This window comes from Pseudomonas sp. IT-232MI5, from assembly GCF_949767845.1.
Taxonomy (GTDB): domain Bacteria; phylum Pseudomonadota; class Gammaproteobacteria; order Pseudomonadales; family Pseudomonadaceae; genus Aquipseudomonas.
Genome location: NZ_CATKQE010000011.1, coordinates 338,702 through 450,574, shown reverse-complemented (window position 1 = coordinate 450,574; position 111,873 = coordinate 338,702). Strand labels below are relative to the sequence as shown.

111 protein-coding genes (1 of these 111 running past the window's edge) are annotated in these 111,873 nt (G+C 59.2%); 53 read left to right on the top strand and 58 right to left on the bottom strand.

The window, feature by feature from the left end:
• On the bottom strand, positions 1-419 hold the 5' portion of the coding sequence (locus ACM6JQ_RS10895) for a carboxymuconolactone decarboxylase family protein (protein ID WP_414893774.1). The gene continues 100 nt to the left of window position 1, outside the view; the window shows 419 of its 519 coding nt (coding positions 1-419); the start codon lies at positions 417-419; its stop codon lies off the left edge, out of view.
• Positions 420-549: 130 nt separating this feature from the next.
• Between ACM6JQ_RS10895 and ACM6JQ_RS10890 the strand changes: the two genes are divergently transcribed.
• On the top strand, positions 550-1,365 hold the full coding sequence (locus tag ACM6JQ_RS10890; RefSeq protein ID WP_414893773.1) for a cupin domain-containing protein: 816 nt from the start codon (positions 550-552) through the stop codon (positions 1,363-1,365).
• 3 nt (positions 1,366-1,368) lie between these two features.
• Here the strand turns inward: ACM6JQ_RS10890 and ACM6JQ_RS10885 are convergent, their stop codons facing one another.
• Positions 1,369-2,262 (bottom strand): DMT family transporter, encoded by an 894-nt coding sequence (locus ACM6JQ_RS10885; protein ID WP_414893772.1) that lies wholly within the window; start codon positions 2,260-2,262, stop codon positions 1,369-1,371.
• A gap of 89 nt (positions 2,263-2,351) precedes the next feature.
• Here ACM6JQ_RS10885 and ACM6JQ_RS10880 point away from each other — a divergent pair, with 89 nt between their 5' ends.
• From ACM6JQ_RS10880 to ACM6JQ_RS10870, 3 genes are all read left to right on the top strand, one after another.
• Positions 2,352-3,683, top strand: a complete 1,332-nt coding sequence (locus tag ACM6JQ_RS10880; protein WP_414893771.1) for a PLP-dependent aminotransferase family protein — start codon at positions 2,352-2,354, stop codon at positions 3,681-3,683.
• A gap of 52 nt (positions 3,684-3,735) precedes the next feature.
• The gene (locus ACM6JQ_RS10875) at positions 3,736-4,122 is read left to right on the top strand and encodes a c-type cytochrome (RefSeq protein ID WP_095113662.1); all 387 of its coding nucleotides are present in this window, start codon (positions 3,736-3,738) and stop codon (positions 4,120-4,122) included.
• A 204-nt stretch (positions 4,123-4,326) separates the two neighbouring features.
• Complete coding sequence (locus tag ACM6JQ_RS10870; protein WP_007908133.1) at positions 4,327-4,620, top strand: hypothetical protein; 294 nt, start codon at positions 4,327-4,329, stop codon at positions 4,618-4,620.
• On the opposite strand, the gene ACM6JQ_RS10865 is transcribed toward ACM6JQ_RS10870, so the two are convergent.
• The 3 genes from ACM6JQ_RS10865 to ACM6JQ_RS10855 all read right to left on the bottom strand — a co-directional run bounded on the left by ACM6JQ_RS10865 (position 4,621) and on the right by ACM6JQ_RS10855 (position 7,419).
• Entirely contained in the window at positions 4,621-6,264 is a 1,644-nt protein-coding gene (locus ACM6JQ_RS10865; protein WP_414893770.1) for a diguanylate cyclase, read from the bottom strand.
• A 147-nt stretch (positions 6,265-6,411) separates the two neighbouring features.
• Positions 6,412-6,735: a hypothetical protein gene (locus ACM6JQ_RS10860; RefSeq protein ID WP_414893769.1), complete on the bottom strand. Its 324-nt coding sequence runs from the start codon at positions 6,733-6,735 to the stop codon at positions 6,412-6,414.
• Between the two features lie 123 nt (positions 6,736-6,858).
• On the bottom strand, positions 6,859-7,419 hold the full coding sequence (locus ACM6JQ_RS10855) for a chorismate mutase (RefSeq protein ID WP_414893767.1): 561 nt from the start codon (positions 7,417-7,419) through the stop codon (positions 6,859-6,861).
• A 199-nt stretch (positions 7,420-7,618) separates the two neighbouring features.
• Here ACM6JQ_RS10855 and ACM6JQ_RS10850 point away from each other — a divergent pair, with 199 nt between their 5' ends.
• A complete protein-coding gene (locus ACM6JQ_RS10850; RefSeq protein ID WP_414893766.1) occupies positions 7,619-8,974 on the top strand; it encodes an MATE family efflux transporter in 1,356 nt (451 codons plus the stop codon).
• A gap of 74 nt (positions 8,975-9,048) precedes the next feature.
• Positions 9,049-9,606, top strand: a complete 558-nt coding sequence (locus ACM6JQ_RS10845) for a YceI family protein (protein WP_414893765.1) — start codon at positions 9,049-9,051, stop codon at positions 9,604-9,606.
• 93 nt (positions 9,607-9,699) lie between these two features.
• Here the strand turns inward: ACM6JQ_RS10845 and ACM6JQ_RS10840 are convergent, their stop codons facing one another.
• Positions 9,700-11,475, bottom strand: coding sequence for an alpha/beta hydrolase (locus ACM6JQ_RS10840; protein WP_414893764.1), 1,776 nt, complete (start codon positions 11,473-11,475; stop codon positions 9,700-9,702).
• A gap of 249 nt (positions 11,476-11,724) precedes the next feature.
• Between ACM6JQ_RS10840 and ACM6JQ_RS10835 the strand changes: the two genes are divergently transcribed.
• Entirely contained in the window at positions 11,725-12,411 is a 687-nt protein-coding gene (locus ACM6JQ_RS10835) for a GNAT family N-acetyltransferase (RefSeq protein ID WP_414893763.1), read from the top strand.
• Positions 12,412-12,475: 64 nt separating this feature from the next.
• Here the strand turns inward: ACM6JQ_RS10835 and ACM6JQ_RS10830 are convergent, their stop codons facing one another.
• Positions 12,476-12,916, bottom strand: a complete 441-nt coding sequence (locus ACM6JQ_RS10830; protein WP_034156174.1) for a hotdog fold domain-containing protein — start codon at positions 12,914-12,916, stop codon at positions 12,476-12,478.
• 163 nt (positions 12,917-13,079) lie between these two features.
• Between ACM6JQ_RS10830 and ACM6JQ_RS10825 the strand changes: the two genes are divergently transcribed.
• Positions 13,080-13,712, top strand: a complete 633-nt coding sequence (locus ACM6JQ_RS10825; protein ID WP_007908165.1) for a TetR/AcrR family transcriptional regulator — start codon at positions 13,080-13,082, stop codon at positions 13,710-13,712.
• A 182-nt stretch (positions 13,713-13,894) separates the two neighbouring features.
• Here the strand turns inward: ACM6JQ_RS10825 and ACM6JQ_RS10820 are convergent, their stop codons facing one another.
• Positions 13,895-14,530 (bottom strand): TetR/AcrR family transcriptional regulator, encoded by a 636-nt coding sequence (locus ACM6JQ_RS10820; protein WP_095113654.1) that lies wholly within the window; start codon positions 14,528-14,530, stop codon positions 13,895-13,897.
• 86 nt (positions 14,531-14,616) lie between these two features.
• On the opposite strand from ACM6JQ_RS10820, the gene ACM6JQ_RS10815 reads away from it, so the two are divergent.
• The gene (locus tag ACM6JQ_RS10815) at positions 14,617-15,204 is read left to right on the top strand and encodes an NAD(P)H-dependent oxidoreductase (protein WP_414893762.1); all 588 of its coding nucleotides are present in this window, start codon (positions 14,617-14,619) and stop codon (positions 15,202-15,204) included.
• 103 nt (positions 15,205-15,307) lie between these two features.
• Here ACM6JQ_RS10815 and ACM6JQ_RS10810 read toward each other — a convergent pair whose 3' ends face one another.
• Positions 15,308-16,426: a P1 family peptidase gene (locus ACM6JQ_RS10810; protein WP_414893761.1), complete on the bottom strand. Its 1,119-nt coding sequence runs from the start codon at positions 16,424-16,426 to the stop codon at positions 15,308-15,310.
• A gap of 149 nt (positions 16,427-16,575) precedes the next feature.
• Complete coding sequence (locus ACM6JQ_RS10805) at positions 16,576-17,691, bottom strand: extracellular solute-binding protein (RefSeq protein WP_414893760.1); 1,116 nt, start codon at positions 17,689-17,691, stop codon at positions 16,576-16,578.
• A 110-nt stretch (positions 17,692-17,801) separates the two neighbouring features.
• Here ACM6JQ_RS10805 and ACM6JQ_RS10800 point away from each other — a divergent pair, with 110 nt between their 5' ends.
• Positions 17,802-18,581 (top strand): helix-turn-helix transcriptional regulator, encoded by a 780-nt coding sequence (locus ACM6JQ_RS10800; RefSeq protein WP_414893759.1) that lies wholly within the window; start codon positions 17,802-17,804, stop codon positions 18,579-18,581.
• A 122-nt stretch (positions 18,582-18,703) separates the two neighbouring features.
• Here ACM6JQ_RS10800 and ACM6JQ_RS10795 read toward each other — a convergent pair whose 3' ends face one another.
• Entirely contained in the window at positions 18,704-19,645 is a 942-nt protein-coding gene (locus ACM6JQ_RS10795; RefSeq protein WP_414893758.1) for a class I SAM-dependent methyltransferase, read from the bottom strand.
• Positions 19,646-19,844: 199 nt separating this feature from the next.
• Here ACM6JQ_RS10795 and ACM6JQ_RS10790 point away from each other — a divergent pair, with 199 nt between their 5' ends.
• Positions 19,845-20,258 carry a response regulator gene (locus ACM6JQ_RS10790; protein WP_414893757.1) on the top strand — a complete coding sequence of 138 codons (414 nt, stop codon included), beginning with the start codon at positions 19,845-19,847 and terminating at the stop codon, positions 20,256-20,258.
• 69 nt (positions 20,259-20,327) lie between these two features.
• Positions 20,328-20,996: an HAD family hydrolase gene (locus ACM6JQ_RS10785; protein ID WP_414893756.1), complete on the top strand. Its 669-nt coding sequence runs from the start codon at positions 20,328-20,330 to the stop codon at positions 20,994-20,996.
• Between the two features lie 122 nt (positions 20,997-21,118).
• On the opposite strand, the gene ACM6JQ_RS10780 is transcribed toward ACM6JQ_RS10785, so the two are convergent.
• Positions 21,119-21,778: a methyltransferase family protein gene (locus ACM6JQ_RS10780; protein ID WP_123376647.1), complete on the bottom strand. Its 660-nt coding sequence runs from the start codon at positions 21,776-21,778 to the stop codon at positions 21,119-21,121.
• An 86-nt stretch (positions 21,779-21,864) separates the two neighbouring features.
• Positions 21,865-22,761 (bottom strand): LysR substrate-binding domain-containing protein, encoded by an 897-nt coding sequence (locus ACM6JQ_RS10775; protein ID WP_007914988.1) that lies wholly within the window; start codon positions 22,759-22,761, stop codon positions 21,865-21,867.
• 113 nt (positions 22,762-22,874) lie between these two features.
• Here ACM6JQ_RS10775 and ACM6JQ_RS10770 point away from each other — a divergent pair, with 113 nt between their 5' ends.
• Genes ACM6JQ_RS10770 through ACM6JQ_RS10760 form a run of 3 tightly spaced genes read left to right on the top strand, consistent with a single transcriptional unit; the run spans position 22,875 to position 25,123 of the window.
• Complete coding sequence (locus tag ACM6JQ_RS10770; RefSeq protein ID WP_414893755.1) at positions 22,875-23,897, top strand: aldo/keto reductase; 1,023 nt, start codon at positions 22,875-22,877, stop codon at positions 23,895-23,897.
• Entirely contained in the window at positions 23,894-24,691 is a 798-nt protein-coding gene (locus ACM6JQ_RS10765; protein ID WP_414893754.1) for an SDR family NAD(P)-dependent oxidoreductase, read from the top strand. The genes ACM6JQ_RS10770 and ACM6JQ_RS10765 overlap by 4 nt, the downstream gene beginning before the upstream one ends.
• A 21-nt stretch (positions 24,692-24,712) precedes the next feature.
• Positions 24,713-25,123 carry an SRPBCC family protein gene (locus ACM6JQ_RS10760; protein WP_160058566.1) on the top strand — a complete coding sequence of 137 codons (411 nt, stop codon included), beginning with the start codon at positions 24,713-24,715 and terminating at the stop codon, positions 25,121-25,123.
• Positions 25,124-25,170: 47 nt separating this feature from the next.
• Here ACM6JQ_RS10760 and ACM6JQ_RS10755 read toward each other — a convergent pair whose 3' ends face one another.
• On the bottom strand, positions 25,171-26,565 hold the full coding sequence (locus tag ACM6JQ_RS10755) for a sensor histidine kinase (protein ID WP_007914995.1): 1,395 nt from the start codon (positions 26,563-26,565) through the stop codon (positions 25,171-25,173).
• Positions 26,543-27,226: a response regulator transcription factor gene (locus ACM6JQ_RS10750; protein ID WP_007914996.1), complete on the bottom strand. Its 684-nt coding sequence runs from the start codon at positions 27,224-27,226 to the stop codon at positions 26,543-26,545. The genes ACM6JQ_RS10755 and ACM6JQ_RS10750 overlap by 23 nt, the downstream gene beginning before the upstream one ends.
• Before the next feature lie 193 nt (positions 27,227-27,419).
• On the opposite strand from ACM6JQ_RS10750, the gene ACM6JQ_RS10745 reads away from it, so the two are divergent.
• Positions 27,420-27,728 (top strand): hypothetical protein, encoded by a 309-nt coding sequence (locus ACM6JQ_RS10745; protein ID WP_042704902.1) that lies wholly within the window; start codon positions 27,420-27,422, stop codon positions 27,726-27,728.
• Between the two features lie 192 nt (positions 27,729-27,920).
• Positions 27,921-28,850 (top strand): membrane protein, encoded by a 930-nt coding sequence (locus tag ACM6JQ_RS10740; protein ID WP_007914999.1) that lies wholly within the window; start codon positions 27,921-27,923, stop codon positions 28,848-28,850.
• 24 nt (positions 28,851-28,874) lie between these two features.
• Here the strand turns inward: ACM6JQ_RS10740 and ACM6JQ_RS10735 are convergent, their stop codons facing one another.
• The gene (locus ACM6JQ_RS10735) at positions 28,875-29,084 is read right to left on the bottom strand and encodes a hypothetical protein (protein ID WP_141231768.1); all 210 of its coding nucleotides are present in this window, start codon (positions 29,082-29,084) and stop codon (positions 28,875-28,877) included.
• On the opposite strand from ACM6JQ_RS10735, the gene ACM6JQ_RS10730 reads away from it, so the two are divergent.
• From ACM6JQ_RS10730 to hcnC, 4 genes are all read left to right on the top strand, one after another.
• On the top strand, positions 29,077-29,616 hold the full coding sequence (locus ACM6JQ_RS10730) for a hypothetical protein (RefSeq protein WP_007915001.1): 540 nt from the start codon (positions 29,077-29,079) through the stop codon (positions 29,614-29,616). The genes ACM6JQ_RS10735 and ACM6JQ_RS10730 overlap by 8 nt on opposite strands.
• Positions 29,617-29,858: 242 nt before the next feature.
• A complete protein-coding gene (gene hcnA, locus ACM6JQ_RS10725; RefSeq protein WP_042704901.1) occupies positions 29,859-30,173 on the top strand; it encodes a cyanide-forming glycine dehydrogenase subunit HcnA in 315 nt (104 codons plus the stop codon).
• Complete coding sequence (gene hcnB, locus ACM6JQ_RS10720) at positions 30,170-31,579, top strand: cyanide-forming glycine dehydrogenase subunit HcnB (protein WP_123376650.1); 1,410 nt, start codon at positions 30,170-30,172, stop codon at positions 31,577-31,579. The genes hcnA and hcnB overlap by 4 nt, the downstream gene beginning before the upstream one ends.
• Entirely contained in the window at positions 31,572-32,831 is a 1,260-nt protein-coding gene (gene hcnC / locus ACM6JQ_RS10715) for a cyanide-forming glycine dehydrogenase subunit HcnC (RefSeq protein ID WP_414893753.1), read from the top strand. Before hcnB ends, hcnC begins: the two co-directional genes overlap by 8 nt.
• Positions 32,832-32,949: 118 nt before the next feature.
• On the opposite strand, the gene ACM6JQ_RS10710 is transcribed toward hcnC, so the two are convergent.
• Positions 32,950-34,758, bottom strand: a complete 1,809-nt coding sequence (locus ACM6JQ_RS10710; RefSeq protein ID WP_316916696.1) for a monovalent cation:proton antiporter-2 (CPA2) family protein — start codon at positions 34,756-34,758, stop codon at positions 32,950-32,952.
• Between the two features lie 252 nt (positions 34,759-35,010).
• Here ACM6JQ_RS10710 and ACM6JQ_RS10705 point away from each other — a divergent pair, with 252 nt between their 5' ends.
• Positions 35,011-35,925 carry a LysR family transcriptional regulator gene (locus tag ACM6JQ_RS10705; protein ID WP_414893752.1) on the top strand — a complete coding sequence of 305 codons (915 nt, stop codon included), beginning with the start codon at positions 35,011-35,013 and terminating at the stop codon, positions 35,923-35,925.
• Here the strand turns inward: ACM6JQ_RS10705 and ACM6JQ_RS10700 are convergent.
• Both ACM6JQ_RS10700 and ACM6JQ_RS10695 read right to left on the bottom strand, forming a co-directional pair.
• Positions 35,915-36,685 (bottom strand): substrate-binding domain-containing protein, encoded by a 771-nt coding sequence (locus ACM6JQ_RS10700; protein WP_414893751.1) that lies wholly within the window; start codon positions 36,683-36,685, stop codon positions 35,915-35,917. The genes ACM6JQ_RS10705 and ACM6JQ_RS10700 overlap by 11 nt on opposite strands.
• A 12-nt stretch (positions 36,686-36,697) precedes the next feature.
• On the bottom strand, positions 36,698-37,990 hold the full coding sequence (locus ACM6JQ_RS10695; RefSeq protein WP_007915042.1) for an MFS transporter: 1,293 nt from the start codon (positions 37,988-37,990) through the stop codon (positions 36,698-36,700).
• 461 nt (positions 37,991-38,451) lie between these two features.
• Here ACM6JQ_RS10695 and ACM6JQ_RS10690 point away from each other — a divergent pair, with 461 nt between their 5' ends.
• Both ACM6JQ_RS10690 and ACM6JQ_RS10685 read left to right on the top strand, forming a co-directional pair.
• Positions 38,452-38,757, top strand: coding sequence for an RcnB family protein (locus ACM6JQ_RS10690; protein ID WP_077573509.1), 306 nt, complete (start codon positions 38,452-38,454; stop codon positions 38,755-38,757).
• Between the two features lie 258 nt (positions 38,758-39,015).
• On the top strand, positions 39,016-40,983 hold the full coding sequence (locus ACM6JQ_RS10685; protein ID WP_414893750.1) for a DUF262 domain-containing protein: 1,968 nt from the start codon (positions 39,016-39,018) through the stop codon (positions 40,981-40,983).
• 86 nt (positions 40,984-41,069) lie between these two features.
• On the opposite strand, the gene ACM6JQ_RS10680 is transcribed toward ACM6JQ_RS10685, so the two are convergent.
• Complete coding sequence (locus ACM6JQ_RS10680; protein WP_414893749.1) at positions 41,070-42,146, bottom strand: diguanylate cyclase domain-containing protein; 1,077 nt, start codon at positions 42,144-42,146, stop codon at positions 41,070-41,072.
• Between the two features lie 162 nt (positions 42,147-42,308).
• Between ACM6JQ_RS10680 and ACM6JQ_RS10675 the strand changes: the two genes are divergently transcribed.
• Complete coding sequence (locus ACM6JQ_RS10675; protein ID WP_053121462.1) at positions 42,309-42,647, top strand: FKBP-type peptidyl-prolyl cis-trans isomerase; 339 nt, start codon at positions 42,309-42,311, stop codon at positions 42,645-42,647.
• Between the two features lie 35 nt (positions 42,648-42,682).
• Positions 42,683-43,093, top strand: a complete 411-nt coding sequence (locus ACM6JQ_RS10670) for a hypothetical protein (RefSeq protein ID WP_414893748.1) — start codon at positions 42,683-42,685, stop codon at positions 43,091-43,093.
• A 142-nt stretch (positions 43,094-43,235) separates the two neighbouring features.
• Here ACM6JQ_RS10670 and ACM6JQ_RS10665 read toward each other — a convergent pair whose 3' ends face one another.
• The 3 genes from ACM6JQ_RS10665 to ftrA all read right to left on the bottom strand — a co-directional run bounded on the left by ACM6JQ_RS10665 (position 43,236) and on the right by ftrA (position 45,300).
• Positions 43,236-43,505 carry a hypothetical protein gene (locus ACM6JQ_RS10665; protein WP_414893747.1) on the bottom strand — a complete coding sequence of 90 codons (270 nt, stop codon included), beginning with the start codon at positions 43,503-43,505 and terminating at the stop codon, positions 43,236-43,238.
• 2 nt (positions 43,506-43,507) lie between these two features.
• Complete coding sequence (locus tag ACM6JQ_RS10660; protein WP_150775071.1) at positions 43,508-43,888, bottom strand: DUF6124 family protein; 381 nt, start codon at positions 43,886-43,888, stop codon at positions 43,508-43,510.
• Positions 43,889-44,325: 437 nt separating this feature from the next.
• Positions 44,326-45,300: a transcriptional regulator FtrA gene (gene ftrA, locus ACM6JQ_RS10655; RefSeq protein ID WP_320413139.1), complete on the bottom strand. Its 975-nt coding sequence runs from the start codon at positions 45,298-45,300 to the stop codon at positions 44,326-44,328.
• Positions 45,301-45,401: 101 nt separating this feature from the next.
• On the opposite strand from ftrA, the gene ACM6JQ_RS10650 reads away from it, so the two are divergent.
• From ACM6JQ_RS10650 to ACM6JQ_RS10635, 4 genes are all read left to right on the top strand, one after another.
• The gene (locus ACM6JQ_RS10650) at positions 45,402-45,830 is read left to right on the top strand and encodes a rhodanese-like domain-containing protein (protein WP_095113628.1); all 429 of its coding nucleotides are present in this window, start codon (positions 45,402-45,404) and stop codon (positions 45,828-45,830) included.
• A gap of 247 nt (positions 45,831-46,077) precedes the next feature.
• A complete protein-coding gene (locus tag ACM6JQ_RS10645; RefSeq protein WP_150708856.1) occupies positions 46,078-46,857 on the top strand; it encodes an ABC transporter substrate-binding protein in 780 nt (259 codons plus the stop codon).
• A 187-nt stretch (positions 46,858-47,044) separates the two neighbouring features.
• The gene (locus tag ACM6JQ_RS10640) at positions 47,045-48,157 is read left to right on the top strand and encodes a succinylglutamate desuccinylase/aspartoacylase family protein (RefSeq protein ID WP_414893745.1); all 1,113 of its coding nucleotides are present in this window, start codon (positions 47,045-47,047) and stop codon (positions 48,155-48,157) included.
• Positions 48,158-48,362: 205 nt separating this feature from the next.
• Positions 48,363-49,079, top strand: a complete 717-nt coding sequence (locus ACM6JQ_RS10635; protein ID WP_414893744.1) for an alpha/beta hydrolase — start codon at positions 48,363-48,365, stop codon at positions 49,077-49,079.
• Here the strand turns inward: ACM6JQ_RS10635 and ACM6JQ_RS10630 are convergent.
• Both ACM6JQ_RS10630 and ACM6JQ_RS10625 read right to left on the bottom strand, forming a co-directional pair.
• Entirely contained in the window at positions 49,069-49,626 is a 558-nt protein-coding gene (locus ACM6JQ_RS10630) for a hypothetical protein (RefSeq protein WP_034156140.1), read from the bottom strand. The genes ACM6JQ_RS10635 and ACM6JQ_RS10630 overlap by 11 nt on opposite strands.
• Before the next feature lie 84 nt (positions 49,627-49,710).
• On the bottom strand, positions 49,711-50,484 hold the full coding sequence (locus tag ACM6JQ_RS10625; RefSeq protein ID WP_414893743.1) for a hypothetical protein: 774 nt from the start codon (positions 50,482-50,484) through the stop codon (positions 49,711-49,713).
• A gap of 147 nt (positions 50,485-50,631) precedes the next feature.
• On the opposite strand from ACM6JQ_RS10625, the gene ACM6JQ_RS10620 reads away from it, so the two are divergent.
• Positions 50,632-51,168, top strand: a complete 537-nt coding sequence (locus ACM6JQ_RS10620; protein WP_414893742.1) for a chalcone isomerase family protein — start codon at positions 50,632-50,634, stop codon at positions 51,166-51,168.
• 71 nt (positions 51,169-51,239) lie between these two features.
• Positions 51,240-52,559, top strand: coding sequence for an Nramp family divalent metal transporter (locus tag ACM6JQ_RS10615; RefSeq protein ID WP_095113623.1), 1,320 nt, complete (start codon positions 51,240-51,242; stop codon positions 52,557-52,559).
• 130 nt (positions 52,560-52,689) lie between these two features.
• On the opposite strand, the gene ACM6JQ_RS10610 is transcribed toward ACM6JQ_RS10615, so the two are convergent.
• Positions 52,690-53,793, bottom strand: coding sequence for a cytochrome P450 (locus tag ACM6JQ_RS10610; RefSeq protein WP_414893741.1), 1,104 nt, complete (start codon positions 53,791-53,793; stop codon positions 52,690-52,692).
• A gap of 79 nt (positions 53,794-53,872) precedes the next feature.
• Here ACM6JQ_RS10610 and ACM6JQ_RS10605 point away from each other — a divergent pair, with 79 nt between their 5' ends.
• From ACM6JQ_RS10605 to ACM6JQ_RS10595, 3 genes are all read left to right on the top strand, one after another.
• A complete protein-coding gene (locus ACM6JQ_RS10605) occupies positions 53,873-54,625 on the top strand; it encodes an ArsR/SmtB family transcription factor (RefSeq protein ID WP_414893740.1) in 753 nt (250 codons plus the stop codon).
• A 156-nt stretch (positions 54,626-54,781) separates the two neighbouring features.
• Positions 54,782-56,002 (top strand): putative DNA modification/repair radical SAM protein, encoded by a 1,221-nt coding sequence (locus ACM6JQ_RS10600; RefSeq protein ID WP_134176637.1) that lies wholly within the window; start codon positions 54,782-54,784, stop codon positions 56,000-56,002.
• Positions 55,999-56,823: a TIGR03915 family putative DNA repair protein gene (locus tag ACM6JQ_RS10595; RefSeq protein ID WP_414893739.1), complete on the top strand. Its 825-nt coding sequence runs from the start codon at positions 55,999-56,001 to the stop codon at positions 56,821-56,823. The genes ACM6JQ_RS10600 and ACM6JQ_RS10595 overlap by 4 nt, the downstream gene beginning before the upstream one ends.
• Before the next feature lie 283 nt (positions 56,824-57,106).
• Here the strand turns inward: ACM6JQ_RS10595 and ACM6JQ_RS10590 are convergent, their stop codons facing one another.
• From ACM6JQ_RS10590 to ACM6JQ_RS10570, 5 genes are all read right to left on the bottom strand, one after another.
• A complete protein-coding gene (locus ACM6JQ_RS10590) occupies positions 57,107-58,126 on the bottom strand; it encodes a branched-chain amino acid aminotransferase (RefSeq protein WP_007915073.1) in 1,020 nt (339 codons plus the stop codon).
• Between the two features lie 245 nt (positions 58,127-58,371).
• Entirely contained in the window at positions 58,372-59,745 is a 1,374-nt protein-coding gene (lpdA, locus tag ACM6JQ_RS10585; RefSeq protein ID WP_095113619.1) for a dihydrolipoyl dehydrogenase, read from the bottom strand.
• Positions 59,746-59,752: 7 nt separating this feature from the next.
• Positions 59,753-61,024 carry a dihydrolipoamide acetyltransferase family protein gene (locus ACM6JQ_RS10580; protein ID WP_007915075.1) on the bottom strand — a complete coding sequence of 424 codons (1,272 nt, stop codon included), beginning with the start codon at positions 61,022-61,024 and terminating at the stop codon, positions 59,753-59,755.
• Complete coding sequence (locus tag ACM6JQ_RS10575; RefSeq protein ID WP_003224000.1) at positions 61,025-62,083, bottom strand: alpha-ketoacid dehydrogenase subunit beta; 1,059 nt, start codon at positions 62,081-62,083, stop codon at positions 61,025-61,027.
• Between the two features lies 1 nt (position 62,084).
• Entirely contained in the window at positions 62,085-63,320 is a 1,236-nt protein-coding gene (locus ACM6JQ_RS10570) for a 3-methyl-2-oxobutanoate dehydrogenase (2-methylpropanoyl-transferring) subunit alpha (RefSeq protein WP_007915086.1), read from the bottom strand.
• A 185-nt stretch (positions 63,321-63,505) separates the two neighbouring features.
• Here ACM6JQ_RS10570 and bkdR point away from each other — a divergent pair, with 185 nt between their 5' ends.
• Positions 63,506-63,994: a Bkd operon transcriptional regulator BkdR gene (bkdR, locus tag ACM6JQ_RS10565; protein WP_007915088.1), complete on the top strand. Its 489-nt coding sequence runs from the start codon at positions 63,506-63,508 to the stop codon at positions 63,992-63,994.
• Between the two features lie 2 nt (positions 63,995-63,996).
• On the opposite strand, the gene ACM6JQ_RS10560 is transcribed toward bkdR, so the two are convergent.
• Both ACM6JQ_RS10560 and ACM6JQ_RS10555 read right to left on the bottom strand, forming a co-directional pair.
• The gene (locus ACM6JQ_RS10560; protein ID WP_414893738.1) at positions 63,997-64,851 is read right to left on the bottom strand and encodes a tyrosinase family protein; all 855 of its coding nucleotides are present in this window, start codon (positions 64,849-64,851) and stop codon (positions 63,997-63,999) included.
• Positions 64,852-64,976: 125 nt separating this feature from the next.
• On the bottom strand, positions 64,977-65,840 hold the full coding sequence (locus ACM6JQ_RS10555) for an MBL fold metallo-hydrolase (RefSeq protein WP_414893737.1): 864 nt from the start codon (positions 65,838-65,840) through the stop codon (positions 64,977-64,979).
• 91 nt (positions 65,841-65,931) lie between these two features.
• Between ACM6JQ_RS10555 and ACM6JQ_RS10550 the strand changes: the two genes are divergently transcribed.
• The 3 genes from ACM6JQ_RS10550 to ACM6JQ_RS10540 all read left to right on the top strand — a co-directional run bounded on the left by ACM6JQ_RS10550 (position 65,932) and on the right by ACM6JQ_RS10540 (position 68,419).
• Positions 65,932-66,273, top strand: a complete 342-nt coding sequence (locus ACM6JQ_RS10550) for an ArsR/SmtB family transcription factor (protein ID WP_007915092.1) — start codon at positions 65,932-65,934, stop codon at positions 66,271-66,273.
• Between the two features lie 79 nt (positions 66,274-66,352).
• A complete protein-coding gene (locus ACM6JQ_RS10545; protein ID WP_414893736.1) occupies positions 66,353-67,597 on the top strand; it encodes an FAD-dependent oxidoreductase in 1,245 nt (414 codons plus the stop codon).
• Between the two features lie 9 nt (positions 67,598-67,606).
• Entirely contained in the window at positions 67,607-68,419 is an 813-nt protein-coding gene (locus ACM6JQ_RS10540) for a sulfite exporter TauE/SafE family protein (RefSeq protein ID WP_414893735.1), read from the top strand.
• A 63-nt stretch (positions 68,420-68,482) separates the two neighbouring features.
• Here the strand turns inward: ACM6JQ_RS10540 and ACM6JQ_RS10535 are convergent, their stop codons facing one another.
• The 7 genes from ACM6JQ_RS10535 to ACM6JQ_RS10505 form a co-directional block, all read right to left on the bottom strand.
• Positions 68,483-71,572, bottom strand: coding sequence for a DEAD/DEAH box helicase (locus ACM6JQ_RS10535; RefSeq protein WP_414893734.1), 3,090 nt, complete (start codon positions 71,570-71,572; stop codon positions 68,483-68,485).
• 741 nt (positions 71,573-72,313) lie between these two features.
• Complete coding sequence (locus ACM6JQ_RS10530; protein WP_007915098.1) at positions 72,314-73,594, bottom strand: TRAP transporter large permease; 1,281 nt, start codon at positions 73,592-73,594, stop codon at positions 72,314-72,316.
• Positions 73,594-74,121, bottom strand: coding sequence for a TRAP transporter small permease (locus ACM6JQ_RS10525; RefSeq protein WP_007915101.1), 528 nt, complete (start codon positions 74,119-74,121; stop codon positions 73,594-73,596). Before ACM6JQ_RS10525 ends, ACM6JQ_RS10530 begins: the two co-directional genes overlap by 1 nt.
• A gap of 76 nt (positions 74,122-74,197) precedes the next feature.
• Positions 74,198-75,169, bottom strand: coding sequence for a TRAP transporter substrate-binding protein (locus ACM6JQ_RS10520; protein ID WP_007915104.1), 972 nt, complete (start codon positions 75,167-75,169; stop codon positions 74,198-74,200).
• Between the two features lie 64 nt (positions 75,170-75,233).
• Positions 75,234-76,127, bottom strand: a complete 894-nt coding sequence (locus ACM6JQ_RS10515) for an SMP-30/gluconolactonase/LRE family protein (RefSeq protein WP_414893879.1) — start codon at positions 76,125-76,127, stop codon at positions 75,234-75,236.
• A gap of 30 nt (positions 76,128-76,157) precedes the next feature.
• Positions 76,158-76,982: an NAD-dependent epimerase/dehydratase family protein gene (locus ACM6JQ_RS10510; protein WP_095113613.1), complete on the bottom strand. Its 825-nt coding sequence runs from the start codon at positions 76,980-76,982 to the stop codon at positions 76,158-76,160.
• A 416-nt stretch (positions 76,983-77,398) separates the two neighbouring features.
• Positions 77,399-78,694 (bottom strand): OprD family porin, encoded by a 1,296-nt coding sequence (locus ACM6JQ_RS10505; protein ID WP_007915112.1) that lies wholly within the window; start codon positions 78,692-78,694, stop codon positions 77,399-77,401.
• A 316-nt stretch (positions 78,695-79,010) separates the two neighbouring features.
• On the opposite strand from ACM6JQ_RS10505, the gene ACM6JQ_RS10500 reads away from it, so the two are divergent.
• Positions 79,011-80,666, top strand: a complete 1,656-nt coding sequence (locus tag ACM6JQ_RS10500; RefSeq protein WP_007915115.1) for an MFS transporter — start codon at positions 79,011-79,013, stop codon at positions 80,664-80,666.
• Complete coding sequence (locus ACM6JQ_RS10495) at positions 80,663-81,805, top strand: HlyD family secretion protein (RefSeq protein WP_007915117.1); 1,143 nt, start codon at positions 80,663-80,665, stop codon at positions 81,803-81,805. The genes ACM6JQ_RS10500 and ACM6JQ_RS10495 overlap by 4 nt, the downstream gene beginning before the upstream one ends.
• A 123-nt stretch (positions 81,806-81,928) precedes the next feature.
• On the opposite strand, the gene copD is transcribed toward ACM6JQ_RS10495, so the two are convergent.
• Both copD and copC read right to left on the bottom strand, forming a co-directional pair.
• Positions 81,929-82,786: a copper homeostasis membrane protein CopD gene (gene copD / locus ACM6JQ_RS10490; RefSeq protein WP_414893733.1), complete on the bottom strand. Its 858-nt coding sequence runs from the start codon at positions 82,784-82,786 to the stop codon at positions 81,929-81,931.
• A 3-nt stretch (positions 82,787-82,789) separates the two neighbouring features.
• On the bottom strand, positions 82,790-83,152 hold the full coding sequence (copC, locus tag ACM6JQ_RS10485; protein ID WP_414893732.1) for a copper homeostasis periplasmic binding protein CopC: 363 nt from the start codon (positions 83,150-83,152) through the stop codon (positions 82,790-82,792).
• A 139-nt stretch (positions 83,153-83,291) separates the two neighbouring features.
• Here copC and ACM6JQ_RS10480 point away from each other — a divergent pair, with 139 nt between their 5' ends.
• Positions 83,292-83,912, top strand: a complete 621-nt coding sequence (locus ACM6JQ_RS10480) for a TetR/AcrR family transcriptional regulator (RefSeq protein ID WP_007919317.1) — start codon at positions 83,292-83,294, stop codon at positions 83,910-83,912.
• 228 nt (positions 83,913-84,140) lie between these two features.
• On the opposite strand, the gene preA is transcribed toward ACM6JQ_RS10480, so the two are convergent.
• The 3 genes from preA to hydA all read right to left on the bottom strand — a co-directional run bounded on the left by preA (position 84,141) and on the right by hydA (position 88,319).
• Positions 84,141-85,415, bottom strand: a complete 1,275-nt coding sequence (preA, locus tag ACM6JQ_RS10475; RefSeq protein ID WP_150693998.1) for an NAD-dependent dihydropyrimidine dehydrogenase subunit PreA — start codon at positions 85,413-85,415, stop codon at positions 84,141-84,143.
• Positions 85,416-86,783, bottom strand: coding sequence for an NAD(P)-dependent oxidoreductase (locus tag ACM6JQ_RS10470; protein ID WP_414893731.1), 1,368 nt, complete (start codon positions 86,781-86,783; stop codon positions 85,416-85,418). It abuts the gene before it with no gap.
• 96 nt (positions 86,784-86,879) lie between these two features.
• Positions 86,880-88,319, bottom strand: a complete 1,440-nt coding sequence (gene hydA, locus ACM6JQ_RS10465) for a dihydropyrimidinase (protein ID WP_123376686.1) — start codon at positions 88,317-88,319, stop codon at positions 86,880-86,882.
• A 626-nt stretch (positions 88,320-88,945) separates the two neighbouring features.
• Here hydA and ACM6JQ_RS10460 point away from each other — a divergent pair.
• The 3 genes from ACM6JQ_RS10460 (at position 88,946) to ACM6JQ_RS10450 (ending at position 92,941) form a co-directional block, all read left to right on the top strand.
• Entirely contained in the window at positions 88,946-90,430 is a 1,485-nt protein-coding gene (locus tag ACM6JQ_RS10460) for an NCS1 family nucleobase:cation symporter-1 (protein WP_007918787.1), read from the top strand.
• Between the two features lie 158 nt (positions 90,431-90,588).
• Positions 90,589-91,872 carry a Zn-dependent hydrolase gene (locus ACM6JQ_RS10455; protein ID WP_414893730.1) on the top strand — a complete coding sequence of 428 codons (1,284 nt, stop codon included), beginning with the start codon at positions 90,589-90,591 and terminating at the stop codon, positions 91,870-91,872.
• Positions 91,873-91,999: 127 nt separating this feature from the next.
• On the top strand, positions 92,000-92,941 hold the full coding sequence (locus tag ACM6JQ_RS10450; RefSeq protein WP_414893729.1) for a DHH family phosphoesterase: 942 nt from the start codon (positions 92,000-92,002) through the stop codon (positions 92,939-92,941).
• On the opposite strand, the gene ACM6JQ_RS10445 is transcribed toward ACM6JQ_RS10450, so the two are convergent.
• Both ACM6JQ_RS10445 and ACM6JQ_RS10440 read right to left on the bottom strand, forming a co-directional pair.
• Positions 92,911-93,777, bottom strand: a complete 867-nt coding sequence (locus ACM6JQ_RS10445; RefSeq protein WP_123376688.1) for a CAP domain-containing protein — start codon at positions 93,775-93,777, stop codon at positions 92,911-92,913. The two genes, ACM6JQ_RS10450 and ACM6JQ_RS10445, sit on opposite strands and share 31 nt — an antisense overlap.
• 190 nt (positions 93,778-93,967) lie before the next feature.
• Complete coding sequence (locus tag ACM6JQ_RS10440) at positions 93,968-94,738, bottom strand: alpha/beta hydrolase (RefSeq protein ID WP_414893728.1); 771 nt, start codon at positions 94,736-94,738, stop codon at positions 93,968-93,970.
• A 112-nt stretch (positions 94,739-94,850) separates the two neighbouring features.
• Here ACM6JQ_RS10440 and ACM6JQ_RS10435 point away from each other — a divergent pair, with 112 nt between their 5' ends.
• On the top strand, positions 94,851-95,795 hold the full coding sequence (locus tag ACM6JQ_RS10435; protein WP_414893727.1) for an aldo/keto reductase: 945 nt from the start codon (positions 94,851-94,853) through the stop codon (positions 95,793-95,795).
• A gap of 140 nt (positions 95,796-95,935) precedes the next feature.
• Positions 95,936-96,139, top strand: a complete 204-nt coding sequence (locus ACM6JQ_RS10430; RefSeq protein WP_095113604.1) for a hypothetical protein — start codon at positions 95,936-95,938, stop codon at positions 96,137-96,139.
• 7 nt (positions 96,140-96,146) lie between these two features.
• Here ACM6JQ_RS10430 and ACM6JQ_RS10425 read toward each other — a convergent pair whose 3' ends face one another.
• Positions 96,147-97,040, bottom strand: coding sequence for a LysR family transcriptional regulator (locus ACM6JQ_RS10425; RefSeq protein ID WP_414893726.1), 894 nt, complete (start codon positions 97,038-97,040; stop codon positions 96,147-96,149).
• Between the two features lie 97 nt (positions 97,041-97,137).
• Between ACM6JQ_RS10425 and ACM6JQ_RS10420 the strand changes: the two genes are divergently transcribed.
• Complete coding sequence (locus ACM6JQ_RS10420) at positions 97,138-97,614, top strand: cupin domain-containing protein (protein ID WP_007918765.1); 477 nt, start codon at positions 97,138-97,140, stop codon at positions 97,612-97,614.
• Positions 97,615-97,813: 199 nt separating this feature from the next.
• Here the strand turns inward: ACM6JQ_RS10420 and paoC are convergent, their stop codons facing one another.
• From paoC to ACM6JQ_RS10400, 4 genes are all read right to left on the bottom strand, one after another.
• Positions 97,814-100,012: an aldehyde oxidoreductase molybdenum-binding subunit PaoC gene (gene paoC, locus ACM6JQ_RS10415; RefSeq protein ID WP_414893725.1), complete on the bottom strand. Its 2,199-nt coding sequence runs from the start codon at positions 100,010-100,012 to the stop codon at positions 97,814-97,816.
• Positions 100,009-100,965 (bottom strand): FAD binding domain-containing protein, encoded by a 957-nt coding sequence (locus tag ACM6JQ_RS10410; protein WP_414893724.1) that lies wholly within the window; start codon positions 100,963-100,965, stop codon positions 100,009-100,011. The genes paoC and ACM6JQ_RS10410 overlap by 4 nt, the downstream gene beginning before the upstream one ends.
• On the bottom strand, positions 100,962-101,585 hold the full coding sequence (gene paoA / locus ACM6JQ_RS10405; protein ID WP_414893722.1) for an aldehyde dehydrogenase iron-sulfur subunit PaoA: 624 nt from the start codon (positions 101,583-101,585) through the stop codon (positions 100,962-100,964). The genes ACM6JQ_RS10410 and paoA overlap by 4 nt, the downstream gene beginning before the upstream one ends.
• A 356-nt stretch (positions 101,586-101,941) precedes the next feature.
• A complete protein-coding gene (locus tag ACM6JQ_RS10400; RefSeq protein WP_095113600.1) occupies positions 101,942-103,696 on the bottom strand; it encodes an L-lactate permease in 1,755 nt (584 codons plus the stop codon).
• 243 nt (positions 103,697-103,939) lie between these two features.
• On the opposite strand from ACM6JQ_RS10400, the gene ACM6JQ_RS10395 reads away from it, so the two are divergent.
• Entirely contained in the window at positions 103,940-104,143 is a 204-nt protein-coding gene (locus tag ACM6JQ_RS10395; protein ID WP_064120858.1) for a hypothetical protein, read from the top strand.
• A gap of 56 nt (positions 104,144-104,199) precedes the next feature.
• Here ACM6JQ_RS10395 and ACM6JQ_RS10390 read toward each other — a convergent pair whose 3' ends face one another.
• Positions 104,200-104,478, bottom strand: a complete 279-nt coding sequence (locus tag ACM6JQ_RS10390; RefSeq protein ID WP_007918828.1) for a hypothetical protein — start codon at positions 104,476-104,478, stop codon at positions 104,200-104,202.
• Between the two features lie 70 nt (positions 104,479-104,548).
• Between ACM6JQ_RS10390 and ACM6JQ_RS10385 the strand changes: the two genes are divergently transcribed.
• The 3 genes from ACM6JQ_RS10385 to ACM6JQ_RS10375 are packed head-to-tail and all read left to right on the top strand — an operon-like array spanning position 104,549 to position 106,223.
• Positions 104,549-104,734 carry a hypothetical protein gene (locus ACM6JQ_RS10385; RefSeq protein WP_414893721.1) on the top strand — a complete coding sequence of 62 codons (186 nt, stop codon included), beginning with the start codon at positions 104,549-104,551 and terminating at the stop codon, positions 104,732-104,734.
• A 50-nt stretch (positions 104,735-104,784) separates the two neighbouring features.
• The gene (locus tag ACM6JQ_RS10380) at positions 104,785-105,867 is read left to right on the top strand and encodes a hypothetical protein (protein WP_414893720.1); all 1,083 of its coding nucleotides are present in this window, start codon (positions 104,785-104,787) and stop codon (positions 105,865-105,867) included.
• A 2-nt stretch (positions 105,868-105,869) separates the two neighbouring features.
• The gene (locus ACM6JQ_RS10375) at positions 105,870-106,223 is read left to right on the top strand and encodes a DUF1428 domain-containing protein (protein ID WP_414893719.1); all 354 of its coding nucleotides are present in this window, start codon (positions 105,870-105,872) and stop codon (positions 106,221-106,223) included.
• 215 nt (positions 106,224-106,438) lie between these two features.
• Here ACM6JQ_RS10375 and ACM6JQ_RS10370 read toward each other — a convergent pair whose 3' ends face one another.
• The gene (locus tag ACM6JQ_RS10370; protein WP_007918825.1) at positions 106,439-106,633 is read right to left on the bottom strand and encodes a hypothetical protein; all 195 of its coding nucleotides are present in this window, start codon (positions 106,631-106,633) and stop codon (positions 106,439-106,441) included.
• 107 nt (positions 106,634-106,740) lie between these two features.
• Here ACM6JQ_RS10370 and thpR point away from each other — a divergent pair, with 107 nt between their 5' ends.
• The gene (gene thpR / locus ACM6JQ_RS10365) at positions 106,741-107,262 is read left to right on the top strand and encodes an RNA 2',3'-cyclic phosphodiesterase (protein ID WP_414893718.1); all 522 of its coding nucleotides are present in this window, start codon (positions 106,741-106,743) and stop codon (positions 107,260-107,262) included.
• Positions 107,263-107,499: 237 nt separating this feature from the next.
• Here the strand turns inward: thpR and ACM6JQ_RS10360 are convergent, their stop codons facing one another.
• The 4 genes from ACM6JQ_RS10360 to ACM6JQ_RS10345 all read right to left on the bottom strand — a co-directional run bounded on the left by ACM6JQ_RS10360 (position 107,500) and on the right by ACM6JQ_RS10345 (position 111,678).
• The gene (locus ACM6JQ_RS10360) at positions 107,500-108,597 is read right to left on the bottom strand and encodes a polyamine ABC transporter substrate-binding protein (protein WP_007919260.1); all 1,098 of its coding nucleotides are present in this window, start codon (positions 108,595-108,597) and stop codon (positions 107,500-107,502) included.
• Positions 108,598-108,752: 155 nt separating this feature from the next.
• Positions 108,753-109,628 carry an ABC transporter permease subunit gene (locus ACM6JQ_RS10355; protein WP_007919252.1) on the bottom strand — a complete coding sequence of 292 codons (876 nt, stop codon included), beginning with the start codon at positions 109,626-109,628 and terminating at the stop codon, positions 108,753-108,755.
• Entirely contained in the window at positions 109,625-110,506 is an 882-nt protein-coding gene (locus ACM6JQ_RS10350; RefSeq protein ID WP_371042493.1) for an ABC transporter permease subunit, read from the bottom strand. The genes ACM6JQ_RS10355 and ACM6JQ_RS10350 overlap by 4 nt, the downstream gene beginning before the upstream one ends.
• Before the next feature lie 29 nt (positions 110,507-110,535).
• Positions 110,536-111,678: an ABC transporter ATP-binding protein gene (locus tag ACM6JQ_RS10345; RefSeq protein WP_007919249.1), complete on the bottom strand. Its 1,143-nt coding sequence runs from the start codon at positions 111,676-111,678 to the stop codon at positions 110,536-110,538.
• Positions 111,679-111,873 lie beyond the last annotated feature (195 nt).

The following is a 111,873-nucleotide window of genomic DNA, read 5'->3' as shown; positions in this document are numbered from 1 at the left end:
TTCACGTCGTCGATACCGGCAGTGCGGGCGGCGGCGATCTGTTCGTCACTCAAATGGCCGCGACTTTCGGTCAACTGACGGGCGAGGGCGGCGTAGGCGTTGAGTTCGCCTTGGCGGGCGGCGACGATGTCCTGCGCCGAGAGCCCGGCCTTGCCGGCAAACAAAGTGTGCGCCGCCAGGCAGTAATCGCAACCGTTGACCTGCGAGGTGGCGAGGTAAACGGCTTCTTTTTCCTGGGCGCTCAGCGAAGTCTTGCCGAGGATTGCCGAGGCTTGCACGTAGGTTTCGAGGGCCACTGGCGCTTTCGCCAGGGTGGTGAACACGTTGGGCAGGAAACCGATTTTCTTTTTCACGCCTTCCAGCACTGGGCGGCTGGCGTCGGCGGCGGTTTCGAGGCTGATAGCGTGGATGCGGCTCATGGTGATTCTCCGAAAGTCCGGTGCGAAGTGCGCCGGGGATGGAGGTCATGTTATGGAACCGGGCTGGTGGATTGGCGCAAATCGTCGAGGATATGCGGCAGATCGTCCAGACTTACCCTTGGAGTCGTCCATGGATCGCCTTTCCACGTTGCTCAGCCATTTCGGCGTGTCTGCCGGGACCTTTCACAGCGGCACGTTTTGCGGCCTCAGCGTTCACGACGGCGAGCCATGCGGCCATGTGCATTTGTTGCAGGCAGGCGAGTTGCTGCTCAAGCCGGGCAGCGAGCGTGAAATTCGTCTCTGTGAACCGTCGCTGATCTTCTTCCCCCGGCCCTTTGCCCATCGCATGTTCGCCGACGAGGCGATGGACACCCGAGTGGTCTGCGCCACGCTGACGTTTGACGGCGGTTCCGGCAATGCACTGGCGGCGGCACTGCCGGATTATTTGGTGCTGAAGCTGACGGACATCCCGGAATTGGGCAGCACCGTGGAATGGCTGTTCAAGGAAGCCTTCGAAGGGCATTGCGGGCGGGTGGCGGTGATGGATCGCCTGTTCGAACTGCTGGTGATTCTGCTGTTGCGGCACTTGATCAGCAGCCGCGAGCAACAACCGGGGATGATCGCCGGGCTAGCTGATCCGCGTCTTTCGCGCGCCTTGAACCTGATGCACGAGCAACCGCAAAAACCGTGGAGCGTGGCGGATCTGGCCGCTGTCGCCAACCTGTCCCGCGCCGGGTTTGCCGAGCAGTTTCGCCGGGTCGTCGGGCAGACACCGGCCGATTATCTGCTGAGCTGGCGCGTCAGTCTGGCGCAGAAACGCTTGCGCGAAGGCAAGCCGATTGCGCTGATTGCCGAGGAGGTCGGTTACGAAAGCCCCTCGGCGCTGGCCCGGGCGTTTCGGCGCAAGACCGGGCTCAGCCCGCGCGAGTGGAAGGCGGGCGCCTGAGGATCATTTGGCGAATTGCTTCGCCCCGGCCACGCACAGAATCACGCCCAGCGTCACCGCGAGCATGCCGATGCTGACGTGTTCATGCAGCAGCGTCGCCGCCAACGCCAAGCCGAAAAACGGTTGGAGCAATTGCAACTGACCGACCGCGGCAATCCCGCCCTGGGCCAGGCCGCGATACCAGAACACAAAACCGATCAGCATGCTGAAGAGCGACACGTAGCCCAGGCATAGCCACGCCGACAGACTGATCGTGCTGAACGAGGCAGGCGCCAGCCACAGACTCAATACCGCCATGAGTGGTAGCGCGAGCACCAGCGCCCAGCAAATCACCTGCCAGCCACCGAGGGTGCGCGACAGCTTCGCGCCTTCGGCATAGCCGAGGCCGCAGGCCAGAATGGCCGCGAGCATCAGCAGGTCACCGGTGGGCGAGGCCGTCAGACCTTGTGCCAGGGCGAACCCGACGACCAAAGCGCTGCCGAGAATCGAGAACATCCAGAACACCGGTCGCGGCCGCTCACCGCCGCGCAGCACGGCGAAAATTGCCGTGGCCAGTGGCAGCAAGCCGACAAACACAATCGAATGTGCTGACGTCACGTGTTGCAGCGCCAGGGCGGTCAGCAGCGGGAAGCCGAGCACCACGCCCATCGCGACTATCAACAGCGACAGCCACTGATTGCGCGCCGGGCGCTGCTCGCGAAACAACCACAACAGCGCCACCGCCAACACCCCGGCGATGGCGGCGCGGACCACGGTGAGAAACACCGGATCGAACTCCAGCACCGCCACACGCGTGGCCGGCAGTGAACCGCTGAAAATCACCACGCCGATAAAACCGTTGATCCAGCCGCTGGTTTTTTCCAGTGCCGGGGTCGTCAGATTCGAGGTCCGTTCCATCACCGTTCACGCTCAGAAGTGGGTTGCGTTGCGGTCATGCTAGAGCTGAGAATCAGCACAATCAAAAAATTGTCATGGATACATCCGGCATGCCACGTTCACGCTACAAGACACTGGTTGACGCCTTTGCCGCAGACATTCGCTCGGGCCAATTGCCGCCGGGTACGCGGTTGCCGACTCATCGGCAATTAGCGGCTCAAGAAGGGTTAGCGCTGGTCACGGCCTCGCGGGTGTACGCGGAGCTGGAGGCGATGGGCCTGGTCAGCGGCGAGACCGGGCGCGGCACGTTTGTCCGCGAAACCTCGCTGTCGCCGGGGCAGGGCATCGATCAGAAACAGGTGGCGGTCGGCATGATCGACCTTAACTTCAACTACCCGTCGCTGCCCGGTCAGGCCGATTTGTTGCGCAGCGCGTTGCGCCAACTGGCGTTGTCGGGTGATCTGGAGGCGTTGCTGCGCTACCAGCCGCACGCCGGTCGTGCCCACGAGCGTGCGTCCGTCGCTCGGCATCTGCTGACGCGCGGGGTGAACGTCGAGGCCGAGCAAGTGCTGATCGTCAATGGCGCCCAGCAAGGCCTGGCGGTGACGCTGATGGCGCTGCTCAAACCCGGTGATGTGATTGCCGCCGATGCGCTGACCTATTCCGGGTTCAAGGTGCTGGCCGAAGCGCTGCACCTGGAGGTCGTGGCGATTGCATTCAACGAGCATGGGCCGGATCTCGCCGCGCTGGACAAACTCTGTCGCAGCCGCTCGGTGCGCGCCGTGTACAGCATGCCGACGTTGCACAATCCGCTGGGCTGGGTGATGCCGCTGGCGCAGCGCGAGCAGTTGGTGGCGATTGCCCGTCAGCATGATCTGACGATCATTGAGGACGCAGCCTACGCATTTCTGGTGGACAACCCACCGCGTACGCTGATCGATCTGGCGCCGGAGCGCACGGTGTACGTCTCGGGCCTGTCGAAAAACATCGCCACAGGTCTGCGCGTCGGTTTCATCGCTGCACCGACAGAGACCGTGCCGGCGCTGGAACGCATCATTCGCGCCACGACCTGGAATACGCCGGGCATCATGACTGCCATCGCCTGTGGCTGGCTCGACGACGGCACAGTGACGCTGCTGGAGGAACAGAAGCGCAACGACGCCAAGGCGCGGCAGGCGCTGGCGGCCGAAGTGTTGAAAGGACTGCCGAGCCTTGGCCATCCGGCGTCGTATTTTTTGTGGCTACCGTTGCCGGAGGATGTGCGCGCCGATCAGATTGTCGTCGAGCTGATGCACGAACAGATTTCCGTCACCACCGCCGAGCCGTTTTCGGTGTCGGGCCATGCGCCGCATGCGATTCGTCTGGCATTAGGCTCGGTGGACATGGACGTGTTGCGTCACGCATTGATTAGAATCAGAAAGGTCGTTGGCGCTTACCGGTAAAAACAAAATGCTACCCTTGCGCCGCCCGATGCAGACCGACCCGGAACCCTCGATGAAAAACACCGCAGCACTGTCACTCGCCCTGATGCTCGGCACCAGCCTGTTCAGTACGCTCTCCCACGCCGCGGGCGACCCCGAGGCCGGCGCGAAAATCTTCCCGCGTTTGTGCGGCGGCTGCCATCAGGTCGGCGAATCGGCCCGTCCCGGATTCGGCCCGCAGCTCAATGGCATCATTGGTCGGCCTGCCGGGACGTCAGAGAATTACGTGTATTCCGATGCGATGAAGAACTCGGGGGTGACTTGGGATCGTGAGACGCTTATCGCTTATCTGAAGGATCCGAAAGGTGTGGTGCCGGGTACGCGGATGATTTTCTGGGGGCTGAGCGACGAAGAGAAACTCGACAATCTGCTGGCATACCTCCAGACCTTCACGCAATAACGGCAGGAGCTGGCGCAGGCTGCGATTGATTGTTCCCATGCTCTGCGTGGGAATGCAGCCCACAGGGGTCATAACCGTCACGGCCACGCCTTGTTCGCGATTCAAGTTGGTGTGTTCGGGCGATATGCCGGGCACCCAAGTCCCTGATTGAAAAATGACATGCAAAAGCTATTCGGTGTTTTTGCCGCCTTCAAGGAACCCACCATGAAATCTTTGCTATTGGCAGCGCCGCTGTTGTTTGCCACCGGACTGGCCCACGCTGGCATCCCCCTGCTCAACGCTACGTGCCCGGGCAAGATCGAAGTGCACGCCGATGAGGGTGGCCCGATTTATATCAATGGCAAGGAAGGCCAGTTGAAGAAATTCAACGACAACTACTTCGAAGCCAAAGGCGCGGGCGTGACCATTTCCCTGAGTATCAATCCCGATGGTTCGCCTGCTGTGTCCTACACCGGGAAGAACAAGGCCAACGGGATTTGCGAAGTGAAGAAGGCCTGATTACGCCACTTGGTTACGGCCCGCTGCTTTGGCTTGATAGAGCTGCTGATCAGCGCGTTTGATCAGAGCACTGTGGCTGTTGTCGGCCGGATCCGCCAGGCCGACGCCGATGCTCACCGTCACATTCCCGACCACAGGAAAATCGGCCTCGGCAACCGCCGCGCGAATTTTCTCGGCGACAACTTCCGGGGTGTCGGGTTTGGCGATTTCCGGCAACAGCACAGCGAACTCTTCGCCGCCGTAACGGGCGACGAAGTCGGTGGTGCGCAAGCTGCTCTGAATCAGTTGCGCCAACTGCTGTAGTACCTCATCTCCCACCGCGTGACCGTGCGTGTCATTGATTCGTTTGAAGTGGTCGGCATCGATCAGCAGCAGGGAAAACGGGCGTCCGGTGCGGCGGAACAGCAGTGTGTACTCGGTGAGCTTCTCATCGAAACGGCGACGGTTGTATACGCCGGTCAAGGCATCGTGGGTCGCCAGATTCAGCAGTTCGGCGTTGGCCAGTGTCAGGGCTGCGGTGCGTTGTGCCACGGTGGCTTCCAGCGAGGCATTGGCCTCTTGCAGTTCGCGCTCTTTACCGAGCAGCGATTGCGTCATTGCATCAATGGATTGCCCGAGCTGGGCAATTTCCAGCACCGGGTGCAGCAGTGGGAATTGCGCGCCGGGCTGTTGGTTTTGCACCTGCCGTGCCGAGCGCGCGAGTTGTTCGATCGGGCGGCTCAGGTACAGCGCCAGATAATAGGCCACCAGCCCGAACAACACCGCTGCGACGACACCCAGTATCAGCAATTTGTACATCAGCAGGCGCGCCGGTTGCAGCGCGGTTTCCAATGGCTGGCGCACGGCAATCGACCACGACAGCGCCGTACTCGATGGCGTCGGGACGGTGACCATGCTGGTGAGGAAGCCGTTACCCGCGCTCCAGCCCTGCAACTTCGAATCAGTCGCCGCCAGTTGCTGGCCCATCAGTGCTTCGGGATAGAGAATCTTGCCATCGTGATCGATGATCAACGCTTCGATATCCGGCATTGAGTTTTTATGCGAGAACGCCGCCGACTCAACAATGCGCGTGACCCAGCTCCAGTGTGCATGGGCGCCCAGGACACCAATCACCTGACCGTCGGCGTTATGGATCGGCGCGGCGAAATCGATGAAACGCAGCGGTTCACCGTTCGGCAGCCCCGGCAGCAATTTCGCCAGCAACACCGCTTCGTGAGGGTCGCCAGTGTACTCACTGCGTAAACCGGCCTGGAACCACGGCCGTTGTTGCACTGATTGACCGACCAGCAACTCGTTGACGGCCTGATGCACCTTGCCCTCGGCATCGGTGACGCCCATCCACGCATACTCGGCGCGCGCCTGAGTGCGCAGTTGCATTGATTTCAGAATCGCCGGGTTGTCCAGATCGCCACGCTCAAGATGCGGCGCGCGGCTGAGCAGATAAACCTCCAACTGGCGTTCGCGCAGTTGTTCACCCAATAACGATGCGGCCGAGCGCGCCGTGTTGAGTAGCGCATTGCCGCTGGCCTGCTTCATTTGTTCAGTGGCGATGTGACCGACATAGAAGCCAACGCTGAGCAGTGTCAGCAGAGATAAACCGGCAAACCAAAGGGTGAGGTGGCTACGCAGACTGGCTTTGAGCATGGGCAGGCGAGGTCTGTTTTGGAGTTGTGCCCGCATGGTATGCGCAATGGGCGGTGGGTGGCCAGTCGGGGAATGGATGGCGGCGGACGTGAAAAAGCCCGGCTGATCAGGCCGGGCTTTTATTGCGATTGCGATGAAGCCGCAGCGTTAAGCGACGCGGCGTTCGATCAGACGATCGGAACCACCTTCGGCAACGCGGCGTTCGAGCAGACGATCGGAACCGCCTTCGGCAACGCGGCGTTCGATCAGACGATCAGCGCCACCTTCGGCAACACGGCGTTCAAGCAAACGATCAGCGCCACCTTCGGCAACGCGACGTTCGAGCAGACGATCGGAACCGCCCTCGGCAACACGACTTTCAATCAGCTTGTCCGAGCCACCTTCAGCGACCTGGGTGTGTGCCGCAGTGGCGGCAAAAGCGTTAATGGCGAAAACCGAGAAAGCGATGCCGAGAAGGGTTTGGCGTTTCATGATCGTGTGCTCCAAGGGGTAGTTGTTTGTCTGGAGCCGATGTTACGCCGTGGATTATTTATGAGAACTTCATTGACGTGATGGTGACTATCGACGCCAGCAATGTATGCCCGAACCCCCGTTTCATGGGGCTGTTGATCGCACACACAGCTCACCGGTCGCCCGCGTCAGGGCCAGTTCATGCAACGCATCGTGGGCCAGGCCACTGCGCGCCTTGGCCAGCCACGCCGGGCAATTGGCGTCATGGCGATACGGCGTGAAGGCGGCGTATTGCTGCAGCAGGCGGGTTTGCAGTTCATCCAGACGCGGGCGGATCTGCTTGCCCAGGTCGGGGCGCGGGGTGTCCGGCGCGCTACCGGTCGCTTGCCACTGTGCGAGCAAACCGTACTGCACCAGTTTGTTCGCCTCCATTTGCGCAGCAATCAGTTGCGCCACGTCCTCCGGGTCGAGTTGGCGCTCGGTGGCCAGCGTACGGGCATTGGCGATGACCTGCGCCTCGCGAAGGCTGTCCTGAATCGGCTTGCCGCTGTCCCATTTGGTCAGCGCGACGAGGTCGCCGATGTTCAGACGTTCGTTGAGTGTTTCCAGCAACGGCTTCAACGTTTCGGCGGGCGCGGCGGCGTGAGCGCTGGTGGCGAGCAGGGCGAGGAGGCTGGCGGTCAACAGATTGGCAACGTGCGGCATGAACAGAGCCTCAATGAGAGCAATGGAAGTGGGCAGTTGTTTACCACAGTGCTGAACCGACACCTATAGATCCGTGCTCATTACACAGGTGCGGGCACCGGTAATAAACACCGATTTGAAATGTTAATTGCGCCCCGCGTCCAACTCATCGAAGCTATCCTCCATCAGCCCTCCCGCCGTCGAGATGGACCTCTATTCAATGCAAGCCGTCGCCCAACGCCCACTCTGGCACACCTACCTGCTGTTCCTCGCGCCGATGGTGCTGTCCAATTTTCTGCAATCGATGTCGGGCACGGTCAACAGCATCTACATCGGCCAGATGCTCGGCACCCAGGCGTTGGCAGCGGTGTCGGGGATGTTTCCCATCGTGTTCTTCTTTATCGCACTGGTGATCGGCCTCGGCGCGGGCGCCGGGGTGTTGATCGGTCAGGCATGGGGCGCGCGTGAGCCGCACATGGTCAAGGCGATTGCCGGGGCGACGCTGTTGCTCGGGGGGGTGATCGGTCTGGTGGCTGCGGTGCTGGGCAGCGTGTTCGCGCGACAGGCGCTGACCGGGCTGGGCACGCCGGCAGATGTGCTCGACGATGCGGTGGCGTATGCCCATGTGATGATGTGGATCTTGCCGTCGCTGCTGGTGTTTGTGTTGTTCACGCAGCTGTTGCGCGGGGTCAGCGATACGCTGTCGCCATTGCTGGCGCTGATGGTCTCGACCTGCGTCGGGCTGGCCCTGACACCGGCGCTGATTCGCGGCTGGTTCGGCTTGCCGCAACTGGGCATTCAGAGCGCGGCGTATGCGGGGCTGGCCGGTAACCTGGCGGCGATGGCATGGCTGGCGTGGCGCCTGATTCGCAAGGGCCATCCACTGGCGCCGGACCGCGAGTTCTTTGCTGCGTTGCGCCTCGACGGGGTGATTCTCGGCAAGGTGTTGCGCATCGGCCTGCCGACCGGCGTGCAGATGATTGTACTGTCGCTGTCGGAGTTGGTGATTCTGGCGCTGGTCAACCAGCACGGCTCGCAAGCGACGGCGGCCTATGGCGCGGTGACGCAGATCGTCAACTATGTGCAGTTCCCGGCGTTGTCGATTGCAATCACCGCGTCGATCCTCGGTGCACAGGCCATCGGCGCCGGGCGGCTGGAGCGCATGGGGCCGATCCTGCGCACCGGGCTGTTGATTAACGTATGCCTGACCGGCGGCCTGATCGTGCTCGGTTACCTGTTGTCGCACTGGTTGCTGGGACTGTTCCTGACCGAGGACTCGACCCGGGCGATGGCTGAGCATCTGCTGCACATCATGTTGTGGAGCCTGTTGGTGTTTGGCTTCCAGGCCATCATTGGCGGGATCATGCGCGCCAGCGGCACGGTGTTGGTGCCGGTGATCATTGCGATCATTTGCGTGGTCGGTGTGCAGCTGCCAGCGGCGTACTGGCTGGACGGGCAATATGGTTTGCAAGGCGTGTGGATGGCGTTTCCGGTGGCATATCTGGGCATGCTGGTACTGCAGACCCTGTATTACAAACTGGTCTGGCAGCATCAGAAAATCGAGCGCTTGGTGTAGGCGCTGGCGTATCGGACGGATGTTTGCTTAAGTCAATCGAGTCCCTCGACGGCAAGCCCCGCCTGGAGAATCCGATGTCGATCCGATTGCTGCTGGCTGCCGCGTGTTCGCTGTGCGTCGTCTGTGCCGCGCAGGCAGTCGAATACACCCGGGTCAACACCACCGCCAGCCAGATCAGTTTTACCTACAACCAGATGGGCTCGCCGATGTATGGCACCTTTGGCAAGTTCGAGGCGACGCTGGACTTTGATACCGACAACCTCGCCAACGCCCGTACCACGCTGCACATTGACCTCAACAGCATCGATGCCGGCAGCGAAGACGCCAACACCGAGCTGGTGAAACCGGCGTGGTTCGACACTGAAAAATTTCCCGTGGCGGTGTTCGAATCCCGACGTTTCACCCGATTGGCCGAGCGTCGCTATCTGATCGACGGACAACTCACCCTCAAGGGCATTACCCGCGAAGTGCAGGTGCCGGTGGAACTGAAACCGGGCAGCGCCATCGGCATTTTCGACGGTGACCTGATACTCAAGCGCGACGAGTTCGGCCTCGGCGCGGGGGAGTGGGCGGACAGCGTGGTGTCCAAGGACATCGCCATCAAATTCAAAGTGGTGGCGCCACAGCAGTGACGCTACCGGTTCCACTTCGTGCGCATTGGCTGCGAGGTTGGACGATCGTGACCGGTGACGTAAACATCGGTGTACCAGCAAGTGCTGCGAAGTTCAAAACCACGTCAAAACTTTCCATACCCCCCACACATACATTGCGAAAGCCACGAGGCTGGTCCAATGGGCATGACTCAGGGATAGCAGCGGCGCCAATAGGATGTAACCGCCCCACAACACCAGAAACAGCGCCAGCAGCACTAGCTGCGGCGCATAATTGCCTAATTGAACCGTCCATGACTGGCGCTGGTGCGCCAAGTCAGGTTCTGCCGGTTTACTGCCATCGAGAATGAACGTCGCAATCACGTCCCAGTTTTCCTCGCGTAATGCTGCGCCATGACCGCCTTTCACGTACTCGGATTTGAACAGTGCGGCGTTTTCCTGTTGGAATCCATCGTGTCCGGCGCTCCCCAGATCCTGGAGTTCAAGCATCTGAAAGGTGCGCGGAAAAACGGCGACGACCCAGTCGGCACTGGCAACAAAGTTGACGACACTTTTTACTCGGCCGAGGCTGATCAGAGTGCTCCAGTCATATCGCGTGCTGACAACACTGCCAGCGAACGCAATATGTTTGAAGCGAAGGCAAGCATAATCATCAAGTGCTTTGGCCAGCATGTAGGTCCCGTGGCTGTGGCCTACATAGGAAAATTGTGCATCCGGATAAAGGGCCCTGTTTTCAGCATAACGATCCATCAGCCATTCCACACGTTTGCGGCGGATGTGGGGTAATAGAAAGGGCAGCATGGCGAAATACCCATAACTGGATGTCTCGGTTTTGATGATCTGTTTTTTTTCCGTCTTGGTGGTATCCGGCGCCTTCTGGCGATCGATAAACTTGTTGCGCTGGCGAGCCATGGCAACCACCCGGCGCGCTATTTTTTGAGTCCAGTAGCCTTGATCGCGTATGCCGTGAATGACAAAGACCACATCGGTTACATCACTTTCGGCTTTGGGCAGATCCTGATCGGTCGGTAAGATCGACCCCTCTTTCAGGCTGTCAGGCGTGCCAGTGAGTGCCAGAGATATGACACGTGAACGCTTTTGGCCCGCTTCGCTCCCATCTGTCTCGACGACATTCACATGGCCGGACATGGGGACGTCGAGGTAATAAAAATCATCCCCCGCCACCAGGTCGATATTGTCTTCGGGAGAGACCAGATCGTCAGTGGACCCAAGCAACTGGATGGTGATGACCGGATCACAGGACCTGGCTTTGAATGACCTGCGCATTGCCATCCACTGCAAACGCAAGTTGGTCAGAAAAGGCGCGCCATAGTGAATATGAAAAACCAGTGGAGTGTATCGCCCCAGTGTCAGCGCCATGATGGTGTTGCCAAGGAGAACGCCCGCGCCCCAACGAAGAAAATTGCTGATCGACAGATGGGGGGACAGGCGCCAGCCGCGATTGATAGCGGCGAGCAGGACTATGCGCTTTACTCGATTGGCCCAGATTCGCGGCGATTGCCCGCTGAGCTGAGGCTCGAATGGAGCCTCTGGCGTTTCCCCGCAAGCACACACATATACCTTGCGTGCAAGCAGGGCACCCATGCTGTGCCCCACCAGATATATCCCCGAGTACGCACCGTTTGATGTTTGCCAAATCTCATCAATCTGACGCATCACCGATAGCGTGATGTCGCAGGGATCGGCGAACGACATCATGCTGGTGTCGAGGGTAGGGTAGAAAAAGTCAGGAACTGATTGGTTGTTTTCGATGCAGGCGCTCAATACGGTAGCTTCAAGATCGGCCAGCTTAGCCTGGGATCCTCCGATTGAATGGAACAGGATGACTAATTCCTTTGAAGACGTATGCGTATGCGCTTGCCTGGTCATTCAAACGGTGCTCCTTGGGATTACTAAGTTGTAGTCTTTCCTTTGGTCAGGCACTGATTTAATCAGCATAAATAATATAGCCAACAGATAATGAATGGCGGCGGGCTCATTGAGCTTAAATCTCCCCATGGATGCCCCGTAGGGGCGGATTATGCTTTTGGCAGACAGTCGACGGTGGCACGGTATGATGTCGCTGTTCACCGATTGCAGTCGTCGGGGACGTGTTTTTTCTGCCGGAGTTTGCCCGCCATGCCACGCATCACCCACTACAAAACCCCATGCCCCGAAGGCGTCAACAGCCAGATCCTGCAAATGGTCGTCGATTACCTGACCGACATCAGCGCGGTCGGTCTCGGCCCGAGCAACCTGCTGTACAACGTCTATCAGTACGCGGTCGGCTATGAGGTGCATCTGTATCTGGAAGCGTTGAATGGCGAGAAGGGCAACGACGTCGAGTTGCTGGTCGCCACCGACGAGGATGATCCAGAGCAAGTGATCGGTTTTCTGTTGTACCTGCCGGTGCAGGGCGATTGGGAAGCCTGCAGCGTGGCTTATATGGCCGTGCGCGAAGGGCATCGGCGTCAGGGCGTGGCGCGGGCGCTGATCGGCGAAATGCTCGGGCGTTATCCCCACGCGGAACTGGCCTGCACCGTGGGTAAAGTCCCGTACTTCGAAGCCTTGGGTTTTGAAGTGATCGGTTCACGGGAAACGCAGGTATTGATGAGCACCCGGCATTACCGCAGCAACGGCCTGCGCGGATTTATCGACACCACGCCGATTTACCGGTCGCTGGAAGTGCAGCAGATCCACACCTATCTACTGCAGAAAAACGGCAAGCGGGCGATGCTCGATGCTGAGAAACAGCGCGATCGACACCTCGATCAGACCACCCGCCACACCGAAGAATTTGTCCGGCAACGCCTGACCGTACACTGACCTCACATCGCTGAAAAAGCCCTTGCTGTGAATGGCGCAGCAAGGGCTTTTTTGTGCGCGTCATTCAGCCGAGTTTGACGTTCATGGTGATCCGCGCCGTGAACACGTGCTTGCCCTCGGTGTCGCGAATATCCACGGTGACGATCTTGTCGCCCTCGCTTTGCCAATCCACACCTTCACCACTGGCCACTGCCGTCACATCCGTTTTCGCCTTGGCCAGGTACTCCACGGTCATGCCTTTGGGGATCCAGCGTGCGCCGGCCGGGATCGATACATCGGTCATCATCCCGGCGGCGAGTTCTGCGGCGTTGCACATGGCAATGGCATGCACGGTGCCGAGGTGATTGGTGATCTCTCGACGGAACGGCACTTGCACCGTCGCCGCATTGGCGCGCAACTCGGTCACCAGCGGGTTGATGGTGCTGAAGTACGGCGCGACCTGGCAGGCCATCTGGCTGAAGGCTTGCGGACCTGCGCTGTTGAACATGCTGAGAAACTGACTCATGGAAACGCCTCGCGAAAAGTGAATTTGCAGAATTATGTTCCGTTACAGAATAATATTCTGTAACGGAACGGTATTCGGTCTGCGGGAAATCTGTCAACCTGTGCGTGTTTTTTTCATGGGCACGACGTGTGCCTTTCAATCCGATTTTCAGGCAGTCAGCCGCATGGACACCGCAGATCTACTGGAACGCAGTTACCCCGGCCGTCGCGCCGAACTCAAGCGCGATATCTTTCGCAAGGCGCTGAGCCTGTTCAATGAACAGGGGATCGAGGCCACCACCATCGACATGATTCGCGCCGAGTGCGACACCAGCGTCGGGGCGATCTATCACCATTTCGGTAACAAGGAGGGCTTGGTCGCCGCATTGTTTTTCACCGCGCTGGAGGATCAGGCGCGCCTGCGCGATGCCTATCTGGAGGCTGCGAAAACCACCGAGGAAGGTGTGCAGGCGCTGGTGTTCAGCTACGTCGATTGGGTCGAACGTCAACCGCAGTGGGCGCGCTTCCAGTACCACGCACGATTTGCCGTGACCAAAGGGCCGTTCAAAGACGAACTGACCGAGCGCAACAAGACCCGCAATCTGCGTCTGCGCGACTGGCTGGCCGAATCGGGACGCGCTGCCGAACTCAAGGCGCTGCCCGCCGAACTGTTGCCGTCGTTGATCATCGGCCAGGCCGACAGTTACTGCCGCGCCTGGTTGGCCGGACGAGTGAAGGGCAGCCCGGCGGACTATCGCGAGTTGCTGGCACAAGCGGCCTGGCGCTCGATTTGCGCCGACGCGCCGCCGGACTGCTGATTTACGCAGACAAAAAAAGAGCCTCAAAGCTCTTTGATGGGGAGGAAGTGGAGCCCGTGAGGCTCAAGGTGCGCATGAAGCAAGGCACGGGCTTGATTGGGGTTCAGAGCACCCGTGCCTACGCAGTGCTCGAAGAGCGGAGCTACTGCGTGATTCCATCGTAGGAGTGTGCAAGTGGCGGCTCAAGTACCGCCAGTCGCCCGGGCGGCGGCGCGTTCGACCATGGCCAGGAGGGTCGCAAACAGTTCGTCGCTGGCCTCTTGCGCGCTGATTTCACCGTTGGCCGCCGCGTGCGACAGCGCTTCGGCGGCGCCGAGCATCGCCCGCAATGCGGCCTGGCTGATCTGCCCGCCGCTCGCGTGCGGCGCCAGATCGCGGCGGCATTTTTCAAGGAAGATCGCCTCGTACTCGCGCTTTATCTTCTCCAGTTCCGGGGTGCTCGCCAGCGCAGCGATGATCCCTGGTATCTCGTTGCCCTGCAGCATCACGCAATCAACGTACGCGGTGGCAATCACCGCAGCGATGCCGGTCAGTGTCGGCTCGCTTTGGGCGACGGCGGCGTCCATCAGCAACGTTTGTCGTGCATCGAAATCCCGATAGAGCGCTGCGAGCAATCCGGAGCGCGTGACGAAATGATCGTACACCACCGGTTTAGTCACCCCGGCCATTTCGGCGAGATAGCCGAGGGTCAGGGCGTCGGTGCCTTCGGCGCGGATGATTTGCCAGCCGACATCGAGCAATTGGCGCAGGCGATCTTCACGGGACAGGCGACGCCGCGGAGCGGGGGGGACGGGTTGGCTGATTTCAGTGGTTGACATCGTTTATATACCAAACGTAACTTACTGTTCGTAACTTACCAAGAGTATATAAGCCTTGGTGAGCAATCACCAACCGGAGAATTGCCATGCACGCCTTGATCGTCGTCGCGCATCACGACCCACGCTCGCTGACCCACAGTGCCACCGCGCAAATTGCCGAAAGCCTTGTTCAGGCTAACCCGGCCAACACTTTTGAAATCGCCGATCTCTTTGCCGAAGGCTTCGAACCACGTTTCGGCGCGGCCGATTTCGCGGTACATCACCGTGAGTCCGCGCCGCCCGCCGATGTCCTGGCCGAGCAGGCACGCATCGACCGCGCCGATACCTTGGTGCTGGTGTACCCGGTGTACTGGTGGTCGATGCCGGCATTGCTCAAAGGCTGGATTGATCGGGTGTTCAGCAATGGCTGGGCTTTTGATTTCAGTGGTGACCTCAAGCATGTGAAGCTGCTGCAGCGCCTGCGTGTGCATCTGGTCGGCCTCGCCGGCGCGGATGCGCGCACCTATGAACGCCATGGCTATGGCGCGGCGATGAAAGCGCAGATTGAACACGGGATTTTCGATTACTGCGGGGCGACAGTGCTGAGTTCGACGTTGCTGCCGGAATCGGAGTTGCGCGATCCACGGGAGCAGTTGGCGGTTGCAAGGGAACTCGGCAGCCAAATCTTCACATAACCCCTGTAGGAGCTGCCGAAGGCTGCGATCTTTTGATCTTGTCTTTTAAAAGCAAAATCAAAAGATCGCAGCCTTCGGCAACTCCTACAGTGTTTTTACGGTGTCAGCGGGCGCCGGGCCAGCCTGATTTTTCGAGGGCAGCGAGCAGGGTTTCGGCATCCAGTCCCGGCACCGAATGGCCGTTGCCCTCGGTGCTGTCGCTGGTCAGCAACGCATTGATGATCGCTTCTTCAACCGCTTCGGTCGCGGCCAGGAACAGCTCGCTGATGTGGTCATTGTTGACCATGCGCAAACCATCGCAGGTCGGCGCGCCTTTGCCTTCGTAGGCCGCGGGCGGCACGTGAGCGTTGCCGGTGGCGAAGGCGATGAAGATGTCGCCGCTGTGATCCTCGTTACCGCCGCCGGTGCGCGCCAGGCCCAGGCTCGCGCGTTGCGCCAGACGTGTGCACTGGTGCGGCAACAGCGGCGCATCGGTGGCCAGGCAGACGACGATCGAACCCATGCCCGGATGCGGTAATGAGGCGCGCAAGAACGGCGAATCTTTCTGCTCCATGTAACGTCCGACCGGGTAGCCGTCGACCCGCAACTCACTGCGAATACCGTGGTTGGCCTGTACGATTGCGCCGACAGTCCAGCCGCCCTGGGCAGCGTTCAAGCGCCGCGACGAAGTGCCAATGCCACCCTTGAATTCATGGCAGATCATGCCGCTACCGCCGCCGACGGCGCCCTCCGTGACGGGACCATCCACGGCGGCGAAGAGCGCTTCGGCGACGTGTTCAGGCTGGACGTGAAAACCGTTGATGTCATTGAGCAAGCCGTCAAAGGTTTCCAGCACCACCGGCATGTTCCAGTAGAGGCGACCGTCGTCCGGTTGTTGCTGGCGATCCAGTGCAATCAATGCATCGCGCACCACACCGAGGCTGTGGGTGTTGGTGAACGCAATCGGGCTGGTCAGCAGACCCGCCTCGCGAATCCACTCAAGTCCGGTGGCGTCACCATTGCCGTTGAGCACATGCACGCCGGCAAAACACGGTTGCTGATTGGTCGAACCCGGACGCGGTTCGATCAGCGTGACGCCGGTGCAGATGTCGCGTCCGGCACTGCTGCGTCCGCGCACATTGCTGTGGCCGACGCGCACGCCGGGGACATCGGTGATGGCGTTGAGCGGGCCGGGAGGTAGTTGGCCAATGCGGATGTTGAGGTCACGGGCACGAGGTTTCATTGATTTCTGTCTCTCTAAAAAATGTCTGGTGAATCACAAAACCTGTAGGAGTGAGCCTGCTCGCGATAGCGGTTTGTCCGGCAAAACAGTGTTATCAGGCAGACCGCTATCGTGAGCAGGCTCGCTCCTACAGGGGGAATGCGTTGTTCTTACTGGCCGTTCTTGACCTTGCTCCACACCCGCGTGCGCACTCGTTCGGTGGCTTTCGGCAGGGGTTCAAGGGTGTACAGCGTGGCCATCGCTGCAGCGGAGGGATACACCGCCGGATTGTCCCGAGTCGCGGCGGCCACCAGCGCTGTCGCCGCACGATTGCCATTGGGATAAGACAGATGATCACTGACCGGCGCGATCACTTCGGGGCGCAGCAGATAGTCGATAAAGGCCAGACCCTGAGGACGATTCGGCGCGTCCTTGAGCAGCACCAGCGTGTCGAACCACACCGGCGCACCTTCCTTGGGCAGGCTGTAGGCGATTTTCACGCCGTTGTTGGCTTGCTCGGCATTGGTCTTGGCTTCCAGCATCGCGCCCGACCAACCGACCGCTACACAAATGTTGCCGTTGGACAGGTCGCTGATGAATTTCGACGAGTTGAAGTAGGCAATGTGCGGGCGCAGTTTCAGCAGCAACACTTCGGCTTTTTTATAGTCTTCAGGATCGGTGCTGTTCGGTGGCAGACCGAGATAGTGCAGGGCGACCGGCAGCATTTCCGACGGTGAATCGAGCATCGCCACGCCGCATTGGCCGAGTTTGGCGAGGTTGTCTTCGTTGAACACCAGATCCCACGAATCCACCGGCGCCTTGTCGCCTAACGCCGCGCGCACTTTGTCGACGTTGTAGCCGATGCCGTTGGTGCCCCACAGGTACGGCACGGCGTATTGATTGCCGGGATCGTTGTTGGCCAGTTTCGCCAGCAAGTCGCTGTCGAGATTCTTCCAGCCCGGCAGTTGCTCGCGCGGCAGCGGGGCGAGGGCGCCGGCCTTGATCAGCGTCGGCAGGCTGAAGTTGCTCGCCACCACCACGTCATAGCCGCTGCGGCTGGTCATCAGTTTGCCTTCAAGGACTTCGGCACTGTCGAAGGTGTCGTAGACCGGTTGGATACCGCTGTCGCGCTGGAAATCGTGCAGGGTGTTCGGGCCGATGTAGTCGTACCAGTTGTAGACATGCACGCTTGGTGCGTCGGCGGCCATGGCAATTGAGCTGGCGCTGAGACCGGCGAGCAGGCCCAGTTTTATGCTGAGGTTGATACAGCCACGGTGACGACGCATGATGCGGCACTCCTGGCCTGTGCAGGCCGGTGATGAACAGGAGTGCTCAGCCTATCGGGCCGGTCACGCCTGACCCATTCCCATCATGGGTTACTCAAAAGGGGTAGTGCGTGGACGCGTTACTGCAGGAACTGCCGGTGCATCAAAGTCTGGCGCGGGTATTCGCCGGTGTTGGCCAAGAGGGTTTCTGGCGTGCGCTGGTGGACACGTTGCGTTTGCTGGTGCCGCTGGACAACGCGCTGGTGGCGCTGATGAAAGCCGGGCAGGCGCCGCAGTTGCTGATCGACTTCGACAGCCAGGGCCGCGCCGACGAGCAGGAAGAACTGGCCAGTTACAGCGCCGGCATGTACCTGCTCGATCCGTTTTACCAGGTCGCATCGACCGGCATTGCCGACGGCTTGCACAGCCTCGCCTCGGTGGCGCCGGACCAGTTTCTGCACAGCGAGTACTACCAGAGCTATTTTCGTTCAGTGGTGGGCGAGGACGAGTTGCAGTTCATGATCAATGTCGAGGGCGGCGTGCTCGGTTTGTCCTTGGGCCGTTCGACGCCGTTCGGCATGGCCGAGCAGGGTCGACTGCTGTGCGTGCGTGACTGGGTGTTGGCGGCGATGCGTCGGCATGTGCAGTTGCTGCCGCCGCAGGGCGCGCTGGCGGAAACGCCGGTCGGTGATCTGGCAACGTTGCTTGATCGTTTCGATGCGCGGCTGACGGTGCGCGAGGTCGATACGGCGCGGCTGATCTTGCAGGGATTCTCCAGCAAGGCGATGGCCCAGCAAATGGGCATCTCGCCGGAGACGGTGAAGGTGCATCGGCGCAATCTGTATCACAAGCTCAATGTCACCGGGCATGGTGAGTTGTTTGCGCTGGTGTTGCGCCCGCCAACTCCCTGATTCACCACAATCCCCTTGTAGGAGTGAGCCTGCTCGCGATAGCGGTCTATCAGTAAAATAGGTGATATCTGACACACCGCTATCGCGAGCAGGCTCACTCCTACAAGGGATCTTCGGGGGTGTCAGGGGGTGCGCTGGAAGACCAAAGCCTTGAGTCCGCTTTCAGGATCAATGTCCGGAAACTCCGGCGGATTCTCCAGCCGCTCTACAAAACGCAGACTCGGCGCTTCCTGCGTCACGCCATCAATCAAAAAGTCCGAACCGAACGCCGGATCATTCATGCACGCCAGCACGGTACCTTGCGCCGTAAGCAATTCCGGCAGGCGACGCAGCACGCGCTGGTAATCCTTGGTCAGCAGGAAACTGCCTTTCTGGAACGACGGCGGATCGATGATCACCAGGTCATAAGGGCCGCTGTTGATCACCTTGCCCCAGGACTTGAACAGATCGTGGCCGAGGAAACTGACTTTGCTCAGGTCATGGCCGTTCAAGCGATGGTTGTCGCGGCCACGGCTCAGCGCGGCGCGGGACATGTCCAGATTGACCACATGGCTCGCGCCACCCTCGATGGCGGCCACGGAAAAACCGCAGGTGTAGGCAAACAGGTTGAGCACGCGTTTGCCGCTGGCCTGTTCGCGCACCCAGTTGCGCCCGTAACGCATGTCGAGAAACAACCCGGTGTTTTGCTTGCGGCCCAGGTCGACGCGGTATTGCAAGCCGCCCTCGACGATGCTCATTTCGTCGATCTCATCACCCAGCAGCCATTCGGCAGTGCTCTGCGGCAAGTAGCGATGCTGGATCAGCAAGGTGTGCGCGCCAGACTGTTTCCATTCGGCGGAACCGGTGAGCTCCAGCAGCAACGCCTTGAGATTGTCCAGTTGCTCAGGCTCCGGTTCCTTGAACAGCGACACCAGCACCACGCCTTGCAGCCAGTCCACGGTCAACTGCTCCAGCCCGGCCCAGCAGCGTCCGCGCCCGTGGAACAGGCGACGGGTTTCGCTCGGTGCTGCAGCGAGGGCCGGCAGCAGATGGGCGTGGAGAATGGCGAGGGCTTCAGGGTTCATCAGTCAGGATCGGCAAGCAAAAGGGCCGGCATTTTAACCACAAATACGCCGTCGCGAACGATTGCCTGCGACGGGCAAAAATGGCCTTTCGCAAAAGACCTGTATCAAAAATGAATTTCTGCAGAGCCCGCTGCTCATACCAGTTAAGCAGCGGATTCAAGCCGCTAAATCGTTAATGCAATTCAGGGAGTGCAGTTCCATGTGCCCAACACCGACGGCGAGCGCGCACCTTCCTGACGGATTGATTCTGGTGGTTGAGGACGATCCGTTGATTCTGGAGTTTCTCTGCGAAATTCTTCAGGAGGAAGGTTTTGTGGTCGAACCGCGCACCAGCGCGGATGACGCCAAGCTGTATCTGGAAGAGCACGCGCCGGAAGTGGCCTTGCTGCTGACCGACATCACCATGCCCGGCGAAATCAATGGTGCCGGGTTGGCCAACCTGGTCGGCGACCGCTGGCCGGACAAACCGGTGATGGTCATGTCCGGCTATGAAACGCCCGAGACCTCCGGGGTCAAGCATCCGGTGGCGTTCATCAAAAAGCCGTGGGCCATTGGGCAGTTGCTCGACTGCGTCGACAGCGCCTTCAAATCCAAGGCACCGCGCCTGCACTGACACGCTGGGTGAATCGGCCGGGCAAGTGCTACATTGCCCGCCCGGTCTTTTGCCAGAGGATGCGAACCTTTGTCTGCTCACGATGCTGTATTCGATCGCGCGTTCGGCGCGTTTCTGTTCGACATGGACGGCACTGTCCTCAACTCCATTGCCGCCGCTGAGCGAATCTGGTCAGCCTGGGCCGTGCGCCATGGCGTCGATGTGGAGACCTTTTTGCCGACCATTCATGGCGTGCGCGCCATCGATACCATCACCCGTCTGAACCTGCCGGGGGTGGATGCCGAGGCCCAAGCGGCGTTCATTACCGAGGCGGAAATCGGAGACGTTGAAGGCATTGTCGAGATTCCCGGCGCGGCGAAGTTTCTCAACAGCCTGCCCAAAGATCGCTGGGCGATGGTGACCTCGGCGCCACGGGATCTGGCCTTGCGGCGCATGGCGGCGGCGGGGATTCCAGAGCCTGCGGTGATGATCACCGCTGAAGATGTGAAGGCGGGTAAGCCCGACCCGGCCGGCTATTTACTGGCGGCCAAACGACTGGGCCTGGAGCCGCATGATTGCCTGATCTTTGAAGACGCCACCGTCGGTATTCAGGCTGCCGAAGCGGCCGGTGCACCGCTGATGATCATCACCACCACGCATCAGCATCCGCTGGAAACGGCCCATGCGACGTTGGCCAGTTATGCTGCGGTGCAGGTCAAGGTCGACAACGACGGCAAACTTCACCTGCAAAAAAACTGACACAACACAGTCCCTTGTAGGAGTGAGCCTGCTCGCGATAGCGGTGTGTCAGACACACAGATTTGACTGACACACCGCTATCGCGAGCAGGCTCACTCCTACAGGGGGACTGTGTTCGCAAATCAATAAACGCCGGGCAGCAACCGCCAACTGCGCGCGCAATAAGCGTCGTACTCCGCCCCAAACTGCGCACGCAGCAGGGCCTCCTCCGAATGAATCCGGGCAATCAACGGGATCAGCGTCAGCGCCGCCAGCATCAGTCCGACTACCGAACGAAACGCCAGCGCCCAGCCCACGGCATTGATCACCAACCCCAGATAACTCGGATTGCGCAGCCGTTGATAAATGCCATCGGTGACCAACCGATGCCCCGGCTGAATCGCCACCAATCCACTGAAGCGCCGCCCCAGCACAAACACCGGCCACAATCGCAGCGCGCCGCCGATGATGAACAGCAAAGTGCCGAGCCAGCGCACGCCTTCGCCGCCCACCGTCCAGAAGTTCACCCGGTCGCAGTAGGCCGGCAAGAAACCACTGACCAGTCCGATCACCCCAAACGCCGGAATCACCCAGCGATTGGCGCGATCTTCACGCTCACCGGAGCTGAGGTTGACCTCGCTGAACAGTGAGGCGATCACCATGGCCACCGTCGCCAGTGCGACGATCACCAGCGAGCCATGGGAAAAGAACATCGCCACACCGCCAATGCCCCACACGGCCAGACCCAGATAAGCGAGGGTGGCGAGTACCGCGACGACGGTCATTTGTGCGGACATTTTCATGGTCAACTCACGGCTGGGGGCGTATCCGTTGAGTGTAGATCCACCGCAAAACCTGTGGGAGCGAGCCTGCTCGCGAAGGGGGCCTGTCAGTCAGCGGATATCTTGTCGTCAGTCAGGACTTTCCTGAAAGTCTCGACCAGCGGCCGCAAATTGATCCGGTGCCACGCCGCCCACAATGGCGTGGTCAAGGTCAGCCACGGCAGCTCGCGCAGCACCACGCCCGGCGGTGCGTTATGGCTCAGGCCTTTCTGAATCATCGCAATCCCCAGCCCCGACGCCACCAGACCCAGCGCGGTAAACGGTTCGGTCGCCTGCATGCGCACATCCGGGGTGAAGCCGGCGCGGATGCAGGCGCTGACGAACTCATCATTGGCATCCTGACGCGGCTGCACGCCGATCCATTCCTGATCAGCCAGATCATCGGGACTCAACGCCGCTTGTTGCGCCAATGGATGGTGTTCCGGCAACGCCAGCAGCATCGGATCATCCAGCACCTGAAAGCCCAACAGATCAGGGTCGTCATCGGTCGGCGGCTCACTCACCAAGGCGATATCGAGACTACGCTGTCGCAAGCCTTCCAATTGCTCGGCGGAGCTGAGGTTGTACAGCGCGACATGGACGTTGGGACGATCCGCACGCAACACGCGCAAGGCATTGGGCAGGACGCCGGCGTGCATGGCGTTTTCGATATAGCCGATGCACAAACCGCCTTCTTCACCGCGACCGAGGCGTTTGCCGAGGGACTCGAGGCGATTGGCGTGGGTGAGCAGGGCGCGGGTTTCGGCAAGAAAAGTCTGGCCGTCGCGAGTCAGGCGAATACGTTGCTGGCTGCGCTCGAACAGCGTCAGACCCAGGCGTTCTTCGAGCTGGGCGATCTGCCGGCTCAGTGGCGACTGGGAAATATGCAGCCGTTCGGCGGCGCGACCGACGTGTTCTTCCTCGGCGACGACAACGAAGTAGCGCAATTGGCGGATGTCGATCATGTCAGACCTTTAGGGACTCAAGTGCTGCGCATTATGTCTTGGACGGTCTCGGTGTCGCAATCTAGGATCTGCTCAACGGTCACACAGACCCAGAACCTATTGAGGAAAAACCCATGAGCTTGAAAGACAAACTGCCCGGCCAACTCGGCTTCGGCACCGCGCCACTGGGCAACATGTTCCGCGCCATCCCCGAAGAAGAAGCGCAAGCCACTGTGCATGCCGCGTGGGATGCCGGTGTGCGTTACTTCGACACCGCGCCGTTCTACGGCTCCGGGCTGTCGGAGATCCGCCTCGGCGAAGCGCTGAAGCAATACAAACGTGACGACTACGTGCTGAGCAGCAAGGTCGGTCGGGTGATTCTCGATGAAGTCGAAGACGCCGCCGCCCGCGATCTCGGCGAAAAAAGCGGGGTTTTCGAACACGGTCGCCCGAACAAGATCGTCAATGACTACAGCGCCGACGCGACTATGCGTTCGATCGAAGACAGCCTCAAGCGCCTGCAAACCGATCGCCTCGACATTGTCTGGGTGCACGACATCGCTCAGGACTTCTACGGTGATCAATGGCTGGAATACTTCAATCAGGCCCGCACCGGCGCGTTCAAAGTCCTTACCCGCTTGCGCGAAGAAGGCGTGATCAAAGGCTGGGGCCTGGGCGTGAACAAAGTCGAGCCGTGCGAACTGACCCTCGACCTCAGCGAAGCGCAGCCGGATGGCTTCCTGTTGGCCGGCCGCTACACGCTGCTGGATCACGAGCGCCCGTTGCAACGCTTGATGGATTCGGCGCTGGCGCAGAACGTTGAAATCGTTGTCGGTGGCCCTTACAGCTCGGGCATTCTGGCCGGTGGCTCGCACTTCGAATACCAGCAGGCCAGCCCTGAGGTCATCGCCAAGGTCGAGCAGATCAAGCGCATCGCCGCCGCTTACAACGTCGATATCAAAGCCGCTGCGCTGCAGTTTTCGCTGGCCAATCCGGCGGTCGCTGCAGTGATTCCCGGCGCTAGCAAACCCGGTCGTATCGCTGAGGATGTCGGCGCATTGTCAGCCGTTATTCCTGCCGGTTTCTGGCAGGCCATGCGCGACGCCAAACTGGTTTCCGAACGTGCACCATTGCCAATCGATGAGGTGAAAGCATGAAGATTGATCTGAGTGGAAAACTGGCCATCGTCAGCGGCAGCACCGCCGGCATTGGTCTGGGCATCAGCCAGTCGCTGGCCGAATCCGGCGCCACGGTAGTGGTGATCGGTCGCGATACCGGCAAGGTCGAGCAAGCGCTGGCGAGCATTCGCGAGAAGGTGCCGGGCGCGCAACTGCGTGGTTTGATGGCCGATCTGGGCACCGCCGAAGGCGCGCAGAAACTGTTCGCCGCCGAACCGCGTGCCGACATTCTGGTGAACAATCTCGGCATCTTCGACGCCGTGGATTTCTTCGAAGCGCCGGACAGCGAGTGGACGCGCTTCTATGAGGTCAACGTGATTTCCGGCGTGCGCCTGTCTCGGCATTACGTGCCGGCGATGGTCGAGCAGGGCTGGGGCCGGGTGATTTTCCTGTCCTCGGAATCCGGCGTCGCCACACCGGCCGACATGATCAATTACGGCGTGACCAAAAGCGCCAATCTGGCGGTGTCGCACGGTCTGGCCAAACGTCTGGCTGGCACCGGGGTGACGGTCAATGCGATCCTGCCGGGGCCGACCTTCACCGATGGCCTCGAAGAGATGCTCAAGGATGCCGCTGCCGAATCCGGGCGTAACCTGCGCGATGAAGCCGACGCCTTTGTACGCAAGGCCCGCCCGACCTCGATCATCCAGCGCGTAGCGGATGTCGAAGAGGTCGCGCATCTGGTGACCTACATTGCTTCGCCGCTGTCGTCGGCCACCACTGGCGCCGCTTTGCGCGTCGATGGCGGCGTGGTCGACAGCCTGACTATCTGAATTCTGGAGAGACGTTTATTTATGCCAACAGCATCTGCAACCATCGATATTCCGGCTTCGGCCGATCAGGTCTGGCAATTGATCGGCGGCTTTAACACGCTGCCCGATTGGCTGCCCTTTATACCCAACAGTGAACTGAGCGACGGCGGCCGCGTGCGCACCTTGCAAACCGCTGACGGCGCTGTGGTGGTCGAGCGTCTGCAGGCGTTCGATAACGCGGCGAAGACTTACAGCTATTCGATTGAACAGGCACCGTTCCCGGCGACTGACTATCTGGCGACGATCAAGGTTGAAGCACAGGGGCAGGGCGCACGGGTGACGTGGTCGGGGCGCTTCAATGCCAAAGGCGTGAGTGATGAGGAGGTGGTGGCGCTGTTCAGCGGTATCTATCAGGGTGGCCTCGAGGCACTGCGAGCCAATTACCCAACCTGAGTTGATGATCGTTCCCACGCAGAGCGTGGGAACGATCATGTCAGGGATCAGGAATTTTCGATCAGGCTCTGCCGGCAATCGAGCAGCAGTTTCGCCCCGCCCAGATCGCTGCTGCCGACTTCAAGACTGAAGCCATGCAAGCTGACAATCGCCGCCACAATCGACAGCCCCAAGCCAAAGCCACCCTGCGGTTGCCCACCCTCGGCGCGATAGAAACGCTGGAACACCGCCTCACGCTCAGCCTCGGGAATTCCCGGTCCGGAGTCATGCACTTCAATGCGCGTCTGCCCACCTGCGTTCACCCCGCGCAGCATCACCGTACCGCCCGGCGGGGTGAACTTGATCGAGTTGCTCAGCAGATTCGCCAGCGCCTCGAACAGCAACGCCCGATCGCCATTGAGCGGCGGCAACGTCTCCGGCATGTTCAGCTCGAAACGCAGTTCGCCTTCCTCAGCCAGTGGCAGATAAAACTCATGCAGTTCTTCCAGCAACTGCACCGGGTCGAGTTCGACAAAACCTGAGCGGCGCTGGCGATCTTCCAGTTCGGAAATCCGCAGCAAACCGCGAAACCGCGCCATCAGCGTGTCGGCTTCGGCCAGCACCAGATCCAGTTGCGCTGCTTCCTGCGAGCCTTCGCCGGCCTGCTGCTGCATGCGATACAACTGCGCGCGCAGGCGCGTCAGCGGGGTGCGCAAATCATGGGCGATGTTATCGCAGACGCCTTTGACTTCATTCATCAAACGCTCGATGCGCTCCAGCATGGCGTTGACGATGGCCGCGAGCATGTCCAGTTCATCGCGGCGATTGGACAGTGGCAGGCGATGGGTCAGGTCGCCGGCCACGATCGCCTGGGCGCTGTCCTGAATGGCTCTGATCCGCCGCAGTGGCCGACGCCGGAGCAAATGCCAACCGGCGATTCCCGGCAGAATCGTCAGCGATACGCCCCAGAACAACGCATGCAAAATGATCCGCGTGACGGCGAACAGCGAGCCGTTGTCGCGCAGCAGCACCAGCCAGCGGCCGTCGCGGGTTTGCGTGGCCACCGCGTCGCAGCTGTCATTGGGCAGGGTCGGGTCGTCGGAGTCGGCGCATTCGGCAAGCATGTGGATCTTGCCGTCCAGCGGCAGGCCTTCGGGGATCTGCTGGAGCGCACCGCCGAGGTAAACGCCGTTGGCATCGAACAGGCCATAAGCGTCGATGCCACGAATGTCGAAGGTCATGCTGGCGGCGAGGGCGTCTTCCAGCTGTTCGCCGCGAAAGTGCGAAAACAGGTGCTGGCGTTGCATCAGCGAGTGTTTGGCGAGGTTATCGAGGTAGCCGGAGACCTCGTAATACATGACCCCCATAAGGATCGCGCTCCAGGCCACGAACAGCGAACTGTACAGCGCCAGCAAGCGGCTGCTGGAGGAACGCCAGCCGTCAGACGGGTTCGGCAATGACATAACCCGAACCCCGTACCGTGCGGATCAGCGGCACATGGCCGGCGGCATCGATCTTCTTGCGCAGACGGCCGATGTGCACGTCGATCAGGTTGGTGCCGGGGTCGAAGTGATAGCCCCAGACCTCTTCGAAAATCATCATGCGCGAGAGGATCTGGCCACTGTTGCGCATGAGGAATTCGAGCAATTTGTATTCGGTCGGCAGCAGCGTCAGCACCTGTTCGGCACGTCGCGCTTCGTGGCTGATCAAGTCGAGTTCGAGGTCGGCGACCTGCAGCGTCGTGGCCTGAGTGGCGCCGCTGTTCTGCCGACGCAGCAACACTTCAACCCGCGCGGCCATTTCATCGGTGGCGAACGGTTTGGTCAGGTAGTCATCGCCGCCGGCGCGCAAGCCGCGTACGCGCTCGTCGACATCGGAGAGCGCGCTGATCATCAGAATCGGCGTGGCCACGCCCATGGTGCGCAGGGTAGTGACGATGGCCAGGCCATCGAGTTCGGGCAACATGCGGTCGAGGGTGATCAGGTCGTAGTTGCCGCTCACGGCGCGGTCGAGGCCTTCGCGGCCATTGTCGACCCAGTCGACTTCCAGCCCGTGGCTGCTCAGTTCGGCGACGATTTCCCGGGCGGTCACGGCGTCGTCTTCGATGGTCAAGATACGAGTCATAGGCAGGCCTGCTGATCGGTTCAAACGGAATGGCAGCATTTTGCCAAGAAATTCCGGCGACGCTTTAAATTAACTTTCATGTTGTAGCTGTCATTTGCGCGCTTTGGGGATTAATTTGCCGGAACGTTGATATCATCTGGCCATAATTCTCTACAGGAGTTGTCCCGTGCGTATTTCCATTCGCCGTGGCTGGATGCCAATTACCGGTCTGTTGCTGGTGCTGTTCAGCGCTTCGGCATGGGCGGCCAATACGCCGTGTTCCGGCAAAAAAGGCGGGATCGCTCGCTGCGATGGCGACCTGTTCCTGTGCAATGACGGTTCCATCAGCGGCTCGAAGAAAAGCTGCGCGGCGATGTTTGGCGAGCCCCAGCAGGCCCGTCCACAAAACCTCCTGCAAAGTGATGATGGTTGCGCCTGCGGCACGGGATCGTTTTGCACTGGCCCACGTGGCGGGGTGTATTGCCTGACGCCTAGCGGCAACAAAAGCTACAAACGTAAATAACTGGCATTTGTGCCAATGCATAAAACCCGCTGTTATTCGGCCCTTGTTGCAATTTGCATGGTCCGAGGAAGTTCATTCTTTCTAACTGATTGAAAATAAAAGATTTATTTATTTCTCGCGACTGGCACGGTCACTGCAATTCATCTGCTGACGAGTTGTAACACCATTTTTCATGCCTGGAGCAGAACAACAATGAATAGATCCCCTGATGGGTTTTATCCCGCCGTTGAAGAGTCGAGCAGCGTTTCGGGCGTGTCCTGGGGCGCGATTTTCGCCGGTGCTGCGGCTGCCGCTGCACTGTCGATGATTTTAGTCCTGCTCGGGTTTGGTTTGGGTTTCTCTGCCGTTTCACCGTGGGCCGGAGAGGGCGTCAGCGCCAAGGGCCTGGGCATTTCGACAATCGTCTGGCTGGCGGCGACGCAAATCATCGCTTCCGGCATGGGTGGCTACATCGCCGGTCGCCTGCGGGTGAAGTGGGCGAACATGCACGGTGACGAAGTGTATTTCCGTGACACCGCGCACGGCTTCCTTGCCTGGTGTGTGGCGACGTTGGTCACTGCGGTGCTGGTGGTCGGCTCGGTCAGCAGCGTGATCAGTGGTGGTGTGCAGGCCGGTGCCAGTGTCGCTGGCGGTGCTGCCAGCGCCATGACCCAAGCGGCCGGTTCTGCGGCGGCCAACACCGACAGCAACCAGTACGGTTACTACATCGACAGCCTGTTCCGCGATGACCGTCCAGCCTCGGTCAGCGATGACGCAGCGCATGGCGCCGTGGCGCGGATCTTTGCACAAAGCCTGGCCAACGGTCAGCTGAGTGCCGAAGACCGTACCTACCTGGCGCAACTGGTCGCCCAGCGGACCAACCTGACTCAGGCCGATGCTGAGCGCCGCGTCGATGAAATCTACGCCCGCACTCAGAAAGCCCTGGCCGACGCCAAACTGAAAGCTCAACAAGCCGCCGACACCGCTGCGAAAGTCGCTGCCTGGACCTCGCTGTGGATGTTCATCTCGCTGTTGGCCGGTGCGTTCTTCGCCAGCCTCGCGGCCACCTACGGCGGTCGTCGTCGGGATGCCGTCGAGTACGTAGAAGTCGACACCTACACCACGACCACTCCAGTCCGTTAAACAAGGAGCATGACCATGCGCTCATTACTGCTGTTTTTCCTCGGCGTACCGATCCCGATCATCATCCTGATCGCCCTGTTCGTGCACTGATTGCTCCATTGAGGCCCATGCCTCGGCCGTTTCCACCTTCGGGTGGAAGCGGCTTTTTGCTTTCTGACGGGCAACAAGGGGAAAATCCGCGTCGGCAACGGGGCGGCCGTTGCGCGCACGTTTAAGGATGAATACGTTGAACAAGCAAGCAATCAAACGAAAAGTCGTCGAAATGCTCGATAGCGGGCATTCCAGGGCCGAAACCTTCAAGGCGTTTTCGGGTGGCAAGGTCAAGGATCGAGTGCTGGCGGGCTGGATCGGGGCGCATCCGGATCCCGCCCTGAGAAAACGACACGCCGTTAAAGTCAACATTCTGGTCGCACTGATGGGTATCTGGGGACTTCTCGGGGCGATAGCCGGGCTGCTTCAAATCAATGACGGTGGCATCGCTATGGCATTGACCATGGTCTTGATTATTGGCGTGATTCCGCTCTTGTTTGCGTGGGGCTTTTACAAGGGCATCGCGGTGATTTACACAATCTATGTCACCTTCACGATCAGCCAGATTCCTCGTGAATTCTACGGCTTCAGTGAAGAACCCGTGTCGACTCTGCTCGGCGTGGCGTTCATTCTGGCCATGGTGTTCTACGCCGCCTGGGTCAAATCGCTGCTGTTTCCGGACCTCGCTTTGGTCGGTACAAGGAAGATCAAAGGGCAGTACGTCTTCTCCAATTGATCGTTGGACAATCCAGCCGCTTTCACTGGCCTGGATCAATATTTCGCCGGGCGAGATCGCCTAACGTAAATGATCCAGGCCTTTGCTGAGGTATGAACTACAGTGCTTCACGCGCACCTTGTTGCGCTGACGGAGTACCCGTGTCGACGCCCCAATCACAGCAACAATAAACGCGTCGACCCGGTGTAGTGCAGCAAGGAGCTGACACCACCTCAACCGAACTTTCACGGATGAACATCGCAATGCACTGCCAAGAAAGAACTTTCGATATCCAGCCGTTGGCGCAGGCGGATATGACCGTCCATATCAACGGCCAAGCGGTCACCGCCGCCATTGGTGAAACCGTCCTCAGCGTTATCCAGTCCCTCGGCGTTCGCCAGATTGCCCGTAATGATCACGACCAGATCACCGGCGCCTACTGCGGCATGGGCGTGTGCCAGTGCTGCCTGGTGAAAATCAATGGCCGGCACAAACGCCGTGCCTGTCAGACCGTCGTGCGCGACGGCATGCAGATTGAAACCCAGGTCAACCGCATCACTGCGCAGGAGGTCGTATGAACCTGCAACCGGTAATCGTCGGCGGTGGCCCGGCGGGGATGGCAGCGGCCATCGAACTGGCGCGCCACGGTGTGCGCTGCACCTTGCTTGAAGAAGCATCGCGGCTTGGCGGCGTGGTTTATCGCGGGCCGCTGCGTGATGGCGTGCAACTGGATTATCTCGGCCCGCGTTATTCCGAAGCATTGGGCAAACTGCACGGTGATTTTCAGGAGCAGGCCGGGCTGATCGACGTGCGCCTCAACCATCGCGTGGTCGGCGCCGAAGGGACCCGCGCGCTAGTGGTGCTGGATGGCGACGAGCAACTGCACGAAATCGAGTATCCACAATTGCTCTTGGCCGCCGGTTGCCACGAACGCAGCGTGCCGTTTCCCGGCTGGACATTGCCGGGGGTGATCATGCTTGGCGGCCTGCAACTGCAAATCAAAAGCGGCGTGGTCAAGCCGCAAGGGCCGGTGATCATCGCCGGCACCGGGCCGTTGCTGCCGCTGGTGGCGACGCAGTTGCACGCTTCGGGCGTCAGCGTCGCGGGCGTGTATGAAGCCTGCGCGTTCGGCAAGATTGCCCGTGAAAGTCTGGCGCTGCTGAACAAGCCACAACTGTTCCTCGATGGCTTGAGCATGCTCGCCTACCTGAAACTGCACGGTATCCCGATGAACTACGGCTGGGGCGTGGTCGAAGCCCACGGCGAAGACGAACTGAAAAGCGTCAGCGTCGCGCCGTACTCGGCGACTTGGGAGCCGGACATGAGCCGCGTCGAGCGTTTCGAGGCCAAGACCCTCGCGGTCGGTTACGGCTTTATTCCGCGCACCCAACTGAGTCAGCAGATGGGCCTGGATCACGGCTTCAGTGACGATGGCTATCTGCGCGCCAACGCCAACGTCTGGCAGCAAAGCAACGAACCCCACGTGCATCTGGCCGGCGACATGGGCGGGATTCGCGGTGGTGAAGCGGCGATGCTCGCTGGCAAGATCGCGGCGACCTCGATTCTGCTGCAACGCGGAGTGCTCGAAGAGGAATTGGCGCGTGTGCGTCGCGACCGCTACTTGAGCAAACTCAAAGCCATCGTGCGATTTCGCGCCGCTGTGGATCGCTACACCGAACGCGGCGTTGGCCAGATCGCATTGCCCGCCGCTGACACGGTGATCTGCCGTTGCGAACACGCCACCCGCGCCGACATCGACCTGGCGCTGGAGCAGGGCGTGCAAGACATCGCCAGCCTGAAAATGCGCACCCGCGTGAGCATGGGCGATTGTCAGGGCCGGATGTGCGTCGGCTACTGCAGCGACCGCCTGCGCCAGGCCACCGGACGCAAGGACGTTGGTTGGCTGCGCCCGCGTTTCCCGATCGATCCGATTCCCTTTTCCGCGTTCCAGTCCATCGGCACGGAGGCCGCTGCCCATGAGTAAGTTCTACGACGTGGTCATCGCCGGTGGTGGCGTGATCGGGGCGTCCTGCGCCTATCAACTGTCCAAGCGCAAAAACCTCAAGGTCGCACTGATCGACGCCAAGCGCCCGGGCAACGCGACCCGTGCCTCGGCCGGCGGTTTGTGGGCGATCGGTGAGTCGGTCGGCCTCGGTTGCGGGGTGATTTTCTTCCGCATGATGTCGGCCAACCGCAAACGCGAAACCCAGGGCGCGGCGGTCGCCGTGGACGCGAGCACGCCGCACATTCTGCCGGAGTCGTTTTTCGATTTTGCCTTGCAGTCCAACGCGTTGTACCCGGCGCTGCACCGTGAGCTGAAAGACAATCACGGGATGGATTTCAAGTTCGAAAAGACCGGGCTGAAATTCGTCATCTACGACGACGAAGACCGGCTCTACGCCGAGCACATCGTCGGCTGCATTCCGCACCTGGCCGACCAGGTGCGCTGGCTTGATCAGGCGGCGCTGCGCGAGGCTGAACCGAGCGTCAGCCATGAAGCACGCGGGGCACTGGAATTTCTCTGCGATCACCAGGTCAGCCCGTTCCGCCTCGCCGATGCCTACATGGAAGGCGCGCGGCAGAACGGCGTCGACATTTTCGTCAACACCAACGTCACCGGCGTGTTGCACCACGGTAGCCGCGTCACCGGTGTGCAGACGGCTGAGGAGGGCGTATTCCACTGCAAGACGCTGATCAACGCCGGCGGTGCCTGGGCGGCGGATCTGAGCGAATGGGCGACGGGGATTCGCATCCCGGTGAAACCGGTGAAAGGCCAGATTCTGCTCACCGAGCGCATGCCGAAAATCCTCAACGGCTGCCTGACCACCAGCGACTGCTACGTGGCGCAAAAGGACAACGGCGAGATCCTGATCGGCAGCACCACTGAAGACAAAGGCTTCGACGTCACCACCACCTACCCGGAAATCGCCGGGCTGGTGCAGGGCGCGGTGCGGTGTCTGCCGGAGCTGAAAGACGTCAACCTCAAGCGCACGTGGGCGGGCTTGCGTCCGGGCTCGCCGGATGAGTTGCCGATACTCGGGCCGATGCGCGGGGTGGAAGGGTATTTGAATGCCTGCGGCCACTTCCGTACCGGGATTCTGACCTCGGCGATTACTGGCGTGTTGCTGGACAAACTGGTCAACGATGAGCCGCTGCCGCTGGACATCACGCCGTTTTTGGCGGATCGGTTTGAGGTGGCACCGATCAAACAGGAGCGCACGCTAGAGCCGGCCTGACACAGATCCCTTGTAGGAGTGAGCCTGCTCGCGATAGCAGTCTGTCAGTAATGAATAAGTCGACTGACACACCGCCATCGCGAGCAGGCTCACTCCTACATTTGGTTTCTGGCAAGGCTCAGGATTTGCGGGATTCTTCTTCGAGTTGGTCGGATTCGAACAACCGCGCCAGTTCCGCCCGGGCTTCCTGGGCGGTTTGCAGGACTTTGGCCGCGTCGTCGTAGATCGCGTGCTGTGCCTCCAGCACCTGTTCGTCGTGGTGCTTGAAGCGCTTGATCCGTGCATCGGCCTGGGCCTGGGTCAAACCGAGGCCGACCAAGGTGCGTCGACTCATTTCCAGACTCGAGTAATAGGTTTCACGAATCGCTTCCGCGCCGACATCGACCAAGCGGTGCACATGCTGACGGTTACGTGCCCGAGCGATGATCTTCATGTGCGGATACAGCTTGCGCACCACCTCGGCGGTCTTGATGTTGGTGTCCGGGTCGTCCGTGGCAATCACGAAATATTCCGCCTCGCCGACCTTGGCCGCATTGAGGATTTCCGGGCGCATCGGGTCGCCGTAGAACACCGGCACACCGCCAAAGCTGCGCGACAGTTCAATGGTTTCCACCGAGGTGTCCAGCGCGACGAACTTGATGTTCTGCGCACGCAGAATCCGCGCCACGATCTGACCCATCCGGCCCATGCCGGCGATCACTACACGCGGGGTGTCAGTGTCGATTTCACGGTATTTTTCCGGCACTTCCACCGGCTGCACTTTCGGGCTGACCAGCCGCGCGCAGATCAACAGCAACAACGGTGTTACCGCCATCGACAGGGTGATGGTCAGCACCAGCAAGTCATACAGGCGTGGTTCGAACAGACCCTGATCACGACCAATCTTGAACACCACAAAAGCGAACTCACCACCGGCTGCCAGCACGATGCCAAGGCGAATCGCACTGACCTTGTTCAAGCCACCGGCCAGACGCCCGACGACGAACAGCAGCGGTAACTTCAAACCGATCAACAGCAGCGTCAGCCCCAACACGGTGATCGGCGCGCTGAGCAGCAAACTCAAGTTGGCGCCCATGCCGACACTGATGAAAAACAGCCCGAGCAGCAACCCTTTGAACGGCTCGATTTGCGCTTCCAGTTCATGGCGATATTCCGAATCCGCCAACAGCAAACCGGCGAGAAACGCCCCCAGCGCCATCGACACGCCGACCAGATCCATCAACCACGCCGTACCGATCACCACCAGCAACGCCGTAGCCGTCGACACTTCCGGCAGACCGGTTTTCGCCACCACGCGGAACACCGGACGCAGCAGATAACGCCCACCGACCACGACCACCGCGATACCGCCGAGCACTTGCAGTGCGTGATTCAGACTCTCGGCGTTGCTGGTGTCGTGCGCACCACCGGCCAGCATCGGCACCAGCGCAATCAACGGGATCGCGGCGATGTCCTGGAACAGCAGAATCGCAAATGCCAGCCGCCCGTGGGGGCTGGTCAGTTCCTTGCGTTCGGCCAGACTTTGCAGACCGAATGCCGTGGATGAGAGCGCCAGACCGAGGCCAAGCACAATCGCACTGTTCAGCGGTTGGCCAAACACCGACAACGCCAGCACGCCGATCACCGAAGCGGTCAGCAGCACTTGCGCCAGGCCGACGCCGAACACTGATTTGCGCATCACCCACAAGCGTCGCGGCGACAACTCAAGGCCAATTATGAACAACAGCAACACCACACCGAGTTCGGAAATATGCGCGACGCTTTGCGGATTGCCGATCAGGCCGAGCACCGACGGGCCGATGATCACCCCGGCAAACAGATAACCGAGCACGGCACCCAATTGCAGACGTTTGGCCAAAGGCACGGTGAGCACGGCCGCGAACAGAAAGACGACGGCGGCTTGCAACAGATTGCCTTCATGGGGCATGGGGGGTTACTCCTGACAACGGTACGGCGGGGGTGACAAGGATAAGGGTTACCAAGACCTATAGGCCACTGGAGATCCAATGTGGGAGCGAGCTTGCTCGCGAAAGCGGAGTGTCAGTTAACAGGGTTGTCACTGACAGATCGCATTCGCGAGCAAGCTCGCTCCCACAGGTGATCTGATGTCGAGTCTGTAATAATATGCATCAATTGGTTACATTTATAACCCAAGCGAATCAATCCCCCGAGTCCCTCCATGGCCATCAACTTCGACCTCAACGACCTGCAAGCCTTCCGCGCCGTGGTCGAGCAGGGCAGTTTTCGCAAGGCCGCTGACACCGTGCGCCTGTCGCAACCCGCATTGAGCCGGCGCATAGAAAAGCTCGAAGACGCCCTCGGCGTTAAACTCTTCGAGCGCACCACACGCAAGGTCAGCCTGACCCAGGCCGGGCGCGGTTTCATGCCCAGTGTCGAGCGTTTGCTCGATGATCTCGATGTCGCGTTGCTGGGCATCAGCGAAGTCGCTTCGACCCGTTTAGGCCACGTCACCGTCGCCTGCGTGCCCTCGGCGGCGTACTACTTCATGCCCCGCGTGATCGCGCGCTATCACCAGCAATTTCCACGGATCAAAGTCAAAGTGCTCGACTCCAGTGCGCACGATGTCTTGAGTGCGGTGGTCAATGGCGAGGCGGATTTCGGCTTGAGTTTTCTCGGTACGCAGGATGCCAAAGTCGAGTTCGAACCGCTTGTGCAGGAGTGCTACGTCGTCGCCTGTCGCCGCGATCACCCGTTGGCCGGGCGCAGCAGCGTGAGCTGGGACGAGTTCTATCAGCAGGATTACATCTCGCTCGACAAGACCTCCGGCAACCGCTTTCTGCTCGATCAGGCGTTGAGCACGGTGGTGCCGCAGCGCTCGAGCATCTGCGAAACCCGCCATGTCACGACGATGATCGGTCTGGTGGAAGCGGGGTTGGGCGTGGCGGCGGTGCCGCTGATGGCGATGCCCGGGCCGGATCATCCGATCCTGACGCGAGTGCCGCTGACCGATCCGCAAGTGATGCGCAGTGTCGGCATCATCAAGCGCCGGGGTCGTACGTTGACCCCGGCGGCATTGGAACTGGAGCGGCTGGTGGTGGAAATGAAGGTCCAGCCGCCGATTGTCAGCGCTTGACCGAGTCCAGCCCGGTGGCCTGCACATCAGCTTGTGCGGCCGGCGCGGCGAGGTAGGCGAGCAGGGCTTTGGCTTCTTCAGGATGCTGCGCGCCGACCGGAATCCCGGCGGCAAAGCGCGTCACCGACTGCACCGATTCCGGGATCTTCGCGACGAAACTCACGCCCGGCACTGGCAGTAATTCGCTGACCTGCTGGAAGCCCAAATGATAGTCGCCGGTGGCAACCACCGAGCCGACCGGGATTTTCGGGATCATTTTTGCCTTCGGCTTCAGCTGCTCTTCGATGCCCAGTTTCTTGAACAACTGCTGCTCGATGTACACGCCGCTGGCGCTGTCGGAGTAGGCCACCGACTGTGCGTCGAGCAGGGTTTTCTTCAGGCTGTCGACGCTGCTGATGTCCGGTTTTGGCGCGCCTTCACGCACGACCAGGCCGATCCGCGAATCCGCCAGCTCTACGCGCGAGGCCGGGTCGACCTTGCCTTGTTTGATCAAGTCGTCGAGGGCGTAGCCGACCATGATCACCACGTCGGCGTGTTCACCGCGGGCGAGGCGATTGGGGATCGCCTCGGGTGCTTTGCCCATCGACGGACCGAGGCTGGTGGTCAATGTGTTGCCGCTGGCGGCAGCGAATTTCGGCCCGAGAATCTTGTAGGCGGCAGTGAAGCCCCCGGAGGTCATCACGCTCAATTCTTCGGCCTGGGCCGCGAGGTTGAACGCGAGACCGGCGAGCAGGGCGGTGACAGTAAACAGTTTTTTCATGGCGAGTTTTCCTCAGGCCGCGACAGGTTGCAGACGACCACCGGCACGGCGGTACAGATAAAGAGTGGCGCACAAGGCACACAGCGCACCGATGCTCATCCAGTAACCCGGCGCGGCTTTGTCGCCGGTGTACTGAATCAGGAAGGTCGACATCGCCGGGGTGAAGCCACCGAAAATCGCTGTGGCCAGGCTGTAGGCGAGGGAGAAACCGGCAACCCGCACTTCAACCGGCATGATCTCGGTGAGCGCCGGAATCATTGCGCCGTTGTACAAGCCGTAGATAAACGACAGCCACAACAGCGACAGCAACATGTGGCTGAAGCTCGGCGCCTGCACCAGATACGACAGCGCCGGATAGGTGGTGGCCAGGGCCAGCAGCGACATGGCGATCAACACCGGACGACGGCCGATACGGTCGGACAACATGCCACCAATCGGCAACCAGAAGAAGTTCGACACGCCGACCAGCAAGGTCACCAGCAACGCGTCGGAGGTGCTCAGGTGCAGGACGGTTTTGCCGAAGGTCGGCGCGTACACGGTGATCAGGTAAAACGCGGTGGTGGTCAGCGCGACCATCAACATGCCGCCGAGTACCACGCCCCAATTCTGGCCGAGAGTGCGGAACACTTCGCCCATGCTCGGGCGGTGTTTGCGTGCGGCGAACTCTTCGGTTTCCGCCAGGTTACGGCGCAGAAAAAAGATGAACGGCACGATCATGCAACCGACGAAAAACGGAATCCGCCAGCCCCAATCGGCCACCACATCCGGCGCCATCCACGCGTTCAGGGCGTAGCCCAAAGCAGCGGCGACAATGATCGCCACTTGCTGACTGGCCGACTGCCAAGCGGTGAAGAAACCTTTGCGACCCGGCGTGGCGATCTCGGCGAGATACACCGACACACCGCCCAGTTCCGCCCCGGCCGAGAAGCCTTGCAGCAAGCGCCCGATCAACACCAGTGCGGGGGCAAACAGGCCGATGCTTTCGTAACCGGGCACCAGCACAATCAATATCGTGCCGCTGGCCATGATCGACAGCGTGACGATCAAACCTTTGCGCCGACCGACATCATCGATGTACGCACCGAGCACGATGGCGCCCAGCGGACGCATCAAAAAGCCCGCGCCGAATACGGCAAAGGTCATCATCAGGGAAGCGAACTCACTGCTCGCCGGAAAGAACACCGCCGCGATCTGCGTGGCGTAGAAGCCGAACAGGAAGAAGTCGAACTGTTCGAGGAAGTTGCCCGAGGTCACCCGGAAAATGGCGCCGGCCCGCGAGCCGTTGTGTGGGATTGAGGCTGTCATAGAAAAGTACTCCACCGCTTTTATGACGTGCGCGACGGGAGGGCGGCGCACGGTTTTTATTGAGGCGGATGGTGGCGCAGGTGTAACTGGATGTTAATTGCATTGTTGGCATGGATTGATGTGCAAAGTGGATCAATGGGTTCTTTTGGGTACAAATCCATTGCTGCTGTAACGGCTGTTTATGGTTTCGCCACCCCAGCCCTCTCCCGAGGGAGCCGATTTCGGTTGGTTTTGAAACTTGCATTCGACTCGGTATCGCACGTCGGCGCACTTCTGCCAAACACCTCGGTCAGTCCCCTCTCCCTCCGGGAGAGGGCTAGGGTGAGGGGCTCTTGATTTTGCTTTTGTCTCCAGGACACCCACATTCCAATGACCTCTAGCGCCCACCCCCGGCAAAAAAGGAATGATTCCCGCCCCACGCAGTCGGAGTTGAGGTACTACCCAATTCAGGAGGTTCACCGATGAACAGCAAAACCCTAATCGCCAGCCTGGCCCTCGTCGCCGGCATTGCCGGGATCAGCCCACTTGTTCAAGCGGCGCAAACCTCAAATGAACAGGCCGTTCAATCCCCGGTCAGCGACCGCGAACTGAAGGTCAACGACCGTGCGCCGGATATTTATCAGCGTAGTGAAAAAGCCATCGACTGGAAAACCAAGGGCCTGAAAAAACCTGTTGAGCAGGCGCAGTGGGTACAGATCAATGATCAGTACGTCATGGTGATGATCACCAACGGGACGATTGTCGAGATGAAACCGGTTGAGCGGTAAGCAACGTGACGCCCTAACCAGCTCTTGTTGAATCGACTGAATGGTTAGGGCATCGGCTGTAAAATTTCCATTTTTCTAATCTCATCGAGTTTTTACAATGGTATTTGATGAAATATTGAATGGTTGATGGTTTTGGGTAGTGGCTCTTTGACACTGGTTGATGGTTTTAATTAGAATCTGCTTCGTGAAAAAGCGTGCAGGGATTCGGTGCAAATTTGCCGAGGTAACTAAAACATTATCAGCTTAGCGAATCGTCGAATGGAACCGTCAAAACAGCCATTAAGTAAACTTCTCACGATTGAAGGTACCCAGGAAAGCTATCGAGTTCCCAAGTATCAGCGACCTTATTCTTGGTCTGCCCGCGATTGGCAACAGTTGATAGATGATATAAATGACGATGCGAATGACAAAGAAGGCCACTATATGGGGTCGGTTATTTGCGTTGATGCCAGCTCAGGTGCACCCGGAGAGCCTCGGGTTTATGAGCTGATTGATGGGCAGCAGCGAATTACTACTATTTCCTGTTTGTTGATTGCTATTTGGTCAAGGCTGAATGAAGTGCTTTCGACTGAAGTTGATTTGAAGGAGCAGTCGAGTCTGGATGAGGACGATATCGCTGATTTAAAGGCATTGATGGATGATGTTCGGCGTAAGGTAGTACGAGAGCGTAGATATCAAAAAGATGAAAAAATGCCGGTTCATTCGAGCAAAAATACGTTGCTGGGTGACTTTTATATCGGCCGAAAAAATCGCACCGATTATTATTGCCGAATACTGCCGTCGAGTCAGGATTTAAATCGTGTTGATTATATTAATGCACTGAGTCATTACGGCTTGCTAGCGCTCGTTGAGCATGAAGCACCAAGGAATTGGGGGAATCGCCGTATAGCTAAATGCATTCGCTATTTTTCTGATGAGTTGCCCGATGAAGTGACCGCGCTGAAGTTGCTGGCTCAACGAGTGAATGCGCTGATTTTTATTCATATCAAGGTCGACAATCATTCAGATGCATTTAGACTTTTTGAGGCGATTAACAATCGAGGTGTACCGCTGTCCGCTCTGGATATCATCAAGAATGCAATGTTGGCCACGCTGGAACGAAGTAGCACTGGTGCCATTGATGAGGCTTTCGAAATCTGGTCTACCATGACCGAAAGTCTAGGCCCGGATTCAAGTCTTCATGAAAGCTATCTGCGTCACTTTTATAATGCGTTTCAGGTGGAGTCAGGGCGTAGCGTTCCCAATTTTAAACGGGCAACGAAGACTTCGCTGATTTCAATTTTTGAGTATTTGATAAAAAAAGACGCAGGTGGTTTGTTGGATGCACTGGCTCGCCGCGCCAATTTTTATAGTGCTATTACGCAACCGGAACGAGCAGAGATTTCCCCATTGCGTCGCTTGAAGTTGTTGAATTTATCCCGCCTGGATGCCAAGCCAAGTCATCAGTTTCTACTGTATATGCTGGACAGAGAGAAAGAAGGGTTGTGTGCATCTGCTGACGTAAATAAGTCAATCGATTTTCTCGCGCGATACTTCGTGCGTCGAAACCTTACCAGTACTCCTGCAACTAACCGATTAGACGGCTTGTTTATCGATCTGGTGAGTGTTTGTGAGAAGGCTCTCAAGAAAAGTGGAAGCTTTTCTTATGAGTTGGTTCGCAGCACGCTGCTCAAAGCAAAGGGCAGCGATACGCCGGCGGATGATGGCGAATTTGAAGAGGCCTTGAGTACTCATATTTATTATTATAATCCAGGCGTCGCTCGTTATTTGTTGTGCAATTATGTCATGGAGCGCGAAACAAAAGAACGTCAGATTGATTTGTGGCGTAGAGACGACAAAGGCCGATATGTATGGACCATAGAACATGTTCTTCCTCAAGGTACATTGAAACCTGGCTGGGTTAAAATGTTGGCGGGTGGCGATACTGAGAAGGCGCTTGAGATTCAGGAGCAATTCGCCGATCAGATTGGAAACTTAACGTTGTCTGCTTACAACTCAAATCTGTCCAACGCAGAGTTGGTTGAAAAACAGAAGAAAAGTGTGGTTACTCTCGCCGGTGATAAAGCTTCGATAGGCTATAAAAATGGTTTGTTGCTGAACGATTTGAAGTTCAAAGTAGGCAGAAAGCTTTCTAGTCTTTCAAGTGCTGCAAATTGGGATCATGAACAAATTGACGCAAGGACCGATGTGCTTGTCGCGGCAATGATGTCTGACTATAAGCTCTAAGCTTTTATTGGCAGCCATTTAAAACGGCACATTGTCAGGTGGATTGTGATGTTGGCGCTACTTCGGTAGCGCCTTGGATTATTCGCCTACTCAACCCGAACCTGATTCATCACCTGCCCACCCCCCAATCGATACTGATTATTGCCACTGCGCTTGGCCTCATACATCGCCAGATCGGCAATGTGCAGCAAGCGATCCATGGCCGTCGCATGGTCCGGAAACACCGCCACCCCAAGGCTGGTGCCGATGTGGCGCTGGTCGTTGCCGATGCTGATCGGGGGCGACAGTTCGATGAAGATTTTCTGGCAGATGCTGCGGGCTTCGTCCTGCAAACTCAGGCTCGGCGACAGGCCTTGCAGGATCACCACAAACTCATCGCCGCCAATGCGCGCGACCGTATCGGTGGCGTGCAGGATGCGTTTCAGCCGCGTGGCCATGGTGATCAGCACGCGGTCGCCGGCGGCATGGCCGTAGCGGTCGTTGATGGTTTTGAAACCGTTGAGGTCGACGAATACCAGCGCGACGCGGGTCTCGGACTGCCGCGCGTAATCCAGCGCTTCGGACAAGCGTTGTTCCAGCACCAGGCGATTGGGCAGGCCGGTCAGCGGATCGAAGTGAGCGAGGTGTTGCAGGTAGCTGGCCGAGGCTTTTTCTTCGGTGATGTCGCGCACCACACCCATCATTTTCACCACCGCGTCGTGGTCGTTGCGCACCACGTTGCCGGTTTCCCGTAACCAACGAATGGTGCCGTCGGGCCATACCACGCGGTATTCCTCATCGTGATTTTCGCCGGTCTCCAGGCAGCGTAGTTCGCCTTCGCGCACCTTGGTGCGGTCGTCTGGATGGACACAAGAACAGAACAACGCGTAGGACGGGGTGATCTCGCCGATCTTGAAGCCGAACATGCCGTAAATCGCATCCGACCAGTACAGCCGATCCGTGTCGACTTCCCAGTCCCAAGTGCCGATGCGCGCAAAGTACTGGCTGCGTTTGAAGCGCTCGACGTCGCCGTCCTGCTGAATGTGTTGGCCATCGGCGGCCCGTCTCAGCAGATCCCGATACTGCGCGAGCTGCCTGCGCAAATCGCGTTCGCGCCACAGCAGCAATGCGATGACGGTCAGCATGATCACGCCCACGGCGAGGCTGATCCAGAACAGAGTCATTCGGGTGCTGCCAGCATGGCGAATCGATCCGTAGAGTAGTGGCGGTTGGCTATGTTAATGCTTCAATACTCGGTTCGGATACATGTTGATCTGCGCTGGCAGGTTGCCAATGCCCGGCATTTCTGGGAAAACGGCGGCCGGCTGAACAATAGAGTGAATGTTATGAATGATGAACTGCAGGTAATCGATCTTCAGGTCGGCGAAGGCAAAGCCGCCGTCAAAGGCGCGCTGATCACCACCCAATACACCGGATGGCTGGAAGACGGCAGCGAGTTCGATTCTTCCTACAGCCGTGGCAAACCTTTTCAGTGCGTGATTGGCACCGGACGAGTGATCAAGGGTTGGGATCAGGGTCTGATGGGCATGCAGGTGGGGGGCAAGCGAAAATTGTTGGTGCCGGCGCATTTGGGCTATGGCGAGCGGACGATGGGCAAGATTCCGCCGAATTCGAATCTGGTGTTTGAGATTGAGTTGTTGGAAGTGTTGACGCGGGAGGATTGAAACCGGGTCGTTTTTTACGCTTGGGAATAAATGCGATGGATGTGTGGCAGTGGGTTTCACAAGTTGCCGATTGGCTGGTGGAGAGGCATGCCTCGCGCAGAGGATCGACTTACAACTACATGTATTTCGTTTCCGCTGCCACTGCAGTTGGCAGTTGGGTAGTCGCGAAAGAACTGCTCGCCAAACGCAAGGCCCTAAAAGCAAACGTGTCTGAAGCTCTGCAAAATGAAACGTTACGTGCGATGTCCTTTGCTCAGGAGGATGGGCGACCAGTCAAACGCACTGCGACGTTGGTCCGACAGGAAGAAACCTTTTTCGTCACGGTCATTCGTCATGACGATGAAGAACGCGTGGAGTCATCCAGTGAAGCGTTGCACTCGCTGGACGATGTCGACGTTTACTTGCGTGACCACACACCCTTTATCCTCGCGGATTTTCGAGCTTAGTGACTCACGCGCCCGATGCAGAAAGAACGCTTTCGCGAGCAGGCTCGCTCCCACATTGGAACGGCGGTGTACTCGAATGCCGCGAGTAACCGTGAACACCTGTGGGAGCGAGCCTGCTCGCGAAGAACGATCACGCGGTCAATCAGGCTGCGTGTGCCATTTCGGCCAGTGTGTCGGCCACGGTTTTTTGCAGTGAGGGGAACCGGCGTGTCACGCGGCGCAGTGCGGGCAGCACGGCGTCGATTTCCAGTTCATCGAGTTGGGGAAGGACGGTGACGGCGGAGGCGACGATGGATTCGCGTTCGCTTTCGAACAGCACCAGGCAGGTGTTCTGTGCCCAGCGTCCGTCCCGCTCGTTGAAACCCATGGCCACCAGTGCCGCGACGACTTGTGCATCGGTTTTGTGGGTCATGGTTATTGCCTCAGTGCAGGTTCGATTTTGTCGAGGGCGCGGTTGACCGCGAGTTCGCCGAGCATGACCACTTGCTGGATGCCGAGCACGGTGTTGCGGTAGGGCGAGTCGAGCAGGGCGGCGAAGTCGCTGAGCATGACGCTGGCCGAGGCCATGGATTCGCAGGCGTGGGCCATGAGGTCTTCGGCGCCGGTGTTCGGGTCGACGAGGAACATGGTGCTGGGTCTGCGCGGTGGTGAAGGCGGTGTGGGTTTCAGGTAGTGGTCGAGGGCGCGTTCGGCGGCTTCGTGGAGTTTTCTGGAGCCAGGCGTGGAATAGGGAGACGTTGGATTTGGATCGATTTCCGCGTCTGTTTCGGGCGGATTTGGCGTGATTTTGAACATGGTGTAGTTTTCCAAAGTGATGCTGACACCACCTCGCGACTAAACGAAAAGGTGGCAGCTATACGCAGGTTAGTCGACCGGGAACTCCACCAAAACCGGCGCACCCGAAGGCGCCCTGCGCACAGCTACCATTGAGTGAGGTATCGAAATACCTACTGTCTGGAACGTTGTGCAGTTTCAGTGGATTACCGAGCGACTAAACCCGATCACTGAACATTCAGTGACGCGAACCAAGTTACCGGCGACCCCCTAGCCGCACAAGCCGGCGGATTCTGGCGTAGTTGTAGGCAAAGGCGCAAGGCGCTGTAGCCTTGTGGCTAATGTCTAAATGATGCTGCGTTTGACTGCGCGCCTTCGCGAGCAGGCTCGCTCCCACCTTTGAAATGCGTACCCCCTGTGGGAGCGAGCCTGCTCGCGAAGGCGCCTTCAAAATCACCTCAGGATTCAACCCTCACACCTCGCCCAAACCGCTCCCGATACACCGACGGCGGCACACCCACCACACCACGAAACGCCACACGAAAACTCTCCACCGACCGATAACCGCAACGCTCGGCAATCTGCTCAGTGTTATGCGGCGTGCTCTCCAGCAACTCCCGCGCCCGCGCCAACCGTTCGTGCTGCAACCACGCCTTGGGCGATTGCCCACTGGCCTCGGTAAATCGCCGCAGAAACGTGCGCTCACTCATCGCCGCTTCACTGGCCAGATCACGCACTTCCAGCGGTTCATGCAAGCGCTCGCGCGCCCATTGCATCACCCGCGACAGATCGTTGCGCGGTGTCGGGCTGACCGGGGTCGGAATGAACTGCGCCTGACCGCCGGTGCGTTGCGGCGACATCACCAGACGCCGCGCCACCGAGTTGGCGACTTGCGTGCCGAAGTCCCGCGCCACCAGATGCAGGCAGGCATCGATTCCGGCAGCGCTGCCGGCCGAGGTGATCAACTGGCCGGAATCGACATAAAGCACATCCGGATCGACCGCAATTGCCGGGAAGCGCTGCGCCAGTTCCGCCGTGTAACGCCAATGGGTTGTGGCGCCATGCCCGTCAAGCAGGCCGGTGGCCGCCAGCACAAATACACCGGAGCAGATCGACAGTAATCGCGCACCCCGCGCGTGGGCCTGGCACAGCGCGTCGATCAATGCTGGAGGCACTGCCGCGTTGCGGTCGCGCCAGCCGGGAATGATGATCGTGCGCGCCTCGGCCAACAATTCCAGGCCACCATCGGCCAGCACCTGAATGCCGCCCAAGGCGCGCATCGGGCCTTGATCGACCGCCGCGATGGCGTGGGTGTACCACGGGAAATCGAACTCCGGCCGGGTCAGGCCAAAGACCTCCACGGCGATGCCGAACTCGAATGTGCAGAGGCCGTCGTAGGCCAGAATCGCGACCAGACCTGGTGATGTCGGCATTTGGCGGAAAATTCCCGGTGAGTGTCTTGTGCGCCACTGTAGCCGCAAGCGGCCGCTCGATAAAGTCTGTTCACACCCGTTCAGATAAAGGAGCAACACCCATGACCAGCCTGGTTCGCGACATCCCTGCCGCTCCGTCGGCGATCGCCCTGATGCACTTCAGCAATCGTCTGACCTTCGAAACTGATTGTTCCGACGTCTTCAGTAGCCAGGAGGCTGGCGAGATTGATTTTGTTCTGGTCGATGTCCGTGGACCACTGGCCTATGAGCGCGGGCATGTGCCGGGCGCGATCAATATCCCGAACCGTTTGCTGACGGCGGCGGAGTTGGCGAGTTACCCGAAAACCACGCTGTTCGTGGTCTATTGCGCCGGCCCGCACTGCAACGGCGCGAACAAGGCGGCGGTAAAACTGGCGGCGCTGGGTTACCCGGTCAAGGAGATGATCGGCGGCGTGACCGGATGGCTGGATGAAGGTTTTCAACTGAGCGTTGAACAAGCCGCCAAAACCGCCATCGGCTGCGAATGCTGACGTTCTTTTAAGAGAATTCCTGAGCAAAAAAAGCGCTTGTCCTACAGCCCTTGCACCACGACGGCGCACCCGTTGACCCCGGTCAATCGGTGCGCCGATCTTTCATAAGTATTTGTCGCTTAAACACAATTTACCCTGTGCGCGCCGCCATAGACTGCCGGCCACTTCGGTTTTTGTAGCCAATTGGCCATGACCGAACGCTGAATCGAAAGCTGCCAATAAAAGCCTCCGCACACAGGAGTTATAAATGAAGAAGCTAGTGATGTTCGGTGCCCTGGCACTGTCGATGTTGTCCCTGACCGCCGTGGCCGAAGACGCCAAGCCGATCCGCATCGGTATCGAAGCCGGTTACCCGCCATTCTCGATGAAAACCCCTGACGGCAAACTCGCCGGTTTCGACGTCGACATCGGCGATGCGCTGTGCGCGCAGATGAAAGTCAAATGCACTTGGGTCGAGCAGGAATTCGATGGCCTGATCCCGGCGCTGAAAGTGAAGAAGATCGACGCGATCCTGTCGTCGATGACCATCACCGACGACCGCAAAAAGAACGTCGATTTCACCATCAAGTACTACCACACCCCGGCGCGCTTCGTGATGAAGGAAGGCTCCGGTGTCAAAGACCCGCTGACCGAGCTCAAAGGCAAGAAAGTCGGCGTGCTGCGTGCCAGTACTCACGACCGTTACGCCACCGAAGTACTGGTGCCGGCCGGTATCGACCTGGTGCGTTACGGCTCGCAACAGGAAGCCAACCTCGACATGGTTTCCGGCCGTATCGACGCGATGCTGGCCGACTCGGTCAACCTCAGCGACGGTTTCCTGAAAACCGACGCCGGCAAAGGCTTCGAATTTGTTGGCCCAACCTATGAAGACGCCAAGTACTTCGGCGGCGGCGCCGGCATTGCGGTGCGCAAGGGCGATACCGCGCTGGCCGAGCAATTCAACAAAGCCATCAGCGAAATCCGCGCCAATGGCGAGTACAAGAAAGTCCAGGACAAGTACTTCGACTTTGATGTGTACGGCCATTAATACGCCGTAGAAAAAAGTGGCCCCGTTTGCGCGGTGGCCACTTTTTTTGCGCCCATGATTTATCCTGTTTCACACATTTCCCATGTAGGAGCTGCCGAAGGCTGCGATCTTTTGACTTTGCTTGTGAAAAACAAGATCAAAAGATCGCAGCCTTCGGCAGCTCCTACAGAAACATCGGAGTCTTCCCATGCAACGCATCGACCATGTTCTGCCCTGGAGCCACTTGGGCAGCGAACGCTCGCTCAGCGTGTTCCGCTATGGCGCGGGCGCCCGCAAGGTGTACATCCAGGCCAGCCTGCACGCCGATGAACTGCCGGGCATGCGCACCGCGTGGGAACTCAAGCAACGCCTCAATGAGTTAGAGCAGCAAGGCCGTTTGCAGGGCGTGATCGAATTGGTGCCGGTGGCCAACCCGATCGGCCTCGATCAACACGTGCAAGGTGCGCACATGGGCCGTTTCGAACTCGGCAGCGGCAAAAACTTCAACCGCGCCTTCGTCGAACTCAGCGCGCCGGTCGGGGCGTTGATCGGTGAACGCCTGGGCGCGGATGCCGAGGCCAACGTTGCACTGATCCGCCAAGCCATGGGTCAAGTGTTCGAAGACCTGCCGGCCCCGGCGTCGCAACTGGAAGCGTTGCATCGTTTGTTGCTGCGCCATGCCTGCGATGCCGACATCACCCTCGATCTGCATTGTGATTTCGACGCGGCGATTCATTTGTACGCGCTGCCGCAGCACTGGCCACAGTGGCAATCGCTGGCGGCACGTTTGCAGGCCGGCGTGGCGCTGTTGTGTGAAGATTCCGGCGGCAGCTCGTTTGATGAATCCTGCTCGACGCCGTGGTTGCGTCTGGCGCGGGCGTTCCCCAACGCCGCGATTCCGGCGGCGAACCTGGCGACCACGCTGGAACTGGGCAGCATGGGCGATACCCGGGTCGATCAGGCGCAGGCCAATTGCGAGGCGATTCTCGGTTTCCTTGCTGAGCAGGGTTTCATCAGCGGCGAGTGGCCGGCGGCGCCGAGCGAGTGCTGTGAAGGCCTACCGTTCGAGGGCACTGAATACCTGTTCGCGCCGCACCATGGTGTGGTGAGTTTTCTGCGCAATGCTGGCGAATGGGTGGAGAAGGGCGATGCGCTGTTTGAGGTGGTCGATCCGTTGCAGGATCGCGTGACCACCGTGCGCGCGGGCACCAGTGGCGTGCTGTTTGCGCTGGATCGCGGGCGCTACACCGAGCCGGGGATCTGGCAGGCGAAAGTGGCGGGGCGGGTGGCGTTTCGGACGGGCAAGTTGACCAACGACTGATGGATCTACGCTGGGTTCACTGGCCTCATCGCTGGCAAGCCAGCTCCCACAGTGATTGAAGGTGTTCACAAACATTGTGTTCACACAAATTCTGTGGGAGCTGGCTTGCCAGCGATGGCGGCATCAGCAGCACCACCGAATTTGGATCCTCGCCGCAGGATGTTAGGCTCCCCCCCGAACCCGACACTCCGTGAAGGAAGGCTCTATGTTGAAGATCTTTGCTCTGTTGACCCTGCTGGCGTCCACTGCTGTGCAGGCGCAAACCACGCTGCAATCCGATCTGCCGCTCAAGTACCTCGAACTGGTTCACGCCGATGCCGAACCGCGTCCGCTGGTGATTTTCCTGCACGGCTACGGCAGTAACGAAGCCGATCTGATCGGCATGAAATTTCAGCTGCCGGCGCAATACAACTACTTGTCGGTGCAGGCGCCGCTGTCGCTCGGTGAAGGACGTTTCCAGTGGTTTCGCAAGAAGGGTGAAGGCGCCTACAACGGCGAGACCGATGATCTGAAGGTCAGCGGCCAGAAGCTGCGCGACTTTATCGCGCAAGCAGCGAAGAAATATCACACCACACCGGACAAGGTGTACCTGATCGGTTTCAGCCAGGGCGCGATGATGACCTACGAAGTGGGGCTGCGGCCGCCAGTGGCGGTCGGTGGGATCGCGGCGTTGAGCGGGCGTTTATTGCCAGTGCTGAAGGCTGAACTCAAAAGCGAACAGCAGCCGTTGCCGCTGAACATCTTTATCGGCCACGGCACCGCCGATGATCCGGTGCCGTATAAGAACGGCACCGAGGCCAACGCTCAGTTACAGAAACTCGGTTATAAACCGCAGTTCCATGCCTATCCCGGCGTCGGCCACAGCATCAGTGCGGCCGAGCTGCGCGACTTGAACGGCTGGTTGCAGCAGCTCAATCCTTGAGGATGGTTTTCACCAGGGCATCGTGACCCTTCTTGTCGCTGGCGCGGGAGATCACCTGCACCAGCGCCATCTTTGTGCCGGAGCCGGCCATCAGCGTGGTGTTGAGGGTCTGGCCGCCGCCCTGGGTGGCGGTGCTGTCGACCTGACGCAAGCCAAGGCCGGTGCCTTTCTGGGTCAGGCTCTTCTCGCTGAGTTTGTTGAAGTCCGGCAGGGCCTTGCGTTGGTCTTCGATGAAACTCGACACGCTGCCGTCGAGGAACTGCCCGTCGTTGTCCTTGACGTGCTGGCCTTCGGGAATCTTGTTCTCAGCGGTAATGACCACGGTTTTTGTGGCCTCGTTGGTGTACATCGTGCCCGTGGTCCCGCTCGGGCTGGTCGGCAGCGGGTCAGCGACGAAACCTTTTGGCAGCACAAAGGTGAACTTGCCCTCGAGCATCGAGACTTTCTCGGTGCCGGCATTTTTCTTGGCCGCTTGCGCGTGAAGGGCGCCGAAACCGGCGAGGGCCGCCACCAGCAGAACGACGGCTTTTTTGCTCAACAATGACATGTGAATCTCCGGTGGATGGTCGCGCGAGGCGGGCGATCATCCCACGGAGGGGGCCGGGCGTTCCAGCGCGAATCATCCGAGTGGTTATTGCGCCTGCGCTTTCGCCAGCGGACGGGCCAACAGGCGTTTGGTCACGCCGAGCATGGCCACCGACACTGCGACACCGACGGCGAATCCACTCAGCCCCATGCTTGGCAAGGTCAGCGCCGAGACCAGACAAAACGCCGAAAACGAATACATGCCGGTCGCCGTCGCCCGTAACAATGCAGCGGTAAATGCCGGGCCGCGCGTTTGTTGCGAGAACACCGCCATGACACTGCCGAGCACCGGAAATACCGCGAGCAAACCGCTCCAGCGCTCGCCGACGGTGCTGGCGAGCATCGTCACCACCAGGGTCAACGCGGCGCCGGCGATCATCCGCCAGATCAGTTTGTCCGACTTCGGCGCCGTGCCGCTGAGCACCGGTTGCACCGTGGGAAACAGATAAGGCGATGCCAGCAACGCAATCGCCGCCGCCGCCACGGAAAAAGGCAGTGACGCCGGAATCAGCGACAACACCCCAGCAATCACGGCCCACACCGTCAGCGACGCCGTCAGCGCCAACGGCCAGTTCGCCCGTTGCGCGACCTGCGCGTAGGTGATGCAGAACGCAATCATCGCGAACATCGCCGATAACGCCGCCACCGCCGACTGCGCGGCAAACCCCGGACCCTGCTCGATGGCGAGGAAAAACAGAATCGGCCCGACCACCACCGGCAACCCCGACAGCCACCCGGCCACGCTCGGCCCCCAGCGTTTGCCCGCCAGGGAAATCAGCAGCAGAAAACCGGGAATCAGCAGCAGTTTAAGGATCAGCACGCAGGAGTCTCCATCCGTTGAAGGTTCGCCACGTTAGCATTGTCGATCGGCGATTGCTGCCTATGTGCGCAGTTTTTGTATACAAAGTGTCGGGAGCAATACCCGACTATGCTCTGATTATCAAGGCTTGCCGGAGTCGATAACGCGATGAACAGAACACCGAAGGTGTTGCGCGGATGTTGCGGCATCGGTTTGTGGGCGTTGTTGCTGACGCCGACCTGGGCCAATTGGCAGGACGCGGTGCCCGGCGCGCAGATCATCGGTACCGGCGATTTCAGTGTGTTCGGTTTCGATGTCTACAACGCGCGCCTGTGGAGTGCCGCGCGGCCCCTGGTCGACGGCCAGCCGTTTGCGTTGGAGTTGATTTACCGCCGTAACATTTCTCGCGACGATCTGGTCAAGGCCAGCGTCGATGAAATCAAACGTCTGGCCGGTGCCCGCGTCAGCCCGGCGCAATTGGCCGGGTGGCAGGTACAGATGCAGCAATCGTTCGTCGATGTGCAGGCTGGCACGCGGATTACCGGCGTGTATTTGCCGGGGCAGGGCGCGCGGTTTTTTGTCGGCCAGCAATTGCAGCACGAGATTGATGATCCGCTGTTTGCCCGGGCGTTTTTCGATATCTGGCTCGATCCGCGCACACGCAATCCTGAGCTGCGCGAGCAGTTGTTGGGGGGGAGTCGATAGATTTTTTTGCGCTTCAAGGCTGTGGCGGAAACCTCTAAGCTGCGTCTTTCGACTTGTTTCTGGATGTGTGCGTGAAATTCAGCTTGCCCAAAATCGCCACCGCGCCGTTTTGCCCGCCGGAAGTGGCTGGCAGTGTTGCGGTTGATCCCAATGCGTCGTTCTTCAAACGCGTGCTGCGTTTCGCCGGCCCCGGGTTGCTGGTGTCGATCGGTTACATGGATCCGGGCAATTGGGCCACCGCCATCGAGGCCGGTTCACGCTTCGGTTACAGCCTGTTGTTCGTGGTGTTGCTGGCGAGTCTGGCGGGCATGGTCGTGCAGTGCCTGTGCTCGCGACTGGGCATCGCCACCGGGCGCGATCTGGCGCAGCTGTCCCGCGAGCGCTACAGCACACCGACCGCGCGCCTGCAGTGGGTGTTGGCGGAAATCTCGATCATCGCCACCGATCTGGCCGAAGTGCTCGGCTGCGCATTGGCGTTCCACTTGCTGCTTGGTTGTTCGTTGACCTTCGGCATTGCCCTGACGGCGTTCGACACCTTGCTGGTGCTGGCCCTGCAAAATCGCGGTTTCCGCCGACTTGAGGCGATCATGTTGGTGCTGGTCGCGACCATCGGCGTGTGTTTTTTCGTTGAACTGTTGCTGATCAAACCGTACTGGCCCGACGTCGCCCAGGGTTTCAAACCGTCGCTGGCGGCGATTGGCGAGGCGGCGCCGTTGTACCTGGCGATCGGTATTCTCGGCGCGACGGTGATGCCGCATAACCTTTATCTGCATACCTCGATCGTGCAGACGCGGATGATCGGCAAGGATCTGGCGAGCAAGCAGGACGCGGTGAAACTGGCGCGCATCGACACTATCGGTTCGCTGGCCTTGGCGTTGCTGGTCAATGCGGCGATCCTGATTCTCGCGGCAGCGGCGTTTCACCAGTCCGGGCACACCGACGTGGTGGACATTCAGGACGCCTACCACTTGCTCGATCCGCTGGTCGGCGGTGCGCTGGCCAGTGTGTTGTTCGGCGTGGCCTTGCTCGCATCGGGGCAGAGTTCGACCTTCACCGGTACCATCGCTGGCCAGGTGATCATGGAGGGTTACCTGAATCTGCGGATTCCGTGCTGGCAGCGACGCTTGATCACTCGCGGGCTGGCGTTGATTCCAGCGTTTATCGGCGTGTGGCTGATGGGCGATAACGCGATTGGCAAGTTGCTGGTGCTGAGTCAGGTGGTGTTGAGTCTGCAGTTGCCGTTTGCCCTGTATCCATTGATTCGCATGACCAATGATAAAAAGCTGATGGGGCCGTTTGTGAATCGCTGGCCGACCCGGGTGCTGGCCTGGGGGTTGTTTGTGGTGATCAGTGGTGCCAATAGCTGGCTGATTTTGCAGTGGGCGGTTTGAGCCAGCATTTGCAGTGACTGGGCTGGCCTCTTCGCGAGCAGGCTCGCTCCCCCAATTGCTATCGGGTGACCACAATAGTGTGCACATCCGATAACCTTGTGGGAGCGTGCTTGCTCGCGAAGGCGGACTGTCAGGCGCCCACGTCGCTGAACAGCGGAATGCGCCCATTGAGCGAAGGCTTGTAGTGCCAGTTCAGGCGATTCAGATCGGTACCGTTTTCGAGTATTTCCCTCACCGTCGCCCCGGCAATGCTCATCGCCACCGCTTGCCCCGGACATTGATGCCGACCACTGCCAAAACTGAAACTGCGGCGGTTGGCGCGCTGTGGCACAAATTCCTCCGGTCGTTCGTTAAGCGCCGGATCACGATTGGCCGAGGCCAGTAGCACCAGAATCACATCGCCTGCTTCGACCCGCACACCGGCAATCTCACAGGACGCGGCGACAAAGCGCCGGGTGTTCTGTACGGGCGGGTCGAAGCGCTGCACTTCGCTGAGCAGCGCCTCAATGGATTCGCCGTGCAGTGCTGGCTGACGACGTAGCGCCAACAGCGTGTTGCCGATCAGGCCGGCGCAGGCTTCGAACGTCTGCGAACAGAGGCCGATCAGGTTGGCGATCAGGGTTTCTTCATCGCCGCTAAAGCGCTGCTGGATCGCGCCGAGAAAATCGCTGGCGGGTTCGGCGAGCAGTTCGATGAAGTAGTCGCGCAGGTGTTCGGCCGCTGCATCCGCTGCGGCCAATTGCAGGTCGTTGCTCAACGGCGACAGGCAGGCGACGAAGTCCGCCGTCAATTCACTGATCGCCCGGGCCTGTGCTGGCGTGAATCCCAGCAGCGCCGCGACCACGCACACCGGGCCACGAAACATTGCCTTGTACACACCATCGGCGTCCGCCGTGATCAGCCGCGTGGCAACCAGTCTGTCGACGGCCTCAAGGTCGAGCGCGGCCAACTCAGGCTCAATCGCAGAACGCGGGCAGCGCTGGCGCTCACCGTCATTCATGCGCATCAATTGGCCGAAGACCTTGCCAGCCATGCCTTTTGCAATCGTTTTGGGTACGGGTTCTTGCGCCGGACGCACCCGACAATCGGCGTGGGCCAACACCGCAGACACCGCGCGGGCGCTGCTGGCGACCCACAGTTTCAACTCCGGATGAAACGTCAGCCCACCTTCTGCGCGCAGTTGGGCGTAGTAGGGATAAGGATCGACATGCGTTGCGGCGCTGATCGGGTTCATGGTTTGCATCCTTGTCGGCGGGGAAAGTGTTGCTACTATCTCCACTGCGCAACGACGACGATTCGTCCGGGAGCGAACTATGCACGCAGAACATCAAGACATCGGCGTATCGCAGGTGGCCGCCGCCATCGCCGAGCCGGCGCGGACGAAAATTCTCTGTTCGCTGATGGACGGCCACGCCCGCACCAGCACCGAGCTGGCGACGATCGCCGAAGTCAGCGCCTCGACCGCGAGTGTTCACTTGGCGAAACTCAAGGACCTGGCCCTGCTGCGCCTGCATGTGCAGGGCCGCCATCGCTATTACAGCCTTGCCGATCAGCGCGTGGCGCAGGCGCTGGAAGCGTTGATGGTGATTGGCCAGAGCGCCGCGCCGACGTTCAAGCCTCACACCCCGGATCGCCTGCAATTCGCGCGCACCTGCTATGACCATATGGCAGGGACGCTGGCGGTGATGCTGCATGACCGCTTGATCGCAGCCGGTTGGCTGGTGGCAACCGACGAGCAGGCCTATCGCTTGAGTGACAGTGGCGAGGCGTTGTTTCTTGGTTTGGGAATAGACGTGCAGGATTTGACGACGCTGCGCCGCAAATTTGCCTGCCCGTGCCTGGACTGGAGCATGCGCCGGCCGCATCTCGGTGGCTCGCTAGGCGCGGCGTTGTTGCAGACCGCGTTGAAGCGCAACTGGGTGACCCAGGATCTGGACAGTCGGGCGCTGGCGTTGACGGCGCTAGGGCGCAAGGAGATCAGCGCGCGGTTTGGTGTTGAGTTGCCGATTGAAAACCACAAGATCAAAGGATCGCAGCCTTCGGCAGCTCCTACATGGATTGGGTAGGGCTGAGATTTATTGGGTGTACGCGACTCCTGTAGGAGCTGCCGAAGGCTGCGATCTTTTGATTTTGCGTTTCTGACCGACGAGGGGCGCATCTGCCACCTTGTATCACCGCAGACGACCCTATACTGTATATGCAAACAGTATAGAGCCCGCGCCATGCAAATCATCGACAAGCTGAGCATCCTCGCCGACGCCGCCAAGTACGACGCCTCCTGCGCGAGCAGCGGCGCGCCCAAGCGCAGCTCCGAGGGCAAGAGCGGGCTGGGTTCGACCGATGGCATGGGCATCTGCCACAGCTACACGCCGGACGGCCGCTGCGTGTCATTGTTGAAGATTCTGCTGACCAATTTCTGCCTTTACGATTGCCAGTACTGCGTCAACCGCCGCTCCAGTGATGTCCCGCGCGCACGCTTCACCCCCGAAGAAGTCGTCGCGCTGACCATGGATTTCTACCGGCGCAACTGCGTCAGCGGACTGTTTCTCAGTTCCGGCATCATTCGCTCGGCGGACTACACCATGGAACAACTGGTGCGGGTGGCGAAGCTGCTGCGCGAAGAGCATGAGTTTCGCGGCTACATCCATCTCAAGACCATTCCCGAAGCCGATCCGGCATTGATCGAAGAAGCAGGGCGCTACGCCGATCGCCTGAGCGTCAACATCGAACTGCCGACCGATGCCAGCCTGCAAGTGCTGGCGCCGGAGAAGGACATCAAGTCGATCAAGCAGGCGATGAACACCATCTACACCGGCGTGCAGACCGTGTTGAACGAACCGCGCTCGGCGAAATTCGCTCCAGCCGGGCAGAGCACGCAATTGATTGTCGGCGCCGACGACACCGATGACAGCACCATCCTCCACAGCGCGCAGGCCTTGTACGGCAACTTCCGTCTGCGCCGGGTCTACTATTCGGCCTTCAGCCCGATCCCCGACAGCCCGAAAAGCGTGCCGCTGGCTGCGCCGCCGCTGATGCGCGAGCACCGTTTGTATCAGGCCGATTTTCTCCTGCGCAGTTACGGCTACAGCGCTGATGAATTGCTCAAGGGGCCGGGCAATCTGGCGTTGGACATCGACCCGAAACTGGCTTGGGCGTTGCAGAATCGCGAGGTGTTCCCGCTGGATCTGAACCGTGCCGAAGCCTCCTTGATCGCGCGTATTCCCGGTATCGGCTTGCGCACCACCGAACGTCTGGTCGAGCTGCGCCGACAGCGGCGCATTCGCTACGAAGACGTCGCGCGTATGCGCTGCGTGCTGGCCAAGGCCAAGCCGTTCATCATCACCAGCGACTACCACCCGCAGCAGGCCGAGGTCACCAGCCATATGCTCTATCAGCAATTGCGCGACCGGCCGATGCCGCAGCAGATGGGGCTGTGGGGATGATCAATCTTGATTGCGACGATTTGTTCGATACCTGGCGCCAGCAGGCGCGCTGGCTGCTGAGCCATGAAGTCGATCCGAGTCTGGTGAGCTGGGCTTCGCAAGGCGTGGCTGATCTGTTTGCCAGTGATGAGCCGGTGCCTGAAGGGCAGCGGCCGTTTATGGCGAGGATCCCACGTGCGCTGATCGACACCTTGGAACAAGCCTCACGCTATCGCGGCGATCAACGCTGGAGCCTGTTGTATGAAGTGTTGTGGCGCGTCAGCCACGGCGACCGCACGGCGATGATGGCCGGTGACAAACTCGGCAGTGAGTTGCAGCGACGGATCAAACAAGTGAATCGAGAAGCCCATCATCTGCATGCGTTTGTGCGTTTCATCGAACGCCCGTCATCCAGCGCAGGTCCGCAATACGTGGCGTGGCATGAGCCGGCCCACGACATACTGCACAGCGCCAGTGAGCATTTCATCGGGAGGATGGGCCGGCATCGCTGGTTGATCGCCACGCCGCGCGATGGGGTTTATTACGATGGCGAGCAACTGATCCATCAGCGTCAATGCCCGCTGGAATGGCAGCAGTTGGCGCAGAATGTCGACGATCCTCATGGTGATCTGTGGCTGACCTATTACAGCCACATCTTCAATCCGGCGCGGTTGAACGAGAAGGTCATGCAGGGGCATTTGCCGGCGCGGTTCTGGAAGAATTTGCCGGAGGGGGAGTTGATTCCAGGGTTGATTACGCAGGCGCGGATGGGCAAGCAGCAGAATGGGCAGGCGAGCGGGATTGCCAGTCGCGCAGGTAAACGGATTGCCTTGAAGAGCTAAGAGCTTACCCTCACCCCAGCCCTCCCGAAACGTCGGACCGCCCGTAGGGAGAGGGGGCCGACCGAGGTGTTCTCGCGTACTACATCGACCTGAACGATCAAGTCGAACTCAGGTTTTGAAAAGCACAAAAATCGCCTCCCTTTCCCCCTCGCCCCCTGGGGGAGAGGGCTGGGGTGAGGGGGAAAAGATCTCAAGCCCTACACAACAATCCCCGCCAAACGCCATAAAAAAGCCCCCCACCAATCACTCGGTGGAGGGCTTTTCTACATCAATCGCCGTCAGATCAAACCTTGACAATCCAACCCGCTGGCGCTTCGATGTCGCCGGTCTGCACGCCAGTCAGCTCTTTGTAGAGCTTCTGGGTCACAGGGCCCACTTCGGTCTCGCTATGGAACACATGCAGATGGTCGTTGTAGCTGATGCCACCGATCGGCGTGATAACCGCAGCAGTACCGCAAGCGCCGGCTTCCTTGAAGTCCGACAGCTTGTCGATCAGCACGTCGCCTTCAACCACTTCCAGGCCCAGACGGGTCTTGGCCAGTTCGATCAACGACAGGCGGGTGATGCCTGGCAGCACCGACGGCGAGTTCGGGGTGATGAACTTGTTGTCGTGGGTGATCCCGAAGAAGTTGGCCGAGCCGACTTCTTCGATTTTGGTGTGGGTCATCGGATCGAGATAGATCGCGTCGGCGAAGTTGGCTTTCTTCGCTTTCGAGCCCGGCATCAGGCTGGCGGCGTAGTTGCCGCCGACCTTGGCTGCGCCGGTGCCTTGTGGGGCGGCTCGGTCGTAGCTGGAGATCTGGAAGTTGTGCGGGGTCAGGCCGCCCTTGAAGTAAGCACCGACCGGAATGCAGAAAATCGAGAAGATGAACTCGGGTGCGGTGCGCACACCGATGTTGTCACCGACGCCGATCACGAACGGACGCAGGTACAGCGCGCCGCCAGTGCCGTATGGCGGGATAAAGCGCTCGTTGGCGCGAACCACGGCTTTGCACGCTTCGATGAACTGCTCGGTGTCGACCGTCGGCATCAGCAGACGCGCGCAGCTGCGTTGCATGCGCAGGGCGTTCTGGTCCGGGCGGAACAGGTTGATCGAGCCGTCCTTGCAACGATAGGCCTTCATGCCTTCGAAGCACTGCTGGCCATAGTGAAGGGCCGTCGAGCCTTCGCTGATGTGCAGCACGTTATCTTCGGTCAGGGTGCCTTTGTCCCACTCGCCATCGCGAAAGTACGACAGATAGCGCTTGTCGGTCTTGATGTAGTCAAAACCCAGCTTGTCCCAATTGATGCTTTCGTTACCCATGACACCCTCTATCACTGAACAACCGTCGAAACGGTTCAAGGCTTCTGACGTTTTTTGGATGGGCACAACAATACTTCATTCTTGAGCGGTTTCGCAGCCGGAATTCGCTCCACTGATCGTTCCCACGCTTGATCGTTCCTACGCTCTGCGTGGGAATGCTTCATCGGACGCTCCGCGTTCGACTTTTGGGACGCAGAGCGTCCCCGGCTGCATTCCCACGCAGAGCGTGGGAACGATCACCGCAGCTACAGGTGCAACGCATGCCCGAGGGCACGCAACGCCGCTTCCTGCACTGCTTCACCCAAGGTCGGATGCGCATGAATGGTGCCGCCGATGTCTTCCAGCCGCGCGCCCATTTCCAGGCTTTGCGCAAACGCTGTCGACAACTCCGACACGCCAACGCCCACAGCCTGCCAGCCAACAATCACATGATTATCCCGACGAGCGACCACGCGCACGAAGCCGCTTTTCGACTCCAGCGTCATCGCCCGACCATTGGCGGCGAACGGGAAGCTGGAAACAATGCAGTCCAGACCCGCAGCTTTAGCCTCGTCCGGGGTCTTGCCGACCACCACCAGTTCCGGGTCGGTGAAGCACACGGCAGCGATGGCGGTCGGGTTGAATTCACGGGTCTTGCCGCTGATCAACTCGGCAACCATTTCGCCTTGGGCCATGGCGCGGTGGGCCAGCATCGGCTCGCCGCTCAGATCGCCGATGGCGTAAACGTTGCGCATACTGGTCTGGCAGCGGCTGTCGATCTTGATCGCCGAACCGTTCATATCCAGATTCAGCGCTTCGAGGTTCCAGCCCTGGGTATTCGGTTTGCGGCCGACGGCGACCAGCACCTGATCGGTTTCCAGGTTGAGGGTTTCGCCCTCAGGGTCGCGCACCTGCAAGGTGCCATCGAAACCCAGCACGCTGTGTTTCAAATACAACTTAACGCCCAGTTGCTTCAACGCGTCATGCACCGGTTGCGTCAGTTCAGCGTCGTAGGCCGGCAGAATACGATCCTGCGCCTCGACCACACTGACCTCGGCGCCAAGCTTGCGATAAGCAATGCCCAGTTCCAGACCGATGTAACCACCGCCAACTACGACGAGGCGTTTCGGCACGGATGTCGGCGCCAGCGCTTCGGTGGAGGAGATGATCGGCCCGCCAATCGGCAGGATCGGCAGATTGACGCTGGTCGAACCGGTGGCCAGCACCAAGTGCTCGCACTGGATGCGCGTGTCGCCGACATCCACGGTTTTACCGTCGATGACTTTGGCCCAGCCATTGATGACCTGAACCTTGTTCTTTTTCAGCAAGGCAGCGACGCCGGTGGTCAGACGATCAACGATGCCGTCCTTCCACTCGACGCTTTTAGTGATGTCGAGGCTCGGCGCGGCAACGCTGATGCCCAGCGCCGAATGCTGGCTGTGGTGCTGGGTCTGGTGAAACTGCTCAGCCACATGAATCAGCGCTTTCGACGGGATGCAGCCGATGTTCAGGCAGGTGCCGCCCAGCGATTGGCCTTCGACCAGAATCGTTGGAATGCCCAGTTGCCCGGCGCGGATCGCCGTCACATAACCGCCAGGGCCGCCGCCGATGATCAGCAGCGTAGTGTTCAGAGATTGCATGCGCGCCTTACTCCACAAACAAAGTGGCAGGTTGTTCGATCAAGCCACGAATGGCCTGGATGAAGAGGGCCGCGTCCATGCCGTCGACCACGCGGTGATCGAAGGAACTGGAGAGGTTCATCATCTTGCGGATCACCACCTGGCCTTTGACGACCATTGGCCGTTCGACGATTTTGTTGACGCCGACGATCGCCACTTCCGGCAGGTTCAACACTGGCGTGCTGACAATACCGCCCAATGCACCGAGGCTGGTCAGGGTGATGGTCGAGCCGGACAATTCATCGCGGCTGGCCTTGCCATTGCGCGCGGCGTTGGCCAAACGCGAGATTTCCGCGGCGCTGTCCCACAGGCTGCGCGCTTCGGCATGACGCACCACGGGCACCATCAGGCCGACATCGCTTTGCGTGGCGACGCCGACATGCACCGCACCGAGGCGGGTGATGACCTGGGCTTCGTCATCGTAACGGGCGTTCATCTGCGGGAAGTCGCGCAGGGCAACGACCAGCGCGCGGACGAGGAACGGCAGCAAGGTCAACTTGCCACGGCTGGCGCCGTGTTTTTCATTGAGATGCGCGCGCAGTTCTTCAATCGCGGTGACGTCGATTTCTTCGACGTAGCTGAAATGCGCGGCACGCTGGGTAGCATCCTGCATGCGCTGGGCGATCTTGCGGCGCATGCCGATGACTTGAATCTGTTCTTCGTCGTTACGTTGGGCGTAAGCGGCGGCGACTGGCGCTGAAACGTTGGACTGACCTTGTGCCAGATAGGCTTCAAGGTCTTCGTGCAGCACGCGACCGGCCGGGCCAGTGCCGCGTACCAGGCGCAATTGAATCCCCAGATCCAGCGCGTGTTTGCGCACGGCTGGCGAAGCGAGCGGGCGTTCGTCCGCTTCGCGAGCAACCATCGGGCCTTGGCAAACAGCAGCCGGACGCGGGGCGGCTGGAGCAGGTTTACTTTCAACAACGGCTTCAACTTTCGGCGCCGCAGGTGCTTCTTTGACCGGCGCGGGTGCGGCGGACTCTTTCAAGTTACCGGCACCTTCAACCTCAATGCTGATCAGCACACTGCCAACCGCCATCACCTCACCCGGCTGACCGCCGAGCGCAATCACTTTCCCGTGCACTGGCGACGGAATATCGACCATCGCCTTGTCGGTCATCACATCCGCCAGCACCTGATCTTCAACCACCAGATCGCCAACCTTGACGTGCCACTGCGACAGTTCTACTTCTGCGATGCCTTCGCCGATGTCTGGCATCTTGATAACGTGCGTGCCCATTCAGACCTCCATAACCCGTTTCAGCGCTGCGCCCACTCGGGACGGCCCTGGGAAATACGCCCACTCCTGCGCGTGCGGGTAGGGGGTGTCCCAACCGGTGACGCGTTCGATCGGCGCTTCCAGGTGATGGAAGCAATGCTCTTGCACCAGCGACACCAGTTCGGCGCCGAAACCGCAGGTGCGGGTGGCTTCGTGAACCACCACGCAGCGGCCGGTTTTCTTCACCGATTTGACGATGGTTTCCAGGTCCAGCGGCCACAGGCTGCGCAGGTCGATGACTTCTGCATCCACGCCGCTTTCTTCGGCAGCGACTTGCGACACGTAAACGGTGGTGCCGTAAGTCAGCACGGTGACGTCCTTGCCCGGACGGGTAATCGCAGCAACGTCCAGCGGCACGGTGTAGTAGCCGTCCGGAACCTGGGCTTGCGGGTGTTTCGACCACGGCGTTACCGGGCGGTCGTGGTGGCCATCGAACGGGCCGTTGTACAGGCGTTTCGGCTCGAGGAAGATCACCGGGTCATCGTTTTCGATGGAGGCGATCAGCAGGCCTTTGGCGTCATACGGGTTGGACGGCATCACCGTGCGCAAGCCGCACACCTGAGTGAACATCGCCTCGATACTCTGGCTGTGGGTCTGACCGCCATAGATGCCGCCGCCGCATGGCATGCGCAGGGTCATCGGTGCGGTGAACTCGCCAGCCGAGCGATAACGCAGGCGCGCCGCTTCGGAAATGATCTGGTCGGAGGCGGGGTAGACGTAGTCGGCGAACTGGATCTCGGCGACCGGACGCAGACCGTACGCGCCCATGCCGACGGCCACGCCGACGATGCCACTTTCCGAGATCGGTGCGTCGAATACGCGGGAGGTGCCGTACTTGGTCTGCAGGCCCTCGGTGCAACGGAACACGCCGCCGAAGTAACCGACGTCCTGACCGAACACCACGACATTGTCGTCACGCTCAAGCATCACATCCATGGCCGAGCGCAGGGCCTGGATCATGGTCATGGTGGTCGTGGTCATAGCGGTTTCCAACTGAATATTGTTGTTGTGATCGTTCATGTCAGATCCCCAACTGCTGACGCTGGCGCTTCAAGTGCTCCGGCATCTCTTTGTAGACGTCTTCGAACATGGTCGCGGCGCTTGGAATCTGGCCGCCGGCGAGGGTGCCGTACTGTTCGGCCTGTTTCTGCGCGGCAATCACTTCGGCTTCGAGCTCGGCGCTGACGGCAGCGTGCTCTTCGTCAGACCAGTGACCGACCTTGATCAAGTGTTGCTTGAGGCGGGCGATCGGGTCGCCGAGCGGGAAGTGGCTCCAGTCATCGGCCGGGCGGTATTTCGACGGATCGTCGGAGGTCGAGTGCGGACCAGCGCGGTAGGTGACCCATTCGATCATGGTCGGGCCGAGGTTGCGGCGGGCGCGCTCAGCGGCCCAGGCAGAGGCGGCATAAACTGCGTAGAAGTCGTTGCCATCCACGCGCAGCGAAGCGATGCCGCAACCGACGCCGCGTCCGGCGAAGGTGGTGGCTTCACCACCGGCGATGGCCTGGAAGGTCGAAATCGCCCATTGGTTATTCACGACGTTGAGGATCACCGGCGCACGATAAACGTGAGCGAAGGTGAGGGCGGTATGGAAGTCCGATTCGGCGGTGGCGCCGTCGCCGATCCATGCCGAGGCGATTTTCGTGTCGCCCTTGATCGCTGAGGCCATGCCCCAGCCGACGGCCTGAATGAACTGGGTCGCGAGGTTGCCGGAGATGGTGAAGAAACCGGCTTCCTTGACCGAGTACATGATCGGCAACTGGCGGCCTTTGAGCGGATCGCGCTCGTTGGACAGCAGTTGGCAGATCAGGTCGACCAAAGGCACTTCGCGGGCCATCAGAATGCTTTGCTGGCGATAGGTCGGAAAGCACATGTCGTCGATGTTCAAGGCCAGGGCCTGAGCGCTGCCGATGGCTTCTTCGCCAAGGCTTTGCATGTAAAACGACATTTTTTTCTGACGCTGGGCGACCACCATGCGGTTGTCGTAGATGCGCGTCTTGAGCATGGCGCGCATGCCTTTACGCAGAATCTCGACCGGCACGTTTTCGGCCCATGGGCCGAGGGCGTTGCCCTGATCGTCGAGCACGCGAATCAGCCCACGCGCCAGGTCGGCGGTGTCGGCAGGTTCGACGTCGATGGAAGGTTTGCGCACCGTACCGGCATCGGTCAGATGCAGGTAGGAAAAATCGGTTTTGCAGCCTGGACGGCCCGAGGGTTCAGGGACGTGCAGACGCAGCGGTTCATACGCTTGGGTCATGGCTTCTACGCTCGATCTTGTGAATTTCTTGTAGTGAGCTGGCAGTCATTCTTCGGTAGAAGAAATCTTGTCCTACAACAATCATAGGCCCGGGCAAGAAGAATATTTATCTCTGTTTCGTTGCGCTGGAGACGATTTGCAGATAGAAATTCTGCATAAACATAAAAAACAGGTGGTTTTGTCTCATGCGCAAACTGGACCGTACCGACATCGGCATTCTCAACAGCCTTCAGGAGAATGCGCGCATCACCAACGCCGACCTCGCACGCTCGGTAAACCTGTCACCAACGCCGTGCTTCAACCGGGTCAAGGCCATGGAAGAATTGGGCCTGATTCGCGAGCAGGTCACGCTGCTGGATGCTGATCTGCTGGGGCTGCATGTGAACGTGTTTATTCACGTCAGCCTGGAAAAGCAGGTTGAGGAAGCGCTGCAGCATTTCGAAGAGGCGATCTCCGATCGCCCGGAAGTGATGGAGTGCTACCTCATGGCCGGAGACCCGGATTACCTCATCCGGGTCCTGGTGCCGACGATTCAGTCGCTGGAACGCTTCATGATGGACTTCCTCACCAAGGTTCCCGGTGTGGCGAATATCCGATCGAGCTTTGCGCTCAAACAGGTGCGCTACAAGACTGCATTGCCCTTGCCAGCGAACGGCCTGACGCTAGGTAACTGAAGTCAGATGTAGTCATATCGGTAATCGAGTTCCGCGGTATAGAGGGTTTGTTGGACGGTAAAGGTTTGCTCCCAGGGCGCCAGTTCATTGGCCGGATGAAATACCAGCACGGTTTCGTTGGTGGCCGAGCCAGCCTCATTGGTAAAGCCTGGGGTTCCAGCATGCTGATGTTTCCAGCGCTCCCACAGCGAGTCGAGGTAGCAGTGGTGCAGGAAGAATATCGGATCGTTGGGTGAGGAGGCTTGTGCCATGCTGCCGCCAATCCAGGCATGTACCGGATTGTGCAAAAGGCTTTCCGAAATGTTTTCCCAGCCGCTTTCATTCATCCAGTAAGGCGTTCTGTTCAGGGCCGAAATAACATCCAGCGGGGTGGGCAGTGCGCCGCTTGCCCCCAGATTTCGACGAATGCCGGTGTTGCCAACGCCCTCGTCCCAGACCCTGACATCGAATTGCGAGTGCTCCCTGGAAAACGCGCCGCTGGTGACACGCTGATCTTGCAGGTTGTCACCGTTTGACCCCATGAAGTCCGAGGTGAAGGGGTTGTCCGCTCCGGTCAGTTGCCAGTTCCAGTAGGGCAGGGTGATGGTCGTGTCACTGGCGGCGGACTGCAGGGCCAGTTCGAACTGGCGAATCAGAACTCGATGCCACGGATAGAACAGCGGACTCAGATGCGGATTGGGTACCAGCGGATTGCCCCGGCCCATCGAATTCTTGTGGATCTGCACAAAGTCATCGTAGCGGCTCTGCTGTCCGGGGCGCAGGACGCTGTCGACGTTGTTTTTCAGCCTCAGGATGGCATCGATGAATGCGGATTTCTGTTGCGCGGTCATGTCACGGTGATTACGACGAATATCCATATTGCGAAAACTCCATTGAATGTTTGCCCAATGGAGTCTGCTCGCTTACAGGATTTTCACCAGTTCATCACTGTCGCCAGTGTTCGTAGGAAAAATAATCCTGCAATGGGGCGGGTGGTTTTTTCCTATAGGGAATTGAGCGGAATCTTCAGGTAAACCACACCGTTTTCCTCCGCCGGTGGCAAATTCCCCGCTCTCACATTGACCTGAATCGCTGGCAGCAGCAGCGTCGGCATGCCCAGCCCGGCGTCACGTTTTGTGCGCATCTCGACGAACGCTGCCTCATCGATCCCGTCATGCACATGAATATTGCCTTTGCGCTGCTCACCGACGGTGGTCTGGCACTGCGCGTCGCGGCCCTCGGGCGGGTAATCGTGGCAAACGTAGAGTTTCACGCTGGCGGGGAAGGCCAGCAGTTTGTGAATCGAGTTGAACAGCTGATGGGCGTTGCCGCCGGGAAAGTCGCAACGCGCGGTGCCGACATCCGGCATGAACAGGGTGTCGCCTACCAAAATCTGCTCGCCATCGATCAGATAGGCCATGTCAGCCGGTGTATGCCCCGGCACATGCAGGGCAGTGGCTTTGAGATTGCCGATCCGGAATGACTCGTTCGGCGCAAACAGGTGATCGAACTGTGAGCCATCAACGCAGAACTCCGGCTCCAGATTGAACAGCGCCTTGAACACGTTCTGCACTTTGCTGATCGATTCGCCAATGGCGATTTTCCCGCCCAGCTCTCGGCGCAGATACGGCGCGGCGGACAGGTGATCGGCGTGGGCGTGGGTTTCCAGCAGCCACTGCACTTGCAGGTTGTGGGCGCGAACGAAGGCGATGATTTTGTCGGCCTGGGCGGTGCAGGTGCGCCCGGCGGCGCCGTCGTAATCGAGTACCGGATCGACGATTGCACATTGCCCGCCGTCGGCTTCATAGACCACATAGCTGTAGGTCGAGGAGGCGGGGTCGAGGAAAGCTTCAATCTGCGCGGGCATGGACACCAACCTGAACGAGGAAAATGGGTTGCAACACTTTATCTAAAAACATAATGTTCGCAGCTTAAGTGACCTTGAAGGCATCGTGCAAATGCAATCCAGTCTGACCGAATGTGAAGTCGCCCAACTGCGCGCTTCGGCCTCCAAGGCCTGCGCCTTGCTCAAGGCCATGGCCAATGAGGATCGCCTGCTGATCCTCTGTCAACTGACCCAGGGCGAACGCAATGTCGGCGAACTGGAAAAGATGACCGGTGTGCGCCAGCCGACGCTGTCGCAGCAACTGGGCATCCTGCGCGATGAAGGGCTGGTCGCGACCCGTCGTGAGGGCAAATACATTTTCTACGGCCTCGCCAGTCCGGAAGTCATTCAGGTCATGAAAACTCTCTCCGGACTGTATTGCGGGGCAGTGCTGAAAAGTCTCGGCCATCAATAAATGCCAGCCAACACACAACCCCTACAATGGATTTGTGTGAAGGCTGAGAAATCCTTGCGTGCAGCAAAAGGAACAAGCAATGAACGATCAACACTGGGGCCCATCCATCAGTGCGGACATCGTGGTCATCGGCGGCGGTACGGCCGGTATCGGTTTCGTCGCCAGTCTGCTCAAACGTGATCCGGCTCTGAAAGTTACCGTGATCGAACCCAGCGCCCAGCATTACTATCAACCGGCGTGGACGCTGGTCGGCGGTGGTGCCTACGACGTCAAAGACACCGCACGGCCGATGAACAAGGTCATGCCAAAGCAAGCGAACTGGCTGCAAGCGGCAGTCACCGCGATCGACCCGGACAAACGCCAACTCACCCTCAATGATCAACGTACCGTCAGCTATCAGAACCTGATTGTCTGCCCCGGCCTGCGTCTGGCCTGGGAGAAAATCGAAGGTTTGCAGGAAAGCCTCGGCCAGCACGGCGTCACCTCCAATTACAGCTATCAGCATGCGCAGTACACCTGGGATCAGGTGCAGAAACTGCGCGGCGGCAAAGCGCTGTTCACCCAACCGGCGATGCCGATCAAATGCGCCGGCGCGCCGCAAAAGGCGCTGTACCTGTCCTGCGATCACTGGCGTAAAAACGGTGCGCTGAACAATATCAATGTCGAATTCAACCTGGCCGGCGCCGCGCTGTTCGGTGTGGCGACGTTTGTTCCGCCGTTGATGAAGTACATCGAAAAGTACAACGCGCAGTTGGCGTTCAATTCGAATCTGGTCAAGGTCGACGGCCCGGCGAAAACCGCGTGGTTCGAGATCAAGGATGCCGATGGCAATGTCATCCGCGAGGCGAAAACCTTCGATCTGCTGCACGTCGTGCCGCCGCAGGTTTCGCCGGATTTCATCGCACAAAGCGCGTTGGCCGACGCCGCCGGCTGGTGCGAAGTCAACCCGCACAGCCTTCAGCATCCGCGCTATCCCGAGGTATTCGCACTCGGTGATATCTGCGGCACCAGTAACGCGAAAACCGCAGCTGCCGTGCGCAAGCAAGTCGTTGTGGTCGCGGAAAACCTGCGGGCCCTGCGCAAACAACAACCGCTGCCGCTGAAGTACGACGGCTATGGTTCCTGCCCGCTGACGGTGGAGAAGGGCAAGGTGATCCTCGCCGAGTTCGGTTATGCCGGCAAGTTGCTACCGACTTTTCCACTGGATCCGACCGTGGCGCGACGTTCGGCATGGTTTCTCAAGGCAACCTTGCTGCCGTGGTTCTACTGGAACGGCATGCTCAAAGGCCGCGAGTGGCTGACTGGTCTGTCCAAGGTTGACTGAGAAAACCCTATGTTGCTGGCAAGTCTGTTTGGCGTGGTGATGGGGTTGGTCCTTGGCTTGACCGGGGCCGGCGGCGGGATTCTTGCGGTGCCGGCACTGGTGCTCGGGCTTGGCTGGACGATGACGCAAGCGGCGCCGGTGGCGCTGTTTGCGGTCGGCAGTGCGGCGGCGGTCGGTGCCATCGACGGCCTGCGTCATGGCCTGGTGCGCTATCGCGCGGCGTTGTTGATTGCGGCGTTGGGTGCGGTGTTCTCGCCGTTGGGAATCTACTTCGCGCACCAGTTGCCGGAGAAAATCCTGATGGTCCTGTTCAGTCTGTTGATGGTCATGGTGGCCTGGCGCATGCTGCGCCGCGAGCGTCAGCAGGAGGGGCCGAGCGATCACGGTCACGCCAGTTGGGGCCAGAAGAATTGCATGCTCAATGAACAAACCGGGCGCTTTGACTGGACCGCCAAATGCACCGCAACGTTGGCTGCGTTAGGCGCAATTACCGGCGTGGTGTCCGGATTGCTCGGTGTCGGTGGCGGGTTTCTGATTGTGCCGGCGTTCAAGCAACTGACCGACGTGCAGATGCGCGGGATTGTCGCCACGTCGTTGATGGTGATCAGTCTGATTTCGGCGATTGGCGTGATCGGCTCGTTCCACGCCGGTGTGCGGATTGACGGGCAGGGCGCGGCGTTCATCGTCGCCAGCATTGTCGGCATGATCATCGGGCGCAAGCTCTGTGCACGGGTGCCGGCGCGGGCGTTGCAGGTGGGATTTGCCAGTGTCTGTCTGGTGGTGGCGATTTATATGTTTTCTTATTCGAATATCACATTTTAGTGAGGGCTATTCGAAAATCGTTTTTATAAATCGCGCCCCCTGTCGGTCCCTGAAAATTGAGCGTTATGGTTTTTTTGAAACAAAGATTTTTAACTCTATATCGTTGTCATTGGCAGTAGAAATCCAGCTTTGAATAAGTTGGTAAGCTTGCAAGGATTCAGGTTGTGCCTTTAGCCCTTTATTTAATTCGGCTTCAAAGTGCTCTGCTGAAAAGCTGTTTGCAGCGATTATCCACGCCTCTTTTTTCACACGACTCGACCTACGTCTGCTGCCTATGACGCTCCATGCTTCTTCAACAGCCTTGTCTCTGGAACTTTGATCCCTGCAGCTTACGATCTTGCCGTTAAAAAGCCTCAGTCTTTCAGTAATGGTTTCAGGCGATTTTTCGGTAGGCCAAGGTTTTGTCAAAATTGTCGCGTTGCCCGATTTGAGGCTTTTTTCACCGCTGATCAGCATTTCAATATTTTTTATAGCCTGGCCGCCAACCTCTGCTAATGCACCAGCGGAAGACTTTGGTTTTTTACGTTCTCCGCATTTTATATGCACATATACTAGTTTTTCGGGAGATGACAGGATGAAGTCTGCCGGTTCAGTGTCCATGTCAGTGCAAAAAACCAAGTCAGCCCCCGCAATGTAGTTTCTGAATGGACCTAATTGGTTTGATGTGGGGTTGGTTAAGCCATTGTTCTTGATGAGGTCGATGAGGTAAAATACGGAATTTGTATTGAACTCTTCACCGTTCACCTTTATGGTTTTCTTTTCTGGCTTCGCTTTTACTTGCACGTACCCCTTTTCATCCAGCTTAGGGTTTAATAAGTCAGGCATGCCAATAACTATATTTTGGAGGCTTGACGAAGCTATATTGAATTGTCCCTGGGTAGGGAGTTTGACTTCGTAGAATTCTCCTCCGGAAAAGCTTACTCCGTTTTGAAGGAGTACCTTGTGAAGGTACTTATTAAATATGTCTGTAGCGTCGACGTATTCCTCGTCGTTGCGATGTCTGTAAAGAATGTTATGACTCGTGTGGAATGTGATGAACGGAGATTTATTGTTAATAGATATTCTTATTTTTAGATGGGGGTGTTTGGGGTCAAGAGTCAATCCATTATTGTTTTCCAGATAGAGAAAGCTGTTGCTTAATTTGATCTGCTCTCCATCGACGGTAATGTCGATTGGATTTGAGAAGTCACTAAAGTCGAAAATAACACTTTCAATTTTGAGATTTGTGTTGACAGGTATGGGCTTGGCGTACGAATGTAGAAGACTACTAGTGATTGTTTTCTTTGTTGAAAAGTTTTTCTCCATGTTGATCAGCCACTTGTTGAGTTCACTTAGCGTGAACTCTCCATTCTTTTGATCTGAAATTCTTCCTGAGTCAACGCCAATGTAGTAGCTGCTTTGCGAATTGTGCTCACTGTCAATGTTGTCACATTTGAGCGTGGCTATTCTATAAGATGAGTTTCTCTGAAGACTGGCCATCTGATCCAGATCAACTCCTTTTATGGAAACTCTTTCCGGCCTTCTTCTTGCGGTGCTGATGGATTTACTGCTTGTTTCCTTGGTTTTGCAGGTTTCTTCCAGCGTCGTGACTTTGAGCAGTTCTTTGATAGATAACGCGCGCTCTGTGCAAAGCTCTGCGTCGTTATTGAAGCGTCGACCTCTGCTGTCAAAGGTGGCAAGAACGTTATTTTTTAGAGTTTTAAATATTGTTATCTCTAAGGAAGGTTCAAAGAAGAAATGTTCTGTGAGGAACTTTGATTTGTTGAATACGATCGAGGCGATTACAACTATGCCGTTGTTCAAGCCAAATTTTTTTGCGAGCTCGCCCGTTTGATTGCTCCGCGAGCATAATAGCTCCGTTGCAGCCTGGATATCGAAGCTTGCATGTGTGTTTATGAAACATACCGAAACTGTCGGAATTATTAATGAGTCTTCGGGTTTGAAATTGTTTAAGTCGAATTTCTTTAGAAAGTTTTTGTTGTGATAACTGGCTTCAGGGAAAGTCTCGAGATAGGTTTCTATCAGTCTGTTCGTGTTGAGAGAACTGATGAATTTTTGCACGGCAGGGGCGGATTTTAATGATTTGTCAAAGATCAGATAATTCTTCCAAATTCTCTCGTTGGCATCATTTTTTATTTCAAGAACGAGTGGCGCGGAATCACCATGATTTCTGACGACTCGTCCAATGCACTGAACAAGCTCCCTGCCTGAACTTACCGTGTAAGTAAGTACCAGTAGTTTGGCCTCCGGGATGTCAATCCCTTCATCAAGCTTGTGCTGATGGATTATTACTTTGTGCGGAGTTGATCGGAGTTGTTTCGGGGTTCGGGCTTTAACATTGTCTCTGGGGTCGTTGACGAATTGTTCGTGTATCGCCAGGACTTGGAAATCTTTGTTGAGTAAGTCATAGTAATGCTCGATGGCTTTAAAGTCCTTGCACTTTACGATGCATTTTGTATCTGGATTGTCCGATAGGAATAGTTGAATGGATTTCTTTATTTCCTCTTGATTTTGTGCGGTGCAAAATTCCGGTTCTGCCAAGATGCCACTTTTTCGGGCTTCGTCGAACGTATAAATATAATGGTGGTTGTCATCGATGTCGAATTGAAATAAATCATTTCGGTAAGGTGTGGCAGTAAAAATGATCTTGTGTGCATCTGTCTCTCGAACAAGCGTTCTCCAGACGGGTGAAGGTTCGGAGTGGCCTTCGTCGATTATGATTAGATCAATGTTTTTCTTGATGTCTTGAAGTTGCTTGTGATTAAGGCTGATCAATTTTTGAAATGTAGAAATGTAAATTCCGTCTGAATTGGTCGTTTCAATGTTTTCGAAAATTTCTTTTTTTGATATTTCATGGGTGGAGGCGACTTTCTCAAAGAAACGACCGCGTACCTGTTCTATGAGTTGATCGCAAACTGCTCTGCGGTGACACAGAATCAGTATTCGTTTCTGAACTGAAGAGTGTGCAGTAATGGCAATAACCCCAGTCTTTCCGGCACCGGTAGGCAAACTGATTAGGCATGATTTAGAATGCTTAGGTATAAGTACAGAGTTTAAGTATTCTAACGCTACTTTGATGCTTTGCGCTTGGCATTCACGCAAACGACTCAATCCGATTAAATCAGTTTTAGGGGCGGTGTTGTTGGCGGTCATGTTAACTCCCTGCAAAGAAAATCGTAGATTTCATCGGTGCGGTTGGCTGTTGCGTTTGAGTGGCATATTGCCATTTTTTTTGCAAGGGCGCCATCGGGCTTGACGAAGCTGTGGCGCCAGCGCGTGGGAATTTATGTAGGCTATTTGATTTGTTCGAGTAGTTATTGTGTATTTAAAAGCTTGTATGACTTTCTATATGCGCTCGGCTTGATTGTTTGAGTTTTCCGGTTCCACAAATTTCAGTCCGTGATGTGTTTAGCTGATTGGTGCGTACTACGGTGATGAGTGTTTAATGCTGTTTTGAAGCAAACCTCGGTCATCCATTGCCATAAGGCCTTTCGTTGGAACAATACCCCCGGTGCAACTGGCAACTGCACGATAAGCCCGGTTTGCGCAGCTGCCCTCGACCCCTTTGCACTCTCCTAATGATACTGTTCAGCCTGCTGGTGGCCAGATCGCTTGGAGTATGTTTCGACGTGAACGTCAGGGAGAAAGCCTGAGCGATCCGGGCACGGCAGTTGGGGCCAGAACTGCATGCTCAATGAAGAAACCGGACGCTTCAAATCCCCGCCTGATGCACGGTGGTCCTCGCTGCACTTGGCGCGGTCACCGGGGGCGTATCGGAGTTTTTACGGGTGGGGTTTGCCAGAGTCTGTCTGGTGGTGGCGGGGTATATGTTGTTGCGGGCGTGAGGTTCAAAAGAAATCGCAGCCCATCAAGGGCTGCGATCTTTTTATCGGCTTACAACACCAGATGCGGCAACCACAGCGAAATTGCCGGCACGTAAGTCACCAGCATCAACACCAGGAACAGCACGGCATAGAACGGCAGCAGCGCCTTCACGGTGCTCTCGATACTGACCTTGCCCACCGCCGAACCGACAAACAGCACCGCACCCACCGGCGGCGTTATCAGTCCGATCCCCAGGTTCACCAGCATGATCATGCCGAACTGCACTGGATCCACGCCGATGCCGAGAATCACCGGCATCAGGATTGGCGTCAGGATCAGGATCAGCGGCGCCATGTCCATCACCGTGCCGAGCAACAGCAGCATGACGTTGATGCACATCAGGATCACGTAGCGGTTGTCCGACAGGGTCAGGAACAGCGTGGTGATCTTCGCCGGGATCTGCATCAGGGTCATGATGTAGCCGAAGCTCGCGGCGAAACCGATCAGGATCATCACGATCGAAATCGTCCGTACTGTGCGGTGCATCAGTTTCGGCAGTTCGCGCCACTTGTAGTCGCGGTAGATGAACATGGTGACGAAGAACGACCACAGCACGGCGATGGCCGCCGATTCGGTAGCGGTGAAGATGCCGGACAGGATGCCGCCGAGGATGATCACCATCGCCATCAGGCCCCAGAGGGCTTCGCCGACGATTTTCAACGCCTGGCGCATCGGGATCACTTCACCCTTGGGATAATCGCGTTTTCTCGCGAAAATCAGGCACAGCACCATCAGGCAGGCACTCATCAGCAAGCCCGGCACGATGCCCGCCATGAACAGCGAGGCAATCGAAACCGTGCCGCCGGCGGCCAGGGAGTAAAGCACCGAGTTATGGCTTGGCGGGGTCAGCAGCGCTTGCACCGAACCGCTGACAGTCACGGCGGTGGAGAAATCCCGTGGATAGCCCTTGCGTTCCATTTCCGGAATCAGCACCGAACCCACCGACGCGGTGTCGGCCACCGACGAACCGGAGATCGCGCCGAAAAAGGTCGAGGCGACAATGTTGACCAGTGACAGACCGCCGCGGACAAAACCCACCAGCACCCCGGCACACGCCACCAATCGACGCGACATGCCGCCCTCAGCCATGATCGCCCCGGCCAGGACGAAGAACGGAATGGCCAGCAGCGAGAATTTGTTCACCCCCGAAGCGACCTGGATCATTACCGCCTGGAACGGAATGTCGATCCACCATGCACCGATCAGGGCGGCCGCGCCGAGCGCGTAGGCGACCGGCATGCCGATCAGGATCAATACGATAAAACTGCCCAGCAGAATCAGAGCGTCCATTAAGCGGCACCTTCACTTTCTTCAACCAGATCGAACTGCACGACCCGCCGTTTGCTCTGGTCACCGAGCAAGAGTTTTTCCAGCACGAAAACCAGTGTCAGCAAGCCGCCCACGGGAATCGGCAAGTAGGTCACGCCAACGCGCAGATCGGGCAGGGCTGCCATGAACTGGTTCCAGGTGGACATGCACAGCTTGGCGCCCCAGATCGTCATGAAGATGCAGATCGCCGCCATGAGCAGCTGGGAAAAAATCGCCGCTGCAGATCTCAGTTGTGGAGGCATGCGATCGGTGAGCATGGCCACGGCCATGTGCGCGCCGGCGCGGTAACTGGCGGCGGCACCGATGAAGGTAAACACCATCATCAACAGGATCGCCGTGGGCTCGGGCCAGCTCGAACCGGTGCCCAGCACGTAGCGGGCGAACACGCCCCAGGGAATCATCAGGGAAATCGCCAGGACGGAAAGGCCGGCGACCCAGATGCACGTCATGTAGATCTTGTCGTTGATACGCAGCAGTAGATTCTTCATCGGGTTCCACCGTAACCGGGTGCGCCGCAGTCATCGGGCGCACCGGGCCTTGTTCATGAGGACGGAGCGGGAGGCGTTACTGAACGGCTTCGATTTTCTTGATCAGGTCGGCATACTTCGCGCCGTACTTTTCCCGCACCGGTGCGGTGGCGTCGTAGAAGGGTTTTTTGTCGACCTCGATGAACTCGACGCCGGCGGCCTTGAGTTTCTCTTCACTGGCAGCGGACTTCTTGTCCCACAGCACGCGCTCTTCGGCCTGGGCAGCCTTGGCGGCAGTCTTGACCAGCGCCTGTTGATCCGGGGTCAGTTTTTCCCAGGTGATTTTCGACATCACGATCGGCTCTGGCAGGATCAGGTGGCCCGTGAGGCTGTAGTACTTCGCATTCTGGAAGTGGTTGTGTTCGAGCAGGGTTGGCGGGTTGTTTTCCGCGCCGTCGATCACGCCGGTCTGCAGGGCACTGAAGATCTCGCCGGTATCCATGGCGATGCCGTTACCGCCCATGGCGTTCATCATGTCGATGAACATCGGGTTGCCTTGCACGCGGATTTTCATGCCCTTGAGGTCTTCGAGCTTGCGCACCGGTTTCTTGGTGTAGACGTTGCGCGTGCCGCCGTCCATCCAGGCCAGGGCCACCAGGCCGAATTCGGAGTTGGTGATCTTGTCGAGGATCTCGTCGCCCACTGCGCCGTCGATGACGTTACGCATGTGTTGATGGTCGCGGAAGATGAACGGCATGTTGAACACGTTCACGTCCGGGACCACGGGGCCGACGATGCCCAGGCTGACGCGAGACAGCTGTACGGCGCCGACTTGCATCTGCTCGATGACTTCCTTTTCGGAGCCCAGCACACCGCCGGGGAAGTATTGGAAGGTCAGTTCGCCGTTGGTCTCCTTGGTCAGGGTCTTGCCCATGTTTTCTTCGGCCACCACGGTTGGATAACCGGCGGGGTGAATGTCAGCGAATTTGAGTTGCAGGGCCTGAGCGGCGCCAGTGAAGGTAACCATCAGCGGGAGTGCAGCGGCCAGCAAGGTGCGTTTGAAGTTCATGGGGGTGAGTCTCCAGTCTTGTTATTTTTGTGTTCAAGGCGCAGCGGTGCAGTACAAGCGGGTATTACAGGGAATCGTTGAACAGCGGCTCCGGCAGGCCTTTGACGTTGGGGTTGAGGGCGAAAACGCCGCCGGCCAGGGATTGCGGATCGTGGTCATCGCCGGGACGAATCGAGGTGACGAAAAGGGTGTCCATGCGGCTGCCGCCGAAGGCACACATCGTCGGTTTCTTCACCGGCACTTCCAGCGAGAAATCAAGACGACCGTCCGGGGCAAAGCGGTGGATGAGGCCGGCATCGTTGGCGCAGATCCAGTAGAAACCTTCGGCGTCCACGGCGGCTCCATCGGGACGGCCGGGAAAGTGGTTCATGTCGACGAAGACGCGGCGGTTCGACGGTGTGCCGGTCTCGGTGTCGTAATCGAACGCCCAGATCAGTTGTACGTCGGGATGCGAATCTGACAGGTACATGGTCTTGCCGTCAGGGCTGAAACCGAGGCCGTTGGGCACGATGAAACCGTCGAGCTGCGCTTCGATGACGCCAGACTGCCCGGCATCGTAGCGGTAGAGCCGGCCTTCGGGCGCGTTCAGGCCCATGTTCAGCACCATGCTGCCGGCCCAGAAGCGGCCCTGACGGTCGCAACGACCATCGTTCAGGCGCATGTCGTCACGGTTGTGCTCGACACTCGCGAGCAGCTCGCTGTCGAGGCTGCCGTCGCTGTGCGGATGCAGATGGAAGAAGCCGCTTTCCATGCCGGCGACCCAGCCGCCACGGCTGTGGCGCGCGATGCAGGCGAGCATCTGCGGGGTTTTCCAGGCATGCACATGGCCGGTCTCGGCGCTCCAGCGTTGCAGCCCGCCGTTGGCAATATCCACCCAGTACAGCGCGTTTTCCTCTGCCACCCAGACCGGGCTTTCGCCCACGGCGTTGCGCGCATCGACGATCAAATCGGCTTGCATACTCATTCCCTTGCGTCGTTGTCAGAGTGATCAGTCGCCGAACGGACCTGCGGCGACAAACGCGCCGCCCTGATAGATCCGCGCCGGATCATCGGCGGCCGGCATTGGCTGCGCTTCGACCTTTTCGCGGAACACCTCGGAGCTGTCCTTCGCGGCAAAACCGAGGTGGCTGGCGAATTTGTTGTCCCACCAGACGTCCTTGTTGTCGGACATGCCATAGACCACGGTGTGACCGACGTTTGGCGTGTATAGCGCGCGTTCGAGCAATTGCGTGAGGTCGTCGAAGCTCAGCCAGGTGTGCATCATTCGACGGTTTTGCGGCTCGGGGAACGACGAGCCGATGCGGATGCTCACGGTCTCGATGCCGTAGCGATCGAAATAGAAACTGGCCATGTCTTCGCCGTAGGACTTGGACAAACCGTAGTAGCCGTCGGGGCGGCGCGCGGAACTGGCGTCGAGTGGTTCATCCTGTTTGTAGAAGCCGATGACGTGGTTGGAACTGGCGAAGATCACCCGCTTGACGCCATGCCGGCGCGCGGCTTCGTAGATGTGAAACACACCGCAGATGTTGGCGCCGAGGATTTCTTCGAAGGGCCGCTCGACGGAGACACCGCCAAAATGCAGGATCGCATCGACGCCTTCGACCAGTTGGTGCACGGCGTGTTTGTCGGCCAGATCGCAGACCACGATTTCTTCACGATCATCGATGGCCGGGGTGAGGGCGGCGATGTCCGACAGGCGCAGGACATTGGCATAAGGGCGCATCCGTTCGCGCAGGACTTTGCCCAGGCCACCGGCGGCGCCGGTCAGCAGCAGACGGTTGAACGGGGCGCGGGGAGTAGAGGTAGACGTCATGGCAATCCCTTACACGTTGTTATTAGGTTTGTTGTAGGTTGTCGTATGACTGCGCTGAAGTATCGGTAGGGTTTCCGGAACTTGTCAACGCGACTTTTGGTGTAAATGACGGAAGGAGCTCATTCACTTTTCAATCACCGCGACTCCTTCGTTGCAATGCAATCTCCTTGTGGGAGCGAGCCCGCTCGCGAAAGCGGTGTGTCAATTAACATCAATGGTGAATCTGCCGCCGCCATCGCTGGCAAGCCAGCTCCCACAGGTATCAGCGTTGTTTTCAATTACCGCATTCACCACAAAATCCTGTGGGAGCTGGCTTGCCAGCGATGAGGCCGGTCCAGGTAACTCTTGTATCGACTGACACGCCGCCTTCGCGAGCGGGCTCGCTCCCACAGGGAAGCTCGGTGTGGCGACTGGCTTTACAACAACGAAATCGGATAACTGATAAAGATCCGGTTCTCGTCAAACTCGTTGGTGCTGAAGTCCCGGCGAATCGTCGCGTTGCGCCATTTCACGTTGAGATTCTTCAGCGGGCCGCTTTGCACGGTGTAGGCCAGTTCCGACTCGCGGCCCCATTCCTTGCCGTCAGTGATGGTCCCTGTGTGCACGTTATCGCCGCTGATGTAACGGTTCATCAGGGTCAGACCGGGAACGCCAAGGGCGACGAAGTTGTAGTCGTGGCGCAGCTGCCAAGAGCGTTCCTTGGCGTTGTCGTAGCTGGCGTTGTAACTGTCGTTGGCGAGGGTGCCGCCGCTGGTGCCGTTGACCCGCATCCACGCGTCGTCGCCGCTGAGCTTTTGCAGGCCGACATAGAAGGTGTTGCCGCCGTAGCGGGCCGAAAGCAGGGCGAACGCGGTTTTGTTGTCGAGGTCGCCGGCCTGAGCGCTGCCGTCCTCCTTGCCGGTGAAGAAACCGAGGTTGGCGCCCAGCGTCCAGTCGCCCAACGGCTGGCTGTGGCTGAGGTTGAAATACTGCTGCTGGTAGATGTCCGTGAGTTCGGCGTACCAGACACCGACCTGCGTGCGCTTATCGTTGAAGCTGTACTCGCCACCGCCGAAGTTGAAGCGATCGGAAGTGAACGCGCCACGGCCGTTCATCGACATGTCTTCCATGCTCGCGTCGTTGCGCGGGCTGTTGCCACGGAACTGGCCACCGTAGACAGTCAGGCCATTGATCTCGGTGGAGGTGATCTGGCCGCCGCGAAAGGTCTGCGGCAGCGAGCGGCCATCGTCGGAGCGCAGGATCGGCAGCACCGGCATCCACTCGCCGACCTTCAATTCGGTCTTCGATACCTTGGCTTTCAGCGCCACGCCGAGGCGGCCGAAGTTGTCGGCCGGGCGTCCGTCATCGTGGATCGGCAACAGTTGCGTGCCGCCCGTGCCTTTGCCGCCATCGAGCTTCTGCGAATACATTCCCAGCACATCGAGGCCGAACCCCACAGTGCCCTGGGTGAAGCCGGATTTGGCATCGAGGATGAAGTTTTGCGTCCACTCCTCAGCCTTGCCTTGCGGGTAGGCCGGGTTGACGAAGTTGCGGTTGAAGTAGGCGTTGCGCAGGTTCAGCGTGGCTTTGCTGTCTTCGAGAAAGCCTTCGGCATCGGCGCTCATCGGTAAGGCCAAGGCAAGGCTGCTGCAGCCGATCAGGCCGAGGGTGGAACGCGGGCGAAGCGTGGCAAAGCGGGAAGGGCGGACGGAACTGCAGACGAGTGTGCTCACTGTGACGCTCCCTGTTTCGTTTGTTGTTTTTATTATTTGTCATACGTCGTCGTACAACATGGGTGCGGATATTTCCTAGGTTTTACGGGAATGTCAACAGCAAGTTATACGATGACTTGCCGTCGCGACGCAGATCACTTTGTAGGAGCTGCGGAACGCTGCGATCTTTTGATCTGGCTTTTTAAAAAAAACAGGATCAAAAGATCGCAGCCTCGTTTCACTCGACAGCTCCTACAAGTATCTGTGTTGTCCATGGGATGTGTGTTGCCGGTGAATTTGCGGCAAACTTCACCCACCTTCCGCACAAGGCCTTGCAATGGATCAATACGCCCCGCGCAACTGGCAGCCCCACGAAAAGCCCAGTCTGCCCGGTTCCCCCTCAACGCCGTTGCATTCCAATCCCAAGCGCCTGGCCTATGCGCTGGTCGGTGTGCTGGTGGCGGTCACCGGTGGTTTGGGCAACTCGCTGGTGGTGGCCAACCTGCCGTATCTGCAAGGTGCGCTCGGCGCGACCACCGCGGAAATGGCCTGGCTGCCGGCAGCGTTCGTGATGACCAACGTGTCGATGAACCTGCTGCTGGTGAAGTTTCGCCAGCAGTTCGGGTTGCGTGCGTTCACCGAAGTGTTCCTGGTGTTGTATGCGCTGGTGACCTTCGGCCATTTGTTCGTCAATGACCTCAATTCGGCGGTGGCGGTGCGCGCGGCCCACGGCATGGTCGGCGCAGCGCTGAGTTCGCTGGGTCTGTATTACATGGTTCAGGCGTTCCCGGCGAAGTGGCGGATGAAGGCGCTGGTGCTCGGCCTCGGCACCTCGCAACTGGCCTTGCCGCTGGCGCGGTTGTTCTCCGAAGACTTGCTGCAGATTGCCGAATGGCGAGGTTTGTACCTGTTCGAATTGGGCATGGCGCTGCTCTCGCTGGGCTGTGTATTGATGCTCAAGTTGCCGCCGGGCGACCGCTTTAAGACCTTCGAAAAGCTCGACTTTCTCACCTTCGCCATTCTCGCCACTGGCGTGGCGTTGCTGTGTGCGGTGTTGTCGCTCGGGCGGATCGATTGGTGGCTGGAGGCCGACTGGATCGGCTATGCGTTGGCTGCTTCGATTGCCTTGATCATCGCCGGTCTGGCCATCGAACATAACCGCAGCAACCCGCTGCTGATGACTCGTTGGCTGGGCAGCGGGACGATGATCCGCCTGGCGCTGGCGGTGACCCTGATTCGTATGGTCACCTCGGAGCAGTCCACCGGTGCGGTGGGTTTCATGCAGAACCTGAACATGGGCTATGAGCAGTTGCACAGCCTGTACGTGGTGATGCTGATCGGCAGTGTTGCGGGACTGTTGACCAGCGCACTGACGATCGACCCCAAGCACCTGCTGATGCCGTTGATCATCTCGCTGGGTCTGATGGCCACCGGGTCGGTGATGGATAGTTTTTCCAACAACCTGACGCGCCCGGAAAACCTCTATTTCAGTCAATTCCTGCTGGCCTTCGGCAGCACGTTTTTCCTCGGCCCGACCATGGTCTTCGGCACCCGTAACGTGCTGACCAATCCGCGTAATCTGGTGAGCTTTTCCGTGCTGTTCGGGATCTGCAATAACCTCGGCGGCCTGCTGGGCGCGGCGCTTCTGGGCACCTTCCAGATCGTCCGGGAAAAATTTCATTCCAGTCACATCGTTGAGCACCTGACGCTGTCTGACCCGTTGGTGGCTGCACGCGTGCAGAGCGGCGGCTCGGCCTACGGTTCGCTGTTGGCCGACCCGAGTCTGCGCAACCTGGCGGGTATTCGCAGCCTGTCCAATGCCGCCACCCGTGAGGCCAACGTGCTGGCCTATAACGATGTGTTCATGCTGATCGCCGTGATTGCGGTGCTGACCATGATCTGGCTGTCCATTCGCGCGCTGTGGCTGATGAGCACCACCAAAGCCGTCGCCCCAGCGCCATCCACACCTTCGAGCGGTGCCACTTCTTCATGACCGAACCGACCACCACGACCACCAATGCCATTGCCGCCACACCTGAAGGTGTAGCGCCGCCGTCATCACCGAACACCGAGCCGCGCTCGCTGCGGGTGCGGATCATCTCTTCAATGGGCTTCGCGGCGATTGCCATCGTCGGTGTGTTGATCGTGCTGTATGCCTGGCAATTGCCGCCGTTCAGCAGTGCCGTCGAGACCACCGAAAACGCCCTGATTCGCGGCCAGGTAACGATCATCGGCCCGCAACTCGCCGGTTATGTCTATGAAGTGCCGGTGCAGGATTTCCAGTACGTGAAGGCCGGGGATTTGCTGGTGCGCCTGGACGACCGCATCTATCAGCAGCGCCTCGACCAGTCGCTGGCGCAACTGGCGGTACAGAAAGCCGCATTGGCCAATGTCGTGCAGCAACGCAACAGCGCCGAGGCGACGATCAAATTGCGTCAGGCCGTACAGGCCGACAGCGAAGCGCAGTTGCGCAAGAGCGAGGCCGATCTGCGCCGTAACCAGGAATTGGTGCGCGACGGTTCGGTGTCCAAGCGTGAGATGGATGTAGCACTGGCGGCGAATGCGCAGAGTGTTGCGGGGGTGGCGCAGGCCAAGGCCAATCTGGAAATCGCCCGCCAGGATCTGCAAACGGTGATCGTCAATCGTGGCTCGCTGGAAGCGGCCGTGGCCAGCGCCGAAGCAGCGGTGCAACTGGCGCGGATCGACCTGTCGAACACGCGCATCGTTGCCCCGCGTGACGGTCAGCTCGGGCAGATCGGCGTGCGTCTCGGCGCCTACGTCAACTCCGGGGCGCAGTTGATGGCGTTGGTGCCGAACCAGAAATGGGTGATCGCCAACATGAAGGAAACCCAGATGGACAATGTGCGCGTCGGGCAACCGGTGCGCTTCACCGTCGATGCCTTGAACCACCGTAAATTCACCGGGCATGTGCAGCATATTTCGCCGGGGACTGGTTCTGAATTTGCGTTGTTGCAGGCGGATAACGCGACCGGCAACTTTGTGAAAATTGCCCAGCGGGTGCCGGTGCGGATCACCATCGATCCGGATCAACAGGAAGAGGAACGGTTGCGTCCGGGGATGTCGGTGGTGGTCAGCATCGACACCGCAGCAGGCAACACCCAACCTCACTGATCAACACAGAGATCCAATTGTAGGAGTGAGCCTGCTCGCGATAGCGGTGTGTCAGTCGGAAGATTCGTCACTGGTACACCGCTATCGCGAGCAGGCTCACTCCTACAGGGGGCTCTGTGATCTTCAGGCAGTGATCATCGGGGGCAGGGTGCCGAGCAGCGAGACGGCCGCCACCGCGCCAATGCCCAACAGCCATTCGAGCATCACACTGCGCCGGAGCGCGCCCATCCGCTGTTCACAATCTTCAACCCGCAAGCGGTTGAACAGCGCTAGCCCAAGCATCCCCAGCACGATCATCGCCTTGATCAACAGGATCAAGGCAAACCCGCTGAACAATGGTGTCGGCCACCACTGGCCGGTCAGCACACGCACATTGATCAAACCCGTAATCAGCAACCCCGCGACCAAGGCATAGCCGACCCCGCTGAAACGCTGCAAAATCGCCGGCATCGGCTCCGTCGGCTGACGCAGAATCATCACCAGCAACAACAGCCCGCCCAGCCACGCCGCCACACAGATCAGATGCACGATCTGGTTGAGAATCAGCAATTGCCCGCTCACGCCATCGAGCATGGCGCCATGCCCGACCGGTGCGAGGGTTGCCAACAACAACGCACTCAAGCCCAACCGCAACGGCATGTTCGAATGCCAAGGCGTAAGCAGCAACGCCAACAGCGCGGCATTGATCAGCAGATGCCAGCGCCACACCTGACCGAAAAACGTATTGCCCAACACCAGTGCAACCGTGTCCGGATCAAACGCCGCCGCTACCGAACCGGCCATACTCGCAGTGATCAACAGCGCCCAGGCAATCCCGCTGACCAGCGCCACAACGGCCAGCCAACGCGTCAGTCGCGCCAGGTGCCGGTCCACTTGCAGCGCCTCATCCCTGAGCAGCAACGGCCTGAACAACCAGGCCCCGAACAGCATCAACACCACGATGAAATGCACAAAGCGGCACAGCACCAGCGCTTCACTCATGAATTACTGACCAACCTTGAACTGATAAGCGCCTTCGCTTTTGTGCGTATCGACCGACACCGCGTGCCATTCGACTTTGTACTCGCCAGCGGACAGCGGAGCGGCGGGGGTGACGATCAGGGTTTTCTTGTCGCCTTCGGTGGTCAGTGGCTTAACGGCGACCGGCGCACCATCCTTGGTCACGGTGACTTTGGTGAAACTGGCTTCGACGCCTTCAGAAAAGGTCAGGCGCAAATCGGCGGGAGCGGCGACTGTGCTATCGGCGGCCGGGGTCTGGCTTTTCAGGTGGGCGTGGGCAAATACCGAGGATGCGGCAAACAGCGAAGCGAGCAGGGCAGTGGTGGTCAGGACGTTCTTGAACAGCATCGCGAATACCTCTGAGGCAGGATTGAAGAAGCGTCAGTTTAGCCATCCGCTCACGCCAGCACGAAGTTTTGTTTGCAGCGGTCGCCCGCGGACCAGAGCGGATGCTAGTCTTGGGCAACGCTGTTGTCAGGGAGCCCTCATGGGCAATCACAAGATCGAGATTCGTCGCAACAACGTCGAGAAAATTCTCCTCGCGGCGGAAAAAGTCTTCGCCGAAAAAGGCTTTGGCGGCACCGCCATGGCCGACATCGCGGCTGAAGTGCAACTGCCGCGATCCAACCTGCATTACTACTTCAGCACCAAGAGCGAGCTGTACAGCGCGGTGCTGTTCGACCTGCTGGAAGTGTGGAAGCAAGACGCACTGTGCTTCGAGATGTTTGATGATCCGCGCGTGGTGCTGAGCAGCTACATCCGCGCCAAGATGAACCACTCGCGCAGCCGGCCGTACGGTTCGAAAGTCTGGGCCAATGAGATCATCCACGGCGCGCCAACGTTGGGTGAGGCGCTGGATGTCAGCCTGTATGACTGGGCGAAAATGAAGGAAGCGAAGATTCGCCAGTGGGTCGAGGACAAGCGGATTTTGCCGGTGGAGCCGTCGAGTCTGCTGTACATGATCTGGGCGTCGACTCAGCACTATGCTGACTTTGATCATCAGGTGAATATTCTGAATGAACATCAGCCGTTGTCGGACATGCAGTTCGAGCGGGCGGTGCAGACGGTGACAAGTGTGATATTGCGGGGGATCGGGTTGGAACCCTGAAGCAAAAGCTGACCCTCACCCCAGCCCTCTCCCAGAGGGAGAGGGGGCCTACCGAGGTGTCTTTCGGGTTACATCGACCTGAAAAATCCAGTCGAATATGGATTCAAGGCAGTTCGTGCTTGTGCATGAATCGATTATGGATTCAAAGCAAATCGTTCACGTCGGTGGATTTCTAAAATATCCCCCAATCAGTCCCCTCTCCCTTTGGGAGAGGGTTAGGGTGAGGGGCTAGACCGCCACGTGATACGGATTCCGCGGATCATGATTCCAGTCCAGAAACGGCTTGCCAGTCTCCATCGGCACCATCTCGATGCAATCCGCCACCGGGCAAGTGATCTGGCACAAGTTACAACCCACACACTCCTCATCAATCACTTCATATTTATGCGTGCCGTCCGCTTGCTTCAGACTACCGATCGCCTGGTGTGAAGTGTCCTCACAAGCAATATGGCAACGCCCGCAACCAATGCACGCCTCCTGATCAATCTTGGCAATCACCTGATAGTTGATGTCGAGGTACTTCCAGTCCGTGGTATTGCCCACCGCACGCCCGGAAAACTCGGCAATGTTGGCGTAGCCCTGACTGTCCATCCACCGCGACAGCCCGTCCTTCATCTCCTCGACAATGCGGAAGCCATGCAGCATCGCCGCCGTGCACACCTGCACTGCGCCGCTGCCCAGCGCCATGAATTCCGCCGCATCACGCCAACTGCCGATGCCGCCAATGCCGCAGATCGGCAAGCCCTGGGTCTGCGGGTCGCGGGCGATTTCGGCGACCATGTTCAGCGCAATCGGCTTCACCGCCGAGCCACAATAACCACCATGGGTGCTCTTGCTGCCGACGGTGGGCAGGGCGACCATGTGCTCCAGATCGACGCTGGTGATCGAGTTGATCGTATTGATCAGCGACACCGCATCGGCGCCACCGCGATGGGCCGCGCGGGCGGCGACGCGGATGTCGGTGATGTTCGGCGTCAGTTTGACGATCACCGGCAGCGAGCAATAGGTCTTGCACCAGCGTGTGACTTGCTCGACATACTCCGGCACCTGACCGACCGCCGCGCCCATACCACGCTCGGGCATGCCGTGCGGGCAGCCGAAATTCAGCTCGATGCCGTCAGCGCCCGTAGCTTCGACCAGCGGCAGGATGTGTTTCCACGACTCCTCGACGCACGGCACCATCAGCGAAACGATCAGTGCGCGATCCGGCCAGTCCTTCTTCACCTGAGTGATTTCGCGCAGGTTGATTTCCAGCGAACGGTCGGTGATCAGCTCGATATTGTTGATGCCGAGCACTTCACGGTTATTGCCGTAGTGCGCCGAATAACGCGACGACACGTTGACCGCCGCCGGATCCTCACCGAGGGTTTTCCAGACCACGCCACCCCAGCCCGCTTCAAACGCGCGGACCACGTTGTAAGCCTTGTCAGTCGGTGGCGCGGAGGCCAGCCAGAACGGATTCGGCGCTTTGATGCCAGCGAAGACAATCGACAGATCGGCCATTTACGCAGCCTCCACGTTAAGCATCAGTTGAGCGTTGATCGCCTCGGCGGCGAGTTTGCCGTGCTGCACGGCTTGCACGGTGAGGTCTTGATCGAGGCTGGTGCAATCGCCGCCGGCATACACGCCGGGGATGCTGGTGCGCAGGTTTTCGTCGACCTGAATGCGCTCGCCCTGGCGCTTGAGTTCGCGGGCTAGCGGGTCGGCGAGGGCGCTGCCATCGAACGCTTGGCCGATGGCTTTGAAGATCGCGTCAGCAGCCAACTCGAAAGTTTCGCCGGTGGTTTGCAGGCGTCCTTCGACCAGATCGGTGCGGGCGAAACGCATGCCGCGCACGTGACCCTGATCGTCAAGTAATACTTCTTCCGGTTGCGCCCAGGTCAGCAGGCGTACCTGATTGGCTTTGGCGATGTCTTGCTCATGGTCGGTGGCGCCCATATCCGCCGCGCCACGCCGATACACCAGATTCACATCACGAGCACCGAGCCGAGCCATTTGCACGGCCATGTCGATTGCCGTGTTGCCAGCGCCGAGAACGATGCAGCGTTCGGCCAGTGGCAGTTGCGTAAGGTCATCGGCCTGACGCAGTTCGCGAATGTAATCGGTGGCGGCGAGCAGGCCCGGGGCATCTTCGTGGGCCAAACCGAGTTGCTTGCTGGCGTTGAGACCGAGGCCGAGGAACACCGCGTCGAACTGCTGATGCAGTTCACTCAGGGTCAGATTCTCGCCGAGCTTGTGCCCGTGACGAATCTCGATACCACCGATCTGCAGGAGGAAATCCAGTTCTTTCTGCGCGTAATCATCGACCAGTTTGTACTTGGCGATCCCGTATTCATTGAGGCCGCCAGCCTTCTCCCGTGCTTCGAAAATCACCACGTCGTGGCCGTGCATGGCACTGCGGTGGGCGCAGGACAAACCGGCCGGTCCGGCACCGACCACGGCGATGCGCTTGCCGGTGGTGGCGGCGCGCTGGAACGGGTGTTCGGTGAAGTGTGCGTTGTCGACGGCATAGCGTTGCAGCAGGCCGATCAACACTGGCGCGCATTCGTGGGCGTTGTTGCGCACGCAGGCTTGTTGGCAAAGGATTTCGGTCGGACAGACTCGTGCGCAACTGCCACCGAGGATGTTCGCCGAGAGGATTTTCTGCGCCGCACCCGGAACGTTGTCCTGATGGATATTGCGGATGAACGACGGGATGTCGATCTCGCTCGGGCACGCATTCACGCACGGTGCGTCGTAGCAGTACAGGCAGCGCGAGGCTTCCAGATGCGCCTGCCGATCGTTGAGCGGTGGCGCCAGATCGGTGAAATGCCCGGCGAGGGCGGCCGCGCTTTCGTGCGGGTGGGGGAGATGGTTCAGGGTCTCGATCACGGTTTTGTGCCTCACGGTTATTGAGGTTCTCTGCCTCTGATGGGCAGTGGTTTGATCGTTCCCACGCAGAGCGTGGGAACGATCATCTTCGGGGGATCAGCGTTTCACAGCAGTCGGCTTATGCAACTCAGCCCGCTTGCTCAGCAAATCAAACACCGCCGGGTACGCCGGCCGTTCGATGTACCGACCGGCGCCACGCTCGGCGCGCAGGTCGCCATCGGCCCAGACCAGCCGGCCCTGGCTGACGGTATGGCTCGGCACGCCGCGCACGGTCTTGCCTTCGAAGATGTTGAAGTCCACCTGCTGATGGTGGGTCTTGGCGGAAATGGTGCGGCTGCCTTGCGGATCCCACAGCACCAGATCGGCATCGGCGCCGATGCGAATCGCGCCTTTGCGCGGATAGAGATTGAAAATCTTCGCGGTGTTGGTGGAGGTGAGGGCGACGAAATCCTGCATCGATAAACGACCACTGTTGACGCCTTCATCCCACAACACCGCCATGCGATCTTCGATACCCGCCGTACCGTTGGGAATTTTGCTGAAGTCATCGCGCCCGGCGGCTTTCTGCTCGGCGCAGAAGCAGCAGTGGTCAGTCGCGGTGGTGTGCAGATTGCCGTTTTGCAGCCCGTGCCACAGCGCCTCTTGATGACCGCGCGGGCGGAACGGCGGGCTCATCACGTAACCGGCAGCGGTCTGCCAGTCCGGATGTTGATAGACGCTGTCGTCGAGCAGCAAATGCCCGGCAAGCACCTCGCCGTACACCGGCTGACCCTTGCTGCGCGCATAGGTGATTTCGTCGAGGGCTTCCTTGGTCGAAACGTGCACCAGATACAACGGTGTGCCGATGGTTTCAGCGATACGAATCGCCCGACTGGCCGCTTCGCCTTCAACCTGCGACGGCCGCGACAGCGGATGCGCCTCCGGCCCGGTGATGCCTTGGGCCATCAACTTGCGTTGCAAGTGATAAACCAGCTCGCCGTTTTCCGCGTGCACGGTCGGCACCGCGCCGAGTTCCAGGCAGCGCTCGAAACTCGCCACCAGCGTGTCGTCGGCGGCCATGATCGCGTTCTTGTAGGCCATGAAATGCTTGAAACTGTTGATGCCGTGATGGCTGACCAACTCGGCCATTTCCTCACGCACCTGCTCGCTCCACCAGGTAATCGCGACGTGGAAGCCATAGTCGGAGGCGGACTTTTCCGCCCAGCCGCGCCACTGATGAAAGGCTTCCATCAGCGACTGCTGCGGATTGGGAATCACGAAATCAATGATCGATGTGGTGCCGCCGGCCAGACCGGCCGCCGTGCCACTGTAGAAATCCTCACTGGCCACAGTGCCCATGAAGGGTAGTTGCATGTGGGTGTGCGGATCGATGCCGCCGGGCATCAGGTATTGGCCGCTGCCGTCGAGTACTTCGGCGCCGGCGGGAATATCAAGGTTTTCACCGATGGCTTTGATCACGCCGTCGGCGCAATAGACGTCGGCGCGATAACTTTCATCATGGGTAACAACGGTGGCGCCACGGATCAACAGAGACATTCCGAGTTCCTCGCAGGCATTGACCGACTTGTGTCGGTTCTAGATGTTTTATTGATGTACGGCGTTGCAGGGTGTATTCCTGTCAGCGCTGTCAGGAATAGAAACTAGTCGCAGATTTGCAATAGATCAAGATTATTTTTTATAAGCTTATGACTGTTTTAAGTGTATGAAAAATAACGATAAAAAACGTAAATCACCAAAATGGTGAGGCCGTTCACCATTTTGACGCACTTGACAGGATGGAAATATGAGCAAGATTTCCTATGTGAAATCAGCCGCTTGAAGTTGAGCTGCGGTTGCTCGCTCACGATGAAAATAAATGCAGTGCACCAGATTGAGTCCTGTCTGTTCGGACAACTTGCCAGGTGTTTAGCCTGAGCACCCAGACAAGTTTCCGCGAACTCACCCGGTGAATAATTAAAACTGATGAATATCAGAAAGTTGCAAAGCGTTTAACGCTCGGCCCGATGCGCAAGCGGGGCACCCGGCACGTTTATTGATGCCGCCGCTGACACCATGGCCGGTGCACGAAAGTTGTCAGTTCCTCCGGCCATCGTCCGGCTCGCACCCTCGTGTGCAAGCCGCCTGATGAGCAAAAAAATAATCAGAAGAACAGTGGAGCGGCCATGCAACAGAACAGATCGCAAGTGACCGAGCGCGACGGCTTGTATGAACTCGAAGCCGGCAGCGACGTCCTCGACAGTCCCCGTTACAACCACGACATGGCACCGACCAAGGTGCGCGAACGAACCTGGAACAAATGGCACATCACCGCGTTGTGGGTCGGCATGTCGATCTGCGTGCCGACCTACACCCTCGGCGGTGTCCTCACGGCTTACTTCGGCCTGACCGTTGGCGAGGCGTTGCTGGCGATTCTGTTTGCCAACGTTATCGTGCTGATTCCGCTCACACTGAACGCCTTTCCCGGCACCAAGTACGGCATTCCGTTTCCGGTGTTGCTGCGCTCATCGTTCGGCATTCTCGGTTCCAACGTGCCGTGTTTGATTCGGGCGTTGGTGGCGTGTGGCTGGTTTGGCATTCAAACGATGTTCGGCGGGCTGGCGATACACCTGTTTCTCGGCTCGGTGTTCGAGGGCTGGAAATCCCTCGGCGGCACCGGGGAGGTGATTGGCTTCATGATCTTCTGGGCGCTGAACCTGTGGGTGGTGATTCGTGGCGCCGAGTCGATCAAATGGCTGGAAACCTTGTCGGCGCCGTTGCTGGTAGCGGTGGGCATCGGCTTGCTGGTGTGGGCGATGCCCAATGTGTCGATGACCGAGCTGCTGGCGATTCCAGCGAAACGTCCGGAGGGCGCCAGTGTGGTGAGTTACTTCGCCGCTGGGCTGACGGCGATGGTCGGGTTTTGGGCGACGTTGTCGCTGAACATTCCGGACTTCAGCCGTTACGCCAAGAGCCAGAAAGATCAGATCCTCGGGCAGATTTTCGGTCTGCCGCTGACCATGTTTCTGTTCGCTTCCCTTGGCGTAATCATGACCGCTGCGTCGGTGAAACTGGTCGGCGTCACCGTGTCTGATCCAGTCAGTCTGATCGGCCACATCCAGAGCCCGGTGTGGGTGGCGGTGGCGATGGCGTTGATCATCATCGCCACGCTGTCGACCAACACTGCTGCCAATATCGTCTCGCCGACCAACGACTTCCAGAACATCGCGCCCAAGGTGATCAACCGCACCAAAGCGGTGTTGCTGACCGGGTTTGTCGGGCTGGCGCTGATGGGCCATGAGCTGCTGAAAAAACTCGGTTTGATCGTTTCCGATGTCAGCCTGGAAACCGTTTACTCCAACTGGTTGCTGGGCTATTCGAGCCTGCTCGGGCCGATCGCCGGGATCATGGTGGTGGACTATTTCCTGATCAAGAAACAGCAACTGGACCTGGCCGGGTTGTACCGCGACGACGTTTATCCAGCGTGGAACTGGGCCGGTTTTGTTGCGTTTGGCGTGCCGGTGGTGCTGACCTTGTTGTCGCTGGGCAGCGATGCGTTCAGCTGGTTTTACAGCTATGGCTGGTTCACCGGCTCGGCGCTGGGCGGGATTATTTATTACGGGTTGTGCGTGATGCGTGCACAGCCTTCGGTCGTGAAAACAGCGGTGTGAATGAGGGCCCCATCGCTGGCAAGCCAGCTCCCACAGGGATCGAGTCGTACACAAATTGTGTGTTCACTCAAGAACCTGTGGGAGCTGGCTTGCCAGCGATAGCGGTCTACCAGACACCACAGCGACATCCATAAGAAAAGCAGCCTGAGGAGATCCCCATGAACGCAGCCGTAGACGTTCTGCAATCGAGCCATCAGCACATCAACCGCGATCGCCTGTGGGCGTCGCTCATGGAGCTGGCCAAACTCGGCGCCACGGTCAAAGGCGGGGTGTGTCGCCTGGCCCTGACCGATCTCGACCGCCAGGCCCGCGACCTGTTTGTGCAATGGTGCAAGGACGCCGGATGCAGCGTCACGGTCGATGCTGTCGGCAACATCTTCGCCCGTCGCCCCGGGCGCAATCCGAATCTGCCACCGGTGATGACCGGCAGCCACATCGACACCCAACCCACCGGCGGCAAATTCGACGGCTGCTTCGGCGTGCTCGCCGGCGTCGAAGTCCTGCGCACGCTCAACGACCTTGGCGTGGAAACCGAAGCGCCGCTGGAAGTGGTGGTCTGGACCAACGAAGAAGGCTCGCGCTTCGCCCCGTGCATGATGGGCTCCGGGGTGTTTGCGGAGAAATTCACCCTCGAAGAAACCCTCGCCAAAGTCGATGCCGACGGCGTCACCGTTGGCGAAGCGCTCAACGCCATCGGCTACGCCGGCCCGCGCGAAGTCAGCGGGCATAAGGTCGGCGCTTATTTCGAGGCGCACATCGAACAAGGCCCGATCCTCGAAGACGAACAGAAAACCATCGGCGTGGTACTCGGTGCGTTGGGGCAGAAGTGGTTTGATCTCAAGCTGCGCGGGGTCGAAGCGCATGCCGGCCCGACACCGATGCACCTGCGTAAAGACGCGCTGGTCGGCGCCTCGGTGATCGTCGGCGCCGTCAACCGCGCCGCCCTCGGCCATCAACCCCACGCCTGCGGCACCGTCGGTTGCCTGCAAGCCTATCCCGGCTCGCGCAACGTCATCCCCGGTGAAGTGCGCATGACCCTCGACTTCCGTCATCTGGAACCGGCGCGTCTCGACTCGATGATTGCCGAGGTTAAACAAGTCATCCAAGCCACCTGTGAGGAACACGGTCTGACGTATGAACTGACGCCGACAGCAGACTTCCCGCCGCTGTACTTCGAAAAAGGCTGTGTGGAAGCGGTGCGCGGCGCGGCGAAAGGGCTTGGCTTGTCGAATATGGACATCGTCAGCGGCGCTGGGCATGACGCGATTTTCCTCGCCGAACTCGGCCCGGCCGGAATGATCTTCGTGCCGTGCGAGGGCGGCATCAGCCACAACGAAATCGAGAACGCCGCGCCGGATGATCTGGCGGCCGGCTGTGCGGTGTTGTTGCGGGCGATGCTGGCGGCTTCGGCGATGGTCGCGGGAGGACAGCGCGCAGCCTGAAGATCAAAAGATCGCAGCCTTCGGCAACTCCTACAGGGAAACCATAGATCCTGTGCAGGAGCTGCCGGAGGCTGCGATCTTTTCGCTGTCACCACAACGTCATGACAATGTGCGATTTTGCCGGCCCATGAAAATCATCACCTCCGGCGCGTCCTATCTGGACATCGACGCCTACGCCTGCTGCATCGCCTACGCAGAATTGCTCAACCTGCAAGGCATTCCCGCCCGCGCCGCCAGTAACGCACAACCCAACGCCAGCGTTTCGCACACTGTGCTCGGCTGGGCTGCTGCTTTTGACGATTACCCGCCGACGCTGGACGATGAGTTTGTCCTGGTCGATGTCTCGGACTATCACCATTTCGACCCGATGGTGGTGCTCGAGCGGGTGGTAGAAATCATCGATCACCATCCAGGATACGAAACCTATTGGCAGCAGAAGCTTGGGTCTGCCGCCGATATTCGTCCGATCGGCGCTGCGGCAACCCAGGTTTTTCAGCGCTGGCAGACGGCCGGTGTGCTGCCGCAGATCAGCGTACAAAGTGCCGCTTTGCTGGCCACCGCGATTCTCGACAACACGCTGAACTTCTGCGGGCAGATGACCACACCAGCGGACATTGAGGCTTACGTCGACCTCGCTTCACGCTCAAAGCTGACGTCAGACTGGCCCCGACAATATTTTCTCGAATGCCAGACTCGCATCGAATCGGACCTGGCCGCTGCATTGGCAGCCGACTCGAAGCGCATGAAACCCGAGAGCAACCTGCCTGGCTTCTTCGCACAAATGACGGTGTGGGATGCCGATGCCTTGCTGCAAAAACACCGGCCGATGATCAAGCGCTGGATGGCAGAGCAGGGCGATGACGGGCTGCTGAATGTGATCAGTATCCGCGACCGCAAAAGCTGCTTTCTGGCGCCAGCCGAGGTCAGCCAGCAAAAGCTCAATCGCTTATTGCCACTCGACTGGCAGGCCGGATTGGCCGTGCGATCGCCGTCAATGCTGCGCAAGGAACTGTTGAGATTGGGGCTGGACGCTGGCAGTCACTGCGCACCAAACACCATCGTCCAGTAAACCCCTTCATCACTGCGCGCCTCACTGGCAAAACCGGCACCAACCTGGGTAAACATCGGGTTCATCAGGTTGGCGCAATGCCCGGGACTGGCCAGCCATCCGGCCATGGCCTTGCCCGGTGAACTCTGCCCGGCAGCGATGTTTTCGCCAATTTGCCGACCACGATAACCCGCCGCACGGGCACGATCGGCGGGCAGGTCACCATCCGGATCGCGGTGGGCGAAATAGTTGCCGTAAGCCATGGCTTTGCTGTGTCCCTGTGCGGCGGCGCCCAGCGCGGCGTTCCAGCTCAATGGCCGGGCGGCGGCGAAGCGCTGGCGTCCGCACATCCGTGGCCGGGCGCGCGCGGCGTTGACCTCAGCGAGCAGCGCCTTGCCGACGCTGCGGTTATCGCCAACGCGGCTGTCGAGCACCGGTTGCGCCAACACCACTTGCCATTCATTGCGCGAACGACTGATGCCGATATCGGCGTAGCTCGCATCCAACAGCGCGGCGCAGTGCTCGTCTTGCAGCAGGTCGAAGGCCTCTTCGGCGTCCTCGGCGCCGACCACGCGAATACTGCGCACCGCGATGGCGGAATAGCCTGACGACTTCAACGCTTCACGCATGCCGCCGGCGTAGCGATAACCAATCGGCAAGGCCAGGTTCGACTTCAGCGCCAACGGTGCCAGCCGTTGCGCCGGGCGTCGATCACAGCGTTGTGGATGGGCGCGATAGTCGTTGATGGCGGCCACCAGTTGTCGCTCCGCACCGGCATGGGCGGTTGCAGCGAACAGCGGCGAAAGGATCAGCAGGCACAGCGAAACCAAGCGAGACGAGCGAACGGCGTGGCGCATGAGACGGGCAGCTCTGAAGAGGGACAGCGCAAAAGTTGAGTGAACCGCAGAAAGCGGCGCGGATAGGACTGGGCTTTTTGGACTTGGTTCAAGGGGCGGGGAGAGGTTTTGTTGTGGGGCGACGAGGCGCTGGTTGTTTCAGGAAGATCAAGCGTGGTTGGACTGGCCTCATCGCTGGCAAGCCAACACATCAGCGATTCAACACATCCGCCATCCACTGCAAATACTGCGCACGATCCGAAATCGAGTTATGCCCCGAATCCGGCACCACCCTGAGCACCGCCACGCCTTGCGGGAAACTCTCCTGCAAACGCTGGGTGCTGGCGCGCGGAATCACCTCGTCGTCACTGGCCGCCAGCAACAGCGTCGGCACGCGAATATGCGCGGCGTACTTGCCTGACTCGAAATGATCCTTGAGCAACCACTTCACCGGCACCCAGGGGTATTGCCGCGCCGCGATTTCTTCGAGGCTGTTGTAAGGCGTCACCAGAATCAACTGTTGTACTGGGCGCTGACTGGCCAGACGCACTGCCACTCCTGAACCGAGGCTGCGCCCGACCACGGCAACCTGCGGGTGACTGGCGTAGACCTGATCGAACAGCGCCAACGCATCCTCGGCAATCGCCGCTTCGGACGGGGAACCGCCGCTGCCACCGAAACCGCGATAGTTGAGCAGATACACCGCGTAATCAGGAAACGCCTCGGCAAACTCCGGCAGATTGCGCGATACATCCTCGGCATTGCCGCCGAAATAGATCAGCGCCCGTGGCCCGACACGTTCGCGGGTGAGCACCGAAACCTGCGCGTCCGGCATCGACAAGGTCAGTTGTGAGTCGGTGCTTGTGACGGCATTGGGCTGCGGAAAATAGATCAGCGAGCGCTGAAAAAAGAACAGCGCCGCGCACAGCACCAGGTACACGGCAACGATCAATGCGACGAGTGACATCAGGGTTCGGGACATTCGGCTACTTTTAACGGTGTGTGAAGGATCGCTGTCGCAGTGTAGTTCAGCCCTGCAAGCGGGCGGCCCGCACACACAACCAGCAACAGATCCACGCAGCAGGGGAACCAGCATGAGCCACACTGAGGGTTACTCCCGTCGCCGATTGCTCACGCTGGCCGCCGGGGTTTCGGCGGTCTTCACCTTTGATCGGGCGCTGGCCACCGCCACGACGTCCGCGACTTCCGGAGGCCACGCCATGCAGACCCGCGCCATCCCGTCCAGCGCCGAGTCGCTGCCAATCGTGGGTCTGGGCACCTATCGCGGCTTCGACGTCGCCCCCGGTGATCCGGCCTACCGGCAATTGCCTGCAGTGCTGGATGAGCTGTTCAGCAAGGGCGGCACGCTGATCGACAGTTCACCGATGTATGGCCGTGCCGAACAGACCACCGGTGAGCTGCTGTCGATCCACGAACCGCGTTCGCCGGCGTTTCTGGCGACCAAGGTGTGGACGCGCGGGCGCAAGGAAGGCATCGCGCAGATGGAGCAGTCGTTCAGCCTGCTGCGCACCGAACACATCGACCTGATGCAGATTCACAACCTGCTCGACTGGCAAACCCACCTGCCAACCCTGCGTGAATGGAAAGCGCAGGGGCGCATCCGTTACATCGGCATCACCCATTACACGCCCTCGGCTTACGACGAAGTTGAGGCGGTGCTGAAGGCCGAACCACTGGATTTTCTGCAAATCAACTACGCCCTCGATGACCGTGGCGTGGAGAAACGCATCCTGCCGCTGTGCCGTGAGCGCGGTGTTGCGGTGATCTGCAACCGGCCGTTTGGTGGTGGTGATCTGCTCGCGCGGTTGAAGGGCAAACCGTTACCAGGCTGGGTTTCCGATGTGCAGGTCAACAGTTGGCCGCAATTGGCTTTGAAGTTTCTGCTCTCGCATTCAGCGGTGACTTGTGTGATCCCGGGCACGGGTAATCCGCGTTACATGGCCGACAACGCCAGGGCCGGGTTCGGGCCGATGCTCACCGATGCGCAGCGGCATCAGTTGATTGCGTTGGCAGGTTGAGCGAGCCGGGATCTTCCGTTTGCTTCGATGGCTGAGGTTTTTAATTTCCAAATGGTCTTGGAAACTGTCAGATCTGACAGTTGGAGGGGCTTTGTTCGCACGTAATCATGATGACACTACTTCGCTCAGGAAGAATCATCATGGATGCGCAAAGCCGTCGATTCGCCTGTTTTACCGGAGTTTGCCTCGTGTTCATTCTGTTTGCTGCTTACGCGCTTGATGAAAAATACATGTGTATGGGAGCGCAGCGTGGACAGTTTGCAACCGTGACTGCGAATTCTGTGAAAGAGGCGGCGACGTTAGCCAAGGCGTTTTGGGGCGCTGCGGGTTGTTATAAAAAATGACAAGCCATCAACCGCGATAGCGCAACGCCTCCAGCAACAACGCAAACGCCGGCGCAGCCTGACGTCGGCTCGGGTAATACAGGTGATACCCGGCAAACGTCGGGCACCAATCCTCAAGCACCTGCAGCAAACGGCTGTCGGCCAGATACGGCGCGACGACGTTCTCCGGGATGTAGCTCAATCCGAAACCGTCCAGCGCAGCGTCGAGCAACGGGTAAACGCCGTTCAGGGTGATCTGGCCGGACACCCGCACTTTCAGGCTTTCACCATCCTTCTCGAATTCCCAGCTGTACAACCCGCCGTTGGTGGGCAGGCGCAGGTTGTTGCAGGCGTGCTCGGTCAGATCGCGTGGCGTTTGCGGCGGGGTGCGTTTGGCGAAATAGGCGGGTGAGCCCACCACCGCCATGCGCATGTCGGGGCCGATGCGGGTGGCGATCATGCCTTGTGCGACGTCTTCGCCCAGGCGTACACCGGCGTCGAAACCCTGGCCAGCGATGTCGACGAAACCATAATCGCAGCAGACCTCGATGGATATGTCCGGGTACTGCGGCAGAAAATCCTTGAGCACCGGGTGCAGCAACCAGTTCAGCGAGTGATCGGTGGCGCTGATGCGGATCTTGCCCGCCGGGGTGTCGCGCAGGTTGCTCAGCGCCGCCAGTTCCAGTTCGATTTCTTCGAAGCGCGGGCCAATGGTTTGCAGCAGGTGTTCGCCGGCTTCGGTGGGCGAGACGCTGCGAGTCGTGCGGGTCAGCAGGCGCAAGCCCAAACGCGCTTCAAGCGCGCGAATCGTGTGACTGAGCGCCGATTGCGAAACGCCGAGTTTGGCCGCCGCTTTGGTGAAACTGCGCTCGCGGGCCACGGCGAGGAAGGCGAGGAGGTCGGTGGCGTTTTCCCGAAGCATTGATGAGTGTCCTGCATAAGTTTTTTTGAATTCTAGTCGATTATCGGAAGAGTTCGGCTGGGTAAAGTAGTGGCATTGATTATCTGGAGGAATTGCCATGAACCCGATTGCCGCTTCTGCGTTGACCCTTTCCCTGTTGGCGGGTGAGGTGCAGGCCAATGACAATCCGCGCGTGACCGTGACACCCAATGGCTCACAAGCTTCGGCCAGAGGCCCGGCCGATTGGTTCACTGGCACTGTGCGTGTCGATGCGCCGTTCAAAGGCTCCGACGCGGCACGGGTCAGTGGCGCAACGGTGACGTTTGAGCCGGGCGCGCGCACCGCGTGGCATACGCATCCGTTGGGACAGACCTTGATCGTCACGGCGGGGTTTGGGTTTGTACAGGAATGGGGGCAGCCGGTGCGTGAGATTCGTCCTGGCGATACCGTGTGGATTGCGCCGGGGGCCAAGCATTGGCACGGCGCGGCGCCGACCACGGCGATGAGTCATATCGCCATTGCTGAAGTACTGGATGGCAAAGTAGTGGATTGGATGGAGCAGGTGAGTGATGAGCAGTATTCGCGTTCCGAGTGAAGCGCTTCCCTCACCCCAGCGCTCTCCCGGAGGGAGAGGGAGCCGACCGAGGTGTCTTGTGCTATCCATCGACCTGAAATGGCTGCGTCGATTATGGATTCACAGCAAGACGCTCACGTCGGTGCAGCCCTCAAATATCCCCGAATCGGTCCCCTCTCCCTTTGGGAGAGGGCTAGGGTGAGGGGCTTTTTCAGGTCATTCAGATCATCTCCGGCAACGACGACAAGATCTTGTCCAGCGTAATCGGATACTCCCGCACCCTAGCCCCCGTGGCGTTGTAAATCGCATTCGCCACCGCTGCACTGACCCCGCAAATCCCCAACTCACCAACCCCCTTGGCCTTCATCGGCGAAGACACCGGATCAGTCTCATCAAGGAAAATCACCTCCTGATGCGGAATATCGGCATGCACCGGCACTTCATACCCGGCCAGATCATGGTTGACGAAAAAACCCAGCTTCTTGTCCACCGCCAACTCTTCCATCAACGCCGCACCGACGCCCATGGTCATCGCGCCAATCACCTGACTGCGCGCCGCTTTCGGGTTGAGAATCCGCCCGGCCGCACACACTGCCAACATCCGGCGGACACGCACTTCACCGGTCGCGGCATCCACCGCAACCTCAACGAAGTGCGCACCAAACGTCGATTGCTGATACTGCTTGGCAAGGTCGCCGAATTCGATGCTGTCCTCGGCCACGATAACGCCATTTTGCGCAGCATTGCGCAGCGGCACGTGCTTGTTGCCAACCCGCACCTGACCGTCGACAAACTCCGCCTGATCCACCGCCATGCCCAACGTGCCCGCCACCGCTTCACGCAGCTTCATGCACGCGGCGTATACCCCGGCGGTCGAGCAGTTGGCGCCGAACTGTCCGCCGGAACCTGCCGACACCGGAAAGCTCGAATCGCCCAGATGCACGCTCACATCCTTCAAACCAACACCCATCATCTCAGCGACTGTTTGCGCGATGATCGTGTAACTGCCAGTGCCGATATCCGTCATGTCAGTTTCAACGGTGATTTTGCCGTCACGCTCCAGCCGTACCCGCGCGCCCGACTTGACCAGCAGGTTGTTGCGGATCGCCGCTGCCACGCCCATTCCGATCAACCAGCGACCTTCACGCCGTGTTCCCGGTTGCGCATTACGCTTGTCCCAACCGAACTTCTCCGCGCCGGTTTGCAGGCATTCGATCAGGCGCCGCTGCGAGAATGGCCGCTCGGTTTTCACCGGGTCGACCTGGGTGTCGTTGAGAATGCGGAACTGGACCGGATCAAGCTTGAGCTGCTCGGCCATCTCGTCCATGGCGATTTCCAGCACCATCAGCCCCGGCGTTTCACCAGGTGCACGCATGGCGTTGCCTTCGGGCAGATCCAGCGGCGCGAGGCGCATGCTCACTAGTCGATTTTCAGCGGCGTATAACAACTGACTCGGTTGCGCCGCGACCTCGACCTTGCCTTCAGCCAAGTTGCCCGACCAGCCTTCGTGGGCGATCGCGGTGAGTTTGCCGTCCGCCGTCGCACCCATGCGAATGCGCTGAATCGTCGCCGGGCGGTGGGTGGTGTTGTTGGCGATCTGCGGGCGGGCGAGGGCGACTTTCACCGGTCTGCCAGCCATGCGCGCACCCAGGGCGGCAAGAATCGCATCGGCGCGAATGAACAACTTGCCGCCGAAACCTCCACCAATGTACGGCGAAATCAGCCGGACTTTTTCTTTAGGCAAACCAAGCGTCGTCGCGATGTCGTCGACGCTCCAGGCGATCATCTGGTTCGATGTCCACAAGGTCAGTTGATCGCCTTTCCAAGCCGCTAACGTGGCGTGCGGCTCCATCATCGCGTGGGACTGATCCGGCGTGGTGTAGGTCTGATCGAACTGCACCGGCGCGGCGGCGAATGCCTTGGCGAAATCACCGTGGCTGACGTCGGGCAATTCGTCTTTCGGCTCGACACCTTGGTCGCGCACGCTGGCCAGATCGAATTCGCCTTTGGCCGCGACGTAGTCGACCTTGACCATTTGCGCAGCGGCGCGCGCCTGTTCAAAGGTCTCGGCAACCACCAGCGCAACCGCCTGGTGGTAGTGCTGAATCTCCGGCCCGGCCAACAAATGCGCGGCGTTGTATTGGCCTTTGCCGAGTTTGCCGGCGTTGGCGGCGGTGACGATGGCCAGCACACCTGGCGCGGCTTTCGCCTGTTCAAGATCGATATTGTTGATGCGCCCCTTGGCGATGGCCGAGCCGACCATAAAGCCGTAAGCCTGATTGGCCACCGCTTCACGCTGCTCATAGGCGTAAGGCGCCTGACCGCAGGTTTTCAACGGCCCTTCGATGCGGTCGGTGGGCTGGCCGACGACCTTCAACTGGTCGATCGGGTTGGTGGTGGCGGGCGTGTCGAATTTCATGCTTCATCCCTCGCTTGCGCCAACACCGAACCGAGCGTGCGCTCGACCAGGGTCAGTTTGAATTGGTTGTCGTGGGTCGGCGTGGCGCCGTCGAGCAGGCGTGCGCTGACGGCTTTGGCGCCTTGGGGCAGCAACGCTTCGGCGGCTTCAACCCGCCATGGTTTCGGTGCGATGCCGCCGACGGCGATGCGGCCGCTGCCGTCCTTTTGCAGGATCAGGCCGACCGAGACCAGCGCGAACGCATAGGACGAGCGATCTCGCACCTTGTGATAAACGTGGGTGCCGCCGACGGGCGCGGGCAGTGTCACCGAGGTGATCAACTCGCCAGGCGTCAGGCTGGTTTCGATGTTCGGCGTGGTGCCCGGCAATTGATGAAAATCGGCCATGGCGATGCTGCGTGTCGTGCCATCGGGTTTCACCGTTTCAATCTGCGCATCGAGGGCACGCATGGCAATCGCCATATCACTCGGGTGTGTGGCGATGCACGCGTCGCTGACGCCGATAATCCCCAGTTGCCGACTGACCCCGCCGATCGCTGCGCAACCGCTGCCGGGTTGGCGTTTGTTGCAGGCCTGATTCGTGTCGTAGAAGTACGGGCAGCGCGTGCGTTGCAGCAGGTTGCCGGCGGTGCTGGCCATGTTGCGTAACTGCCCGGAAGCCCCGGCGAGCAAGGCGCGGGAAAGCAGAGCGTAATCTTTGCGGACGCGCGCATCGGCAGCCAGATCGGTGTTGCGCACCAGTGCGCCGATGCGCAATCCGCCTTCGGGCGTGGCTTCGATCTGATCCAGGCCGAGGTGATTGACGTCGATCAGATGCAGCGGGGTTTCGATGTCGAGCTTCATCAAATCCAGCAGGTTGGTGCCGCCAGCGATGAAGCGTGCGCCTTCGACCTGTGCCGCTTGCGCAGCGGCAGCGGCGGGGGAGTCGGCGCGGCTGTAATTGAACGGTCTCATGCCGGCACCTCCGCGACTTCAGTGATCGCTTCAATGATGTTCGAGTAAGCCCCGCAGCGGCAGATATTGCCGCTCATGCGGTCCTGAAACTCACTGGCGATCAGTTGCGGTTGCTCGGTCAGGCTGGGGCTGACGTGGCTGGGAATGCCGTCGCGGATCTCTTTGATCACCGCCACCGCCGAACAGATCTGGCCTGGCGTGCAATAGCCGCACTGATAGCCGTCATGCTTGATGAACGCGGCCTGCATCGGGTGCAGATTGTCGGGCATGCCGAGGCCTTCGATGGTGGTGATCTCACTGCCTTCATGCATCACCGCCAGGGTCAGGCAAGAATTGATGCGTCGACCATCGGCGATCACCGTGCAGGCGCCGCACTGGCCGTGGTCGCAACCTTTTTTACTGCCGGTCAAGTGCAGATGCTCGCGCAGGGCATCGAGCAGGGTGGTGCGGGTGTCGACGTCAAGCGCACGCGGCTTGCCGTTGACGTTGATCGTCACTTTGCTCATGGCCGGTTGCTCCAGATTGGCCGCGTAGGCCTTGAGGCTGATAAACGGCGGCATCGCGAAGGCGGTGGCGGTCACGGCGCCGAGGATCAGAAATCCGCGTCGGGAAATCGTCATGGTTCGATTCCTTTTCTCTCTTCATCAGGGCAGCAGGGTCGTGGTTGGCCCAAGCGGGCAGCCAGCGTCATCGCCGGTCTCGTTAAGGAGTGACTGTCGGGAAGAGGAAAAGGTTTTGTCGGATTTTCGCTATAGAGTTATGCGTGTGGCTCATTAATCGACGGTACGACACAATCCCCTGTAGGCCTTCGCGTGCTCGCGATGGCGTCTTGTCCGTCAACATGAGTGTTGAATGTCAGTGCCTCATCGCTGGCAAGCCAGCTCCCACAGGTTTCGATGTTGTGAACGAAATTTTGTTTACAGCATGAGTTCCTGTGGGAGCTGGCTTGCCAGCGATGGGGCCAGATCATCCAGCCTCAATGCCCGCCGACCACCATCGAGGTAAACGGCGCCACATACGCCTGCAATGTCACCAGCCCGCCGACCAGAATCGCCAGCACGATCGAGTGGAAGAACACGTAGCGCAGAATCTCGCCCTCATGCCCATACCAGCGGGTCGCGGTGGAGGCGACCACGATCGATTGCGCATCGACCATTTTGCCCATCACCCCGCCAGAGCTGTTGGCCGCCGCCATCAACACCGGACTGATCCCGAGCTGTTCCGAAGTCACCCGCTGCAAGCCGCCAAACAATACGTTTGACGCTGTATCGGAGCCGGTCAACGCCACACCCAGCCAACCGAGCAGCGTGCCGAACATCGGATAGAAAATCCCCGTCGCTGCAAACGCCAGACCCATGGTCGCGTCGAGTCCGGAGTAACGCGTGAGAAACCCCAGCGCCAGCATCGCTGCAATGGTGATCAGCGAAAACCGCACCACCCACAATGTGCGCAGGTATTGCTTGATCAGTTGCGGAATCGAGTAGCCCATCAGCAAGCCACCAACAATCGCCGCCAGCAGAATCCCGCTGCCGGTAGCGGTGAGCCAGGTGAATTTGTACACCGCTTCTTCAGCCTTCGGTGCCGCGACCACCGGCGGGACTTTTTCGATTTGCAGGTGCAGGCTGGTGAACGTCACGGCCGGGGCGAAAATCGGGTTGGCCTCGCGTAGCGGTTTGCCGGTGGGATCAAGCTTGGCTGACTGGGTGACCGGATCAATCGCCGGACGGGTGTCGAACATGTTCTTGAAGCCCTGCGTGCCCCAGGCAAACACGAACACAGTGAGGATGATCCACGGCATCCACGCGCGCATCACCGCCGGGCGCGCCTGATCGCTGAACGCGGCGCTGGCAGTGATTTTTTCTTCATCGACTTTGGAGTTGTCGACGCGCCCCGAAAGCGCAGCGGAGGTGTGAATGGTCGCTGGTTTCCATACCTTCAAAAACAGCGTCAGACAGGCCATGGAAATCAGCGCGGCGATCACGTCCACCAGCATTGGCCCGTGGTAGTTCGACACCAGAAATTGCGGGATCGCGAAGCTGACGCCGGCCACCAGAATCGCCGGCCAGATCTCGAGCATCTTGCGCCACCCGGCGAATGCCCAGATCAACCAGAACGGCACCAGCACCGAGAAAAACGGCAACTGCCGACCGACCATCATCGACAATTCCATTTCATCCAGCCCGGTGACTTTGGCCAGTGTGATGATCGGCGTACCTAGTGCGCCAAAAGCCACGGGCGCGGTGTTGGCGATCAGTGCCAAGCCGGATGCGGCCAGCGGCGAAAAGCCGAGGCCGATCAGAATCGCCCCGGTCACCGCCACTGGCGTGCCGAATCCCGCCGCACCTTCGAAAAATGCACCGAAGCAGAACGCAATCAGCAGCAACTGCAAACGTCGATCATCAGTGATGCGCGCAAGTGAGTCCTGCAGCACTTTGAACGAGCCGTTCTCGGTGGTCAGGCGATGCAGAAAGATGATGTTGAGGACGATCCAGCCGATCGGCAATAAGCCATTGGCCGCGCCAAACAACGCCGCAGAGCCAGCCATGCTCGCCGGCATGCCGAAGGCGAAAATCGATATGAGCAGGGCGGAAGCCAGCGCCAACAACGCTGCCAGATGCGCCTTGACGTGGAAAAACGCCAGTGCCGCGAGCATCACCACCACCGGTACGGCGGCCATGAGCGTGGAGATCACCGGGTTGCCGAACGGGTCGTAAATTTGCTGCCAGACCATGGTCCACCTCTGCTTGTTGTTATTGAGGGCGCAGATCCATTGCGTGGGGCTAGGTTGCAAGCAGTATAGGTGGCATTTCGCCGCCGCTCGGGCAGCGCGGACGGGGCGACAAACGGTCGCTAGTGGCCATTGAATCAACGGCGTTTTGCCCGGTCGTATCTGCGGCTGCGCGCACTGCGTCCTGAAGGCGCGGGCAGTGTGGCCGATTCCGTCGTCAAGACCTTGGTTTTAGGGAAGTGTTGAATGAAGCGCGCAACAACGATGCTGCTGACCGTGACCGCCGCCGTAATGCTCGGTGGCTGTGTCGCGGATTTTGATGATGACCACCGCCATGGCCGGCATTACGACCGCGATCATGGCCGCAATTACGACCATGACCGGCGCTGGGATGACCGCGATGATCGCCGCGACGGGCGTCGTTACTATCGTGATCGGGATGATGACTGATTGAACGCAAGAGGGCGTCCCGCGATGGGACGCCCTCTTTGTTTAGCCCTCGATACTCAAGAAAAGTGAGCGCTCGCCCGGACGCTGGATCGCGCAGGCACGGAGGCCTCGATGTCCAGCAAATGGGTGGCGAGAATGTCGCTCAGAAAACGGAATTGATCGTTGATGCCGACCACTTCATTGCTGAAGTGATTGGTCGCAGCGGGCATCAACAGATCTTCGAAATCTTCGTTGAACACCAGTGCCTGCGCTTTGTGCGACACGGCGTGCTGGTCGTAATAGTTGCTGCCGAACACCGGGAAACTCACGGAGAGTGTGACGTGGGTGTGAATCATGTTGTGAACTCCTCGCTGTGTTTCGGATGGCTCAATCGTGCCTTTGATGGGCGGTGGGCGGAAGGCAATCGTGGCGATGGTGAATATCGATGGCAGTGATGGTTGGGGTTTTTTGGGTGTTGCTGATGGCCTCATCGCTGGCAAGCCAGCTCCCACAGGTTCTGAGGTGATCACAAAATCTGCGGCCGCTGGAAATCCTTGTGGGCGCTGGCTTGCCAGCGATGAGGCCGGTACTTCCAACATCAGGCTCAATTGACCCACCTATACTCAAATCTGCATCCCACTCATCTCAAGGACACCGCTACCGTGAACCCGCGTGCGCTGTTCGTCGCCGCACTGTTGTTGCTGGCCGGCTGCGCCACCTCGGCGCGGGCCCCGGTGTCAGCGCCGCAGGCCGTGGTGGTGTCGCCTGCAACCTGGCAGCAGATCGACCGGGAAATCGTCAGCGCTTCGCAGCGGTCCACCGAGCAAGTCAAAGTCTTCGCCCGTGGCTCGATGGAACATTGGCGCACTCGGGTCTATCAGCAAACTGAAGAAAATTTCATCCCGTGGTTCAGCAGCTATTGGACCCAGGAATGGCTGTCGATGAAGGTCAGTTGGTACACGATCAATGCCGGTGGCGAGCAGGACGCCTCGGCCAAGCGTCTCGCGGCGTATCTGCTTGAGCAGTATCAGGAAAGGGTGCTGGCGCCGGTGGCGGTGGAGATCGATCCGGATGCGATTCTTGGTCAGGCCACGGCGTTCTATGCGCAGTTGATGGCGCAGCAGATGCCGCTCATCGCCCAACGCCATGGTGTGCCCGTTGGTCAGCTCAATGGACGTTTGCAGAAAGTCCCGGCCATTGCGCTTGGCCCGCCACCGGCGCGGGATGCCTCGCTGTTTCAGGTCATCAGCACCGAGCCGCTGAATACGCTGCCGGCCTACGCTGCGCTGATCGACAAGATCCACACTGAGGGCGGCGCAAAGGGGATTGCCTCGACCGATGCCGGCATGGCCCCGGTGGCCAAGCGCGCCAGTCAGCGGATGGAAGCGGAAATGGCCCCGCGTGGGGCTGCCAGCGCAGTCGCAGCAGCGGCCGGAAAACTGGCTGGCGGACTGATTTCGGTCGGTGTGGCCGGCATTCGCGCGATCATTCAGGCCAATGACCGCCCTGACAGCGAAGCGCTGATCCGCAGCAGTCTGGGCAGCACCTTCGACAAGGCCTGGATGAAACTGGTGCAGAACCCGACGACTGGCGTCATGGCCGGCACGTTGCACATGGCCGGGCAGGTCGAGCGCAATCTGGGTGGGGGCGATGAACCGTCGGTCGGTTTGGGGGTGAATCCTGTCGAGTGGCAGCCGCCGCAATCGACCAGTCAGCAGATCGAACCCAACGTGCAAGGAGAGTGATCATGGCTTACATCGATATTTTTGTAGCGCCGGTGCCGAGCGCCAATCGTGAGCAGTACAAAAAACACTGTGAAATCGCCGCGAAACTGTTCAAGGAATACGGCGCACAGGACGTGGTTCAGTGCTGGGGCGATGACGTGCCGGAGGGCAAGGTCACGTCATTCCCGATGGCGGTCAAGCTCAAGGAAGGCGAAACAGTTTCATCTGGCTGGCTGATCTGGCCGGACAAAGCCACCCGTGATGCCGGCATGGCAAAAATGATGGAAGACCCGCGCATGCAACCGGACGTCAACCCGATGGGGTTCGATGGACAACGCATGATCTTTGGTGGTTTCAAGAACATTCTTGAATCCTGAGGCCTGCGCAAAATCTCTTGTAGGCTTTCGTCTACTCGCGATGGCGCCCGTACATTCAAAATCATCATTGCCTGACCTACCGCTATCGCTGGCAAGCCAGCTCCCACAGGTTTTGTGTGAAACCAGCAATGGTGGGCGCACCGCACGACCCTGTGGGAGCTGGCTTGGCAGACCTGCCGCTATCGCGAGCAGGCGAAGGCCTACAGGTACTGTGTTCACTCGGGTGAGGGGGTGATGCGGCAGCTTTTGCGCTCGCGAATCTGTTCGTCAGTGGGCCGCTCGCGGACGAACTCGAAACGCGGCTCACCCTCGCTGTAATGCACCAGCCAGCCCCATTCCAGCTCCTTTTCATCCTGCCCGGGATGCGGTGGTCGCGCCCACCACGGTTCTTTGCTGAGGATCTCGCGCATGGCGGCCTCCGGTTGATGGCAATCCTTGAACTATAGCTTCCTGTCACGAGTCGTCTGATCAGGCTGTGTAGAATCCGGCGAATAACGATGGACAGGGGAGCAGGGCCATGACCGATGAAGCGAAGCGACTGTTTTTCGCCCTCGATTGCCCGCCGGCGCAACGCAAGGCGATCGCTCAGTGGCGCGGGGAGTTGGGGGTGCGCACCGGTAAGCCGGTGCCGGCGGACAATTTTCACCTGACGCTGCTGTTTCTCGGCGCGGTGCCATTGGCGCAGATCAACGACGTCTGCGAGGCGGCCGGACAAGTGCGCACGCCGGGAGAGGCGTTGAAGATTTCGTTGAACCACTTGCAGGTCTGGCATCGCGCCGGGGTGTTGTCGCTGGCGCCGGAGCAGGCGCCACAAGCGCTGCTGCGGCTGGTCTACGCACTAGAGCAGGCGATGTTGCCCTTTGGCTTTGAAGAAACAACCCGCGAGTTTCGCCCGCATCTGACGCTGGCCCGTGACTACCGTGCGCCGGAGCCTGAGTCGGCCACGCCGCCGGAGTTTTTCCTGCGCTCCGAACGCTTTGCCCTGTTCGAATCACACAAGGGTCGCTATCGGATCCTGCAAGATTGGTCGCTGATGTGAGCGCACAAAAAAAGGCGCCCGAAGACGCCTGAGAATTCACCTGAGCCGAGGAAGCCAGGTGAGGCCGTTCATAGCAGGGTGCAGCGGTGGTAAGGCGCTGCGTGAACGGGAAATTTTTACACTGATCGTTCCCACGCTCTGCGTGGGAACGCCTCTTGTGGCGCTCCGCGTCACGCTTTGGGACGCAGAGCGTCCCGGACTGCATTCCCACGCGGAGCGTGGGAACGATCATCGGGCTTACTTACCGAGTTTCACCCGGGTCCAGCCACGGGTCATGATCCGCTGCGTGGCAATCGGCTGATCCGGCACCGCATACAACGTCGCCATTACCGCTTGCGACGGGTACGAGCCCGGGTCGTTGCGGATCGCTTCATCCACCAGTGGCGTGGCCGCCGCGTTGGCGTTGCTGTAGCCGTTGCTGTTGGTGATCTCGGCGATGATGTCCGGACGCATCAGGAAGTCCATGAACAGGTAGGCGTTGTCGACGTTGGCGGCATCGCGCGGGATCGCGACCATGTCGTAGAAGCTGCCGGCGCCTTCCTTGGGAATGCTGTAGTCGATCACCACGTTGTTGCCCGATTCCACCGCGCGAGCCTTGGCCTGCAGCACGTCACCGGAGTAACCGACCGCCACGCAGATGTTGCCGTTGGCCAGATCGGAGATGTATTTCGAGGAATGGAAATACGCCACGTTCGGGCGAATCTTCATGAACAGCGCCTCGGCTTCCTTGATGTGCGCGGTGTCCTTGTCGTTCACCGGATAGCCCAGATAATGCAGGGCGGCCGGGATCATTTCGGTCGGCGAGTCGAGGAAACTGATGCCGCAGGCTTTCAGCTTTTCAGCGTTTTCCGGCTTGAACAGCAAGTCCCAGGAATTGGTCGGGGCGTTGGCGCCGAGCACTTCCTTGACCTTGGCCGGGTTGAACCCGATGCCGATCGAGCCCCACATGTACGGGAACGCGTGGGCGTTATCCGGATCACTGGCGGCGGCGTTTTTCAGCAGCACCGGGTTGAGATTCTTCCAGTTCGGCAGCTTCGATTTGTCCAGGGTCTGATAGACGCCAGCCTTGATCTGCTTGGCCAGGAAACTGTTCGACGGCACGACCAGGTCGTAGCCGGACTTGCCCGCCAGCAAACGCGCCTCAAGGGTCTCGTTGCTGTCGAAGACGTCGTAGGTCACGCGGATGCCGGTCTCGTCTTCGAACTTCTTGACGGTGTCCGGTGCAATGTAATCGGACCAGTTGTAAACACGCAGCACCTTGTCGTTGGCCTGGGCGCCCATGACCATCGCGCCCATTAAGGACAGTGTCAGCAGAGTCCTGCCAAACATTTTCATTGGTACAACTCCATTCTTTTTATTCAAAAACACAAAGCCAAAACTCGGTTAACAGCGCCAGCATGTGTAGGAGCTGTCGAGTGAAACGAGGCTGCGATCTTTTGATCTTTCACATCAAGATCAGAAGATCGCAGCGTGCCGCAGCTCCTACAGGGTTATGCGGTGGCGGCTTGTTGCTGTGGTCGCCACGACTCGTTTGCGGTCTGATCCATCGCTTCCTGAATCGCCCGCTTGCGGTTGGCTTCTGCCTTGCGGCCGAAGTACCAGACCAGGAAAGTCACCAGCGACACCGCCAGCAGAATCAGGCTGGCCACGGCGTTGATCTCAGGTTTCACGCCCAGACGCACCGCCGAGAACACTTCCATCGGCAACGTCGTCGAACCTGGTCCGGAAACGAAGCTGGCCAACACCAGGTCATCCAGCGACAAGGCGAACGACATCATCCCGCCCGCCGCCAGCGACGGCGCGATCATTGGAATGGTGATCAGGAAAAACACCTTGAACGGTTTCGCACCGAGGTCCATCGCCGCTTCTTCGATCGACAGATCCAGTTCGCGGAGGCGGGCGGAGACTACCACCGCGACATAAGCGGCACAAAACGTGGTGTGGGCGATCCAGATCGTGACGATGCCACGCTCCTGCGGCCAGCCGATCAACTGCGCCATCGCCACGAACAGCAGCAACAGCGACAGGCCGGTGATCACCTCAGGCATTACCAATGGCGCGGTGACCAGACCACCAAACAGCGTGCGACCCTTGAAGCGCGTGACGCGAGTCAGCACGAAAGCGGCGAGGGTGCCCAACGCGACTGCGGCAATCGCGGTGTAGCAGGCGATTTCCAGCGAGCGCACTACCGAGCCCATCAGTTGCGTGTTGTCGAGCAAACCGACGTACCACTTCACCGACCAGCCGCCCCACACCGTCACCAGTTTCGAGGCGTTGAACGAGTAGATCACCAGAATCAGCATCGGCAAATAAATGAACATCAGGCCGAAGATCAACATGAACTTGGAAAAACCGAAGCGTTTCATCCCCGTGCCTCCATCTCTTTGGCCTGGCTGCGGTTGAACAGCAGAATCGGCACAATCAGGATCAACAGCATCACCACCGCCAGCGCAGACGCCACCGGCCAGTCGCGGTTATTGAAGAACTCTTGCCACAGCACGCGACCGATCATCAGCGTCTCCGGGCCACCGAGCAGTTCCGGAATCACGAACTCACCGACCACCGGAATGAACACCAGCATGCAGCCGGCAATAATCCCGTTCTTGGCCAGCGGCACGGTGATTTTCCAGAAGTTGTTGAAGTTGCTCGAACCGAGATCCTGCGCGGCTTCCAGCAAGCTGCCATCGTGCTTGACGAGGTTGGCGTACAGCGGCAACACCATAAACGGCAGGTAGGCGTAGACCACGCCGATATACACCGCAGTGTTGGTGTTGAGGATCTCGATCGGGTGATCGGTCAGCCCCGTCCACATCAAAAACGCGTTGAGCAAACCGTTGTTGCTGAGGATGCCCATCCACGCGTAAACGCGGATCAGGATCGCGGTCCAGGTCGGCATCATGATCAACAGCAGCAGGACGTTTTGCGTTTCCTTGCCGGTCTTGGTGATCGCGTAGGCCATCGGGAAACCGATCAGCAGACACATCATCGTGCTCAGCGCCGCGACCTTCAGCGAACCGAGGTAGGCCGACAGGTACAGCTCGTCTTCGCCGAGCATGGTGTAGTTGCCGATGTTCAGCAGCAGCTGGAATTTCTGTTCGGCGTAGGTGTAGATCTCCGAGTACGGCGGGATCGACAGTGCGGCTTCCGAGAAACTGATCTTCATCACCAGAAAGAACGGCAGCATGAAGAACAGGAACAGCCAGATGAACGGGATGCCAATGACCAGTTTTCGCCCGCTGGGCACCAGGCGCAGGAATTGCTGATTGAAGGTTCTCATGAGCGCAGTACCACGCCGCTGTCGTCTTCCCACCAGACGTAGACTTTGTCGTCCCAGGTCGGGCGCGCGCCACGGCGTTCGGCGTTGGCCATGAACGACTGGACAATTTTGCCGCCGGGCAATTCGACGTAGAACACCGAGTGACCGCCGAGGTAGGCGATGTCATGCACCTTGCCTTCGGACCAGTTGTAGCGGAACTCGGGTTGGGTGGTGCTGACGAGCATTTTTTCCGGACGGATCGCGTAGGTGACCGACTTGTCCTGCACCGAGGTGCTGACGCCGTGACCGACGTAGATCTTCTGCTGCAAGTCCGGGCTGTGAATGATCGCGTGACCTTCAAGGTCTTCCACCACAGTGCCGTCGAAGGCGTTCACGTTGCCGATGAATTCGCAGACCATGCGGCTGACCGGTGCTTCATAGATGTCGACCGGGCTGCCGATCTGAGCGATCCAGCCGAGGTGCATGATCGCGATGCGCTCGGCCATGGTCATGGCCTCTTCCTGGTCGTGGGTCACCATCACGCACGTCACGCCGACGCGTTCGATGATCTGCACCAGTTCCAGTTGCATCTGCGAACGCAGCTTTTTATCCAGCGCGCCCATTGGCTCGTCGAGCAGCAACAGCTTCGGACGCTTGGCCAGCGAGCGGGCGAGGGCGACGCGCTGACGCTGACCGCCGGACAACTGGTGCGGGCGGCGTTTGGCGTATTGGGTCATGTGCACCAGACGCAGCATTTCATCGACACGGGCGTCGATTTCACTGGCGGGCAAACGGTCTTGCTTGAGGCCGAAGGCGATGTTCTGCGCGACGGTCATGTGTGGGAACAGCGCGTAGGACTGGAACATCATGTTGATCGGCCGCTCGTACGGCGGCATGTCAGTGATGTCCACGCCGTCGAGCAGAATCCGCCCTTCAGTCGGGCGCTCGAAACCGGCGAGCATGCGCAGCAGGGTCGATTTGCCCGAACCGGAGCCACCGAGCAGAGCGAAGATTTCGCCCTGATGGATCTCCAGGGACACATCGTCCACGGCCACGGTTTCGTCGAACTTCTTGGTGACACGATCGACTTTCACCAGCACCTTTTTCGGTTGCTGATGACCTTCAAGTGCCTTCCTGTAAGTGCTGGAGGCGTTTGCCATGTGAAACTCCCAACAGGTTTCGTTCGCCTGGCCAATGTGGCCGGGCTTAAGTGGATTGCAAGCCTGTAAGCGCAATCTCAGTCATTACACATCCCCTGTAGGAGTGAGCCTGCTCGCGATGAGGCCATGTCAGTCGACATCTCTGTTGACTGGTCTATTGCTATCGCGAGCAGGCTCACTCCTACAGGGGAATTG

Coding starts and splice junctions, on each gene's coding strand:
- ACM6JQ_RS10515 (WP_414893879.1), bottom strand. CDS start 76,127: ATGCAAGCCGATTTGATCGTCGATGCGCGCAACGCCGTGGGCGAAAGC.
- ACM6JQ_RS10695 (WP_007915042.1), bottom strand. CDS start 37,990: ATGACAGCCTCAATCCCACACAACGGCTCGCGGGCCGGCGCCATTTTC.
- ACM6JQ_RS10640 (WP_414893745.1), top strand. CDS start 47,045: ATGCAACGCATCGACCATGTTCTGCCCTGGAGCCACTTGGGCAGCGAA.
- ACM6JQ_RS10705 (WP_414893752.1), top strand. CDS start 35,011: ATGGCCATCAACTTCGACCTCAACGACCTGCAAGCCTTCCGCGCCGTG.
- ACM6JQ_RS10500 (WP_007915115.1), top strand. CDS start 79,011: ATGGATCAATACGCCCCGCGCAACTGGCAGCCCCACGAAAAGCCCAGT.
- ACM6JQ_RS10610 (WP_414893741.1), bottom strand. CDS start 53,793: ATGAACCCGATCAGCGCCGCAACGCATGTCGATCCTTATCCCTACTAC.
- ACM6JQ_RS10700 (WP_414893751.1), bottom strand. CDS start 36,685: ATGAAAAAACTGTTTACTGTCACCGCCCTGCTCGCCGGTCTCGCGTTC.
- paoC (WP_414893725.1), bottom strand. CDS start 100,012: ATGAAATTCGACACGCCCGCCACCACCAACCCGATCGACCAGTTGAAG.
- ACM6JQ_RS10770 (WP_414893755.1), top strand. CDS start 22,875: ATGAGCTTGAAAGACAAACTGCCCGGCCAACTCGGCTTCGGCACCGCG.
- ACM6JQ_RS10630 (WP_034156140.1), bottom strand. CDS start 49,626: ATGTCATTGTTGAGCAAAAAAGCCGTCGTTCTGCTGGTGGCGGCCCTC.
- ACM6JQ_RS10860 (WP_414893769.1), bottom strand. CDS start 6,735: ATGAAACGCCAAACCCTTCTCGGCATCGCTTTCTCGGTTTTCGCCATT.
- ACM6JQ_RS10840 (WP_414893764.1), bottom strand. CDS start 11,475: ATGACCAGGCAAGCGCATACGCATACGTCTTCAAAGGAATTAGTCATC.
- ACM6JQ_RS10420 (WP_007918765.1), top strand. CDS start 97,138: ATGAACCCGATTGCCGCTTCTGCGTTGACCCTTTCCCTGTTGGCGGGT.
- ACM6JQ_RS10635 (WP_414893744.1), top strand. CDS start 48,363: ATGTTGAAGATCTTTGCTCTGTTGACCCTGCTGGCGTCCACTGCTGTG.
- bkdR (WP_007915088.1), top strand. CDS start 63,506: ATGCGCAAACTGGACCGTACCGACATCGGCATTCTCAACAGCCTTCAG.
- ACM6JQ_RS10775 (WP_007914988.1), bottom strand. CDS start 22,761: ATGATCGACATCCGCCAATTGCGCTACTTCGTTGTCGTCGCCGAGGAA.
- ftrA (WP_320413139.1), bottom strand. CDS start 45,300: ATGCCGACATCACCAGGTCTGGTCGCGATTCTGGCCTACGACGGCCTC.
- ACM6JQ_RS10650 (WP_095113628.1), top strand. CDS start 45,402: ATGACCAGCCTGGTTCGCGACATCCCTGCCGCTCCGTCGGCGATCGCC.
- ACM6JQ_RS10870 (WP_007908133.1), top strand. CDS start 4,327: ATGAAATCTTTGCTATTGGCAGCGCCGCTGTTGTTTGCCACCGGACTG.
- ACM6JQ_RS10525 (WP_007915101.1), bottom strand. CDS start 74,121: ATGAAGAATCTACTGCTGCGTATCAACGACAAGATCTACATGACGTGC.
- ACM6JQ_RS10555 (WP_414893737.1), bottom strand. CDS start 65,840: ATGCCCGCGCAGATTGAAGCTTTCCTCGACCCCGCCTCCTCGACCTAC.
- ACM6JQ_RS10750 (WP_007914996.1), bottom strand. CDS start 27,226: ATGACTCGTATCTTGACCATCGAAGACGACGCCGTGACCGCCCGGGAA.
- ACM6JQ_RS10670 (WP_414893748.1), top strand. CDS start 42,683: ATGGATGTGTGGCAGTGGGTTTCACAAGTTGCCGATTGGCTGGTGGAG.
- ACM6JQ_RS10460 (WP_007918787.1), top strand. CDS start 88,946: ATGCAACAGAACAGATCGCAAGTGACCGAGCGCGACGGCTTGTATGAA.
- ACM6JQ_RS10395 (WP_064120858.1), top strand. CDS start 103,940: ATGAAGCGCGCAACAACGATGCTGCTGACCGTGACCGCCGCCGTAATG.
- hydA (WP_123376686.1), bottom strand. CDS start 88,319: ATGTCTCTGTTGATCCGTGGCGCCACCGTTGTTACCCATGATGAAAGT.
- ACM6JQ_RS10885 (WP_414893772.1), bottom strand. CDS start 2,262: ATGGAACGGACCTCGAATCTGACGACCCCGGCACTGGAAAAAACCAGC.
- ACM6JQ_RS10675 (WP_053121462.1), top strand. CDS start 42,309: ATGAATGATGAACTGCAGGTAATCGATCTTCAGGTCGGCGAAGGCAAA.
- ACM6JQ_RS10690 (WP_077573509.1), top strand. CDS start 38,452: ATGAACAGCAAAACCCTAATCGCCAGCCTGGCCCTCGTCGCCGGCATT.
- ACM6JQ_RS10850 (WP_414893766.1), top strand. CDS start 7,619: ATGCAAGCCGTCGCCCAACGCCCACTCTGGCACACCTACCTGCTGTTC.
- paoA (WP_414893722.1), bottom strand. CDS start 101,585: ATGACGATTTCCCGACGCGGATTTCTGATCCTCGGCGCCGTGACCGCC.
- ACM6JQ_RS10605 (WP_414893740.1), top strand. CDS start 53,873: ATGCACGCAGAACATCAAGACATCGGCGTATCGCAGGTGGCCGCCGCC.
- ACM6JQ_RS10820 (WP_095113654.1), bottom strand. CDS start 14,530: ATGTCAACCACTGAAATCAGCCAACCCGTCCCCCCCGCTCCGCGGCGT.
- ACM6JQ_RS10355 (WP_007919252.1), bottom strand. CDS start 109,628: ATGAAACGCTTCGGTTTTTCCAAGTTCATGTTGATCTTCGGCCTGATG.
- ACM6JQ_RS10660 (WP_150775071.1), bottom strand. CDS start 43,888: ATGTTCAAAATCACGCCAAATCCGCCCGAAACAGACGCGGAAATCGAT.
- ACM6JQ_RS10830 (WP_034156174.1), bottom strand. CDS start 12,916: ATGAGTCAGTTTCTCAGCATGTTCAACAGCGCAGGTCCGCAAGCCTTC.
- ACM6JQ_RS10440 (WP_414893728.1), bottom strand. CDS start 94,738: ATGTCCCGAACCCTGATGTCACTCGTCGCATTGATCGTTGCCGTGTAC.
- ACM6JQ_RS10590 (WP_007915073.1), bottom strand. CDS start 58,126: ATGGGTAACGAAAGCATCAATTGGGACAAGCTGGGTTTTGACTACATC.
- preA (WP_150693998.1), bottom strand. CDS start 85,415: ATGGCCGATCTGTCGATTGTCTTCGCTGGCATCAAAGCGCCGAATCCG.
- ACM6JQ_RS10710 (WP_316916696.1), bottom strand. CDS start 34,758: ATGCCCCATGAAGGCAATCTGTTGCAAGCCGCCGTCGTCTTTCTGTTC.
- hcnB (WP_123376650.1), top strand. CDS start 30,170: ATGAACCTGCAACCGGTAATCGTCGGCGGTGGCCCGGCGGGGATGGCA.
- ACM6JQ_RS10545 (WP_414893736.1), top strand. CDS start 66,353: ATGAACGATCAACACTGGGGCCCATCCATCAGTGCGGACATCGTGGTC.
- ACM6JQ_RS10530 (WP_007915098.1), bottom strand. CDS start 73,594: ATGGACGCTCTGATTCTGCTGGGCAGTTTTATCGTATTGATCCTGATC.
- ACM6JQ_RS10600 (WP_134176637.1), top strand. CDS start 54,782: ATGCAAATCATCGACAAGCTGAGCATCCTCGCCGACGCCGCCAAGTAC.
- ACM6JQ_RS10810 (WP_414893761.1), bottom strand. CDS start 16,426: ATGAAACCTCGTGCCCGTGACCTCAACATCCGCATTGGCCAACTACCT.
- ACM6JQ_RS10390 (WP_007918828.1), bottom strand. CDS start 104,478: ATGATTCACACCCACGTCACACTCTCCGTGAGTTTCCCGGTGTTCGGC.
- ACM6JQ_RS10780 (WP_123376647.1), bottom strand. CDS start 21,778: ATGAAAATGTCCGCACAAATGACCGTCGTCGCGGTACTCGCCACCCTC.
- ACM6JQ_RS10825 (WP_007908165.1), top strand. CDS start 13,080: ATGGACACCGCAGATCTACTGGAACGCAGTTACCCCGGCCGTCGCGCC.
- ACM6JQ_RS10520 (WP_007915104.1), bottom strand. CDS start 75,169: ATGAACTTCAAACGCACCTTGCTGGCCGCTGCACTCCCGCTGATGGTT.
- ACM6JQ_RS10540 (WP_414893735.1), top strand. CDS start 67,607: ATGTTGCTGGCAAGTCTGTTTGGCGTGGTGATGGGGTTGGTCCTTGGC.
- thpR (WP_414893718.1), top strand. CDS start 106,741: ATGACCGATGAAGCGAAGCGACTGTTTTTCGCCCTCGATTGCCCGCCG.
- ACM6JQ_RS10360 (WP_007919260.1), bottom strand. CDS start 108,597: ATGAAAATGTTTGGCAGGACTCTGCTGACACTGTCCTTAATGGGCGCG.
- ACM6JQ_RS10815 (WP_414893762.1), top strand. CDS start 14,617: ATGCACGCCTTGATCGTCGTCGCGCATCACGACCCACGCTCGCTGACC.
- ACM6JQ_RS10580 (WP_007915075.1), bottom strand. CDS start 61,024: ATGGGCACGCACGTTATCAAGATGCCAGACATCGGCGAAGGCATCGCA.
- ACM6JQ_RS10375 (WP_414893719.1), top strand. CDS start 105,870: ATGGCTTACATCGATATTTTTGTAGCGCCGGTGCCGAGCGCCAATCGT.
- ACM6JQ_RS10450 (WP_414893729.1), top strand. CDS start 92,000: ATGAAAATCATCACCTCCGGCGCGTCCTATCTGGACATCGACGCCTAC.
- copD (WP_414893733.1), bottom strand. CDS start 82,786: ATGAGTGAAGCGCTGGTGCTGTGCCGCTTTGTGCATTTCATCGTGGTG.
- ACM6JQ_RS10445 (WP_123376688.1), bottom strand. CDS start 93,777: ATGCGCCACGCCGTTCGCTCGTCTCGCTTGGTTTCGCTGTGCCTGCTG.
- ACM6JQ_RS10760 (WP_160058566.1), top strand. CDS start 24,713: ATGCCAACAGCATCTGCAACCATCGATATTCCGGCTTCGGCCGATCAG.
- ACM6JQ_RS10575 (WP_003224000.1), bottom strand. CDS start 62,083: ATGAACGATCACAACAACAATATTCAGTTGGAAACCGCTATGACCACG.
- ACM6JQ_RS10550 (WP_007915092.1), top strand. CDS start 65,932: ATGCAATCCAGTCTGACCGAATGTGAAGTCGCCCAACTGCGCGCTTCG.
- ACM6JQ_RS10665 (WP_414893747.1), bottom strand. CDS start 43,505: ATGACCCACAAAACCGATGCACAAGTCGTCGCGGCACTGGTGGCCATG.
- ACM6JQ_RS10425 (WP_414893726.1), bottom strand. CDS start 97,040: ATGCTTCGGGAAAACGCCACCGACCTCCTCGCCTTCCTCGCCGTGGCC.
- ACM6JQ_RS10560 (WP_414893738.1), bottom strand. CDS start 64,851: ATGGATATTCGTCGTAATCACCGTGACATGACCGCGCAACAGAAATCC.
- ACM6JQ_RS10370 (WP_007918825.1), bottom strand. CDS start 106,633: ATGCGCGAGATCCTCAGCAAAGAACCGTGGTGGGCGCGACCACCGCAT.
- ACM6JQ_RS10570 (WP_007915086.1), bottom strand. CDS start 63,320: ATGACCCAAGCGTATGAACCGCTGCGTCTGCACGTCCCTGAACCCTCG.
- ACM6JQ_RS10845 (WP_414893765.1), top strand. CDS start 9,049: ATGTCGATCCGATTGCTGCTGGCTGCCGCGTGTTCGCTGTGCGTCGTC.
- ACM6JQ_RS10435 (WP_414893727.1), top strand. CDS start 94,851: ATGAGCCACACTGAGGGTTACTCCCGTCGCCGATTGCTCACGCTGGCC.
- ACM6JQ_RS10645 (WP_150708856.1), top strand. CDS start 46,078: ATGAAGAAGCTAGTGATGTTCGGTGCCCTGGCACTGTCGATGTTGTCC.
- ACM6JQ_RS10345 (WP_007919249.1), bottom strand. CDS start 111,678: ATGGCAAACGCCTCCAGCACTTACAGGAAGGCACTTGAAGGTCATCAG.
- ACM6JQ_RS10745 (WP_042704902.1), top strand. CDS start 27,420: ATGCCAATTACCGGTCTGTTGCTGGTGCTGTTCAGCGCTTCGGCATGG.
- ACM6JQ_RS10805 (WP_414893760.1), bottom strand. CDS start 17,691: ATGCGTCGTCACCGTGGCTGTATCAACCTCAGCATAAAACTGGGCCTG.
- ACM6JQ_RS10790 (WP_414893757.1), top strand. CDS start 19,845: ATGTGCCCAACACCGACGGCGAGCGCGCACCTTCCTGACGGATTGATT.
- ACM6JQ_RS10880 (WP_414893771.1), top strand. CDS start 2,352: ATGCCACGTTCACGCTACAAGACACTGGTTGACGCCTTTGCCGCAGAC.
- ACM6JQ_RS10890 (WP_414893773.1), top strand. CDS start 550: ATGGATCGCCTTTCCACGTTGCTCAGCCATTTCGGCGTGTCTGCCGGG.
- ACM6JQ_RS10680 (WP_414893749.1), bottom strand. CDS start 42,146: ATGACTCTGTTCTGGATCAGCCTCGCCGTGGGCGTGATCATGCTGACC.
- ACM6JQ_RS10765 (WP_414893754.1), top strand. CDS start 23,894: ATGAAGATTGATCTGAGTGGAAAACTGGCCATCGTCAGCGGCAGCACC.
- ACM6JQ_RS10740 (WP_007914999.1), top strand. CDS start 27,921: ATGAATAGATCCCCTGATGGGTTTTATCCCGCCGTTGAAGAGTCGAGC.
- ACM6JQ_RS10430 (WP_095113604.1), top strand. CDS start 95,936: ATGGATGCGCAAAGCCGTCGATTCGCCTGTTTTACCGGAGTTTGCCTC.
- ACM6JQ_RS10400 (WP_095113600.1), bottom strand. CDS start 103,696: ATGGTCTGGCAGCAAATTTACGACCCGTTCGGCAACCCGGTGATCTCC.
- ACM6JQ_RS10875 (WP_095113662.1), top strand. CDS start 3,736: ATGAAAAACACCGCAGCACTGTCACTCGCCCTGATGCTCGGCACCAGC.
- ACM6JQ_RS10535 (WP_414893734.1), bottom strand. CDS start 71,572: ATGACCGCCAACAACACCGCCCCTAAAACTGATTTAATCGGATTGAGT.
- copC (WP_414893732.1), bottom strand. CDS start 83,152: ATGCTGTTCAAGAACGTCCTGACCACCACTGCCCTGCTCGCTTCGCTG.
- ACM6JQ_RS10620 (WP_414893742.1), top strand. CDS start 50,632: ATGAACAGAACACCGAAGGTGTTGCGCGGATGTTGCGGCATCGGTTTG.
- ACM6JQ_RS10410 (WP_414893724.1), bottom strand. CDS start 100,965: ATGAGACCGTTCAATTACAGCCGCGCCGACTCCCCCGCCGCTGCCGCT.
- ACM6JQ_RS10455 (WP_414893730.1), top strand. CDS start 90,589: ATGAACGCAGCCGTAGACGTTCTGCAATCGAGCCATCAGCACATCAAC.
- ACM6JQ_RS10685 (WP_414893750.1), top strand. CDS start 39,016: ATGGAACCGTCAAAACAGCCATTAAGTAAACTTCTCACGATTGAAGGT.
- hcnA (WP_042704901.1), top strand. CDS start 29,859: ATGCACTGCCAAGAAAGAACTTTCGATATCCAGCCGTTGGCGCAGGCG.
- lpdA (WP_095113619.1), bottom strand. CDS start 59,745: ATGCAATCTCTGAACACTACGCTGCTGATCATCGGCGGCGGCCCTGGC.
- ACM6JQ_RS10755 (WP_007914995.1), bottom strand. CDS start 26,565: ATGTCATTGCCGAACCCGTCTGACGGCTGGCGTTCCTCCAGCAGCCGC.
- ACM6JQ_RS10795 (WP_414893758.1), bottom strand. CDS start 19,645: ATGAACCCTGAAGCCCTCGCCATTCTCCACGCCCATCTGCTGCCGGCC.
- hcnC (WP_414893753.1), top strand. CDS start 31,572: ATGAGTAAGTTCTACGACGTGGTCATCGCCGGTGGTGGCGTGATCGGG.
- ACM6JQ_RS10480 (WP_007919317.1), top strand. CDS start 83,292: ATGGGCAATCACAAGATCGAGATTCGTCGCAACAACGTCGAGAAAATT.
- ACM6JQ_RS10595 (WP_414893739.1), top strand. CDS start 55,999: ATGATCAATCTTGATTGCGACGATTTGTTCGATACCTGGCGCCAGCAG.
- ACM6JQ_RS10495 (WP_007915117.1), top strand. CDS start 80,663: ATGACCGAACCGACCACCACGACCACCAATGCCATTGCCGCCACACCT.
- ACM6JQ_RS10865 (WP_414893770.1), bottom strand. CDS start 6,264: ATGCTCAAAGCCAGTCTGCGTAGCCACCTCACCCTTTGGTTTGCCGGT.
- ACM6JQ_RS10835 (WP_414893763.1), top strand. CDS start 11,725: ATGCCACGCATCACCCACTACAAAACCCCATGCCCCGAAGGCGTCAAC.
- ACM6JQ_RS10510 (WP_095113613.1), bottom strand. CDS start 76,982: ATGACGTCTACCTCTACTCCCCGCGCCCCGTTCAACCGTCTGCTGCTG.
- ACM6JQ_RS10855 (WP_414893767.1), bottom strand. CDS start 7,419: ATGCCGCACGTTGCCAATCTGTTGACCGCCAGCCTCCTCGCCCTGCTC.